Consider the following 115,343-nt stretch of genomic DNA (forward strand, 5'->3'; position numbering starts at 1 on the left):
GGCATCGAAATGTTCTTTCTTTAGCATATCCATTACCTGTTGTCCATTTTTGGCTGATTTAATATTATAATTTTGAAATTGAAGGACTCTTTTGGTAATGTTTTGAATAACGGAGCTATCTTCTGCTACTAGTATCGTTTTGCTTCCCATAAGCATAAAGGTTAAAGAATTGGTGATAAAAAAAGTCTATTTGTAAGTGATTTCTTCCCTTTTTAAGAAATAACAAAAATACTTATACTATTATGTAAATTAATAAATTTAATCTAATTCACAAATTGAACATGGTATTATTAATGCTTAAAGAAGGGGATCAAACTAAAGTTATGATTTTTATTTGTGTTAACAAATAAAAAATATATAAAATATTAAATATTGAGAAGCTTTTTATAGTTTAACCTAAATTCCTCAAAATCTACATTTAAAGTTTTAAAATTGTTTTCAAAATCATTTTTGTGATTCATTTTTAACTTTCCTTCCATTAAAGCTGCCTGAGAGGATATCTTTTCTATTCCCAATGTTCCAGCATTTCCTTTTATAGTATGAAGAATACTTAATGCTTCTTTCACATCCTCATTAGCATTCATGGCTTTATGGAGTCTTTTAAGTAACTTTTGAGTATCCTTTTCAAATTCAGAATAGGACTCAATGAGTATTTCATCTCCACCATATTTTTTGAGTTCATATGCAGTGGACAAGTTCAAAATTTTATTGTTCGACCAGGACATAACGTTTTCCTGTTCTTCCTCTTCCTGTTCTTCAAACCACTTTTTTACTTTAGAAATCAACGCGTTAGCCTTAATCGGTTTTGAAATAAAATCATCAAGTCCAGCTTTCAAAAATTCCTCCCGTTCCTCCTGCATGGAAAAGGCTGTCATGGCTACAATTGGGGGGCAGTAGGGTAGGTTCAGTTCCTTTATTTTTTTTGTTGCAGTCATGCCATTCATCACTGGCATCTGAATATCCATAAATACCATGTCAAATCGCTGTTGCTGTACCATTCTAATGGCATCCTGGCCTGTAATGGATACATAAATTTCGCAGCCTGCTTTTCTTAGAATTCTTCCGGCTACACTTAAATTTACCATATTGTCATCCACAATAAGGATTTTAGGAATGCTTTTGAAGGTTTTGGAAATGGCTTTATCTTCTACTTCAAGCACCTTTGGTATTTTGGATGGAGATCCACTTTCGGCTTTAATAGTAAACCAAAATGTGCTTCCCCTGTAAAATTCAGATTCTACCCCGATTTCTCCTCCCATTATTCTGCAAAGTTCCTGAGAAATAGCCAGTCCCAAACCAGTGCCACCATATGATTTGGTATAGGAATTATCTACCTGGCTGAATTGCTTAAACAGTAAATTGAGATTTTCCTGGGTAATCCCAATCCCCGTGTCTTTTACTTTAAATTTCAGGGTTTGCGAGGAGGAATCTCCATCAATTCTGGAAATATGAATATCGATTTTGCCATTTTCTGTAAACTTAATGGCATTAGATGTAAGGTTAGAAAGAACTTGCAGGAGCCTGGTTTCATCGGTTTTGATGGCATCATGCACATTCTCTTCAATCTGGTAAGTTAAAACCGTATCTTTTACCATAGCCTGTTGCGAAAACAGGGCATATAATTTATCAATTAGCCTTCTAAGGGAAATAGTTGAAATTCTAAGTTCCATTTTCCCAGCCTCAATTTTAGAGAGATCGAGAATGTCATTAAGAATGGTGAGAAGTGTTTCTGAAGATTTTTTTATTGTAGAAACATATTCAAACTGTTCCTGGTCCAGTTTGGTTTCAGTAAGCAGGTCTATCATTCCGATAATACCGTTCATAGGAGTCCGAATTTCATGGCTCATATTCGAAAGGAATGTTTTCTTTACTTCTAAGGATTTTTCAGCGATTTCTTTGGCTGCTCTTAAATCTTCAGTAGCCTTTTTGAGGTTGGTAATATCCCTGGCAACTCCCTCTACCGAAGATGGGTTACCAAATTTATCATAAATCAGACGAAAGTTGGAAATGGTACTTTTTACCTGCTCGTTTTTGTTTTTTATCTGGCTTTCAAAGTTTCTGACATTTCCATGCTTTTTCAATTCTTTGAACAAATATTGAAGTTTAATATCATTGAGTAGAAAATCGGTGATGGACCTTCCCAAAACTTCAATTTGGCTTTCTCCAATCATTTCATAAATAGAAGGACTGATCATAATGATCACGCCTTCCAGGTCAATTCTGAAATATACATCCTGAAATGATTCGAAAATGTTTCTGAACTTTTCCTCACTTTCTGCCAAACCAAGTTCAGTTACTTTTTTTTGTGTGATATCGTGAGCTACTCCCGATACTTCATATATCTCATTTTTATTGTGATAAATAGGATTTAGGAAAATCTCCCTCCAGTGTTCTTCTCCATTGTCATTTACAAATTTCATCTCAAATTGCTGGGTTGAACCGGCAAAAGCTTCTTTGTATTTTTCATACCAGAAGCGATAAAGATGATTGTTTTTCTTTTTGAAAATTTTATAAATTGAAGCTCCTTCCGATGGTGCAATATGGTAGTAATCCCAAACCGTATCGGTGAAATTCCTGTTAAATTTGGTAAGCTTAAAGGATTTATCGATTGACCACATGAGGTGGCTGCCACTTTCAAAAATAGCTTCCAGCCGGGCGGCCTGGCTACTGATCTCAGCTTCGTGTTGGTATCTTAAAATGGCATCTGCCAACTGGCCGGATACAAAAGTGAGCAATTCCAGATCTCTTTTGTTATACTGATTTTTGTTGGTATAGGATTGTACAATGATCATCCCTATTACCTTTTCTTCCAGTTTAAGAGGCACTCCCAGCCATACTTTGGGCACCACAATCTGTGGTGGAATATTTTTATTTTTTATAATTCTGTTAATCCGGTCATAATAGAGGAACATCGGGCGATCGAATGTGGATACCGCATATTTTGCAAATTCCTGAAAAGGAACTGCTTCTGCTCTAAGTGTGTGGGAATTGGCATAAAACGGGAAATCAATTTTTCCGGTTTTAGGATTGGATAAGGCGACAATAAAGCTGTCCACCCCTATGGCTTCATTAAGCAATTGGTGGAAATTTTGATAAAGCACATTTAGTGGGGTGCCTTTTTCCACCAGCTTGGCCAATTGGTAATACAGATTTTGGGATTTTTCGGCCTTTAATCTTTCTGTATAATCATTTAAAATTGCTCTGTAAACACATGGTTTCCCTTCCTCAATGGTACAACTTAAGGCTCCTTTTACATTAAGTTCCTTTCCATTTTTATTAATCAGGATAGTTTCAAAATCATTGTATTTACCCAACTCCTTTGCCTTAGCCAATTCGACTTTCACGGAAGGCAGGGCATCTTTTTGAATTAAATGTTCGAATTTAATGAACTGTAAGTCTTTCTCTTCATACCCCAGTGATTCCTTCCATGAATTATTCACGAACATAAATTTCCCATTTTCATCGAAAATGAAAATGAGGTCATTGGCACTGTCAAAAAGGTCTTGAAGAAGCTGATTGGTTTCGTGCAGTACTTTGGTGACTTTTATTTGTTCGGTGATGTCTTCACCCACAATGGTCATGGAAGAGATGCTTCCTGATTTATCATTCAACACAATGGAGTTAAACCGGATAGTAAGCTTTTCTCCACTCTTGGTTTTTAAAATCCCTTCGAAAGTATCTAAAAATCCTGTGATTTGAAGCTGGCCGGCATTCTCCAGACTTGGATTAAAAATTTCAAATAAACTGGTGTTTTGAAGATCCTCCAGGTCGTACCCGGTAACATCCATGAAAAACTGGTTACAAAACTTAATATTCCCGGACTGATCGATGGTGATGGCGAAAATGATGGCATGTTCTAGGGCCTTTTGCAGTCGTTCTTCTGAATAGCGGACTATTTTCTCATAACTTTCTTTTTGTTCCTGTTCTTTTTGATCGGTAATGTCAACTCCAGAAGTTACAAATCCCTTGAAGTTTCCAAAATCATCGAAATATGGAGTACCCTTTTCTAATATCCACCTGTATTTTCCTTCAATATTTTTTAGACGGTAACTTTCTTCATATTTAGTCTGGCTTTTAAAATGATCCGAAAATTTTGGAATAATGCCTTTGTCCTCCGGGTGGATATTTTCCAGCCATTTGCCATTCTTTTCTTCCTCAAGAGTATTACCTGTAAACTTCAACCATTGATTGCTGAAAAACTCAAATTTGTTGTTTACATCCATCATTCTCAGTAAAGAAGGAGCATTATTGGCAAGGGTTTTTAACTTCACTTCATTTTGCACCAGTTCGTTTCGGAGCATAGCCTGAGTGATGTGACTATTGATTTCCCCAACCAGAGATTTTAATTGGAGTTTCAGGTTATTTACTCCTGGATTCAGGGCAAAATAATAAATGTATTTTACCTGACCATAAATGTGAACAGGAATAAAAAGGTAGGTCAGGGATTGCTTGGTATTGACAGAAAAAGGCCTTATTTCAACAGGATGTTGGCGCTCAATTAAAGCATATTTTTTAGTTTGGATAATTTCCATCACTTGTTCTTCCAACACCACAGGAAGATTGATTCTAAAAAGGTAATTGGGATCAGGTGCCTTTATAGAAATTATCGCAGAATAAATGACATCTTTTAGCTTGGAAATGATATTAATAGATTTTACCAGAATCTTATTGATATCACTTTCAGAAGAAATATGTCTAATGGTATCGTTAAGTACCTTTAATTTTTGATATTTATCTGTATTATCCTTTTCTTTTCTTTTTTCTTCAGTAATGTCTCTACCATAAGCGATTACTAAATCCTGATCGAAATATTTACCTTTCTGAAGGGTAAACTCCTGTACAAATAATCCCCTAAATCTGTTTTTGCCTTCAATTACAATTTTATTAGTCCCATTAAAAATTGAGGAAAGTTCTTCCTGGGAATTTTTTACCCTGACATTGTTGTCTTCTAAAATTTTATAAATAGTGGATCCAATAATTTCTTCCCGCTTTAATTTGTAATATCTCAGCGCAGTATCATTAAAATCTATCACCCTACCATATTCATCCAGCAGGAATATGATATTGTGGCTGTCCTTGAATATGCTCTTGTAGAAGATATTCGATGCCTTTAAGATTTTCTTTTTCTTAAATTGCTCTGTAATGTCTTTGGCAAGACCTAAAATATAAGGTTTTTCGTTGGTGGATATTAAATGGGAAATAAAGTCGAAAATTCTTTTTTTTCCGTTTTGGTCGATTAGGGAAAAGTAACCCCTGGTAGTTTTGGTTTCGGTTAATTTTTGGAGATAAACTTCATAACCAATCCTATATTCGGGAATAAGAATGTCCTGTAATTTTTTATAAGTATTATCTTCATTGGTTACATTGAAATCTTTTTTTACCAGTTCATTGGCAAAAATTAACTGACCATCCAAATTATGCTTGGCAATATAATGATTAGGTAAATAGACTTCTGGATAACTGGAATATTCGGATTCACTTAGCCCATTTGTGGAACTTTGCCTTTCCTCCAATTTTTCTACTTTTTCCTCTAAACAGCGAATCTTTTCGATCAACTCTTCTTTTGTCTTACTGTTTAAATCCAACTCCATGTTAAAAAAATAATCTTTATTGAGATAAAGCAGAATAAAAATTTGTTGATAAAAATAGGTAAATGTTGAGGCTACAATGAAATTAGACCTTCAAAAAATTAATTCATTCCTGCAAAAAATAACTAAGAGATAAATTTAAAAAAATATGTGATTTAATCGTCCTTACGGGAATAAATTAATGATATAACTTACTATTTAAAATAGAAAAAATGTATTCATCTATGATTTGATTGTCTTTAATCAAGGCTTTTTTAAATTTTCCTTCCAATACGAACCCTGCTTTTTCTAAAACCCGCATAGATCCTTTATTGAAGGCAAAAACAGAAGCAAATATTCTATTAATTTGGAAACTGTCAAAAAGCCATTTAACCATTTCATTTACTGCCATTGTCATAATCCCTTTTCCCCAGTATGCTTCCCCAATCCAAAAACCAATTTCCATATTTCCTCTATAAACATCTTCACCTGGAATAAATCCAATTCCACCTACTGCATCTCCGTTCACTACAATAGCAAAATCACTGGTAGAGCTTTTAGAGTTTGCAAGGTTTATCCAGGTTTTAGCATCTTCAATTGTGTAGGGATATGGAAATATGTCTTTTAAACTTGCCCAGATTTTTTTGTTATTTGCATTTTGAGCAAGCGTGACTTCATCGCCAATCTGCCAGGGACGAATTAAAAATTTTGAATTGGAATAAATTAATTCAGGACCTTCTTTTCTCATTTATTATTATCTGAATAAAAATTACAAGAATTATTGCTCGAATGAAGTCTTGATCATATCATCAATTAGTTATGGTTAAATTTAGCTTTTTTTATTTTGCTAAGATGATAAGTTCCTCCATGATAATTATTTCCTCTTTTAAAATATGAACAGAAAAGGGAAAAGTTCGGAAACGTTATCAGAAACGTTCCCGTAAATAATCATCTTCATTTCCTTTGATTTAACCTTTTTCTTCTTTTCTTTCATCCTCAAATTTGTGATAAATCTAGCTTATTCAAAAGGATAAGAGTAATTTGAAAGTGTCATAAAAATACTGGATTTTAAATAAAAAGAATGAAAATGAGTAATCAGGAATTTGACTTAACTGGAAAGGTGGCAATTATTACAGGTGGATCAGGAGCTTTAGGCGGAAGTATGGCTATTCATCTGATTAAGCAGGGAGTAAAAGTTGCTATCCTGGATTTACGTCCCGATGCTACTGAAAAGCGAGTGGAAGAATTAAAAGCATTGGGTGGAGAAGCCATGGCCCTGGTTTCAAGTGTGTTGGATAAGGAACAACTTGAAGCTGCAAAGGACAAAATTGTAAAAGAATGGGGGACAATTGATATTTTGATTAATGCTGCAGGGGGGAATATGCCTGGAGCGACTATTGCCCCAGACCAGACAATTTTTGATCTTTCAATTGAAGACTTTAAAAAGGTTTCGGATTTAAATCTGAACGGTACTGTTCTTCCTTCTATCGTTTTTGGGAAAGTTATGGCGGAAAATAATGCAGGGGTAATGATTAATATTTCCTCTATGACGGCACAAAGAGCGATCACCAGAGTGGTTGGTTATTCTGCTGCAAAAGCGGCTATCGATAATTTTACAAGATGGATGTCTGTAGAAATGGCTTTAAAATTTGGTGGAGGAGTAAGGGTGAATGCCATTGCCCCCGGGTTTTTCATAGGTGAGCAAAATAGAAAATTACTTACAAATGAAGATGGAAGTTTAACCGATAGGGGAAAAACTATCATTGCCCAAACGCCAATGGGCAGGTTTGGAGAAGCTGAGGAATTAAATGGTACTATTCATTGGTTATGTAGTGAAGCTTCTAAATTTGTAACTGGAATAGTAGTCCCTATTGACGGTGGATTTAGCGCCTATAGCGGAGTATAAGGTTATTTTCTTTTATGGTGTTTAAAAAACAGAATTAGGCTTCGGGATTTTTAGACATCTGGTGCATTAAAAAATTAAAATATGAGTATGGAACAAACATGGAGATGGTACGGGCCAAACGATCCGGTATCATTGTCCGATATTAAACAGGCTGGAGCAACAGGAGTTGTGACTGCTTTACATCATATTCCAAACGGAGTTGTTTGGACAAAAGAAGAAATTCTAAAAAGAAAGCAAACACTGGAGGATGTAGGATTAACCTGGTCTGTGGTAGAAAGTGTACCAGTTCATGAGGAGATCAAGACAAGGACAGGAAATTATCAAACTTATATTGAAAATTATAAGACTACACTTGAAAACCTTGGTGCTTGTGGGGTAGGGGTAATTTGTTATAATTTTATGCCTGTGCTGGACTGGACCAGAACAAACCTAGCTTATGAAGTGGCAGATGGGTCAAAGGCATTAAGATTTGAAGTTGACGCATTTGCGGCATTTGAACTTTACATTTTAAAGAGACCTGGTGCCGAAGTTAATTATTCAGAAGACCAGAAAAAAGCCGCAAAGCAATATTTTGATTCCTTAACTCAGGATGATATTGATTTGTTAACGGCCAATATTATTGCCGGATTACCTGGCTCGGAAGAAGGATATTCTCTTACCGATTTTCAAAAAGTTCTGGATACCTATAATGAAATAGGAGATCAGGAACTGAGAAATAATTTGTATTCTTTTTTGAATGAAATTATCCCAACAGCCGAAAAGGCAGGGGTAAAAATGGCTATTCATCCGGATGATCCTCCATTTCCTATTTTAGGTTTGCCAAGGGTAGTAAGTACCGAAAGTGATTTACAACAATTGCTGGGTGCAATTGATAGTCCATCCAATGGGTTTACCATGTGTACTGGTTCTTATGGTGTGAGGGCAGACAATGACCTTCCTGGAATGATAAAAAGAAATGGAGGTAAGATGCATTTTATTCACTTAAGAAGCACTCAGCGAGATGAAAAGGGCAATTTTTATGAGGCCAACCACCTTGAGGGAGATGTAGATATGTTTGCTGTGGTGAAAGCCATTATCGAGGAACAAAATAAACGGAAACAAGATGGAAACGGGATTACCAGGATTCCAATGCGGCCAGATCATGGGCACCAAATGCTGGATGATTTGAAAAAGAAAACTAATCCAGGTTATTCAGGAATAGGAAGATTAAGAGGACTGGCCGAACTTAGAGGCCTTGAGATGGGAATTGAAAAGTCGCTTTTATAAGCGACTTTTTTTTTGTTGAAAGTTTAATAAATCACATTATCCTGTTTCACAAAGTTGGGTTCGTGTTTTCTTAAAAGATCCAGGGCAGGTTTGTAATTGCTACAACTCTCAAGGGCTTTTTTCAGATGGAAACCTGCTTTATCCTTTTTCCCAATTTCTAAATACCCCATGCCAAGGTTGAGGTAAAGACCAGGGTGATGTTTATTTCTCATAAGCATCTGGTCATACAAAAATTCAACTTCATGGATTCTTCCTTCCAATACCGCAATGTTGGCTTTTACCAACTCAGGATAATTTTGGTTCCTGTTAGAGGTGGATCTTATTTTTTCAATAGCAGTGGGAATTACTCCAATAAGCATGGAAAAGTTTTTCCAGAAATTCCTTTCGAAAATAAGATGAACATAGGTGTCTCCACAAAAAAACTTTCGAAACTTAAACCTGAATGTATTTCTATTGAAATAAATTTGGTATTCGTAGTAGATTTTTACCCGGTCAAAGAGGCCTGTTTCAGGACATATTTTATATGTCCTGCCTCCGGGAATCAGGTTGGAATAATGGTCAAAAACAGTTTCACAATAATTACAATGAATATAAACCGAAGGCACAAGATCTGTTAAATTGATATTGGCATCACAAACAGGGCAATTTATAGTTTTAAAATTGTTTTTTATTTCCTCTTCTGTCAATTCAAGTTTACTGTCAGCAGTTCGGGCAGAAGAAATTCTTCGGTTAATAATGGACTGCACTTCATCGGCAAAACCACCTATGTTTATTACAAATGAGGAGTATCCCTTAAAAAAATATTTACTCAATTTTTTGCTAACCGTAGAATAAGGCATGAGCACCACTACGATGGTGTTCCTGTGTCGTTCAATTTTAAAAATATCCCTATAGAAAATGATTTCTTCATTCAGAATTAATCCATCTCTGCTCACACTTCCTGTCTTGCGCAGAAGGCTATCCGGGAATCCAAAGCGATTAACGAATTTAAAACCAAAAGTGATAATAGGGGCTTCTCGCATAGTTTTTCAACTCGAAAAATTTGTGTGAAAATAAAAAAATGGCTGATCTGGAGTGGTCATTCCTCCGTAAAATGAGAAGGTGGATTTTGTATGAAAAATCAGCTGTTTCAAAATTATCTTTAAAAATTTACCTTTCAAAATAAGTAAGTTAGTATCCTTCAAACTACTAATAATTTAAATCCATAAGACTTCAAACAAAATTAACATAACCATTATGAAATGGCATACAAATGAAAAATATACCGCAAGTCCTTAATTTTTTTAATTTTATCATAGGTAATTATTAGCTTTAGCAGAAAAGTTCGTAAAAAAAGAAAACAAATTCAGGTCATGGGCAAAAAGGTTAATAAAAGTGGGAAGATTTTAATTATTGATGATAATGAGGATATCTTAAGAGCGGGGCGACTTTTTCTCAAAAGGCACTTCCTACAGGTGGATGTAGAGAAAAATCCGGAGAATATTCCTGATTTGCTAAATAATGAAAATTATGATGTGATTTTGCTGGATATGAATTTTACCAAAGATGTAAGTAGTGGGCACGAAGGGTTTCTTTGGTTGGATAAAATTTTGGAGATTGATCCTTCTGCTGTGGTTGTGATGATTACGGCTTACGGAGGCATTGAAATGGCTGTGAAAACCATCAAAGAAGGAGCCACTGATTTTGTATTAAAACCCTGGGAAAATGAGAAATTACTGGCCACCTTGTCTTCGGCTATTAAACTTAAAGAATCGCGAACTGAACTGGATGAACTCAAGATTAAGCAAAAGCAACTGACCCATGATATAAATAAATCCTTTCCCGAAATTATTGGCCAAAGCCCATCCATGCTCAAGATTTTTGAAACGATTTCCCTTGTAGCAAAAACTGATGCTAATATTTTAATATTAGGTGAAAATGGGACTGGTAAGGAACTTATCGCCAAAGCTATTCATCAGCAATCCAACAGATCTGAAGAAATTTTCATGAGTGTAGACTTAGGAGCAGTAAGTGAAACACTATTTGAAAGTGAATTGTTTGGGCATGTTAAAGGTGCATTTACAGATGCCAAAGAAGACCGCCCCGGAAGATTTGAAACAGCCTCAGGTGGTTCCATATTTTTGGACGAAATTGGGAATTTATCTTTACCTCTTCAGGCTAAACTTTTAACAGTTTTGCAAAACCGAACGGTGACAAGAGTGGGTTCCAACAAGCAAAGAACGATAAATATAAGACTAATTTGTGCTACGAATATGCATCTGTATGATATGGTGAAGGAAAAAACCTTCAGGCAGGATTTATTATACAGAATAAACACGATTGAAATAAATTTGCCTCCATTAAGAGAAAGAATAGAAGATATTCCATTATTGGCAGATCATTTTTTAAAATTCTATAATAAAAAATATAATAAAACGGTGAGAGCTTTGAGCCCTGCTCTATTAAAAAGAATGCAGAAATACCACTGGCCGGGAAATATTAGAGAATTGCAACATGCCATGGAGCGGGCTGTAATTATGAGCCAGGGCTCGGTACTGGAACCAGAACAGTTTTTCTTTAGTGGAGCCGGAGGACAAAAGTCTCCGGAGAGAAGTGGAGACGAAATTTCGCTTGAAGATTATGATTTAGAGAAAGTGGAAAAAATTCTGATTAGAAAAGTGTTGCAAAAACACAATGGTAATATAAGTAAAGCGGCCAGCGAACTAGGTTTAACCAGGTCTTCATTGTATAGAAGATTAGAAAAATATGAACTTTAAAAATTTTAAGTTAGGGATAGGGATTCGTGTAATCTCCCTTACGGTTACCCTGATAATATTTGTCTACTTATGGTTTGAACAAGAAAAGCATTTAAGTGCCGTATTAATTGCATTTTTGGCCATTTACATTGCTTTCAATTTATACCATTATGTAGAAAATACAAACAGAAAACTTACTCGTTTTTTGGAGTATATAAAGTACTCAGATTTTGCATCAGGGTTTGCCGCAGACAATAAATTAGGCAAAAGCTTTAAAGAATTAAATGCCTCGTTTAATGAGGTTTTAGAAGCTTTTAGGCAGGCAAGGTCTGAAAAAGAGGAGCATTGGCAATATTTAAATACGGTGGTTCAACATGTAGGCATCGGATTAATTTCCTTTGATCTGGATGGCCAAATACAGTTGCTCAATACTGCTGCTTGTCGATTGTTATTTATAAATAATATTTTAAATATTTCTGAATTAGGGGATATGCATCCTCAACTCACGGAAATGATTCAGAAGATGGAGCCAGGAACAAATTTTTTGTTCAGGAGTAATGAACAACAACTATCCATTCAGGCAACAGAAATTCGATTGAAAGGAAAATCCTACAAGCTGATTTCACTTAAAAACATTCAAAACGAATTGCAACAAAAGGAGCTGGAATCATGGCAAAACTTAACCAGTGTGCTTCGTCATGAAATTATGAATTCCATCACTCCCATATCTTCTTTAATTTCAACTTTGATTGAAATATTTGAAGAGGAACTTCCCGAGAATTTTGAAGAAGTTGGTACCGCTGAAATTACAAAAGAAACTGTGGAAGATATAAAGGAAGCGTTCACTACAATTCAAAGGAGAAGCCATGCTCTTATTAGGTTTGTAAATGCCTATAAAGACTTTACCCATATTCCAAAACCAAAATTCCGAATGATTTTGGTAAAGGATTTATTGGATGGTATGGTCAGTCTACTTCAAAAAGAAATTCTAAAGAAAGAAGTAGAATTAAAATATCAGTTAAATAATCCTTCACTCAGAATTACGATTGATCCTGAATTAATAGAAATGGTATTGATCAATTTACTTAAAAATGCTACTCAGGCTGTTGAGGGAAAACAAAATGGAGTAGTTGAATTAATAGGGGGATTGGACGAAAATCATCATACTACTATAATTGTGGCTGATAATGGACCAGGGATTATTCCAGAGGCACTTAATCAAATTTTTATTCCATTTTATACAACAAAAAAAGAGGGGTCTGGAATAGGTTTAAGTTTGTCCAGACAAATAATGCAGCTTCACAAAGGTTCTTTAACTGTTAATTCCATGCCTAATGAAAGAACTGAGTTTAAACTTACCTTCTGAGTTTTTCAGTATCATTACTTGAAAATTTGTTTGTAAAAAAGGTTGATTTTTGGTGGAAACCTTACCTCTAAAAGAGATGAAAAAAATTCTTCTAGACCAGAAATCAAACAAGAACTCCCATCACACGTTATTTTACCAATTAAAAATCGACTTTTTATCCCCTTTCAGTCTTTTAAATTAAGGAATTGTAAGGGATTTTGTATATAAAACCAACCTTAATTAACAATTGGTCAAAACAATCTTAAAATATCCTTCAATACTATAAAAATAAAAAAGACGTATTCAATTTAGTTTTTTGAAAAATATCAACTGAAGAATGATGATATCTATACTTAGATTATTCCTGTTTGGCCTATTTCTTACCATTTCAGGGTTTACATTAGGGCAAACAATGGGATTAACAGGGGTGATTACCATTGATGGAGGAAAAGTGGTGACCAATAATAAGGAAAAGAAAGTTTCCTTAACTATTGAAGCAGTAGGTGCAAAAGAAATTATGATTAGCAATAATGGTAGTTATACAGGTGCCAGATGGGAAAAGTTTGAATCCAGAATTCCTCATTGGAGACTTGCAGGGGAGGATGGTGTAAAAACCATTTATGCTAAATTTAGAGATTCTGATGGTAATATATCCGAAACAATTACTGCTACCATAGAACTGGACAGAACTCCTCCAACAGATGCCACAATTTTGGTAAACGGAGGGAAAGCTTTTACCAACAATAAAGCAAAAACGGTTCAACTGGAATTGGGTGCAATGGATGCTCACCAGATGAGAGTGAGTAACAGAGTAGATTTTTTAAGTGCACCCTGGGTGCCTTTCAGAACAGCTGTGAAATCCTGGAAACTTACTCCATCTAATGGAAAAAAAACAATCTATGCTCAGTTTAAGGATAAAGCTGGGAATATTTGTGAAGCTGTTTCAGCTGATATTACTCTGGATTTATTACCTCCCGTAAATTGTAAAGTAGAAATTGAATCAGGAGCTATTTACGCAAAAAATAAAACCGTAAAACTTAAACTAAAGGCTGAGGGTGCTTCTGAAATGATTATTAGAGGTGGAGAAGAAGGATGGATCCCTTTTACTGAAACAATTGAATGGGAATTACCTGATGGGGATGGACAAAAAGATGTGTATGTGAAATTCAGAGACGAAGTTGGGAATCAATCCTCAGTAGTTTCTGATAATATTTTGGTAGATACTAAACCTCCATCTAATGGTTTATTGTTAATCAATAACGGCAGTAAATATACCAGAAGCTACAGTGATATTCATTTAAAAATTCTTGCTACTCAGGCTTCAGAAATGATTATCGGAAACGATAGTTCATTTAATGGCAGTGAGTGGATTGGCTACACTCAAAATATTCCCAGTTGGTTAGTCTCTGATTCTGATGGAGAAAAAACTGTTTATGTGAAATTTAGAGATAAAGCCGGTAATGAATCTAAAGTTTACAGGGATGATATCATTTTAGATAAAACTCCACCACAACAACCATTCATAAAAATTGTATCAGAAGGTGCTTCATATGACAGTATTGCAGGGCAATCAATTATCAGCAATGATGCAAAAGTAGTTGGATTACAAATTAATGCTGTAGATGCTGATTATATGATGATAAGTAATATCAGTAGTTTTTATGGAGCCAGGTGGGAAAAGTTTAAATCAAAGTATGACAATTGGGAACTTGGAGGATCTAATGATGGTGACAGGTCTGTATTTATTAAATTTAGAGATAAGGCAGGAAATATTTCAGAAGTTGCCCATGATAAAGCTGAGGTAGATACTCAACCTCCGGTTGATTGTAAAATTTCTATTGATAACAATAACGAATTCTGTACGGATGAAGATAAAAATGTAAAACTTCAATTATTTGCAAGAGGGGCTGATTTTATGATGGTGAGTAATGACCCAACTTTTAGTGGGGCTACCTGGGAGCCTTATACTAAGCATAAGAACTGGAAATTAGAAGGAGAAGATGGAATCAAAACAGTTTTAGTCAAGTACAAGGATTTTGCAGGAAATGAATCTGAACATGAAGTTGATGATATTATTTTGGACAGGAAACCTCCATATGCCTGCGAAATTACAGTTGATAAAGGTCAGGAGGTAACTATGCATCCTGATAAAGTAGTATTGGTAAAAGTTAAAGCAAAAGATGCAATTTTAATGCAGGTTGGAAACGATGAGGATTTTAAAAGTTCAAGATGGCAAGGGTACTCAAATCTAAACTTTAATTGGGTATTAGCAGGAAATGATGGAGAGAAACAAGTATTTGTTAGATTTAAAGACAAGGCAGGAAATATTTCCCCAATATATGGTGACTCTATTCTACTTGACAGGACTCCTCCAAAAGAAGGAACGGTTGAAATTAATGATGGAGGAAAAATTACCAATAACACAAATAAACTGGTAAAACTGAAACTTTTTGCTGAAGATGCAGTCGAAATGAGATTTAGTAACAGGTTCGATTTTAAAGAACCTGATAATTCTGATTCACCTTGGATACCATATGCAGAAACTGCTGATTGGAGACTTATGGGCCCTGATGGCTTGAAAACAGTTTATGTCCAGTTTAAGGATCATATTGGAAATGTTTCGAAAACTGCATTTGCAAGAATTGGGGTGGATAGGGAAGCGCCTAAGCAGGGAAGAATTTCCATAGACAGAGGGGCAAAGTATTGTACAGATGTTAGTGGTTATGTTACCCTTGATCTTTATGCCAAAGAGGCGGCATTTATGATGATTAGTAATACTCAGAACTTTGAAAATGCTGAATGGATTCCCTATCAGGGAATTTATCAAAATTGGCTGCTTTCTCCAGAAGATGGGGAGAAAAAAGTTTACGCCAAATTTAAAGATAAGGCAGAAAATGAAACTTCACCTGTTGTGGCAAGTGTATTATTGGATAGACAGGAACCTGTAGGAGAAGAATTAATTATTGAAGCGGCTATTGTTACTCAGGATGGAATAAAATATTCCAATGATCCTACAAATAATGCAGTAATTAATATAAAAGCGGAGGGAGCTGAAGAAATGATTATTAGTAATAGTAATCATTTTAAATCGGGAAAATGGGAGCCATATGCAGAGAAAAAGAACTGGACTTTATTAGGAGGAGACGGTCCAAAGGTAGTTTATGTGAAATTTAGAGATAAGGCCAGAAACGAGTCTTCTATTGCAAGTGATAAGGTAATTCTGGATACTCAACCTCCTATCCCTCAATATGTGAAAATTGATGGAGATAAGCAATCTACGGATAATACAAGGGTAAATCTTACCATTAAAGCACGGAATGCAGATTATATGATGATTTCAAATGATTCCAAATTTGAAGGAGCTATTTGGGAACCATATGTTGCCTCAAGAGAATGGGATCTTGAACCCGGGGAAGGATTGAAAAGAGTGTTTGTGAAATTTAAGGATGAGGCACAAAATGAATCCCCTCATAAATGGGCAGATATTACTCTTGTTAGTGGATATTAATCTAAAATAAAACCTAAAAAAAAAAGGACTGTTTCATTTATGAAACAGTCCTTTTTTTCTTTTTCCAATTTTGAATTATATGGAATTTAGTAATGAATTATATCATCCAATTTAATAGGAAGAAAATTATGAGATGGGAGAGGAGATTTTAACAAAACAGATTTAAATAGATAAATTCTGGATTTTGTACTTCAATATTTTTTATAAAAAAAGGAGATTGAAAAAGCGATCTCCCTTATTTTTGGGTTCCTCAATATATTTCTTTAAGAACTTATTCTTCTTTCCCGGCTTCCATTACTGCATAGTTCTTTATAGATTCGAATTTTTCTTTGCTCATATTCTCATTGGCAGGACCACATGTTTCTGGTTTATAGGATTTCCCCGATTCCCACCATTCTTTCGCTTGATTTTGAGCCAGTTCGTGGTCAATCTCAAATAATTTAGCATAAGTGTCTGAAACGATCCAAGGGTCATTTTTTGACGCATACTTATTAAATATCATGCCTCTCATTTGAGTGGCAGAAGGATCGTTTTGTTCAAAATGAGCAATGGTATAAGATTTAGTTTCTGGTTGTAACATGATTAAGTCCCAGAAGGATTTAGAATCGATTATTTGTGCAGATGTCAGTAAGTAGCCTTCTCCATATTCCAATAAAGTCTCAGATACATGACATTTAATTGCGGCAGGTTTTTTAGTTTTTTTGCCAAAAACTTTAGATAAAAATCCCATTTTAATAGAGCGGATTTATTAATTAGTGAATTATTGATAATATACCTATTGATACGATTTGGTAAATATATTGAATAATTAAATTATACGATTGGTGAATATGAATGGATTCTGGTAATTAATATACTTAACTGGAGAATGCCTTGAAAATCCTTCCCGATTTAATTTCCAATTCTTCCATTAGGGTAAATGTTATCCTAATTTCAGGAAAGGTCAGGAGAGAATAAATATTATTAATGATTAATATTGGTGTTTTATAAGGAATTTGAAAAAATCCAGGGGAGGATAGGCGGTTAATTCTTCCCTTAAAACCTGAAATTAAGAAAATGAAAATCGGATTGTTTATCCCATGCTATATTGAACAATTCTATCCAAATGTAGGTGTAGCCACCCTGGAACTACTGGAGAAATTGGGATTAGAGGTCGAGTATCCATTAGACCAAACTTGCTGTGGACAGCCAATGGCCAATTCTGGTTGTGAAAATGATAGTTTTGCCACCACCAGATTGTTCAAGGAGAATTTCAAGAACTTCGATTACATAGTTGGTCCTTCAGGAAGTTGTGTGCTTCATATTAAAGAACATGCGCATTTGGATAATGTATTTGAATTATGTGAATTTTTAACAGATATCGTGAAGGTGAATTCTTTTGAAAAAATATTTTCACGTAAGGTTGGATTACATGTGAGCTGTCATGGACAAAGAGGTCTGGGATTGGCTCAATCTTCAGAAATTGTCGGTGAAGATTATTCCAAAATGAGAAACCTTTTGGATAAAATTAAAGGCCTGGATCTTATTGAATTGGAAAGAAAAGATGAGTGCTGTGGTTTTGGTGGTACTTTTGCCGTGGCAGAAGAAGCGGTTTCTGTAAAGATGGGAAAAGACAGAATAAAAGATCATATCGCACATGAGGCGGAAATTCTCACAGGAGGAGATATGTCTTGCCTAATGCATCTGGAAGGTTTAATCAACAGGCAGGGGAATTCCATTAAGGTAATGCATATTGCCGAGATACTAAACCAGGCTATGTAATTCTTGCATTTGTTGAATAAAAACAGTTTTAAATCATTTCAAAGGAAATTTAAATTCAAAAATATTATCATGAATCACCCCAAGGCTGCAGCAGAATTTAATAAGGATGAAGCGAAAACTGAGTGGCACGATAAAGCGCTTTGGTTTGTAAGAAAGAAAAGAGATATAGCCACTCATGGCATTCCTGAATGGGAACAACTTAGGGAGGAAGCTTCAGCTATTAAGGCAAATGTGCTTTCCAACCTGGATAATTACCTTATCGAATTTGAAAAAAATGCCCAATCTAATGGAATAAAAGTTCATTGGGCAAAAAATGCTAAAGAACATAATCGGATTGTTCATGAAATATTAAAGGCAAAGGGAGTAAAAAAGCTGGTGAAAAGTAAATCTATGCTTACGGAGGAGTGCCATTTGAACCCTTATTTGGAGAAAAATGGTATGGAAGTAATTGATACTGACTTGGGAGAAAGAATTGTTCAGTTGGCCAAAGAACCTCCAAGCCATATAGTTTTGCCGGCAATTCATAAAAGGAAAGAGGAGGTTGGGGAAATTTTCCATGAGCATATTGGTACTGAAAAAGGAGCCAGTGACCCTCAATATTTAACAACTTCCGCCAGAAATCATCTAAGGGAAAAGTTTTTGAAAGCGGATGCTGCTATTACAGGGGTGAATTTTGCTATGGCCGAAACAGGTGGGGTAGTGGTTTGTACCAATGAGGGAAATGCCGATTTGGGAGTGAATATGACTCCTTTACACATTGCCTGCATGGGTGTGGAGAAAATTATACCTCAATTAAAGCATTTAAGTGTTTTTTTAAGGATTTTGGCTAGAAGTGCTACTGGTCAGGCAATTACAACTTATTCCTCTCATTTTCAGAAACCAAAACCCGGTTCTGAAATGCATATTGTAATTGTAGATAATGGAAGATCTGAACAATTGGGGCGAGAAGATTTCAGGAAATCGTTGAATTGTATCCGGTGCGGTGCCTGTATGAATACCTGCCCGGTTTACAGACGAAGTGGGGGACATAGTTATGGTTATACTGTACCGGGGCCAATTGGATCCATTCTTTCTCCTGGAAAGGATTTGAAAGAACATAGTACTCTTCCCTTTGCCTCTTCTTTATGTGGTTCGTGTAGTGCAGTGTGCCCCGTGAAAATCGATATCCATACACAATTATATAAATGGAGGCAAATTATTGCTAAAGAGGGCCATTTGGCTCCCTCAAAAAAAATGGGTATGAAGGTAATGGGCTATGTTTTCACCAAACCCAAACTTTACAGAACTTTGGGAAAAATTGCCAGAAATAGCCTGTCAGTTTTGCCAAGATTCATGATTTATAATAAATTTAATGTGTGGGGTAAGGCACGGGAACTTCCAAAGCCCCCTAAAGAAAGTTTTAGAGACTGGTATTTAAAAAACAGGCCGAAAAGAAATTAACAGGAATATTTGAAAATTTGCCATTATGTATAAAATTTTACTTACCCATCATTTACCTCAACCCGGAATAGAAAAACTTCAGCAATCAGTAAATTTAGAAATTCCTAATCCTGATGGAATGAATTATGATGCCATTTATGAGGTGATTGAATCATATGATGGACTAATACTTACCGGAGGGGTGAAAATTGATGAACAGCTTCTGGATAAAGCCAAAAAGCTTAAAATTATCGCAAACTACGGGGTAGGTTATGATAGTATAAATACCGTATATGCAAAGAAAAAAGGTGTGTTAGTAACTAATACTCCTGATCCCGTAATTGAACCAACAGCCGAAATAGCCTTTGGTCTGATGGTTTCCCTTATGCGAAATATAACAGCACTGGACAGAAAACTGAGGGAGAATCCAGATTTCAAATGGGATTTTATGCAAAATTTGGGAACACGGATGTATGGGAAAACTTTAGGTATTATTGGCTTCGGGAATATTGGGAAAGCTGTGGCAAGGCGGGCCAATGCTTTTGGAATGAAGGTGGTGTATTTTAACCGATCAAAAAAGCCGAAGGAAATTGAAAAGGAATTTCAGGCTGATTTCCTCCCTTTTAATGAACTTTTAAAAACGGCTGATGTTATCTCCCTTCATGCTCCTTATACAAAGGAGACTTACCATTTAATTGGCAGGGAAGAATTGCTCCTCATGAAAAAAACGGCATTTTTAGTGAATACCAGCAGAGGACCGGTGGTGGATGAAGCTGCTCTGGTCACTGCACTTCAAGATAAAGAAATTTGTGGAGCAGGGCTGGATGTATACGAAAATGAGCCAAAAATTTCCCCTGAACTATTGGAAATGGATAATGTAGTGTTAACTCCCCATATTGGCACAACCACCCTGGAATCCAGAACTGATATGGCATTGTCCGTATCAGAAAGTATTTTAACTTTAATTGATGGTAAAATTCCGGTAAATGTGGTAAATTCATAATGCAGGGATTCTTTTGATTAATCGAAAAGTTGAGTTTTTTAAACAATATAATCCTGTAATTCTATTTATAAAGGTGGATTTTTTATGATTTTTTGCTATGTCTCCCAAACATTTTTTCTTTACAGTTTTATCGGTTTTCTTTTTGAATTTTCCAGGGGTTTCCCAAACTACCAAAGTAGAAAAAGGAAGAGTTGAATTTCCCGGATATAGAATTTTTGAGGGTGCATTTGATATAGATTTTACCACACAGTCTATAGGTGTTTCTGAAGGTAAAAGCTTCCAGATAGAAGAAATTGTTGCATTCAACTATTTCGATACAGATTTAAATGTAGAGCGGGTTTTTAAAACTTATGAGGAAATTAATCAGGATAAGAACTTTTATGAACTAGTGCTTGAAGGAAAAGTGGAAGTATGGAGGAAGCAATATGGAGGACCATTGGAAAAAGACATGCTTCAGCAAAGTCCACTGTTGTCTGACTACGATCAAAAGTTTGATTATTATTACAAAGCTGAGGAAAGTCTGGTATCAATGGAAGAATTCAATACCACCATGCTCCCTGAAATTTTAAAATATCATAACAAAGAAATCAAAAAATTTATCCTGAGATACAATCTAAACCTGGATTATACCACCCACCAAATCTTACTTTTAAAATATTACAACTCATTGTACTCCCCTGAAATAGAAAATCTTAGGCTGGAAAAATTATTGACGATTAAATAAGTGTATGGAGAAATTGATCATAATTCTTCAATTTCCGCGACTACAAAAGTACTTCCCCCGATAAAGATGAAATCATCTGGACTGGCCATTAGTTTAGCCTTTTTGATAGCATCCTTTACCGAATGGATTACCTCTCCCTTTAATCCTTGTGAAAAGGCTGTTTCTCCAAGTGTTTCGGCATTCAACCCTCTGGGAATTTCCGGCTGACAAAAGAGATAATAAGCTTCTTTAGGCAACAGATTTAATATCTTTTTGATTTCTTTATCTTTCACCATTCCCCAAACCATAAAAAGTTTTACAAACTGAGTTTGCTTGATTTGGTCCAGAATCATTTTAATACCTTCTTCATTATGCCCTACATCACAAACTATTTTTGGTTGCCTGGATAATTCCTGCCATCTTCCCTTTAGCCCTGTGTTTTTAAGCACATTTTCAATTCCCTTTTCGAGCTGATTTTGATTAATTTTAATGGCTCCCTTGTCCACTAAAACTTCCATGGCGGTTAATACCCCACATAGGTTTTTCAACTGGTGACTTCCAATTAATGGCAAGTGAAATTCCCGATTAGAAATTTTATCTCTTTTATGAATGGAAACCTGATCCGATCCGCTTATTCTTTTACAATTGAAAATTGAATCAGCAAAATGAATAGGGGCGTTTTGTTTTTGAGCTATGGTTTGGAAAACTTCAGTAGTTTCCTGTTGGCTTTCAGAAATAACCACCGGTACTCCTTCTTTGATAATCCCTGCTTTTTCTCCGGCTATTTCAGGAAGTGTAGTTCCTAAAAAATCCATGTGATCAAATCCTATATTTGTGATAAGAGATAATTCAGGTAAAATAATATTTGTAGAATCCAGCCTACCGCCTAAGCCCACTTCTATGACAGCATAGTCTACCTTTTTTTTTGCAAAATATTGAAAGGCCATAGCCACGGTAATTTCAAAAAATGAAGGTGATATTTCTTCAATAAATTGCTTGTTTTCCTGAATAAAGTCGATGACGCTACCTTCCTCCATTTCAGCTCCATTTACCTTAATTCTTTCGGTAAAACTTTTGAGGTGAGGGGAGGTGTACAAGCCTGTTTGGTAGCCCGCCTCCATCAATATTGAAGTTAATAAATGAGAGGAACTCCCTTTACCATTTGTCCCTGCAACATGAATTGATTTAAACTTTTTTTGCGGCTTCCCCAGATGGTCGCATAACCTGTAAATATTATCCAGACTTTTTTTAAAAGCACTGCCTCCCACCTTTTGAAACATAGGCAGCTGAGTGTACATATAATTTAAAGTCTCCTGATAATTCATTATCTTGTATGTTGGTTTTTATAGAAAAGCAAAAAAGGAGGATAAAAATGAATTTACCCTCCTTTTTTATGGAATTATTTTTTCCTATTTGGCAGTAATAATAAATGTAATTTTACCTTTTGTAAGTCTCGATCTGGAAGCACCCGGATCCACAGGTGTAAAAACAAGGTCGTAAACAGATTGCTGGTATTTGGCAATAATATCCCTGTCAACTACAGATGACATGACTCTTTGCACACTCACCACCTCACCATCTTCATCTATTTTTACCTCAAATTCAATTCTTCCCGTTACGGATGATTGATCATTTACTACAGGTGGTGATTCCCATCTCCATCCTGGCATTTCCAGAGAAGAACCTCCCTGGCCCGTACTTTTTCCTAAAAGTGCATCTGCATTTACACTGCCAGTTGGATCTCCCATATCTCCAGTACCTGTGGTATTACCATTGCTATTGGGCTTGGCCTCATTACTGGTACCGGTTCCTCCCAACGTTGTAGCAGGGTTAACCACTTGTTTAGGCTCTTCCTTTGGAGGTTCCTCCACTGGTTCATTGGGTTCCTCTTTTGGTTTTTCCTTTACCTCTTCCTTAGGGGTAGCGACTACCGATTCTTCTACTTCTGCATCAGTAGCTGCAACAATCTCTTGAGGAGCCTCAGTTTCTACTACCTCTTGAGCAGGAGGCGTTACCTGAGGTTGAACCGGAGTAGGTTCATTTACAGGTGTCTCCTGTATAGGCTGTGGTTTCGCCTCGTCTAGGCTTTTGTTATCATTGGCGATCGATTTACTTTGGATATCACCACTACCTTGAAGATCATTTCCAAAGTTTACTTCTATCCCCATATCATTCAGTGGTTCAATAGAAGGTCTCCAAACCACCACATTTAAAATCATGAAAATTAATAGGGAACAAATCACAATAGTGCTTATGATACCCACTATTTTCGCCCGTTTTTCTTCTGCTCTTAATTCCTGTTCCATGGTATTTTTTTTTGATTATGTTATTTACTAACAGGGAAAGAATTAAAATCAATCCCTATTCAGGTTTTGTGGAAATGGAAACTTTCGCATTGAGCTTTTTAGCGATCCCAGCCACATTTACCAGGTTTTGCACCGGAACATCCTGGTCACATGAAATCACAATACCATCGTGTTCATGACCGGATAAATGATACCTCAATTCTTCTTCAAGGATATCAAGTGGTACTTCTATACCATTTACGTAATATTTCAGGTCTTTGGTAATACCCACCTCAATATTAGGCATCACTTTTTTGGAAGCCTTGCTTGAAGGCACATTTATATCCAGCCCTGAAGGTGTAACAAAATTGGATGTAAGCATAAAAAAGATCAGCAGGAGGAAAATCATATCTGTCATTGAGGACATATTGAAAGTAGGATCCACCTTATTTTTTGAACTAAAAGCCATAGTATTAGCTATTTAAGTAGTTAATCAAAATAAAACCGTGCTTTCATTTACCACAAAGGCCTGTATGAGAGATTAAAATTTCCCAAAAATAAAAGCACCGGTGCTTATATCAATAATAATTTAGAAACTGCAAGCTGTTTAAAAGAATTTGCTTAAACCTGCTTTTAGTTAGGTTTTTGAAGCAGATCAATGAATTCAATAGATGTTACCTCCATTTTATGAACTACATCAGATACCTGTCTTACCAGATAGTTATAGCAGATATAGGCAATAATTCCTACAAAAAGACCTCCTGCAGTTGTAATCATGGCCTCATAGATACCGGATGAAAGTAATTTAGGACTAATTGAACCTTCTTCCTGAGAAATGGCAATAAAGGCCCTAATCATACCAATTACAGTTCCGAAGAATCCAATCATTGGAGCCGCTCCAGATATAGTTCCTAACACGGAAATATTTTTTTCTAATCGGTAAATTTCAATCTTACCTACATTTTCAATAGACGCTTCAATATTTTTTAAAGTGGAACCAATATGGTTAAGTCCGGTAATCAGCATTCTGGACATTGGAGTTCCCACATTTTTGCAGGCATCTGTAGCTCCTGCAATATCTCCACGCAAAACAGAAGCATTTACTTTATCCAAAAGTGGTTGAGGATCTTTTTTGGCCTTTTTTAATAAATAAACTCTTTCAGCAAAAACTGCGAAGGCCACGAGAGCCAATACACCCAAAACAGCCATAGTCCAGCCGCCTTTCAAAACTATTTCCCAAAGCTCTACCTGATCCTGTAAAATAGGACTGGTAAGTCCTTCCTGGGCTAAATTAAGGGTGTCTTCCTGAGCATTTTGTAATACCGACATATTATTTGTTTAATTATTGAATGATATGTTAAAAAGGAGAAATGGGTTTTGGCCCATTTCTTTTATTGGTTGATTTATTTCTGAACTAAAAATTGTTGACAAAAAATGAAAATCAATTACCCTACAAAAACAGGTAATTATGTAGATTATTATCTTAAATAAGTTAAAAAAATAGTAAAAGCATAAAAATACAAGTAGCTATTATTCAGTAATATATAAAATTAATTTTAAGGTTAATTCTTTGTTAAATACAATTTAAAAATTATGGTGCTAAAATTTGAAAACCCAGATACTCGAATAATCAGATTTTGCCTCTTCAGCTTTTTGATCAGCATCCGATTTTTTTGCATAATCGGCTATCGATAGCCTGAATTTATCTGATCCGGCTTTCACTATCTTTGCCTCCGAATATCCTTTATTTTTAGCTTTTTGCAAGCCTTTCTCAGCCTGAGTCTGGTTGGTAAAGCTGGCCACACTCATATACCATCTGCCCGTCTTGTTTTCGATTAAAGAAACTCCATTATTGTCATTTCCTGAAGAAGCTGAGACTGGTTCCTCAGGAGTTGATTGAGGCGCTGGATTTTCATTTGGTTCCGAAGTTTTATTTTCCGTTGGTGTATTATTATTTTCCGCAGGGTTCGGCTCATTATTAGCCGCTTCGGAATTCCCCTGATCGTCCTTTTGGCCTACCGGATTCAGCGTTATGGTTTTAGGTTCTTCCTCTACTTCTGAAGAGGATTGAAAAGAATCAATTAAGGCAAATGCCTTTTCCTGAGCGCCTTTGTCAATTAATAACCAAACTGCAAAAACTGCGATTACTACAGCTGGAACAAGAATGGTCCATAATGTTGCTTCCGAAATTTTTTTGTTTTTATCCTTATTCTTTGGATCACCGACTCTGTTTTTAGTAGAGGTAGACACTGCACTTGGCTTTACCTGAATTTTGGGAAGACCAAAGCTCGCAGGGAAGATATTAGGTTCTTCAATTGGTTTGAAAGCAATATTATTGAATACTCCCTTTTCAAAATGCCCCAGCCCTTCTATGGTTATTCTTTCCCCGTTCTCTACTGCCTCTTTTACTTTTTCATTGAATTTTTTAATATCCTCCTCAATTTCTTCAGCCGTGACATGTTTTTTTTCCACTACAAATTCCACCAGACTGTCATAGCCAAGAGAATAGGCCGTATCATCCACAAAATTCACCTTTTTTGTAGGAGGCATGATCACGCCTTCATCCTCTCTGATTATGGCATTTTTTACTTCAGTTGAAAATGTTCCAAATCCGGGAATAGAAACTTTTTCTTTCTCCAAAAGAGCTTCCATGAGGTATTGTTCTACCATTTCTAGTTGTTATTATGAGCCTGAATTAAAAGTGATAATTCAATTTACAATTACCACTTTTTATTGTTTGTCTTGTGAGCTTGTTGAAAATTTAAACATGCTCCTATTTTAAAAATTTTATAAAGCAGATAAATCAAAAGTATAAGTCACACCTACTAAAGCATTTATACCTTTCACTTTATAATTATAATACCGTTGATATTTCTTTGCAAAAATGTTATTAACAGCTAAAAAAGCAGATAAATTATCTAAAATCAAATAATCGGCTTTAATATTTAAATCCAAAATCGGATCTAAAGTAATGGTTTCATTATTTTGAAAGTCTCTTGCCTTTATGCCATTCAGGTTAAAGAAATCTAGATTAAGGAATAGTCTGTCTTCATGGTTATAGGTCAGTAAAAGTTTATTGACCAGAGTGGGCTGGTGCCAGGCTTCCGAAATAGTATCAAGTGAATAACTAAAATAACTGGTAGACCAGGTTGCCCTCAGGTTGGCAATGGTGGCAGAAAGTTCTGCATTTACGTTCAAAACACCAGTGGCCTTGTCATCATAAAAAATCTCGAACCTGGACTGGTCGGTTGGATTATTTACAAAGAAAGGAAGGTTTTCAATTAAACTATAGCCTCCGTTTATATTAAGACCCAGTTTAGTGGAAAGTCCTGCTTCTATTCCTGCAAATGCCTCCAGCTTATGGTTGGTGTGAGCCAGGGCAAAGTTCTGGTTCATAAAGGCATTTTCAGTTATGGTTGATTTTATGGTTTGTTGTTCCATCTTACCTGTAACTCTGGCAAAAACAGCCAGTTTGTCCTCAATAGCCAGATATTTTACCCTCAAATCAGGATATACATTAAACCTGGTTTGTCCGAATAATGAATCTACATTATAAGCCAGCCCAAGACCTGCCTTAAGCGTTAGTTTATCGTAGTGATAATTGTATGCACCATTGAAAAGAAATAGATTTCTATTAATTTTTGAAGAATCTGTTCTTTGGGCAAAAATCACATCAGCCCCGGCCGAAATGAAAGCATCTTCACTTAAATCGTATTGTCCGTTAAAAAAGAAATCGAAATTATTTTCCTTGGCAGTAAACTTATCGGACAAAGTGTAAAATTTCAGGCCGGTTTCATAATTAATTAAAGCATATTCATCTTCATTTCTATAAGAAACGGTTCCTTTAAAAATATTGTAAATTTGTTTGATGCTATCGGGATCGAAAGTAATGTCACTTGGAATGCTGTCATATCCATAAAAATGGACCATTCTTCTGTCATAACCTAAATCGGCATGAATTTGCCCATTTCCAATAAAGTAATCTCCAAAAATATCAATATTGTTGTTACTGGTACCTGAGTTTTCCTTATCTACCGGCCCGGTTTGCGAAGACAAATGCCTTAAATATACACCGTATTGATAATTTTCTGCATTGCCCATATTAAAGTACCCTTCCAAATATGGAGTCTGGTAATTCCCAACTCCCGCTTTAAAATAATTTTCAGTCTGGTCCAGATTTAGTGGTTTTTCATTAACAATTTCTACTGGTGATAATGGAGGATCAATAGATTCCAGATTAATCTCCACTGATTGCAACTGGTAATTTAAGGGCATTTTAGCACCCTCTTTTTCCACTTTTGTCATTTTACTATAATCCCGGGGTGCGGTGGGCAATTCCAAGATCTTTTCCTTTTCAATCAAAAGTTTGGCATCTTCCAGGTCACTTTGGGCCTGTTTCCAGTCCGCATTTCCCTGGCCTCCCTGGGCAAACAAACCCGGAGAAGTTAATAAAAGTAACAAAAGGATTTTTATATATTTATTCATTGGATTATTTTCAATTTCGTTTGTTAAAACCTGCATTTAGCATTCTTAGGCTTCTATTTCATTTAGCCTTTTTTGGGCTCTGGCTTTAATTTCCTCATCTTTACTGTATTCAATGATAGAATTTAAAGTAGCTTTTGCCTGAAATGAATTATCAAGACTGATATAATTTTCAGCAATGAGAAGAAAAGCCTCATATACCCAGTCTGCATAGTTTTCATAATTCGATCTCACCTTAATTAATTCCTGAGTACTAGTCTCAAACTGGCCCTGATCCCGGTAAGTAGCCCCAATCATATACTGCGCTTCTGCCGCATTTTTATCCTGCGCCAGCCCAATGGTTTTTTGGAATTGGGCAATTGCTTCAGCATACTGTTTTTTGGAAAACATAACCTTTCCCTTATACAATTCTGCAGTGTTAATTTCTCTTGCATAATTCTCTTCCACAATTTGCTGGGCATATAAAAGTGTGGCATCATAATCTTTTAACCCATAGTAGGATTTCATGAGTCCAACTGTACCATCCTCTATATACTTCTTTTTCTTGGCGACTTGAAGTAATTCACTGTAAGTTTCTACAGCTGCTGAATAATTCTGCAGATCATATTGAAGGTCTGCCCCATTTCTTAAGGATCGCACTTTATAAACCCCCTCCACATTAAGATAGGCCTGAATGGCATTTTCTTTATCATTCAACATTTCATAACTAAAGCCAATTTTATAGTAGGCTTCATATGTATAAGCTGTAGTGGGAGAATTGTCGATAAAATCTTTCAGCGAAAGTACTGCATTGGCATAATCTTCATTATTGAAAGGCAACTGGGCTGTTTCAAACTTCGATTGTAAAACTACTTCACTTCCTGAGTAAACTGCAGAAAATTTTGCGATATAATCCTGTAAATCATAAATAGGGTAACCTCCGGCATTTATTTCTTGCAAGGATTGGATGGCTGTTTCAGCAAGTGATTTATTGGCAATATAGGCATCAATTATTTTCTTGTGATTGATGGCTGCTACATCCATTTTTCCAATCATTTTGGCGGCAACAGCCTGCTTGGCCAATGCATAAGGAATAATTTGCCCCTCCGGAAATTCAGTGAGTAGCTGGCCGTAATAATCAAATGCTTCCTGTCTTCTGCCATTTTCAAAGTAGATTTCTGCCTTTTGGAATAAGGCCTGATCTCTGTAAGTGGAGTTGGGGAAGTTATTCAGAATATTATCGAAACTGGCCACTGCATCATTCAGACGGTTTAGCGCCTTATATACAAATGCCTTTTGGAAGTAGATGTATTCTATTTCCGGACTTTGATTATCTTGTGCAGCATCATAAAACTTAAGTGCCTCCCCATAATTTTTGGCAATATAATAGCAATCAGCTAATCGGAGAATAGCATCTGTTTTTTTTCCAGGTTCTGCATTTGGAGCTGTTTGAACATATTGAGCAAAATACCTTTCCGCAGCACTATAATCCTTATTATTATAAAAAGCATAAGCCATCCCGTAGATTGCCTGATGATATTCCTTCGCACTGGGCTGAACTCTTGGGTAATACATGATGGCACTATCATATTTAGCAATTGCCGAATAGGATTCACCAAGCCAGAAGTTAGCAGAGCCTGCTAAATTAGGGTTAATGGCAAATTGCAGTGAGGTGTTTAGCGCATTTGCAGCATCCTGAAATTTTTCGTCATTGAAATCACTTACCGCTTTGTTGAAGGAAATTTCCTGATAGGCCTGTTGGATTTTTCTGGTTTTATTCTGAATTCTGGAAAGATAACCCATGGCTTTTTCGTAATCTCCGGTATTCAGGAAGGCATCACTGGCAATTTCATATACTTCCTGAGCATATTTTCCTTGTGGAAATGTATTCAAATAATATTCCCCACCTTCCAGGGCTTCAGTGTAATAACCAATATCATAATTTACTTTTACATAAGTTAAAGCGCCTAACTCTTTTATTCTCGGATCATAATCCAGTCTTCGGCATTGGTCCAAAGTGGTTACTGCAAGTTCTTTCTGATCTGTATTAATATAGCAAAGAGCAAGGTGATAAGCTGCTGATTGGGCTAACGTATCCTGACCGTCTGCGGCTTTGGAAAAGAATGGAATGGCCTCAGCAGGTTTATTGGTTTGGAAATCTGCATATCCAATTCGGTAATTTACCCCTCTGTCACCCGGAGAAGTGCTGTCTGCAAGAAAGTTATCAAAATATTTAGAGGCAGTCTGGTAATCTCCCATTTTGTAATAACATTCTCCAGTAAGTAAATCGAGCCCGGGAGGTAAATCATTGCCCATACTTTGAGTTATCTGGAGTACCTCTGCATATCTGTTTTGCTTGTAATAAATTCCTGCAATTAATATAGTAGCTTCATCATTATACCGATTATCCAACTTGGCTTTTTCCAGCTTGGTAATAGCTTCAGAATAATCGCCATTTTCATAATCCAGATAACCAGAATAATAACTGGCGGCCATGGCGTATTGATTATTACTGACGTTTAGCTTGTCAAACTGTGATTTTGCATTTGGATAATCTCCCAAGGCAAAATAAGAATACCCTAACTTAAAGGTAGCCTCCATGTCATCTGCTGTTTCTAAATCGGAAGCAGGACTTTGCAAATAATAATCTCTGGCCACATCATAGCGGGCCTGATCAAAATAATAATTTCCCAGATAAATAGCCGCTTTCCTTGCCTTCGGATGAGTAGGGTAAGTATGGACAAATTCAGTGATTACGTGCTGAAAATCGTCAGTTTCCAGTTTTAGGGCACAAACTCCCCGGTAATACATGGACTGAAGGGTTTTGTCATCATGCCTGTCCAGGGCAATATATTGTTCGAATCGGTTTTTGGCTGCTCCGTATTTTTCTTTATCAAACAATTCCAGCCCATCTCTAAAATAATAATCCTCATCGCTTACGATAAGGGTATTCTGGGCAAATGATGAAAAAGTGATAATGAAAAATATTAGTGTTAATTTGGCTTTAATCATAGATTTCTTGTAGAATATTTTATTACTCTAAGGCTTTTGTTAAAAATTCTGGCTGATGGTAATTTTTGTGTGATTATATATTTATTTCCAATATTTTGGGTCAAATGGTTGATGACACATATCATAACCTGACTGAATTGGTAAAAAAACTGACTTTTGTAATCGAAAAATTTATTGTACGAAAATTAAAAAATTTGGATTCCAGCATGATCGTTATCCGCTGGTTCTGAAAAAATTACGTGAAATTAGGGATTTTTTAAGATAAAAATCACTTAACCACCGGCAAATTTTCTGCCATATTGTATTTTTTTTACAAAGTGTATCTCAAATCAATTATTTCTATTCCCTCCTTATGACTAATTACCCTTCAGGGTGATTTTGAATTTTCATATGCAGCACAGGACAGGGAGCTTGATTTTTGGACGAAGGCCAGATATTAATTGAAGCTTATAAAACAGGGATGGTCAAAGAAAAAGAAGGCCTTTGGAATTGGATTATCTAATGATAATAGTGGGTAAATATTCCGATAAATCTGTTTTGAGAATAATCCTTTCTTTTTATTAATAGGGAAGAAAGGATTTAGTTTTTGGTAAAAAAAGAAGTTTAATATTTCACTAAATTAAATTACCGATGGATTAACTTTACTTTCAAACAGGTTGGCGGAACCTAATTGACCAAAAGGAGTGAAATTTTTTTATAATTTATCAATCAAAGAAAAAAATTAATTGAATTCAACGATTTCGAATTTTTTAAGTAATTGCATATCTCTAATGGTGATCTCTTTGGCCTGCTCAAATCCTTCCAGGGTTGTATTGCCAAATAATTCAATATCTTCAATTATTAAATCCTTGTAGATATTAAATAAATGTCGGTTATTGATATCACTCCATTTTATAGTCTCAAAGAATTCATTGATTATTTTGGCCAAAAAATCTTTGGCAAATTTTCCGTAAGTTAATTCCCGAATACTCAGGCAGGCCGAGTTTAGCAGTTGATGGTCCATGTGATAAAAATTAATTGTTTCGGTTCCCATTTCCTTGTGTTTTTTTCCATTTAATGCATAATAACAGCTTTTACACCGGGAATTGGAAATATTCTTTGAGATGGAGGTTTTCCTAGTTGAAATTTCAGTTTTGCATGGTATTTTTTATTCTGCTTTTTTAGGGTAATAAAGTTTTTTGTTAGTATATTATTTGATTTTGTATTGTTATTTTAAGTGGTTGATGCTTGTTTAGAGTTTCCTGAATTTCAGTGAAAATGCAATTTTATTAATCTGAAATAATTAGAGGTTACTTATTCGAAAAATCGTAATTAATAGTCAAACATTACATTATTACTAAATGACAAACAATCGGCTGCTAATTATTGAAGATAATGAGATTGACTACTTTGTTGCAAGTAGATTAATTAAGAAATGGAGGCCAGAATATGACATTCACTGGACAAAAAATGGAAAGGAGGGAATTGCCTTTTTGAAGAACAACCCGGACTCATTTCCCTGTTGTATTTTAATAAACCTTTTCATGCCTTTTGGTGATGGAATTGAGTTTTTAAAAGAATATGAAATGGAATTTGCCCAAAAATTTCCCAAAACTAAATTAATGGTATTGACTGCCTCTCTCGATCCAAAGAAAAAAAAACAGGTGATGGGATTCTCATCCGTTGTGGCCTTTTTGGAAAAACCAATTGGCAGGAAGGAATTCGAAAATTGTTTATAAAACTCAATCTTTTTGGATGGAAGGAATTCCAATAAACTAATTGCCCAAATTCCATCTGCTACTCATCCAAAAAACATTATCTATTGACTCCAAAAAGCCTGACACTAAATTTAATTCCCTACACCACTGGCTTGATACTGAAAACATCCACATTTACTCCCTTTGAAAATAAATAACTAATGGGTTGTTTTGCTCCAGGGTCCAACCTGTTTAATCCCAATAAATGCTTGTCATAATTCGTAACTTCAGCTTCTGACAAAGGATAAGGCTTGTGATAAACCTGCCCGGAATATAATTGATCCTTATGTGGGTTATAGGAAAAAAGGATATACCTTTCGGCCAGAAAAAAATGGAGACTTCCTGGTTGTGCTTCAAATATTTCTCCCTTAGGCGTATATTCAAAATTGGAAATTTTTGTGTCTCCTACTCTCTTAGAAGCATATTTTATTTTATTTTCCTGATGAATAGAGGCCTTCATTTTGGCATAATGGTAAGGCAATTTAAAAAAAGCTCTGGCAATTTTTACTGCAAGTCTCTGGTTGGCATCCAGAGAATAGAACCAAACGCCCGGCACGCCATTTTTATCATGCACATAGGTCCGTACATTTACTTCCAGAAAATTGGAAATGCCGGGAACAGCCGGGAAAAAACTAGGACGAATTCCCCGCATGTAAAATGGAACCAGGCCTAAGTATGTTTTACCTTCAAAAGTATCTACGTAAAGCCCTTTAGGAAGTGTTTTCTGAATAATTTCCGGATCAATTTCCCAATGGATAAAAAGCAATTCCTGCCATTTTTGAAACATGGATGGTTTTCTGTCTACGGGTCTGACTCTTTGATGAAGTCTGTCTTCAAGTGTGGGTAATTTCATTTAAATGGAATTAGATGATGTACGGATTAAAACTCTGAACCCAATTTAGTATCCCTTGGTTAGAATTGATAATGAACTCTTGTCCTCTTGCCACCGATTGTACACATAAATTTTTTCGATTTCCTTTGATGGCTTCTCCGGTTTTGTTTTCGTGGTAGGATAATTTACACCTTCCTTTCTGAAAAAATGATTTGGGTAATTGCCAAAGCGATCTATTCCAAGAATTTTCCTGCAAGGAATTCGTCAGTACCAATTCTCTTGAAAAACTGAACAACCCACCACCGGGTTTTCCAGAGAAAAAAGAAGATTCTTTTTTTGCAATAAATAATGTATTTCCTTTAGGATTATACTGATCTGCAAATACAACATGAGGATGTTTACATGCCCAGGAGGGAGGGTTACCTTTTTCCAAATCAACCATTTGATCCACCTCCAGGTATCCATAGATGACGTGCAAATCCTTTGCTGATTTCTTAAATCGAATTCGATGATTAATTTTCTCAACTTCTTTGAACCAACCAAAAAACAGAAACAAATCACCTTGCTGAATATTAAATTTATTTAAGTGAGAAAGGGCAGCCCCTGTCTGGCCGAATACGGGTCTCCAGTTATTTGTTCTTCCGGAAATTATCTCTTTATTTAAGTCCGGATCCAAATGTGTTTCGGAATAAAATTTAATGCCTAAATCTCTTAACAAATAGAGATAGGAATGGTTTTCTGAAAAATTTAACTGATTGTAAAAAATGCCACTTTCTGCTTCCGGGATTGGAAGGGAATACATTCTGTTATCTAATATTGGGCTGGCTATTCCCCCGGTTCCAGAATCAAATCCCTTTCTGCTTAAAATTATTTTTGGTTTCCTCATTAATGATCAGTGATATTTTTTACCCTTCAATTTAAAATCTCTGGAGATATTAAAACCAAGGTGAATATCTCCATTAAAAAAATCTCCTGTTGTTCCTGCAATAAAATAAGGCTCGATCATTCCTCTGGAACTTGATAAATGTAATTGGAAAACATGTCCTTTGGTTTCAATCTCAAATCCAACTGAGACAGAATTGTTGTAGCCTTCCTGAAGTTGATCTGGTAAAGTATAATAATATTCGCCAGTGATGGCCAGAAATTTAAACAATTGGTACCTAATGGCTGAACCAATGGAAAATACATCATTTTGATTATTTCCCTCTGCCATGATGGTATTCCGGTGCACCAGAGAAGGCATTAATTGAAGGGAAAACTTATCTCCAAATTTACGGGCGATTAGTAATTGGTGAGTGTAGGTTAGCCTGTCATTAAAGGTAACTTCAAAATTGAATTCTTCTTTTTTTAAACCAATTATAGCCATGGCTCCTAAATAAGTAATTGATAAAGGACTTTTTTGATTTTGAACCAAAATTCTATATTTCAAATAACCGTCATAAGTTTTATTGAAAGAACTTCGGCCAATTCCCACAGTAAACCTGTTTGAAAATCCATAATCCAATCCAAGTCGAATGGTGGAATCATCAAGTCCCCAAAGATTATAGGCTCCATCTTTCACACTGCCAAAACGGTGTTGAATGATAAATTTCAAGTTTCCTGCCCTGCTTGTTTCTACAGAATGACCATTAATAATCCTGGTATCTCGGAAGGTAGAATAACCGGGCTGATTAAGGTCCTGAGCATAGGATTGCCCAAAAATGAAAAAAATCGACAGAAAGCTTAAAAAGTTGAATTTTGTTTTCATATCCGTAATAGAGTTTTCTTCGGGAAATGGTAAGATTTTTATTTCATTTTAGTTTAGCAATGAATAGATTTAATTATCCAGAGCACCGTCATCCACCCAGCATGTAATTAATTGTTTGTCCTGTTCTGTAATGGCCCTGTTACCCGGAGGCATGGTGCCATTGTTAACCCTTAATTTAATGGTAGATGCATTTTCCTGAACATTGCTAAAATCTTTAAAATCGGGAATATCTCTTCCTGCCACATGACAGCCTGAAATGGCACAGTTTGTTTCGATTATATTTTTAACTGTATTATTGTAACTCACTCCTGAAGGAACCTGTACTGCCGCACTAGTTCCACAATTAGAATTGATTTCCCTTACCTGAACATTATAAGAACCCTGCCCCAGTTTGGAAAATGTTCCTGATGACTGAAACTTATCCCCATCAATACTAAATTCCACATTACTTATAGAAGCTGTGGCTAATATACTTCCAGTAAAACTGCCACAGTCGGTATTGGTCACTTCTACCTCCAAAACAATCCCAGAATCATCAGGAACAGAGGCTTCAATCATACTGGTACAGTTGTTTTTATTCCTGGCATAAACCTGATAGGTTTTTGCAGAAAGATTGGTGAAAATATTAGAGACCTGAAAATTTTCACCATCAAGGCTGTAGGAAAAATCATCTTCATTTTCACCTGTTGCTAAAACTTCTATACTTCCTTCGGACTCCCCACAAGGAGTACCCTGGATAGAAATAATATTGATTTCAGGGGAATTGTTTTCACAATCTACAGGAGGAAGGATTGAGTTATATTGGCAGGAATGAAACAGCATAATTGTGGATGAAATAAACACAATTAATAGCACCGTGTAGTTTTTTGAAATAGGCATTGGTCAATAAATAGGTTAAAGGAAAAGCCAAAAAACTTGTAATTATGGCATATTAGTAAATTATCCTTCTCCGAACAAAAATGCAAGGACAATGATTTTAAAAATTTCAGCCGGAATTTTGGAAAACTTTCCGTTGACTTCCTGCAAATGGAATTTATTCAATTACAATTTTTGACTTTAGATAATCCCCTTGGTCCGAATTGAAAATCGAAAAATACATTCCCGAATCCAGTTGGGGAAGGTATATCTTTTTAGGCCTTTTTTTGTTAAGCCGGGTAATTCCTGATTTCCAAACTTCCTTACCTGTAAGATCAAATAGTTTAATTTGTCCCTTACTTTCAGGTTTTCCATTCAGGTAAATGTAAAAAGATTCTTTTACCGGATTTGGATAAATTTTAAGGGTGTTAATTTCTTCTATGATATCGGTTAAGCCAGTTACCTGATTTGGAGAATAGGGAACCAGATCCCTTTCGGGGAAATCAATGGCTTTATCTGTAAGGATATGAAATTGCCCGGGAGCCAGCCTAAATACAAAAATCTTTTCCTTCACCTCTATTTTCTCCCCAGTAAAAAAATCAAACCATTTTCCGGTTTGGGGAAACTCCAAAACTTCATCTTTGGTTTCCAGGCCAAAATTTCCCACAACCATCACATTAAAATCATTTCCCTCAAGTTTTAGCCATTTGGTGTGTTGATCAAGGGAATAGCGATAAGAAGTGGTGTTAAAAATGGCATTTTCTTTTTTAAACTTAATCAATGCCTGATAAACCTTAAAAAGTTTATGCCTTTCAGGATGATTCAGGTATTCCCATTTAATAGGTTTTTCTCCTGTTCTGCCATTAAAATCTATGGGAATGTCATATCCCAGTTCTCCAAATTGCCAGATCATTTTAGGACCGGGAAAGGTAAAATAAAATGCTGCTCCCATTTTAAGCCGGTTTAAGGCCGTAGTTTCATCCTTTAAATTATAAGTTCCGGATTTTTTTCCATTTTCCATTGCCTCATACATCAATCTTTCTTCATCATGGCTTTCCATATAGGCAATCAGGTTGGGCTGTTTCCAGTTTCTTCTCTGGTAATCCTGATGGGACAAATCATCATTTTCTCCTTTTATCAAATTTCGGTAATGGTGATTCATATTCCCCCAAAGTAAAATACCATAATCCGCCAGTTCTTTTTCTTCCTCATTTTCGGCAAGGTGTTCGAAAATGATGATATTGTCTTTATCAACTTCTCTGATTTTATCCACCATTTGTTTTAAAATGGCAACTCTCTTGGAATCGTATTCGCTTCCCCATAGATCACTTAAAGGCTTTCTTTCGTTGGAAAATCCTTTGGTAAAATCGAACCGAAAACCATCTATTTGGTATTCTTCTATCCAAAAGCGATTAATGTTGTCAATAAAATGTTGCGTATAAGTACTTTCATGATTAAAATCAGTTCCCCAATGCGCATCAGTGTTGTCAAAATTATGACTGATATTGTACCAGGGATTCTCTTTTGTGGGTTTATTCTTTTCTTCATCCCAATACATTCTTACCATTGGAGCAGAATTGAATGAATGGTTTAAAACCAAATCGATTAAAACGGCAATGCCTTTTTCATGAGCCGCATCAATCAGTTTTTTTAGTTCCTCTTTTGGACCATAATATTTATCAGGAGCAAAGTAAAAAACAGGATTATATCCCCAACTCAGGTTGCCTTCAAATTCATTCACAGGCATAAGTTCTATGGCATTTATTCCAAGTTCTACAAGATAATCAAGCGAATCACGGACGGCTTTGTAAGCATGTTGAGCAGTGAAATCCCTAATTAATAATTCATAAATGATTAAATCTTTTGGCTGGGGAGCAGCGAAATTCCTGATTTTCCATTGGAAAGGCTTTTGGTTGGTCTGAAAAACAGACGCACTGTATTGCGTTTTTCCTTCCGGATAGGCAATGAGATTTGGATAGGTGTCCTCATAAATAAATTTGTCCCCAATGGGATTGCTAACTTTTTCCGTGTATGGATCGGCAATTGGCAAAATGCCATCAATCAGATATTGAAAAATATATTCCTTTCCGGGTTCCAAATTTTCTATTTCCAGCCAAAACCTTTCTTTATCAGGTGATTGTTTCATTAAATATTCCCCCTGGGGTTGCCAGTCATTAAAATCACCGATCACATAAACAAATTTTTTTCCAGGTGCCAAAAGGGATAATATAACTTTTGTAGAATCATCAGGGTAATTTATTCCGTCCTTTATACCTTCTGGAATTTCTTCCACTTTCGGTGTGGGGGCTGCATAAAGTGAAACTTGGGAAGGGAATTTCATATCAATACTTTTAGCTAATTGAATTGAAGGTGTTTTTCAATTGGTCTGTATCTTTCCTGACAAAAAAGCCGGAGTAAAGCTAATGAATGAAAATTTTTTTGGAGATTCCAATTCGTTTTTTTGTTAAATCACCATGGCTTTTGCAAATTTAAACTTTCATTTTTAAGCATTACTTTAGGAGCTTCCTCCTCTGGTTATTTCTTTGTGTTTTGGAATGGAATGATTGGTGAAACATGCCCTTGGATGCAGGAAATTTTTTTAAATGGAAATTCAATTTAGGAATAAATTATAACTAATTTAGAGCTTGAATTATAGAACTTTTTTAGCCTTAATCTTCTGTAAATTATGAAAATAACATCTCTAATAACAACTTCAATTTTAACTGTATCCCTTTTCCTTATTTCGGGATTTAAAACTGCCGAATCCTTGAGGATAAAAAAGAATGAAGCTATGCATTTGGGTGCATGGGATTTGGATTCTTATTCCATAGAAGGAAATGATAATTTTAAGGATGCCAAAGTGGTTAAAATTATTTCCAATGGACACTTTGCCCTTACAGCTTACCGCCTGGACTCAAAGGAATTTTTAGGGACACTTGGTGGGACTTTTGAAATAGACGGTGAAACGATAAAAGAAACCATTGAATTTAATACCTGGAATGCTGAGGAAGTAGGAAATACTTATACCTTCTCTCTAAAAATGAAAGGGAAAAATATGACTTTAAATTCAAATGAATCAAAAGCCGTCTTTGAATGGAAAAGAATTGATAAAGGAGCGAATAGTGGAGCTACTCTGGCCGGAGCCTGGAGAATTAGAGAGAGAGAACGCGATGGGGAAATGAGTACCATGAAGCGAGGTCCAAGAAAAACAATTAAAATACTATCTGGCACAAGGTTTCAATGGACAGCTTTTAACAGTGAAACAAAAGAATTCATGGGCACTGGTGGAGGAATATATACCGCAAAGGATGGAAAGTATACAGAAACCATAGAATACTTTTCAAGAGATGTCTCCAGAGTGGGAATGTCTTTGAGTTTTGACTTTGAAAGAAAAGGAAATGACTGGCATCATAAGGGAAAAAGCTCCAAGGGACAACCCATTTATGAAATTTGGGGGTTGGAAGATTGATTGGTGCTATTTCCAAAATTATTTGATATGTAGTACTTTTACCAAAGTATTCATTGGAAGCAAATGCCTTGATTTTAAATATGCCGGACTTCAATTCTTTTTACCCATATAAAATTTTTACCCAAAAGCTTTATTTAAAATTCCTTTTTGCCTTAGGAATTTTCTTTATGCCATGGTATTCAGCTTCAGCACAACATTCGGTAGCAAGGAAATGGAATGAAGCCCTGCTTGAAGCAATTCGTGATGATTTTGCAAGGCCAACCGTTCATGCTAGAAATTTGTTTCATACTTCAGTGGTACTTTATGATTCATGGGCTGTATTCGAACCTGAGGCTACTCCTTATTTCCTTGGAAGGGAAGTGAAGGGTTGGGAATGTAAGTTCGATGGTTTTGAATTTTCAGGTGATCAAAAAACAGGGCAGGAAGAAGCCATGAGTTATGCAGCCTACAGGTTGTTGAATGCAAGGTTTAAAGATTCCCCGGGGGCAGAGGAATCTTTATCCAGGTTTGATTCTCTAATGAATGCCCTGGGATATAGCCTTACAAATACTTCAATTCATTATCAGAGTGGAGAACCAGCTCATTTGGGTAATTACATAGCCAATTGCATGATTGAATATGGCCTTCAGGATGGATCGAATGAGGCAGAAGGTTATGCCAATAAATATTATGAATCGGTTAACCCATACCTGATTCCGACCCAGTCCGGAAATCCTGATATTGAGGATCCAAACCGTTGGCAGCCTTTAGCATTGGGTAAATTTATCGACCAAAGTGGTCAGGTTGTAGTAGGAGGAGCTACTACATTCCTGAGTCCTGAATGGGGTGATGTGGCTCCTTTTGCCCTAAATAATCTCGTAAGAACTTCCTTTCAGAGAGATAGTGCTGCTTTTAATGTTTACCACGATCCGGGTAAGCCTCCTTTATTGTATTCAGAAGATGTTGAAGGAACAAATGAGGCTTACAAATGGGGATTTTCCCTGGTGTCCATTTGGGGGGCGCATCTCGACCCGGCTGATGGTGTGTTATGGGATATCTCTCCCGGAGCAAAAGGGAACCTTTCCGGTTACCCTGCAACTTTTGAGGAGTATCAGGATTTTTATAAGCTGGAAGGAGGAGATCCGGGAACGGGCCATGAACTAAATCCAAAAACTGGAAAACCTTATGAACCCAATGTAGTTCCCAGAGGAGATTATACAAGAGTTTTGGCAGAATTTTGGGCTGATGGGCCGGATTCAGAAACACCTCCCGGGCATTGGTTTACTATTATGAACTATGTAAATGATCATCCTGAATTGGTAAAGAAATTTAAGGGGGAAGGTGAAATCCTGGATGATTTGGAATGGGATGTGAAAGCCTATTTTATATTAGGAGGAGCCATGCATGATGCGGCCATAACCGCCTGGGGAATTAAAGGCTGGTATGATTACATCAGACCGGTTTCTGCTTTGAGGTATATGGCGGACCAGGGACAAAGTTCAGATAATAATCAGCCTAATCTCAATGTCATGGGGATACCCTTGTTGGATGGTTATATTGAAATCGTACAAAGCGATGATCCTTTGGCAAGAGATCCTCAAAATATAGGAAGGGTAAAACTGCGCACCTGGAAAGGGCCTGATTATATTTCCGATCCCGAAACGGATAAAGCTGGGGTAGGTTGGATAATGGCGAAAAACTGGTGGCCCTACCAAAGACCAACTTTTGTTACCCCACCATTTGCCGGTTATATTTCCGGACATTCTACTTTTTCCAGAGCTGCTGCTGAAGTCCTGACACAACTAACCGGTGATCCCTTTTTTCCGGGAGGAATGGGGGAGTTTACTGCCAAGAAAAATGAATTTCTTGTATTTGAAGAAGGCCCATCAGTAGATGTAACCTTACAATGGGCTACTTATAAAGATGCTTCGGACCAGACAAGTCTTTCCAGAATCTGGGGTGGAATTCATCCTCCCGCAGATGATATTCCCGGTAGAATTATTGGTGAGAAAATAGGGAAGGGGGCATTTGAATTTGCAAAACAGTTTTTTATTGGAGAAGTAACAGGAAAAGAAGATTTAGAAAAGCCTGATCGTTTTGTCATCTACCCAAATCCTGCAAAAAATATAGTGATAGTAGATTTTTTAAAAGTCTCTGAAAATAAACAAATTCAATTGTTGGATTTAAAAGGAGATGAAATTAAACATTTTGAAATCGCAGGTGAAATACTGCATTTTGAACTAGATCTGCAGAGGGTTCCACAAGGTTTATACTTCATCAAAGTGATTGAGGATAGAGCAACTAGAGTTCAGCGTTTGATTGTGAAATAAGAAGTACGATTGTAATTCAACAATTTTAATCCAGGTGATATAAAACTCCAAAGTGGAAAGGTGACCATACAGGGGCTTTTAGCTTCATATTTTTTAATGCTTTGTTTACCCACTCGTTGCATGTAATGATGCATGAATAATTTCCGGTAGCTTTATAAAAAGAGTCATTTTGGGAATAACCAGAGCTCGAAATTTTCACAAACTGTTTCTCTTCATCATGGTGGAAGGATTGATCTAGATACCGGTTTAAAATTTCAAGTTGATGTGTACAAACTTCCACGGATTTCCAATGCGCTTTAGTTGACTTAAAAACGGTTACATGCATGGCTGTTTTGCTAGGTAAAAACATGGCTTTTAAAGCGGTTTTTAAAGAGAGGTCATTCCAGGTAGGAGTATTCAGGTAAAAATCTTCATCTCCCCACCCAAACGCCACAAAATTCCAACTAGGATCAAACGAAAGCTGGGACTTGATTTTGGTGGATAACATAGATCCGGGAACTATTATATCCAGATGAACCCCATTGCTGGATACATATATGGTTTGTTGAGGTTTGCAGGTTTTTGCATCCGATGGTACAGGAATAAGTGACAAACCTATAGCTATTATAAAATATAATCCTATAACAAAAATCAGGATAAGCAATGCTTTTTTTAGTATTCTGATTAAAAACTTAAACATATAATAGGCTCATTAGTTTTAAAAAATGAGTATAAAAGCCTGGTTTGCAAAATTGATTTTTTTTTGGTAAATTAAAGAAGGCAGAATTATTTTAAAGTTTTTTTAATTTTTTTAGCTTTTTTATTTCGCGTTACTTCTCATTTCTTTAAGCCAGGTTGTAATTGCGTCTTGTTTTTATTTTGTTTTTGTGTTAGTTTTTGTTTTTGGGTAAAAAAATATCCTATATTTTGAAATTTTATGAGATAAAATATGAGTCAGGTTAATTATTATTCTATATATTTAAATTTTCATGGGAATATTTAATTTTTAGGGTATATTGTAAATATACAGGTAACGTTAAGTTAATTTATGAGCTCTACTACATCGATTAAGAAAGAATTAATCATTAAAACAGACTTTTTTTCAAACTACATTCAAAACCCGGACTTTTTAGATGAAGTTTTTAATAAAGATAAATCTGTCAGGAAATACTATTTAAAAACAGTAAATCATTTCAAACACCTTACGAGAAAAGAAATTGCAGAGTTAAATGAATATACTCGAATGTCCTTCCTCAATCAGGGGATTACGTTTAATGTTTACTCAGAAAATAAGGGAGTTGAACGAATTTTCCCTTTCGATATATTTCCCAGAATTATTCCCGGAAAAGAATGGGCAGGTTTGGAAAAAGGTGTGATTCAAAGGACCCAGGCTTTAAATATGCTTTTGGCAGATTTATACAATGATCAAAAAATTTTAAAAGACAAAATTCTTCCAAAAGACTGGGTGCTCAGTTCGAAGGCTTATTGTAAACATATGGAAGGTTTTAAACCTGTTGGTGGAGTTTATACTCATATTTCCGGTACGGATTTGATCAAGGGAAAAAACGGGGAGTATTATGTGCTGGAAGATAATGTCAGATGCCCTTCGGGTATTAGTTATGTACTTTCCAACCGTGAAGCTATGAAAAGGACATTTTCAGAGTTGATATCAAAATATGATATGTTGGCAGTGGATGATTACCCGGATCAGCTTTATGATAAGATGGTCAGTGTGGCGCCTCCGGGGTCTGATGAACCCACCTGCGTGTTACTGACTCCCGGGATTTACAATTCGGCTTATTTTGAACACACCTTTCTGGCTTCCGAAATGGGTATTGACCTGGTGGAAGGAAGGGATTTATATTTGGAAAATGGATATGTTTTTATGAAAACCATTTATGGTCCGGAGCGGGTAGATGTAATTTACAGAAGAATTGATGATGATTTTATTGATCCAAAATACTTCAGAAAAGATTCCCTATTAGGTTTGGAAGGATTAATGGATTCCTATAAACAAGGTAAAGTGACCATAGCCAATGCTCCAGGAACTGGAATTGCAGACGATAAGGCGGTTTATACCTACATGCCCGAAATCATAAAATATTACCTGGGGGAAGAACCAATCCTGAACAACGTGCATACCTACCGCTGTGAAAAAGATGATGATTATAAATATATCATGGAAAATATGGAAAAACTGGTCGTAAAACCAGTTGATGAATCCGGGGGATATGGGGTTATGATTGGGAGTAAGGCAACCAAAAAGGAAATCAGTAATTATAAACAATTGATTAAATCTAACAGGAGGAAATATATTGCACAGCCGATAATGCCTCTTTCGGTCCATACAACCTATATTGATAAAACCAGGAAGTTTGAACAGCGCCATGTCGATCTCCGAATATTTTCCATTACCGGAGCGGATGAAACTTATGTTTGCAAGGGAGGCCTAAGCAGGGTGGCACTTAAAAAAGGCAGCCTGATAGTAAATTCTTCACAGGGTGGTGGCTCCAAAGATACTTGGGTACTTGATGATTTCTAAAGAGAAAACCCATTAAAATCAACCTTAACCATAAATTGAATAACTACCTGTTTGTTTTGATTGTAATTAATCGTCCTGGCTAAAACTATTGGTGGCTTTTTCCTTAGACCAGGAAGTAATTACAATCATAGAATGAAATGAGATTTGCTGCAACTAACTGATTATGTGTTATGGAAGCTCATAAAGGTAAAATGTTGCATGTCAATTTCAGTGAACTTTTGGTTGAATAATTAACTTTTTATCAAATGCTATCAAGAATTGCGAATAATATTTTTTGGATGGGTAGATACATCGAAAGAGGTGAACATCTTGCCAGGTATAGTAGAGAACAATACTTTTCCACTCTGGATGCCCCAATTGCGATTAATAAAAAAATGGCATTGAGTTCCATTTTAAGGATGTCAGGTGCTTATGACGATTACCTGGAAAAATACAAGACAGTAACCAGTGAAAATGTTTTTGATTTTTCAGCAAAAGATCCGGGAAATCTGGCCTCTATCCATTCTTGTATTAAAATTGCCAGAGAAAATGCCAGAAGCGCCCGATATAAGCTTTCAGCCGAGGCATATGAGGCTCTTAATAAATTATACCACTTTTCAAATAAATTCATTCAACAAAAAGTACCGGAAGAACAATGGTATGAATACTACCAGAGTATCATTAATGACACTTATATTACCAAAGGGTTTATTACCAATACCCTCATGCGGGATGAAGTATGGTTGATAATCAATACTGGTGTGCATTTAGAAAAAGCCATTCAGGTAAACAGAATGATTTTAACTAAATACCAGGATATCAATCATTTGGATAAGGAAAAACTAATTACTCCTGTAGAAAATTATTTCTGGGGCAATTTGCTTAAAAGTACCGATTGCCTTGATATTGTTAGAAGGGTTTACAAATGTGATGTGAGTAAAGACGTGGTGATGGACTTTCTGGTCTTGAACAAAAATTTCCCAAAATCAATTCTGCACAATTTACAATCTGTAAACAGAAGTATAAACCGATTGAATCCCTCAAAAAGGACCAATATTCATTCTGTAGAGTTTTTTGGTGGCAAACTGGAAGCACAATTAAAATACATGACTTTTGATGATATTAAGGAAAATGGTAACCCCAAAAAAAATATTGAACTCCTAAAAACCCTTCTTGATAAATTATATAAAATAGCTGATTTGTTTGAAAAGCAATATCTTACCTAATCCATAAGGGTTAAAAACAAATTCCTTAACCAATGATTCACTTTATGCCTGTTTTATCATTCTGGCATTTGAACTTCAATTATTGAATTTTTTAAAATTAGAATTATATGGCTATACGTGTAGCAATTAATCATAAAACGAGGTATAAATACGATAAGCAGGTAATTTTATCTCCACATACTTTCAGGTTGAGGCCAGCAGTACACAGCAGGACAAAAATTGAGGCCTATTCCCTAAAAATTTTACCCGAAACCCATTTTATTAACTGGCAGCAGGATCCTTTTGGAAATTACCAGGCTAAAGTAGTTTTTCAGGAACCCGCAAAAGAACTTGCCATTGAAGTGGAGGTAATCGCAGAACTTTCGGTTATCAATCCATTTGACTTTTTTCTGGAGGAATATGCCGAAACATTTCCTTTTAAATATGATGAGCAACTGAAAAAGGAACTTGTTCCTTACCTTGAAATCAAGGAGGATGGTCCGCTTTTGAAAGAATGGATTAAAAAAGTTGATCCTGATGATAGAAGAACCGTGGAGTTTTTGGTAAACCTCAACCGGAAATTATTTGAAGATATAAAATATTCTATCAGGATGGAGCCGGGAGTTCAAACCTGTGAAGAAACTTTGGGCAAAGCCATAGGATCTTGTAGAGATTCAGCCTGGCTTTTAGTACAGGTTTTGCGACATTTTGGTCTGGCGGCAAGGTTTGTTTCTGGTTATCTTGTACAATTAACTTCGGATGTGAAATCACTGGATGGTCCGTCCGGTCCAGAGGAGGATTTTACAGATCTTCATGCCTGGGCAGAAGTTTATGTGCCCGGTGCAGGTTGGATTGGTTTGGATGCCACTTCAGGGCTTTTTGCGGGTGAGGGACATATTCCCCTGGCTTGCACCCCTGATCCTCAAAGTGCTGCTCCGGTTACTGGTGGATTCACTGGCCAGGCCACAACAGAATTCTTTTTTGAAAACACCGTAAAGAGGATTCACGAAGATCCAAGAGTTACCAAACCTTTTTCCGAAAATCAATGGGCGTCCATAAATGCTTTGGGAAAGAAGGTGGATGAAGACCTGAAGAAGAATGATGTAAGGCTCACCATGGGTGGCGAGCCAACTTTTGTCTCTATTGATGACATGGAATCTGCTCAGTGGAATACTGCTGCAGATGGACCTCATAAACGTCAGTTAGCCAGTAAATTAATCAAAAGGTTGAGAGATAAGTTCGGTCCGGGAGGGTTGCTTCATTATGGGCAGGGTAAATGGTACCCTGGAGAGCCTTTACCCCGATGGCAGTTTTCCTGCTTCTGGAGAAAAGATGGAGAACCTATTTGGAAAAATGAGTTATTACTGGCAGATAATGCTACCGATTATGGTTTCAAAGATACACATGCCAAAAAGTTTCTTGAAAAGCTGGCCGATATTTTGGAGGCTCCCAGGGAGTTTATTTCCCCAGGTTTTGAGGATGTATTTTATTTTCTATGGAAGGAAGGAACCTTACCGGTTAATATAGATCCTCTGAAAACTAAACTGAAAGATCCTTTGGACAGGAAAGCGCTAATGGAACATTTGGAAAGAGGTTTGGATAAACCAATAGGGTTTATTTTGCCTTTAGAATGGAGCAGGTGGGAGCAAAAGTGGATTTTCGGAAAATGGCATTTTAGAAGAGGACATCTATTTTTAATTCCGGGTAATTCACCCATGGGCTTAAGATTGCCGCTTGATTCGCTACCCTGGGAAAAAGAAAATAAAGCTGATCCAAAAGTTGAACAGAGTTTATTTGAAGAATTGCCAGAATTAGGGAAGTTTCCCGATAAAAAAGCAATTGTTGGTAAGTCAAAAGAGGGAGGAAAAGAGCCAGATACAAAATCAAAAGCAATCCCGGAAGGGGCAATTGTAAGGCAGGCGATTTGTGTAGAAGCCAGAGCAGGACGGCTTCATGTTTTCTTTCCTCCGCTTACTCACCTGGAGCATTACCTGGATTTAATTGCCAGAGTGGAGGACACTGCAGCAGCACTCAAAATGCCTGTGCTGATAGAGGGTTATGATCCTCCCAAAGATTACAGAATTCAAAAGCTTGTGGTTACCCCCGATCCTGGAGTGATTGAGGTTAACGTTCATCCGGTGAATTCATGGGAAGAACTGGTAAATAATACTGAAACCTTGTATGAGGAAGCCAGGTTAAGCAGGTTAGGTACCGAAAAGTTTATGCTAGATGGCAGGCACACGGGAACAGGTGGTGGGAATCATGTGACTTTGGGAGGAAAAACCCCATCTGATAGTCCTTTGCTCAGAAGGCCGGATGTCTTGAGAAGTTTAATAACCTACTGGCAACATCATCCCGGCTTATCTTATTTGTTTTCCAGTGCTTTTGTCGGGCCTACTAGCCAGGCTCCTCGAGTGGATGAAGGTAGGGATGAAATGCTTTATGAATTGGAAATAGCCTTTAACCAAATTCCTGAAGAAGAGGGAAAGGTTCCTTTCTGGCTGGTAGACAGGTTGTTTAGAAACCTATTGATTGATATTACAGGCAATACCCACAGAGCTGAGTTTTGTATAGATAAGTTGTATTCCCCCGATTCTTCTACAGGTAGGTTGGGAATTTTGGAATTACGTGCATTCGATATGCCTCCTCATGCCAGAATGAGCATTTTGCAGATGCTTTTAATCAGGGCATTAGTTTCCTGGTTTTGGGTGAAACCATATAAGAAAAAATTAATCCGGTGGGGAACAGAGTTGCACGATCGTTTTTTACTGCCGCATTATGTCAAACAGGATATGGAAGAAATTGTGAATGATTTGAAAGATGCAGGTTATCCATTTGAACTGGACTGGTTTGATCCCTTCTTCGAATTCCGCTTTCCACATTATGGAACCTCAACCTTTAAAAATATCCAGATTGAATTGCGAATGGCCATTGAACCATGGCATGTGTTGGGAGAAGAAATGGGTAACCAGGGAACAGCCAGATTTGTAGATTCATCCCTTGAGAGACTTCAGGTGAAAATATCAGGATTGACAGGAGACCGGTATATTTTAACCTGTAACGGATGTCGGATTCCCTTAAGGAGTACCGGAACCCATGGGGAGTATGTAGCAGGAATTCGATATAGGGCATGGCAACCACCTTCTGCACTTCATCCTAATCTTGGAGTTGATACACCCCTCAAAATAGATGTGGTGGATACCTGGAATAGCAAATCTATAGGTGGCTGCACTTATTATGTATCGCATCCCGGTGGAAGAAGCTATGATATTTTCCCGATTAACGCCTATGAAGCCGAAGGAAGAAGAATTAATCGGTTTTGGGATTTTGGTCATACCACCGGGCCTCTGGAAGTAAAACAGGGTAGTTCCGGTCAGTCCATCTATTTTGAGGAAAGAAGGATGGTAGTTCCTATGGATCCGCCTCCGTTATTAAAGAATCCTGAATTTCCCTATACACTCGATTTAAGACTTGCAAAGACTCTATAGGTTTATTTTGAAAATCAGTGTTTGGGAAGATTTTTCAGCCATTAGTATTTAAATTTTTGATTAAAAGGTAAATGTCATAAGTTTGGCTTAATCGTAGCTATTCTTTAAACCACCTTGGAAAATCAAATTTTTTATTGGCAAAAAAACAGTAGGTTATTTCTACTATTACTGGTATTCTTATTTTTTGGATGTAAAAAAAAGGATACCAGTAAATTACCTTCCACAAATATCCATGTAGATAAAAAGGAAAAAACTGTAGTTGATTTTCTGAGTGCCCTTTCTGGAAAAACTGTTGAGGATAGAATAAAAAATTTGATGCTGGTTTTTATGGATGGCGACTATCTTACCCAAAATTCCCTCTTTTATCTGGCTGGAATTAACCCGGTTCCAGAAGAAAATGAACGTTCCGATGTAGCAACTCAAAGGGCTATTCTAAAAAAAATTGAAAGAATAGAAAAGGAGGGGGATCACTTTAATATTGTTTTAACAGAGAGCACAAATATTGAGGAGACATTACCGATATTTGAAAGAAAGAATGGGGAATTAGAGAAGAAAATGGATTTGGATATTGTGGTTGCAGAAGATGCCAGGCTATACATTAGTCCTGTAAAAAATGGTGTAAAAGTAGATTTAGATAAAGTAAAAGTGGGTAAGGGGTTTTTCATGTTTTCCTTCCCTACGCTCATCATAAAAGATGATGATGGCTATATGTTGGGCTTGAAATTTTTTGTGGCCCGATAAAGAGAACTTTCCATTTTTTTGACAAAAACAGGGAAATAAATTGAACAATGAATTGAAAGAATCGATTAAAAAGAATATAAAAGAAGTTTTTTAAAACTTTAATAGTTGTTACTTTTGAAAAAATTTTAATATTAAAGATTTAGTAATATTGAGGTAAAATTCCTAAATTTACCTACAGAGAAAGAGTAACGGCTCAATTTAATTTGAGTCGTTACTCTTTGTTTTTGATCATTTGAAACAAAAATTTTTTTATTATGTCAGAATATTCTTATTACACAAAAGAAGGATTAGAGAAGCTTAAGGCTGAATTGCAGGAATTAAAGACGAAGGGTAGGTCTGATATTGCAAAACAAATTGCTGAAGCCAGAGATAAAGGTGATCTTAGTGAAAACGCAGAATATGATGCCGCAAAAGATGCTCAGGGTTTGTTGGAATTAAAGATTTCTAAATTGGAACAAACGGTCTCAATGGCAAGGCTTATTGATGAATCTAAAATTGACAATTCAAAAGTTACCATTTTATCGAATGTCAAGATTAAGAATAAAGCCAACGGAATGGAATTTACATATACAATTGTATCAGAAGAAGAAGCAAACCTGAAACAAAACAAGATTTCAGTGAAATCTCCATTTGGTGAAGGATTGCTGGGGAAAAAAGTTGGAGATGTAGCCGAAATCAAAGCTCCAAGAGGCTCTCTGAAATTTGAGATATTAGATATCAGCAGATAATCAACTTAATTTTTCCAGATAACTCTTATTTTAAGGTCTTTCTTTAGGTTTAAATTTTAATTTTGTATGAAAATTTAAACCTAATTTTTTTTACTATGGCTTCTATTTTTTCTAAGATTATAAAAGGTGAAATTCCTTGTCATAAAATTGCTGAAGACGAAAACTATTTCGCTTTTCTGGATATATTTCCTTTGGCTACCGGTCATGTTCTGGTCATTCCCAAAAAGGAGGTAGATTATATTTTTGATCTGGATGATGAAACTCTTGGAGGATTGCATGTCTTTAGTAAAAAGGTAGCATTGGCTATAGAAAAAGCCATTCCATGTTTGAGAATCGGTACAGCAGTGGTGGGCTTGGAAGTTCCGCATGCTCATATTCATCTGGTTCCTCTAAATTCCATGCAGGATATCAATTTTGATAAGCCGAAATTGAAGCCCAGTCAGGAAGAATTGGAAAAAACTGCTGAAAAAATAAGAGGATTCCTGGAGATTTGATTGAGATTTAGGTGAAAATCGATGATTTTAAGCTCAAATGACAAATCAGAAGATTTTTTAACCAAAAGATTAATTGTCATTTGAATAATAATTCCTAAATTTGCGCTGCAAAAATTTAAGCTTGTTGTGGAAAGGTTTATAATTGGATTAACAGGACTGAAAAACAAAAGCTACGAATTTAAATTCGAAGTCAATTCTTCATTTTTTGAACACTTTGAAAATGAGGTAATTGAAAAAAGTGATTGTGAAGCAGTTGTTCATATAAATAAGTCTGAAACAATGCTGGAAGTACTTTTCCAAATTACTGGTGAAGTTACTTTAACATGTGACAGGAGTCTTGAAGAGTTTGGATTTCCTGTTGATATTTCGGAAAAAATATTTTTCAAATACGGAGAGGCTTATGATGAACTTTCCGATGAAATAATAATTATTCCACATAACCAGCAGAAAATTGATTTTTCCCAGTTTATTTTTGAGTTTATTTTATTATCAATTCCAGTAAAAAAAATCCATCCGAAATTTAAGGATGAGGATAAAGAAACTGAAGAAGAGGAGGAAGAGGGTAATATGATATACTCTACGAATAAGGCTGAAAAAGAAGACGCTGGACAGCAGAAGGAAGACGAAGATAAGGAAGTAGATCCCAGATGGGAAAATTTAAAGAAAATAAAATTTAATAATTAAAAACGGAAGAAAATGGCGCATCCTAAGAGGAAAATTTCGAAACAAAGAAGAGATAAAAGAAGAAGCCACCAAAGTTTAAAACCTGCTCCAATAGCTGTTTGTGAAGTTACTGGTGAGCCTCACTTATGGCACAGAGCATATTGGTCGGAAGGAAAGCTTTATTACAAAGGAAAAGTAGTGTTAGAAAAAGAAGTAGCGGTATAAACAGTTCTTTCTTTTTCAGAAATAGGAGAAGTTTATTGGCTTCTCTTTTTTTTTACCAAGAATTGTGTGAGGTTGTTATAATTTTTTTAATATAAAATTGGATTTATTGAATCTCATTTTTGATTTTGAAGGAGAAAATTTAATCTAAATTAATTTCAAATTTTAGTTTTCCTTTAATACCTTGCAACCACACTCAAAAATACTAATTAAGACCTTTATATAATTTGGATGAAGAAAGTTAGAGCTGTCATTAGGGGCATTGAAGGTTATTTACCAGATTATGTATTGACCAATCAGGAACTCGAAAAATTGGTGGATACTTCGGATTCGTGGATAACTGAAAGAACAGGAATAAAGGAGAGGCGAATCTTGAAAGGGGAGAACATGGGAACTTCATATATGGGGATTAAAGCAGTGGAAAAATTGCTTAAGAAAACCGATACTTCAGCAGAAGAAATCGATATGATTATCTGCTGTACAGTAACCCCGGATATGCCTTTCCCTGCTACTGCCAATATTATTTCTGCCGGAGTTAATGCTTCAAATGCTTTTAGTTATGATATTAATGCGGCCTGTTCCGGGTTTTTATACGGTTTAGCTACAGCTTCTCAATTTATTCAGGCTGGAACTTATAAAAAAATAATAGTGGTAGGGGCAGATAAAATGTCCAGTATTATAGACTATACCGATAGAACCACCTGTATTTTATTTGGAGATGGTGCCGGAGCTGTATTACTTGAAGCTTCTGAAAAAGAAAAAGGGGTTATGGATTTTTATTTGAAATCCGATGGTATAGGAGAGGATTTCCTTCACATGAAGGCTGGGGGAAGCAGACGACCAGCTTCACTAGAAACGATTCAAAATAAAGAACACTTTGTTTTCCAGGAGGGCAAAACTGTATTTAAGTACGCAGTAACCAAAATGGCTGATGCGGCTTACGAAGTTATGGAAAGGAACAACCTGGAATCAAAGGATATTGCATACCTCGTACCTCACCAGGCAAACAAAAGGATTATTGATGCTACTGCAAATAGAATGGGTATTGGCAGCGAGAAGGTTATGTTAAATATTGAAAAATATGGTAATACAACAGCCGCTACCATTCCTTTGTGTCTATGGGATTATGAAGAGAAATTAAAAGATAACGATAATCTTATTCTCGCAGCTTTTGGTGGTGGTTTTACCTGGGGAGCCTTATATCTTAAATGGGGTTACTAACTGATATAATAGAAAAGAATCTGTTATTGTAGGTTCTTGTATTTAAGATTTTTTATAGGAGTGTTTTTCCAAGATGTTTACAGCCTGGTATATTACACTGGAGCTTAATAAATTTTTAAATTAAAAAACAATTATGGCAACAACTGCTGATTTCAGAAATGGGCTTTGTATTGAGTTCAACAATGATCTGTATGCTATTGTTGAATTTCAACATGTAAAGCCTGGCAAAGGACCTGCTTTTGTGAGGACCAAATTAAAAAGTGTAACTACCGGAAAGGTGATCGATAATACTTTCACTTCTGGACATAAAGTTACCACTGCCAGAATTGAAAGAAGAGCTTTTCAATTCCTTTTCAAAGATGATATGGGATACCACTTTATGGATAGTAGTACATTTGAACAGGTAGCTATTCAGCAGGAAATGATTCCCAATTATGACTTGATGAAAGACGGACAGGAAGTAGAGGTGTTGGTTCACGCAGAAGAAGAGAAAATTTTAGGTTGTGAACTGCCACAATTTGTGATTTTACAAGTGACCTACACTGAGCCCGGAATAAAAGGTGATACGGCTACTAATGCCACTAAACCAGCTACTTTAGAAACCGGAGCAGAAATTAATGTTCCATTATTTATTGGACAAGACGAAGTAATAAAAGTAGATACAAGAACCAGATCCTATTCTGAAAGGGTAAAATAGTGTTACCCCTTGTATTATTTTAATATATAACCCGCTGATTAAATATTTTTTTTTCAGTGTGTTTTTTGGCTAATTCTCAAAAAATAATTTTTTTCTTCTACAACTTTTAATAATGAAAGCAAAAGAAATAAAGGAACTTATTAATTTTATTTCAAACTCTGGACTCGATGAAGTTAACATTGAAACAGATGAAATAAAGCTACATGTCAAAAGGCAATCAGAAGCTGCAAACCTAAAAATAGTTGAACAACCTGTTTTGCAGCAATCTGTAGCCCCAACGCAAATTCCTGCAACAACTCAGGCTCCAGTACAGGAAACTGCTAGTCCTTCTGTAGAAACCTCTTCAAAGACTGAGGAGTCAGGAAGCTATGTAACCATTAAGTCTCCAATGATTGGTACTTTCTACACCTCTCCCAATCCCGAAGCTGATGTTTTCGTGAAACCAGGTGATTCTATTTCCAAAGGAAAAGTGGTTTGCATCATTGAGGCCATGAAACTTTTCAATGAGATTGAGTCTGAAATTTCTGGTAAAATTGTGAAAATTTTAGCTGAAAATGCCTCTCCGGTTGAATATGACCAACCATTGTTTCTTGTTGATCCCTCCTGAATAATTTAATTTGTCAGGATTTATTCCATTGATCAGACATAAACAAAAACACTTATTTTTTTTTAAGAATTAAAAATTAAGCTTGTGTTTAATAAAATACTTATTGCCAATAGAGGGGAAATTGCACTTAGAATTATTCGAACCTGTAAGGAAATGGGCATTAAAACAGTAGCGGTATATTCCCTTGCTGATAAAGATAGCCTGCATGTAAAATTTGCTGATGAAGCCGTTTGTATTGGTCCACCTAAATCAGCAGATTCTTATCTGAATATTCCTAATATTATGGCAGCAGCTGAAATAACAAATGCTGATGCCATTCATCCAGGATATGGTTTTTTAGCTGAAAATGCTGAATTTTCCCAAATTTGCGAAGAATATAATATCAAATTTATTGGAGCTTCCCCAGACATGATTAACGGCATGGGGGATAAGGCTACGGCCAAAGCTACCATGAAAAAGGCTGGTGTGCCTACAATTCCCGGATCTGAAGGATTATTGTCTTCAGTAGAGGAAGGCATCAAACAGGCCAAAGAGATAAAATACCCTGTGATTTTGAAAGCTACTGCAGGTGGAGGAGGTAGAGGAATGCGTATTGTGAATAATGACAGTGAATTCCAAAAAGCATGGGATAGTGCTAAAACTGAAGCAGGAGCAGCATTTGGAAATGATGGCCTTTACCTTGAAAAATTTGTGGAAGAGCCTAGACACATTGAAATTCAGGTTTTTGGCGACAAATTTGGAAATGCTTGCCATCTTTCGGAAAGGGATTGTTCTATTCAGAGAAGACATCAAAAGTTAGTTGAAGAAGCTCCTTCTCCATTCTTAACAGATGAATTGAGGGAAAAAATGGGGAAGGCTGCCATAGCTGGAACTAAAGCTGTAAACTATGAAGGCGCTGGAACCATTGAGTTTTTGGTAGATAAGCATGGAGATTTTTACTTCATGGAAATGAATACCAGAATTCAGGTAGAGCATCCGGTTACTGAGCAGGTGACAAATTTTGATTTAATCAAAGAGCAGATTCTTGTGGCAGCAGGAGAACCGCTGAGTGGAGAAAACTATTATCCTAAAATGCATTCTATTGAGTGCAGGATAAATGCAGAAGATCCCAGCAATGGTTTCAGACCAAGTCCGGGGAAAATCACTAATCTGCATTTGCCAGGTGGACCAGGAATCCGGGTAGATAGTCATGTGTATGCCGGTTATACCATTCCCCCGAATTACGATTCCATGATTGCCAAATTAATTGTGACCGCTCAAACCAGAGAGCAGGCCATTTTAAGAATGAGCAGAGCGTTGGATGAATTTGTAATTGAAGGTATTAAGACCACAATTCCATTTCATAAGAGTTTAATGCAACATCCTGATTTTATGGCTGGTGATTTTACCACTAAATTCCTGGATGATTACGACTTCTCAAGTTTATAAAGAATAGAAGTTTTATTAAAAAAGGGTTAAGTTTTCAAAACTTAACCCTTTTTTCTGCCTTACCCACAAAATGATTTTTTGTATTCTAATCAATATTTCTTCGTTTTTGCCCAGTGTAATGCGGCATTGCTCCTTAAATCGTCTCGTCTTGGGCAGAAATAAATTTCTTTAAAAGCGAATTTTATTTTTTCACCTTTACTTTGTTCGAATCCAATTTAATTTTGAAATTCAAAATATTCCTTCAAAACCTTTTGCCTTACCATATCTATTGAAATATCCAGTGCAGCAGCCACTTTCTTACAATCTTCATACTCTGGTTTTACCTGCTCTCTTCCAGAAGGTAAAGTCACTAGCTTTAAGGAGATAATTCCCCATGATGATTCAAATTCAATAGTTTCTCTATCACAAATTTTTCTTTCTGTGAAATAACTTCTTACACCAATAGTGGAAGTGTTTTCCAAAATATATGATTCAACCTGAGTATGTTTTTCTGGTTTACAAAGGACAGAAAGTAAAATCCCAGGCCTTCCTTTTTTCATAAATCCCTGAGAAATGAAAAAATCCAATGCTCCTGCTTCAAGTAATCCATCCTGAAAGTCAAGACCTAATAATTCTCCGGGAGCATCATCGATGTTGGTTTCGATTACTGTGACTTTTTCCTTGGGAACAGGTTGATCTTCGCAAAGTGTGATTCTCAGGACATTAGGATGTTCAAAATTCTTTTCACCGGGGCCATGGGCCGTATTTAATTCAGTGAGTACAGGAATTTCAAATTCAGGATTAAGGAATTTTAAAATGGCAGCACCGGTTGGGGTAGCCATTTCTCCTTTTACCTCTCCCTGGTAGGTGGGAATGCCATGGAGTATATTTTTAGTAGCCGGGCAGGGAACAGGTAATTTTCCGTGTTCAGTCATCTGGAAACCACATCCTGTCCTTACTGCAGTAGAATACGTTTTACTGATTTTTAATTTATCCAGAAGAAAGGCTGTTCCCACAATATCAAGAATAGAATCAATTGCCCCAACTTCGTGAAAATGAATGGTTTCCAAAGGAATTCCATGCACTTTTGCTTCAGCTTTTCCTACAATTAAAAAGATATCTTTTGCGATTTTTTTTGCTGAGTTAGGGATGGCTGCATTATCGATAATTTTATAAATATCGGGTAAATGCCTGTGGTGGTGGCTTTGACTTGAGGAACTTCCTATAGTAAGTGAAACATTACCAGATAATCCGCTAAAGCTGGCGCCTGATTTTGGTTTTAAGGGATTGGCCGACTTATATTCATTATTGTCGATAATTTTTACATGTTTACAAGCTATGCCGGTTTTATTCATGTCTGAAATTCGGACTTCCACATTTTCCAAATTCAGTTTTTTGGGTAGGTCGATTAGTTCATCATAAGCATTTGTTAATTCAGCAAGGGCTCCAAGGAACATATCGCCACTAACGCCTGAAAATGCTTCTATTTTTAATACAGCCATTATTTTGGTAAGTCTTTAAAGGATTGAAAGATAAGGAATCAGAATTAATTTTTCCATTTTATATTGCAGCCTATGCTCGGAATTTGGTCAAAAGAAACAGGTTTTCCTTCCAGGATTTCATCCAATGCTTTTCTCAAATCTTTGCCTGTTACTGGTTTTTCGTTTTTAGGCCTGGAATCGTCAAATTGACCACGATAGGCACATTTCAAATTTCCATCAAACACAAACAAATCCGGTGTACAGGCTGCCTGATAGGCTTTGGCAACTTCCTGGGTTTCATCATAAAGATATGGAAAAGGATTACCCAAATCATTAATCCATTTGGTCATTAATTCCGGACTGTCCTGAGGGTAATTCTCCACATCGTTGGAACTAATCGCTATAAAACTTACGCCTTTTTGGCCATAATCTTTAGCCAGATTTGCCATTTCATCTTTAATGTGGATTACGTATGGGCAATGATTACAAATGAACATTATTACAGTGGCCTTATCTGACTTTAATTCAGACAAACTCAGGATTTTTCCGGAAAGTGTGTCTGGCAAAATAAAGTCAGGAGCCTGTGTTCCCAGAGGAAGCATAGTTGAAGGTGTTGCTGCCATATTTTTATTTTTTTAATTTAAAACAAGAGTATTCTGCAAAGTAAATTGTTTAGGAAAGGTTTTTAAATAATTTTGCGTGAAATTAGAAATTACATCATCAATAAATTATTGGATTTTTAATCAATTTGTTGATAATCAAAAGATTACTTAATTCTTATTAGTCAAAAAATAATAAGCTTCAGAAGTATGCAAATACAATTTCCCTCCAGGTTGATCATTATAATTTTTTCATTACTAGCAATAGTTTATTTAATTGGGATTTTTGTGATTGAAATCATAGACATTGATTCGTCCCAATATGCTTCCATTAGCCTGGAAATGTTGCGAAATGGGAGTTATCTGGAAGTCATTCACCGTTATAAAGATTACCTGGACAAACCTCCTTTTTTATTCTGGATAAACACAGTTTCCTATAGAATTTTTGGCTTAAATGAATTCTCATTTAGGTTTCCTTCATTTCTGTTCACGATTTTAGGTGTTTTTTCTACCTATAAACTGGGAAGGCTTTTGTACACTTACAGAGTAGGTATCATTTCGGCTATAGTTTTAAGCACCTGCCAGGCATGGTTTCTCTTTAATCACGATGTGAGGACTGATACCATTTTAGCAGGGGCTGTAATTTTCAGTGTCTGGCAAATTACTTTATTCCTAAGGAAAAATAAATTATTGCATCTATTCCTTGGGTTTACGGGGGTGGCCATTGCCATGATGGAAAAAGGTCCAATAGGTTTAATTGTTCCTGTTTTGGCTTTTGGTTCAGAATTCTTTTTTAAAAGAGAATGGAAAAATATTTTTAGATGGGAATGGTTGCTGGCTTTACTTATTTTGGCGGTATTACTTGCGCCAATGACTTATGGTTTATACTTGCAGTTTGGTTGGGAAGGCCCTGAATTCTTTTACTGGACCCAGAGTTTTGGCAGAATAACTGGTGAAAATGTCTGGAAAGATGATTCCACGGTTTTTTATTTCACCCATACATTTTTGTGGGCATTTTGGCCCTGGATGTTCCTGGCATATTTTGGGGTAGGACAGAAATTCTGGAATATATTTAAGGATAAATTCAGGTCAATAAAAGAGACTGAGGTAATTACCCTTGGTGGTTTCGTTCTGACTTTTATCTCTCTTTCTACCTCAAACTTCAAGCTACCTCATTACATTTTTGTAGTATTTCCCCTGGCTGCAATAATTACAGCCCATACCATTGACCGTATCCTTTCAAACCTTCCGGAAAATCCGAAGTTGTTTAAGATTTTCTTTCAGGTGCAATTTTGGTCTTGTGTAATTCTGATGATTTTTGCCTTATTGCTCAATATCGGTTCATTTCCCATGACAAACCTTTTATTCTGGATTTTTCCAATTGTGATGTTTGGTTTGGCATTTTATTTTGCAAGAAAGGAGTTTTCAAGCCTTTACCGTTTGGTTTTACCCTCAGTATTTACATTAATTGGACTTAATTTTTTAATGAATATAAACTTCTATCCCCAATTAAATCAATACCATACGGGAACGGTGATTGCAGAATACGTAAAGAAGCAGGATTTACCCAATGACAAAATATATTTTTATGATGTTGGTTCTCATGCTTTTGATTTTTACACCCGATTCCATCATTTGGATATTAAAGGTGGAGAACTTAGTGAAGTTTTAGAACAAGAAGGAGATATTTGGATATATACGAATACTGTTGGAGAGAAATATGTTGAGGAAAATAATATAGAGGTATTGGAAAAAGTGAAATTTGATCATTTCCATGTAACAAGTCTTAAAATTCCATTTTTGATTCCTTCAACAAGAGAAAAATACATTGATAAAAGGATGTTAATTCATATAAAATCCTAAAAAAATTAAAAGGAGCATCTTAAACCGAAGTCGAAAAAAATGTTTAAGTAAAAAATCCCTTGACTTTAAAAAATTGCTCCTTTTAAGATTATTTGAAAGTTTATGTCAGTTCTAATTCTTCTTTGAGGTGTTTGATACGATCTTCAATTGTAATTCTGCGTCTTATCTTTTTTTCGGTACTAAAGACTGGTTTTGAATACCTTTTTCCATTTAATTGGATTGGACTTTCTGCTTTTCTATATTCTGCGAAATTTTGGATATCTTTCATGACATTAAATTTTTAGTTTGTTGTTGTTCTGATTTCTGATTCAAATATGAGGTTTGGAAGTGATTTGAAAAACCAGAAGGTAGTGAATAGGAATTGTAAGGGAGTAATCGGGAATTTTTTGTTATTGACCCATTTTTAAATGGATAATTATGAGTTATTAAAGTGGGATACCCGCTTTTTCGGTTTTCCTGTGGCTCGTATTCAGGATGGTTTGCTAATAGAGGAGAAATTAGCGTCTGTTCTGGAAAATTTAAGTCACCAACAAATTAAGTTGGTATATTGTGCCACAAAAAGCGGTATAGACCAGCAATGCTTAATTAAATCTCCCTATTCAGGTATTCTGGTTGACTGGAAAATAACCTATAAAAAATCCATTGAATTTGTAAATGAACATGATGATCATATCCAGTCTTTTAAACATGAAACTGATGATGAGCATATCCTGATGCAATTGGCCAGGGAGGCAGGCAGGTTTTCCAGGTTCAATAAAGATCCCAACATAGATAAAAAAGTATTTCAAAAATTGTATAGCCTTTGGATGCAAAATTCCTTGAACAGGGAAGGTGAAACTCAGGTTTTGGTTTATAAGACAAACAATGAAATTGTTGGAATGGTAACCCTTAAAATAGTGGGAGGAGTAGGGGTTATTGATTTGATTGCTGTGGATACAAACTTTAGAGGAAAAGGAATTGGAAAAAAGCTATTAAGGGCTGCGGAAACCTTTTTTTATAGGAAAACCAATCAGCTAAAAGTAGTTACTCAGGGAGAAAATAAGAAGGCTTGCAGTTTTTATGAATCTTTTGGTTTTGAGGTAGAAGAGCAGGTGAATTTTTATCATTTATGGTTGAAATAAGATTATTCCCTTGCTGAAATTTTTAAATTATATTGACTTCGGGAGTTATTTCAATTCCAAACTTCTCCTTTACACTGGCCTGAATTTTTAAAGCCAGGTTTTTAGCCTCTTTGCCTGTGGCATTACCATGATTTACAATTACAAGAGCCTGGTTTTTGTAAGTCCCCACATTGCCAATCACTTTCCCCTTCCAGCCACATTCCTGAATTAACCAACCCGCAGGGACTTTAGTCATTTCATTAGCCAATGGGTAACCTGGAATAGAAGGAAAACGGGATTTAAGGCCTTCATAGGTGGAATTGGGAACTTCCGGGTTCTTAAAGAAACTTCCACAATTACCGATCTTTTCCGGATCGGGCAATTTTGAAGTTCTTATGGAAATCACTGCATCACTGATGTTTTTGGCAGTAAGTTCCTGCATTCCCTGTGCTGCCATCGTTTTTTGAATATCTCCATAAGATACATTGTATAGCGGAACCTTGTTGAGTCGGAGTGTAACGGAAGTGATTAAAAACAGACCTTTTAATTCATTTTTGAAAATGCTCTGCCGATAACCAAAGTTGCAGTCTGTTTTGCTAAAGGTTTTTAGTTCTCCTGTTTGCAAATGAATGGCCTTTAATTCTACAAAAACATCTTTTAATTCTACCCCGTAGGCTCCTATATTTTGGATTGGTGCAGCTCCAACCGTGCCTGGAATTAAAGACAAATTTTCAATTCCCTGCCAGCCTTGTGAAATAGAGTTTAAAACCAGTTCATGCCAGTTCTCACCTCCACCAATTTGAATGAAAACATGGGAATCATTTTCCTGTATTTTCTTAATTCCCTTTACCTTGTTTTGAATTACAACTCCCTCAAAATCTTCTGTGAATAGAATATTACTTCCTCCTCCAAGTACCAATATCTTTTTATCATTAAAAAGGCTGGCCCGAATACCTGCTACTAATTCCTGTTCTGAATTTATTTCAATGAAATATTGAGCTTTCACCTGAACCCCAAAGGTATTCAGTTTGTGGAGGGAAATATTTCTTTGTAGTTGCATTTTTTTCAGGCTAAAAGCACTTTAAAAAAAGTAATGGCTTGTTAGGAAAGAATTTGGTTGCTCAGTTTGTTCAAGTCCAGATTATTGAAATTTCCAGAGGACATTAATAGTAAGTTTTTCCCTTTCCAGCTTTGTTCCAAAAGGAATTTTTCCATTTCTGTGGAATCGGTAAAAATTACCAAATCTTCATTATTGAACCCAAATCTTAAATCCTGGTGGGAAATAGGCTCCAATCGTTTCAGCGCAACAGTTTCAGGGTTGTAATACACAATGGCCACATCCGCCTCATTCATTGTCCCATTAAAATGCCCTGTAAAATCTTTGTTGAGACTGCTGAAAGTATGGAGTTCTATACAAGCTACTAACCCTTTTCCCGGAAATTGCTTCTTTACAGCATTTATAGTAGCCATTAATTTGGAAGGGGCATGTGCAAAATCCTTAAATACTTTGGTTTGCTCATTTTCACCAATTAATTCCAATCTGCGACTAGCCCCGTCAAAAGATTGAATGGCTTCGTAAAATTGAGATTCCACAATTCCCAACCGCAACGCTGTTTTCAAAGCCGCATTTACATTTTGAAGATTATGTTCTCCAAAAAATCTTACCGGAACTTTTTCCTTATTATCAGTAACCAGATAAGTTATACCTTTTTCAATTTTATGCTTGTGAGTTCCATAAGGAATAAGCAGCACATCTTCAGGAATTGCTGCCTGCTGTATGACCTTTTTTAATGAGGAATCCCTTTCACAATAAATAAGTGTCCCTGCTTTTACAGAGGACTCAATAAACTTTTTGAATTGCTCACAGTAATTTTCAAAAGTTGGGAACACATTTATATGATCCCAGGCAATCCCTGTTATTACCCCAATATGGTGATGGTAATTGAAAAATTTAGGCTTTTTGTCAATAGTAGAGGAAGGATATTCATCTCCTTCAAGCAGGATAAGAGGAGCTTCTTCTGTGAGTTTTACAGGGTATTTAAGGTTATTAGTGGCTGCCCCTATAAGATAATCAGGATTTTTGCCCCAATAATTTAATACATGCGTGATCATGGCTGTAACAGTAGTTTTGCCATGGCTGCCGGCTATTACAACCCTTTGTTTATCCTGCGATTGATTGAAAACAAACTCGGGAAAAGAATAAATTTTTATACCAATTTCGACTGCTTTTTTTAATTCCGGGTTATCCGCCTTAGCATGCATTCCCAAAATCACTGCGTCTAATTCTGTGTTAATTTTTTCGGGAAACCAACCAAACTTTTCTGGTAAAATACCATTTTCCTTCAGCTTACTTAATGATGGTTCAAATATTTCATCATCTGACCCGCTAACAGATATGCCTTTATTTTTAAGTGCTATGGCCAAATTATGCATTATACTCCCTCCAATCGCAATAAAATGAACTCTCATGTGTATTATTATTTCCTCTTAATATAATCTTGCCTAAGAGATGGGGGAAATCTGATCTAAATCCTAATGTATTTCTGGCCCACTTTCTCTAAATTCTACTAATCCTTTTTGGCTAAAGGGTTAATTCAGTATTCTTTTTGAATGAAGTGCCAGTACTAATTCATTCTGATCACATCCATTTCTTTTTCAAATAATTGTGGAGCTAATTAATATATTTAATTTAGTCCACCTGTCTCTATTTAATTAATCTTAAAAAAGGTAAAATTATCAAATTTATAAATCTCACCAAACTAAGTATTAATATTCTGCCAGTTAAAAAATACTTTTTACTGCTACTGAAGTTAAATATGATCTGAAAACTTCCTCTGAAACACCAGAACTTGCAAATAAAAGAGTTAAAGACATCACTTGCCTTATTTTTAGAAAAATTTTTCGAGCTAATTTACCATTAGCCTAGTAAAGTAGAATAAATAAATTGATGAATAATGGCAAAAAAAATCTTTGCTGATCAGAGATTATTTTCACTCAAAATTTCTAAATTAAGTTTGGTTGAAAGCTGGAATGAAAACCAAAATATCTAATTTTGTAAGATGGCAGAGGAAATATCAAACAAACAAAACGAAAGGTTCAAGCCCAAAAAGCGAAAAACTACAGAACCAGCTCCTATAGGGAAAAAAAGACCTTATGATATAGAATTGGAACAAGCGGTGCTAGGCGCACTTATGCTTGAAAAAAATTCACTTAATGAAGTTATTGAATTATTAAAACCAGAGTCTTTTGATTTAGAGGCTCATCAAAAAATATATAATGCCATCCTGACCCTTTTCTCCAAGTCAGAGCCGATTGATTTGCTTACTGTAACCAATCAACTAAGGTCTACCGGAGAATTGGAAATGGCCAAGGGTGCTTTTTATATTACACAGCTCACTCAAAGGGTAAACTCTGCGGCAAACATTGAATATCATGCCCGGTTGTTATTGCAATATGCCATCAAAAGGGAATTGATTTCTATTTCCAATGAGGTGCAAAAAGAGGCCTATGAAGAAACTACGGATGTTTTTTATCTTCTGGATAAAATGGAACAGGCTCTATTTGAGGTTTCTGAGTTAAATATCCGGAAAAATTATGCTGGAATGAATTCCATTATGAGTGAAGCCATTCAGGAGTTGGAAAGTATGCGTGATCAGGATGATGGGCTTACCGGTGTACCCAGTGGTTTTTCTTCACTGGACCGGGTAACTTCAGGTTGGCAAAAATCTGATTTAGTGATTTTAGCAGCCAGGCCTGGTATGGGTAAAACAGCTTTTGTACTTTCCACTCTGAGGAATGCAGCGGTTGAGTTTAACAGACCTGTGGTTATTTTTTCTTTGGAAATGTCCTCGGTTCAGTTGGTGAAAAGGCTTATTTCAGCTGAAGCTGAATTGTCAAGTGAAAAATTAAAAACCGGAAAACTTACTGATTTTGAGTGGAAAAAACTCATTGATAAAACCTCCAAATTATCTGAAGCTCCTCTGTTTATTGATGATACTCCGGCATTAACCGTATTGGAACTAAGGGCAAAATGTAGAAGACTGAAGGCCCAACACGATATCCAGATGATTGTAATTGACTATCTGCAATTGATGTCGGGTGATTCAGGGAAAAGTGGTAACAGGGAACAGGAAATCGCCATGATTTCCCGATCTTTGAAACAGCTTGCCAAGGAATTGAATGTGCCTGTAATTGCCCTTTCTCAGTTGAGCAGGGCGGTGGAAACCAGGGGAGGAGACAAGCGGCCTCAGCTTTCCGATTTGAGGGAATCAGGTTCAATCGAGCAGGATGCGGATATGGTAATCTTTTTGTACCGTCCTGAATATTATGGAATTACAGAAGATGAAGAAGGGAACTCCGTAACAGGAATGGGAGAGGTGATGTTTGCCAAAAACAGGCATGGTTCTATCACCAGTGTTTATCTGAAATTTATTGGGCAATACACCAAATTTACCGATTGGGAAACTGATGGATTTATTGGAGACGAATTTAACGCTGGGATTTCAGCAGCAGATTATGCTAATGAGTTTGATACCCAAAATACCATCACCTTAAAAAGTAAAATCAATCAGAATAAAGACGATCAACAACCTGGAAGTGCATCCAATAGTTTCCCGGATGATCCTCCATTCTAGATAGAGATAGATCCCAAAAGGATCAAGAAAATAACAAGAAATACTGGGCAAACCCAGCGAAGCATCCAAGAAAAGCTCCAACAAGAATAAGTGTCAGTTCATCCTCCTGAAAAATTGGTCTTAAAAAACCTTCAAATTCAACGGGAGAAAGGGCTGACATTTTTTCTCTTAAAGTATTTCTGATATTCAAAGTTTCCTCGGCATAATGGAATACTTGTTTTAAGGAGATTGGCAACTCCTGTTTAAATCGGAAAATGGCAATGTTTTTAATAATATCCAGTTTTTCCTGACTAACTATCCATTTGATTAAGATGGAGGATGAATTGGCAGTTTGATCAACAATTTTCTCAATATTGTCTTTTATTATTTCCGCCATTTTAATTGAGCCGGGACCTCTTACCATAAATTCGAATAAACCAGCCGTAGTCACTACTTTTTCACTAATGATACTTGAATATTCTCTGGCAACTTCCTGTTGTCTTCTCAGAAATAATCCCTGATAAGATAATGGGCCAATTTTTATCGGATTTCTGGGTTCGAAAATAAGTTTTAAAGCCAGCCAGTTAGTGGCGTATCCTATGAAAAAACCAAACAAAGGCAGAAACCACCAGGGTTGGTAAAAATAGAAGGCAACCATTTGCATCAGGCCAAACACAAAACCAAAGTAAAACCCGGATTTTTCAATGAATTTGAATTCCTTTTCCCCACAAGTCAGAAATATCTGATTCACTAATAATTTGTTGTTGGTGAGAATACTTACCGCAAGTTTTTTTAGATCCACAAGTTCATTAATATTTACCTTAATGTCTTTCATCATATCTTTTACCGTATGGGGAAATTCTTCTTCTACTGCATGGTAAACAGTTTGTTTTAGAGACTCAGGAGACCTTGCCCACAGGTCAGGGATTTGAGAAACCATCACCTCTTCAATGATCTTCCGGGTGGCGTCTTTAAGCCCTGGTTCCATCTCCTTTACAATAACTTCAGGATCAATTAAATCGAATTGTTCTTCAATTTTCATGAGCTTTGCCGTAAGCAAATCAACTGCCTTTTCTGCCATTTTTTTTACCTTGGAAGGGATAATTCCCTGCCAGCCTATTGGCCTGATTCCTACAAAATCAATAGGGTAAAAAGTCATTTTTAAAGCCAGCACATTTGTCCCCCATCCAACTATTCCACTGGTAATGGGAATAGAAAGTAAAATTAAACTTTCAAATGAGGTAAGTTCAAAGGCCATGGATTTTATCGGGAAAAATTCATTGTATACTTAAATGTAGAATAATCGGGCAACTCTCTGAAATAGCTTTGCAAAATAATATATTTATTTCAACCTTTATGCAAAATTTAAGACTTGTGTTCAATAAATTAATAAAGTTTGCCAGATAATGCGAAAGCATGGGTTCTACCTGAACATAGACTTAAATCAATAAACAACCTATATCAATTAATTAAAACAAAACACCTGAAATTAAATGGAATTAAAAGAAATAGCCCTTAATGATGTTCATGAAGAATTAGGAGCTAAAATGGTTGGCTTTGCAGGATATAACATGCCAGTGAGGTATTCATCAGATATTGAGGAGCACAAAGTTGTTCGAGACAATGTTGGGGTTTTTGATGTATCCCATATGGGAGAATTTATTCTCAAAGGGCCAAAAGCGTTGGATTTAATTCAAAAAATTTGTTCAAATGATGCCTCCAAACTTTTTGTGGGAAAAGCTCAATACTCCTGTTTTCCAAACCATGAAGGAGGAATTGTGGATGATCTTTTAGTATATAAATTAGCTGAGGAGGAATATTTACTGGTCGTGAATGCCTCTAATATTCAGAAAGACTGGGAATGGATAAAGCAACACAATTCCGAAAATGTTGAGATGATTGATGTTTCTGATGAAACTTCTTTATTTGCGGTTCAGGGACCAAATGCCACAAAAGTTCTTCAAAAATTAACGGATGAAAAACTGGATGAAATGGGTTATTATACCTTCACCAAAGGGAAGTTTGCCACCTATGATGACATCATTATTTCTGCTACAGGCTATACCGGAGCTGGAGGTTTTGAGCTTTATGTGCCCAATCCTGTAGCTAAAGAAATCTGGAATAAAATATTTGAAGCGGGAAAGGAATTTGATATTAAGCCAATCGGTCTTGGGGCTAGGGATACCCTTAGGCTGGAAATGGGTTTCTGTCTGTATGGGAATGATATAACCGATACGACTTCACCACTTGAAGCAGGATTAGGCTGGATAACCAAGTTTACCAAGAATTTCATCAACTCTGAAAACCTTCAGAAGCAAAAAGAAGAAGGTATTACCCGTAAATTAGTAGGTTTTAAAATGGTTGATAAAGGGATTCCAAGGGCCCATTATCCAATTTTAAATGCTGAAGGAGAACAAATTGGGGAAGTAACCTCTGGTACGATGTCACCAATGCTTGGAATAGGAATAGGGATGGGATATGTACAAAAGGATTATAGTAAAAATGATACTGAAATTTTAATTGGGGTAAGAAACAGGCAATTGAAGGCAGTTGTAAGTAAGCCTCCATTTATTGGAAAATAACCTGAATAAAAGGAAAAATTAGTTGAAATTACCCCACTAGTTTTTCCTTTACTTTTTTCAATAGTGGAATTAATAAAAACATATTAAAGTCCTTGTCTTCCATCTCCTTACTTAAATCCTCATAAGGAATTAATTGGTCATGAATTTTTAGAGAGTCCTTTAATATTTTTGTGGTTTTGGAGTCGTTTTCCGGGAAAGGTCCATATCGGAAATTGAAACATAGTTTTTCTGAGCACCATCTTTTGTGTTCAACTGGAGCAAAAACTTTAAAGTATTGTTCAATGACCTTATTATTAATATCCTGATGTCCCATCTTTCCAATGAAATTAAGTTTAATTTCCAGGTGTCTGGCCACATACCTGTTTGATTCCTGTTTCAAATCTGAAAGACTATTCCATCTTTCATCAATGGTAAATAAGGGTTTTAAATCTTCAATTTTCTTTTCCAGTATTTTAGCTAATTCTGCCAATACATAGTTTTCCAGTTGAATTAATGGAGCGTTGTCGGCTATGGGAAAATTTACATATCCAAATTCTAATTTTTGTAAAGCTTCAACGGTTAATTTATCCCTGTCCTTTTCATCCAGAAGCCAATAAAACTCATATTTTATCGAATAAAAATAATTGATAATTTTAGAAAGAGAATCTATGATGCCTATTTCATCAATCAATTTTGTTTTGGTACAGGTATCGGTTATCAGTCGGATTACATTGATATTAAATTTTTCCTTTAGCTCATTGAATAACCTCAATTCACTTCCCTCACTTTGAATTTCCATAGGCTCCAGTAAATCCAGAATCTTGGATTTTTCGGGAAGGGTTAGAATAATTGGAATCCGGTTTAAATCTCCTTTTTCTGCATATAACATCTGCCTGAAACTATTGGCAATTCCAAGCAAATAAGTATCTTCATCCCCAAAAATATAAGCATGGCTAAGGTGTTTGAGGTCATTATTGAAAGATTCACTTTTAAAAATTTCAGAATGAAAATTTTCATCTTCCAACTCGATGGGGAAAATATCCAGAAATTCTTCGATAAAGGGAAATCTGAATTTTAATTCTTTATATTTCTTCTCAATATCCCGGTCAATCAATAAAATTTTCAAATTTCTTAAGCCAGGACTATGGCTCAGGATAATATTTTCAAAAATAAATACCTCTGTAGTGGCATTTACTCCTAAAATTACAATAGTATTTTCTGAGGAAATCACTTCGGTAATATTTCCTTCATTGTCTTTTTTTATGGTATAATCAACACCATTAAGTGGGGAGTATTGGTCATAGATTATTTGAGCTGCGGAGGTGTGGGGGTTAAATGCATCAATATCAAAATTTTCTGTAGTATTATATAAATCCATATAATCTTTCAGAAAAAACTTATTATTCCAGTTCTCCACATTTACCAAAACTTTAAGAGGTCCATGGATAATTTTTTTTCGTTGATTGAGCCATGAAAGAATATTTATTGATTGCAAGTTTTCCTCCTCATTGGTATTAAGCACCAGGCAATGACCAGCCCTGGCAATTCCGGCCTTGATAAAATCATTACTTTCAGAACCTGATCGGGCCAAAACAAACCCTCCCAGAGAGCGAATTTTAGTTGTGTTTTCGTCAAAGTTTGGTTGTTTATCTAAAACTACAACCTTAGAACCGCTTTTTAATAATTCAATAGCAATTCGATAGCCTATTCCCGAATTACCCACAATTATCGTATGACCCCTGTAAAACAACATGATCCAAACGGAGGCTATAGCATCATAGGCATAGTTCCAGATAATATTTAAAATACCATAACCCAGTACTCCCGCTGCCAGGTAACTTGCTACGGCTATTTGCCAGTTTTGTATATTAGGTTCCAAACCAGCCATAAGGAACATACCAAGGATGGCATACAATGAATTTAGTAAATGGTATTGTTCCTTGTAGTGAAGTTCTTCATCATTCTTTAAATTCTCTAATACCTCAGAATCCAGATAGCCCCAAAATCCAAAAATAAAAACGGCTATTATCCCAAAGACAATCAGCATAGATTGGGACTGAACGAATCTTCTCATTTAATAACAATTAAGGAAATTTTCTCAAAATATGAAGACTTTAAAATAGTGTTATAATCATCAAATGAGAAAAAATAATACAAATATCTTAGGGTGAGGTAGGAAAAATTGGACTTGAAACTTGGCCTTAACAGAAAAATAAAAAATGTTAAAAAAAATAAAATAATAATATGTGAAAAATTGATATTAGAAATATGCAATTTAATAGAGATGTGAGGCTGGTTGGTTTATTGATTTTTATTTTAATTATCATAATAATATATTAATAAATATGATATTTTAGTTTTATTTATTGCTTATTTGTTTTAAATAAGTAGAATTAGTTTGATTATTAATAGTGTTGGGTGTGTTAGAATAGTGCAATATTTTGCTGGATTTTCTGTTTCTAATTTAATAGCTAAATGTTAACAATATTAAATATAGGAATCGTTTTTGTTTTAAGCTGACACGAATTAAAAACAATTTTTTCCTTTTCGCTAAATTAACCGAAATTTGAATGGCTGATATTACTCCTCACAATGGTACATTAGACAGAAAGATGGCCGCTCATTTGTTGAGAAGGGCTACTTTTGGGCCAACAAAAAAAGAAATCGATGCCTTTACTGGAAAAACAGTTGATCAGGCTGTGAACGATTTAATTGTTGACCAGGAGATACCTTTAGGCCCTGTTGATACTACTACTGGCGATCCTTTGGTGGATCCACTAAATGGCAAGTATAAGTTGGATACTGGAGAAGAAGACTCCAATGCAACTAACTATTTTTTAAGCTGGTGGATGGCTCAGATGTTTAAGTCTGGCACTACATTACACGAAAAAATGACTTTCTTTATGCATGCCCACTTCACCACCATGAAGTCAAAGATAAATGAAAGCACAGCTTTATATTATCAAAATGCTTTTTTTAGGTATTATGCTTTAGGGAATTTTAAGACCCTTTGCCACAAAATCTGTTTTGATAATGCCATGCTAAGGTTTTTGGATGGTATACAAAATGTAAAAGGAAGTCCTCAGGAAAACTTTGGAAGAGAGTTACTGGAACTTTATTCTATTGGGAAAGGCCCTCAGATTGATGATGGGGATTATACTACATATACTGAGGAGGATGTAAAAGCAGCCACCAGGGTACTTTCTGGGTGGGATGAAGATACTACTTTCCAGACACTCGATGTGGATACGGGATATGCTATAGGAAAATTAAAAACCAATGATGATATCAATACTTCCAGGCATGATTCTGAAGAAAAAACTTTCAGTGCAAAATTTAACAATCAGGTAATTGCTCCACTTACTCAGCAAGGAGGTAATACTTCCATAGAAAATGCTCAGGAAGAATTGAGTAATATGATTGATATGATATTTGACCCGGTTTTAACTAATAAGGCAGCTGCCAAATTCATCTGTACAAGACTATACAGATATTTTGTCTATTATAAGGTAACTCCGGAAGTAGAAACAGGAATTATAGACGCACTTGCAGATACCTTCATTGCCAATGATTATGAGTTGAAGCCTGTTTTAGCTCAGTTATTTAAGAGTAAACATTTTTACGACCTTGATACTACAGATAACTCAAGTGATAATAATATCGGTGCTATAATTAAATCCCCACTTGAGTTAGTAATGGGTACTTTAAGGTTTTTCCAGGTGACTATGCCTGATCCTGAACTGGAAGCAGCTTCCCTTGAGGCAATCTATGAGCAGGTATTGAAAAGCATGGAAGACCAGGGTATGGAATTATATGAACCCTTTGAAGTAGCGGGATATCCTGCTTATCATCAGGGCCCTATTTATACAAGAAACTGGATTTCGGCTAGTTGGTTGGGGTACCGGTATTTATTTTCTGATATACTGGTGGCTGGTGAACTGGACAAGGAAAATGGGGTTTTTGGTAAACTGGATATTATTGAATTTGTGGAAAACCCTGATAACGTTACAGACCCAAGAAATGCGACCCAGATGGTAACCGAACTTGTTGAGGATTTGCTTCCGGAAGAAATTTCTGAGGAAAGATTTAATTATTTTCTTGATGCGGTTTTATTAGACGACCTGTCTGCAGTAAACTGGGAATTTGAATGGGATACCTACAAATCTTCTGGTGATGATACAGCGGTAAGAGGGCAATTGGAAAAGCTTATCAAGGCTATTCTACAATCTCCTGAATATCAACTCTCCTAATTTATTTAATCAAAAAACTTAATCACTTCTTTTAGCATTAAGATCAATCTAAAATTATGAAAAGAAGAAAATTTTTACGAAATCTTTCAATGGCTTCCTCAGCCCCGTTGTTTTTAAATGGTATTCCAATAAATGTTTTTGCTAACCAGCATAAATATGCCCAGTTTGCCGCAAATGAGGATTCAGATAAAGTAATGATTATACTCCAGTTACATGGGGGAAATGATGGTTTAAATATGGTTATTCCGGTGGAGCAGTATGCCGGATATTATAATCTTAGGCCAAATATTGCTATTCCTGATAAAGGAAGTAGAAAATTTATTGAACTTGATAATACACTTTCAGAAGGAGAAAAAGTAGGGCTTCACCCTGATATGTTGGGGGTGAAAGAATTATATGATGCCGGAAAGGTAAATATTGTTCAGGGTGTATCTTATGAAAAGGCCAATGGTTCTCACTTTAGGGGAAGAGATGTGTTTTTCATGGGTGGTGGCTATGAAGATTACTTTAATTCTGGCTGGATGGGTCGGTATTTAAATGAAGAATATCAGGCTTATCCAGATGGTGATGCAAATAATCTTCCTTATAATGGTCAGAATGAGATGAAAGACCCTCCTGGTTTGGAAATTGGCTCAGGTGTTTCACTTGCCTTTCATAGAAATGAAGGTATTCCAATATCCCTTTCAGTCAGAAGCCCATTACAATTTTATGATTTAATCAATAGTGTAGGGGGAGAGTTACCCATGGAGTTTCCAGATTCTCACTATGGAGATGAGTTGGAGTACATTATGAAGATGGATCAGCAAGCCAATGTTTTTGGAGCCAGATTAAAAGAGGTTTATGAAAATGGTTCCAATAGCCCTAATGTAACCTATCCTGAAAAATATCCATATGCTACTCAAAGAGCTTTTAACAACCCACTTTCTGGCCAACTAAGGTTAATTGCCAGGTTATTAAAAGGTGGAATTAAAACAAGATTTTTCCTTGCCAGAATTGGCGGTTTTGATACCCATGCAGATCAGGTAGAATCATATGACCCAACTTTTGGTCATCATGCAGCCTTAATGTACCATATTTCTTCTGCAATGAAGGCTTTCCAGGATGATTTGAAAGACCTAGGGATTGAAGACAGGGTAATGACGGTTACCATGAGTGAGTTTGGCAGAAGAGCTAAATCGAATGGTAGTTATGGAACCGATCATGGAAATGCTGCTCCAACCATGGTATTCGGAGCAGGAGTAAACCCTGGGATTATTGGGGCTAACCCGGATTTAGCTAATCTGAAAGGAGGGAATGTACCTATGCAATACGATTATAGGCAAGTTCTCACTTCAATTGTCCAGAATTGGATGGGAGCTGATGAAGAAGCTGTGAAAAGAGCTTTTGAATTGAACACTCCCGAAAAAACAAGTGCATTCCTTGATAATCAGCTTCCTGTGGTTAATCCAAATGGAGTAACCGGAATTAATGATTCTTTCTTTAGTGATCGGTTCAGATTAAACAGTGTTTATCCAAATCCTGTAAAAACTGAAACCACTTTTTCATTCTATATCAATAATTCAGGAAATGTGAAATTGAGGATTTTCAATATGGAAGGTAAAGTGGTGAAGGAGGTTATTAATGAATTCAAACCGTACGGAGAACATGAGGTTACAGTTAATTTGAAAGGTTTGAAGGCAGGATTATACCTCTATAGACTTGAAGCAGGTAAGTATTCTTCAGCTAAAAAGTTGACAATTGTCCCTTAAATATTTCTGGAATAAACCAGAGTTTAGGGCTGAAAAAATAAATAATTATCCAATTGAACCCAATTTATTTAACCTAACCTAATTAAAAAAGCTTCTCGATTTTTATTGAGAAGCTTTTTTTTAATAAAATAAATTTATAAAAACCTTTTAGGCCAATTGCTCTTTTTTTAGGTAGCTCAATACTTCTTCTACCATTTTTTTTGAACCTATGTAAAGTGGAGTTCTCTGGTGTTTTTCTTCAGGTTTTATATCTAAAATTCTCTTTTCCCCATTTGAAGCCATTCCTCCGGCCTGTTCAATAATGAATGCTAAAGAATTACATTCGTATAGCAATCTTAATTTTCCATTTTGATACTTTTCTGTGGATGGGTACATATACATGCCTCCTTTAAGTAAATTCCTATGAAAATCAGCTACTAAAGAACCTATATATCGTGCGCTTAATTCCCGTTGCTTGCATGAATCTATATAGTCTTTTACACCCTGAGGAAAAGAATGGTAACCTCCTTCATTTACAGAATAAATAGAACCATCCTCCTTAATTTTCATATCCGGATGACTTAAAAAATATTCTCCAAGAGAAGGTTCATATGTAAATCCATTTACACCAAAACCTGTAGTAAATACCAACATGGTTGAAGATCCGTACAATATATATCCAGCAGCAACCTGTTCACTTCCTTTTTGTAGGTAATCTTTTTGAGTAGGAGGGGTTCCTATCTCAGATTTTCTCCTATAAATTGAAAAAATAGTACCAACGGAAACATTTACATCAATATTAGAGGAGCCATCCAGGGGATCAATTGTTACAAAATATTTTGCATCATTGTTCTTGGTGTCAATTATATCCTCAACTTCCTCCGACACAATTCCACAGGTTTGTCCACCAATCACCAAGGCTCTCGTAAATCTATAATCTGCTATTACATCCAACATTTGTTGTCGTTCTCCTTGTACATTGTCGGCACCAATGCTTCCTTCGATTCCCGATAATCCGGCTCTGTTTATTTCTCTGTTAATGATTTTGGAGGCAAGTGCAATATCCCTAAGTAATTGGGAAAGCTCGCCTGTGGCAAATGGAAACTCGCCTTGTTTTGCAGCGATAAATCTATCAAGAGCAACTCCAATGGGGGTAGTAAATTTTTCAAGAACAGTCATTTTGATCAGTTTAAGTTTCAGTACTTGCGAATTGATTTGTTTTAGCAGAAATTCGCTATTTGTGTAAAGATACCTTTAAAAATTTAAAATTGACAACCTGAAAACTTTTAAATATTTAAAGAATGTGAATAGGCAAGCTAAGTGATAATAAATTATCTTTGAATAGGAATTCAAATTGGACCTGACTAAATGGGTATAAAACATATGAAAAAAAGTGGAACTACCATATTTGATAATCATGGACGACCTATCAATTATCTGAGACTGGCTGTTACAGACAGGTGTAATTTGAGGTGTTTTTATTGTATGCCAGCCTCTGGTATACATTATTTGCCTAAAAAAGAGTTGCTTTCCTATGAAGAAATGGAAAGGTTAATTGACATTCTTGGTGATTTAGGCATTTCAAAAATCAGAATTACCGGAGGAGAACCATTTTTAAGAAAAGATTTAATCAGGTTTTTAGGAAGAATAAGTAAAAAAGAACCAATACAAAAAATAAGTATAACTACTAATGGTGTGCTGACGGAAAAATATATTCCACAGCTAAAGGACCTGGGAATAAATTCAATTAATTTAAGTCTTGATACTCTGGATAAAGATCGGTTTTTCAGGATAACCAGAAGGGATGAGTTTGCCACTGTGGAAAGGACTTTAAATAAATTAATAGAAAACAATTTTGATCTGAAGATTAATATGGTAGTCATGGAAGGCCAGAATACTCAGGACATTATTCCAATAGCCAAATTAGCCAAAGATTTAAATATAGGAGTTCGTTTTATTGAGGAGATGCCTTTTAACGGAGTTGGAAAGACAGGGAAAGGCTTAAACTGGAATCATCACCATATTAGAAAGGTATTGGCTGATGAATTTGATAGTCTGGTAGAATCCCCTAATGAACCAGGATCAACTTCACAAAACTTTTCGGTTAAAGGATTTAAAGGAAATCTGGGAATAATCGCTGCCTACAGCAGAACTTTTTGTGGTTCTTGTAACCGAATAAGGATTTCCTCTCAGGGCTTGTTAAAGACTTGTCTATATGATGATGGGGTGTTGAACCTAAGAGATATAATGAGAAATGGACAGGATGATAATTTTATCAGGGATCAATTCTTAAATGCTTTTTCCCGAAGAGCAATTGATGGTTTTGAAGCGGAGAGAAATAGAAAAAAATCACCTGAAATTAAAGAAAGCATGTCTACTATAGGTGGATAAGAAAAGGCTTTAAAATTAATTTTAAAGCCTTTTCTTCTTATTCTTTATCCTTCAAGGGCTGCAACTCCTGGAAGTGTTTTCCCTTCCATAAACTCCAATAAAGCTCCTCCTCCAGTAGATACATAAGATACTTTATCTCCGTAACCAAGGTTATTGATAGCTGATGCAGAGTCCCCTCCACCAATCAGTGAAAATCCTCCATTTTCGGTAGCTTTTACCACTGCCTCAGCGATACCTACCGTTCCAACAGCAAAAGTAGGGAATTCAAATACTCCCATAGGACCATTCCATAAAACAGTTTTGGATTCTTCAATTACTTTTGAGAATTTTTCAATGGACTTTGGCCCAATGTCTAATCCTTCCCAATCTGGATTAATTTGGCCTGAAGGAACTACATTAGTGTTAGCATCATTACTGAATCCATCAGCCTCCACAGTATCTTCCGGTAATAAAAGATTAACCCCCTTTTCTTTAGCCTTCTTTAAGAGTTCTAAGGCTAAATCCATTTTATCCTCCTCCAACAACGATTTTCCAATTTCCCCTCCCTGAGCCTTGGAAAAGGTATAGGACATTCCTCCACCAATTATAAGGTTGTCAACCTTGTCCAATAATTTTTCAATTATTAAAATTTTATCGGAAATCTTCGCTCCACCCATAATTGCAGTGAATGGTCTGTCAGGATTGGTCATAATTTTTTCTGCATTATCCAATTCCGCCTTCATCACATATCCGGCACATTTATCAGAAAAGAACTGTGCAATAACAGCTGTAGAAGCATGGGCTCTGTGAGCGGTTCCAAAGGCATCGTTTACATAAAAGTTTCCATGTTTGGATAGTTTTTCCGAAAACCCTACATCTCCTTTTGTTTCTTCTTTATAAAACCTGAGGTTATCCAATAATAATACTTCCCCCGGTTTTAATTCTGAGGAAATTTTATAAGCTTCCTCTCCAATACAATCTCCTCCAAATTTTACCTCAACCCCTAAGGCATCAGAAAGATCTTTTACAATGTGTTTTAAAGAAAATTTTTCTTCATAACCCGTTTTTGGCCGACCTAGATGCGACATCAGGATCAGTGCACCACCATCACCAATTATTTTATTTAAAGTAGGAACAGCAGCCTTAATCCTGGTGTGGTCAGTTATTTCAAAATTTTCGTTTAACGGAACATTAAAATCAACTCTTACCAAAACTTTTTTTCCACTAAAGTTGAATTCGTCAATGCCTTTCATAAAGATATTTTGTTAAAATTTGGATAAAAAAATTATACAGCAAATCTAATCACTTATTCGGCAATTCCCACCCTCAGTCGAACAATGTTTTAGAATGGGAAGGGGGAATAATATTGAGGTGTTTATAGGCTAACATTGTAGTCTCACGCCCTCTGGAAGTTCGTTTTATATAACCTTCTTTTATAAGAAATGGCTCATAAACTTCCTCTATGGTTTCGGCCTCTTCGCTACAGGCAGTGGCGATAGTTGAAATTCCAACAGGCCCTCCTTTGAACTTTTCAATGATAGTTTTTAAAATTCGGTTATCCATTTCATCAAGGCCATTGTGATCCACATTAAGGGCATCAAGGGCAATTCGGGCAATGTCCAAATTGATTACCCCATCTCCTTTGATTTGGGCAAAATCTCTTGTTCTTCGAAGTAGGTTATTGGCAATTCTTGGTGTTCCCCTGCTCCTGCGCGCAATTTCAAATGCTGCATCATCCTTAATTGGAGTTTCCAAAATTGCAGATGATCTTTTGATAATTTTACTTAGAAGTTTTGAATCATAATATTCCAGTCTTGAATTAATGCCAAACCGGGCTCTTAATGGAGAAGTTAATAATCCGGATCTGGTTGTGGCCCCAATAAGCGTAAATGGATTAAGTCCAATTTGTATAGTTCGGGCATTAGGTCCGCTGTCCAGTACAATGTCAATTTTATAGTCCTCCATTGCCGAATAAAGATATTCTTCAATTACCGGGTTGAGCCTGTGAATTTCATCAATAAATAGTACATCATTTTCTTCGAGGTTTGTCAATAAACCTGCAAGGTCCCCGGGTTTTTCCAACACTGGTCCGGAGGTTATTTTTATTCCTGCTCCCAATTCATTGGCAATGATGTTTGATAAGGTTGTTTTCCCTAATCCCGGAGGACCATGTAAAAGTACGTGATCCAATGCTTCTCCTCTTTTTAGTGCTGCCTGTACAAATATCCTTATATTTTCTACGATCTTATCCTGTCCACTAAAATCCTCAAATGATAATGGCCTTAAGGACTTATCAATGTCTTTTTCTTCATCTGAAAATCCTTCTGCATCTGGTTTTAAATAATCCTCACGCATATTCTTATTTTTTTGCTAAAATTAAGTTTTAGTCATTTGGCATACAAAAAATCTGAGTAAAAGTACTTGAAGCTTACTGATAAAGGAGTGCTAACCAAAAGATTTAAAATACAACAAATAATTACATTAATTAATTTAATTAAAACTTTTAGAAACAGATTGTAAAAAAAATAAGAGAATAAAATTGAGTTCTGATAATTGTATTTTTTTGATAATTTGTTGTCTTATTTTGTTGATCGCTTGGTTCAGGAATACAATATTCCAGATATAAAAATTGTAATATTATTTATCTTGAAATTTTATGTACTTTATTTTTTTTTAAAGATTTTCAGAGTTTTTCGAGTTGTCAAAAATATTGGTAATAATTGGGAGTTCATTCAATAAAAAACTACGAAGTATGAATAGATTGAATACTTTTTTATTCCTTGTTTTGGTTTTACAATTATTTACCAACGCTGGAGCTGTGGCAGGGTCTGAGTCTGCAACCCAAACGATTGATATTTCATGGTGGAATAAATTGGAACCAGGCTGGAAAAGAATATTTAAATCGGCTGTTGGAATCGGAGAAACCCCGACTAAAGATGATTTTGTACAAATATCTGAACTTAAAGTGTTGGATTGTTCCCAGAATCCCATAACCACTCTTAAGCCTGTCGCCAGTTTAAAAAAGCTTGAATCTTTATGGTGTGATCAGACTAAAATTACAGATTTAGGACCAATAAAAGATTTGGAAAATTTAAAAATTCTAAATTTTGGTTCTACGAAAGTCACCGATTTAAGTCCCGTTAAAAACCTTGAAAGTTTAACCAAATTAGAATTTTACAGAACAAAGGTGTCCGATTTAAGTCCTGTTGCCGGATTAAAGAATTTGGAAGTAATTGATTGCTCTAACACCGATGTCCTAAATTTGGAGCCCATCAGTAACCTTGTAAATTTACGTGTTTTATATTGCAATAATACAGATGTGAAAAGCCTTGAGCCTTTAAAGAATTTAAAAGCCTTAACTGAATTGTCCTTTTTAAGGACTAATGTAAATACCCTGGCCCCTTTAAAAAATGTAAAAACTTTAAAAGAACTAGTGTTTCAACATACACAGGTGAGTAGTCTGGAGCCGGTCTTTGGAATTTCAGGGCTTGCAATTGTTTATTGCGAGAATACAATGATTCCTTCTGTAGAGGTTCAGAAACTGCGAAATGCTAATCCAAATTGTGAAGTTTATATGGAATAGAGGATGTAATTTTTCATAAAAAAAGGACTGTCAAAAGAAATTGGCAGTCCTTTTTTTATGGAACCGATCCGGATTACTGATCCAATTGATATAGTTTTATTTTTAATTTTTGGGTGGTTCTTTCAGGATCATTACAGTAGAGTTGAATTGTCCTGTCCTGAGTTCCTTTCTTACCAATATTCTTTACCAGGATATTAAGATTAACAAAGTCATATGGTTTGATTACCTTTTTTGAAATTTCCTGAACTTCGCAACCATAACCGGGCACAATTTTTTGGATAATTAAATCCTTCTGGCCGGAGTTGGTAAGCACAAATTCCACCATTCTTCCTTCTCCTACATTGGTTTTGCCCAAGTTTTTAACAGAATCAGAAACTGTGAGCTTGGGAAATAAATAATTGTCGTAATTTATATCAGAAGGGAAATGCTGTTTAATTGAGGCTACAACAGTGATGTCAAATAAAGGAAAATCCTGATCTTCCCGAAAAAACAGCACATTATCATTAACTACTCCAAAATCATTTTTTAATTCAGGATGATAGTAAATCGTAATGTATCCTCTCGAATTTGGTTTGATTACTCTGGACGAATCAAAAACAGCTTCAATGTAACCGGGAGCACTTAAAGTGTCTTTTAAGGTGATTTCTTCATTTGAACTATTATAAAATTCAACGACTGTTTTTACTGGTGAGGCGTTGGTGATGGTTCCCAAAATCAACCTTTTACTTTTAAACCTGAACTGTCCTTTTTCAACCGGAAATTCTCTTTCAACTTCTTCAAAAGTATTGGCTATGAAACCACTGATGGTTAACTCAGATTTTTGCGGTATAGCATTCCTGGTATATACTGTAAAAGTTTTTTCAAAGGGTCCTGGCTTATAAGGTTCGAAAGAAACCTCTATAAAACCAAAGTCCCCGGGTTTCATGGATTCTTTTGGAAACTTGATTTCCCCGCAGGCACAATCTGAGTCTACTTTATCAATTTGGATAGCCTGCCCACCCGCTACATAAAATTTAAATTTATGAGTAATTTCTTTTTTACTTAGTTCAAATTGACCGAGGTTTTGGGACAAGTTCTCAAAGTTTATAATCCCGGATTGGCCATTACTGGAAGTTAAAAATGAAAAGGAAATTAAAATTGTAGCAAAAAATTTTGTCATGGATTTTCCTTAAAGTCTAAAAAATGGTAAAAATATATAATTGACAAGAGTAGTACTAAATACCTAATTGAATTATTGAGAAAATATTTTAGGGAATAAACCTATTTAGTCGGGTTTTTGATGAAATGTATTTTAAATTATAGTAGGTTTCTTTTCCCTCAAAATTCGTACTTAACTATCAATTAGTTTTAAAGATTCTACAATTTCAAATTTGAGATAGGATTAATTTATTATAATTTTACAGGCATAAATATAAATGGTCTTATCGCCTGTTTATTCAGGAGGAAAGTCCGGGCAACAAAGGGCACCACACTTCCTAACAGGAAGGGTCACGTAAAAATGATACAGAAAGTGCAACAGAAAGTATACCGCATCCTTTTTGGGGTGTAAGGGTGAAATGGTGAGGTAAGAGCTTACCGCCTCCATAGTGATATGGAGGGCACTGCAAACCTTGTGGGTTGAAAGGCCAAATAAACTCTGCTTATCCTAATTTTTTTTAGGTTGAAGGATTGCCCGTCTTATTTTTTCGTTAAGGAAAGAGCAGAGAGGGTAGGCTGATAAAAATCATAAGCAATTTTGATTTTAGATAAATGATAAGAGTCTCTTTGAGATACAGAACCCGGCTTATAAGTTTATATTTACTTTTTAATTTTCAACCATAACACTAAAAATGGCAAAGATTCTAATTGTAGATGATGAAAAAAGTATTCGATATACTTTAAGAGAAATTTTAGAATTTGAAAAGTATAAAATCGATGAGGCAAAGGATGGGGAAGAAGGTTTCGAAATGATAAAAAAATCGGATTATGATGTGGTGTTATGCGATGTGAAGATGCCCAGAATGGATGGAATTGAATTACTTCAGAAAGCCATGGAATTGGGTAAGGATATGCAGTTTATCATGATTTCTGCCCATGGGAATATTGATACTGCTGTGGAGGCTACCAAAAAAGGAGCATTCGATTTTATTCAAAAACCACCAGATTTAAATCGCCTTTTGTTGTCTATCAGAAATGCTTTGGATAAATCTAATCTGGTGGCTGAAACAAAAGTGCTCAAGCGAAGAATTTCCAAAACTCATGATATCATTGGGGAGTCCGATGCGATAAAGGTAGTGAAGGAGGCAATTGAAAAAGTGGCTCCAACGGAGGCAAGAGTTCTAATTACAGGCCCTAACGGATCAGGGAAGGAGCTTGTGGCCAAATGGCTCCATAGTAAAAGCCAGAGGGCAGGAGGTCCAATGGTGGAGGTAAATTGTGCGGCTATTCCGGCAGAACTTATTGAAAGTGAATTGTTTGGCCATGAAAAAGGTGCCTTTACTTCAGCGGTAAAACAAAGAATAGGTAAATTCGAACAGGCGAATGGGGGAACGATTTTCCTTGATGAAATTGGAGATATGAGTTTGTCGGCACAGGCCAAAGTGCTGAGAGCTTTACAGGAGAATAAAATTACCAGAGTTGGAGGTGATAAGGAAATTAAAGTAAATGTGAGGGTTTTGGCTGCAACCAATAAGGACCTAAAAGAAGAAATTTCCAAAAAAAGGTTCAGAGAAGATTTATATCATCGTTTAAGTGTGATTTTAATAAAAGTACCCCCATTAAATGAGAGAAAAGAAGACATCCCTTTACTTACGGATAGGTTCTTAGCCGATATTTCTGCTGAATATGGCGAATCCAAGAAAGTGATTACAGATGAGGCACTTAAAAAGTTACAAGCGGCAGATTGGTCGGGAAATATTCGTGAATTACGGAACGTAACAGAAAGGCTGGTAATCATGAGTCAACAGGAAATTACTGCAGACGATGTTGAAAAATATTTGTAAAATCTTTACAAAACCACAAAATAAAAAAGGGATGATTTATTCATCCCTTTTTTGTTGGCAAAAATTAAAACTAAAATTAAACATTAGCCTTTTTTACCTCTTCAATTTCTTTTTTCATGTCCTTTTTAGCGTAAGTAGGGCATGTTTTATAGGTGCAAGCAGATATTCCGAATATTAAGAAGGATATAAATAATAATTTGAACTTCATGATTTATATGATTTTGGCCTGAAAATTTTATGAAAAACTAATTAATTCTATTTTTATTGTTGATTTCCCACCATTATACGAAATAGGGGAAATAAATCCAATTATTTACTCATTTACCAAAAGGTTACAACCCCTGATATCTGCCTGATCCAGTCTGCCAAGAATTTTTACTGAACTCCCTTTCTCAACATAAGAACCTAAGTCTTTAGTTTCAATAAAACAACAAGAATCAATATTAGCAAGATCTATTATATTGATCGCCCCGCTTTTTACTTCAAATGTTGGAGATAATGGATCATTAACTTCTCTTAACAAAATTCTTGCCCAATTAGGGAAAGTAAAGACTCCATTTTTTTTTGCGTAAAATTGAGACAATAATTCTGTCATTCCATATTCTGAGTGAATTTTTTGAGTATTTAATCCCGATTTTAATATTTGATGTAATTCTTCCCGTATTATTTCTTCTCTTTTTCCTTTCATTCCACCAGTTTCCATAACTATATGATGATCTCCCGATAGATCTAATCCCATTTCTGCCAAATCCAACAAGGCAAAAGAAACACCGATAAGGAGGATTTTTTTGCCTTTACTTTTTAAAGTATCAACTTTTTCTTTCAACTCTTCCAGGTTCTTCAAAAAATACCCAGATTCAATATCTGCATATTGCATAAAATGATTGACCATAAAAACAAGAGAGGAGTTTCCTCTTTCCAGATAAGAGGGAAGAAGCGCAAGAATAGCATATTGTTTTAAATCTCCATATTGTGTTTCAAAAATTGATTTTGAAATTTCCTTGTAAAAATCAGGGTCCCCTATGTAATGCTTACTCGTTTTTGCACCTGTAGTCCCACTGCTTTCAAAAACCAGCCTGGGAGTAATTTTGTTACAAATAACATTAAATGATTTGTAAAACTCAATTGGAAGGAAAGGTATTTCCTGAATGGATTTTATTTGTTTTGGATCAATTTTAAGATGATTTAAATATTCTTGGTATACCAGATTATTTTTACTTTGGTATTGGAATACTTCTATTGCTAAATCTTCAAAATTGCTTTTATTAATATTTAATATTTTGTCTTTATAATGGTCGGATTGTAGCATATTAAATAATAAAATAAAAATTATAATTCTTCCTTTTGCGTTAATTTTGAATATTGTGGAAATTAAAACACAATTTTGTGTTTTCATGGTTATTTTTAAACAACCATTGCATTTTTTTAAGGGTCATTAAGTTAATCCATTTTTTACATTTACCATCAACTTTATAAACCTATTGATCTGAGTGATTTTTTATTTCAAGTCCTCAAAAAATTAACAAATCTGTTTATGAATATATCAGGCAAAAGTATTTTAAACATTTCATTTTTTGTTTTCTTTTTATCCATTATTGTCATTTCCTGTTATCCAGAACCTGAATTTAGTGATATTCCAGAAATAGAGTTTGTGGAAATTGGAAATAAAGTGGTTCAAAAAATAGATCCCAATACAGGTTTTGTTACTATTGCCGATTCTGTAAATATTACCATCACCTTTAAAGATGGAGACGGTGATTTGGGGCTTTCTGGTGATGAAGGATATCCAGAATATGGGGAATTTGAAGTGGATGACAATGGAATTATTCTGGAAGACAGCATTCCCAATAAATTTAATAATAATTATTTTGTAGATGTTTTTAGAAAGGAAGAAGGGGTTTGGGTGCCTTTTCTTTTTCCTGACATAGCTAATTTCAATGGTCGGTTTCCCAAATTAAATAAACTGGGCACTGAAACCCCTCTTGAAGGCGATCTTAGTTATAGTTTTGCAGTTTTCTATGATATAGGTGAAATCAAAACTGGTGATATTCTTCGTTTTGATGTACAAATTGCGGACCGATCCAAAAATCTCAGTAATATAATTACCACTGATTCAATAGTAGTGGCAGACAAGCCTTTATAGTTTCTTTTCTTAATTTATCCAGAATTAGAGTTTTAATATTTCTCGGTACGCACAAAAGATTTTCTGTCTTGATTTAAGGATAAAAAATTCATTCCTTAAATTTGCCGCATGAGACGAGATTTGATAGATGAATTGTCATGGAGAGGTATGGTACATGATACCACTCCTGAAATAAAAGCACATTTAAATGCTGACATGAGAGCCGGTTATATTGGTTTTGATCCCACGGCTTCCTCCCTTCATATTGGTAACTTAGCCACTGTAATGCTATTGAAACACCTGCAACTGGCGGGCCATAAACCTTATGCCCTAGTAGGTGGAGCTACCGGGATGATTGGAGATCCTTCAGGAAAATCTGAGGAGCGAAAGTTTTTAAGTGAGGAAACCTTAAGGGCTAATCAACTGGGGGTAAAAAATCAACTGGAAAAATTCCTTGATTTTGACTGTGGTGAAAATTCTGCTGTTGTGGTCAATAACTATGACTGGTTTAAGGATATTGGTTTTTTACAATTCCTAAGAGGAGCAGGAAAACATCTGACAGTCAATTATATGGCTGCGAAAGAATCAGTAAAGAAAAGAATTGAAACGGGTATTTCTTTTACCGAGTTTTCTTATCAATTGTTGCAGGCGTATGACTTTGTTCATCTGTATAAAAATAAAGAGGTTACGATTCAGATGGGTGGTTCTGATCAGTGGGGAAATATTACCTCTGGGACTGAATTAATCAGAAGGATGGAAAGCGGAGAAGCGTTTGCCCTAACTACGCCCTTAATCACTAAATCGGATGGATCAAAATTTGGAAAATCTGAATCTGGAAATGTCTGGCTCGATCCGGAAATGACATCTCCTTACAAATTCTACCAATTTTGGTTGAATATTGGAGATACTGAAATAGGGAAAGTCCTTAGAGTTTTTACCCTATTTACTCAGGAGGAAATTGAGGCAATGGAAAAGGAGTATGAGGGTAATCCAAATGCTTTAAAAAGAATACTAGCAAAGGATATTACCATCAGGGTTCATTCTGAAGAAGAATATGAAAAGGCAGTGGGAGCTTCAGAAATTTTGTTTAAAAAATCCGGAGTGACTGAAGCTTTGAGGAAACTGGATGAAAAAACTTTACTGGAATTATTCGATGGCGTACCCCAAGTTGAAGTTTCCAAGGATCAACTAAATCCGGATTTGGGTATGCTGGACTTTCTTTCGGAAGTTACACAAAATGTCATTTTTAAATCCAAAGGTGAAGCCAAAAAAATGATTCAAAATGGTGGTGTGAGTGTGAATAAAGAAAAGGTGGAGTCAATCAGTCAACACTTCAATTTTGAATTGCTACAGGGAAAATATCTCCTTGTACAAAAAGGGAAAAAGAATTATTTCTTAGTAAAAACAATCTAATAAAATGCTGAAAATGAGTCAAAAAACATTTTTGGCTCATTTTTTTTGATTAATTTCGGATGAGTAAAGTAAATTTCTCGTTATTCATCATATTTTACAGCCAAAGTTTTTAGGTTTTATTTTTGAAGGTTGTAAATAGAAAATATAGGAAAAGGCTGGAGTGGAATTTTTTGTGGGAAGGGAACCTTTTTAAAGTATAGAGAAAACCTCTTTGATTAGATTTTTTTGACTAAATGAAGAAAGATAGGGTTTATATTTTTTTAGCATTAATCTCCCTGGGATTAACTTTATCTTTACATTTTTTTTATGGCTCCATAAATACCGAAAAGTTATTTAGTAAATCTCTTTCTCACAAGCTGGCCCAAGAGTCTAAAATTGCTGATGACAATATTTTTGAGTTTAAACAAAGATTTACTGAAGGCAGTCAAATTTCCTTTAACAACCTTTTCTCCGAAAGTAAATACCCAATCTTTGTTTATAAAAACAAAAATCTCCTTTATTGGTCCGACCATAAGTATGATATTCAGTATCAGTACTTTGCAGGATATTACAAGGAGAAATGCATTGATACAGGTCATGCCATATATCTGGTAAAAAAATCAATTGATAAAATAAATGAAATTGAATTTGAGATCATTACCCTTATTCCGCTAAAGTCTACTTATGATATCGAAAGTAAGTATTTAAGGTCGGAATATAATCCGGAAATTTTTCCAAATCAGGATATGGAAATTACGCTGGAAAAGCAATCCAGTGATGAAGATATATTCAATGCCTATGGGACTTATCTTTTTTCCATTTCATTTCCTCCAGACTTTTACTATGAGGGAGATAATCAGTTAGTTACCTTATTTTTTGGAATTTCCTTTTGCCTGTTCCTCTTTTTATTTTTCAAAATAAAACTTTACCAATTAATAAAAAAAGGAAGGGTATGGTTGGCTTTTGTTATTTTGATTTTTATGGTGGTGTCATTCAGGGGGTTGATGATCTATTATAGAATACCCCATGATATGATGGATATTGATTTATTTAAAGCCAATATTTTTGCTTCCTCCATCATTTCACCGTCTCTGGGAGATTTGTTGCTTAATCTTTTTGGAATAACCTTAATCATAGGTTTCATAGCCCGAAACCTGGGGAAATTAATCCCTCTAAAACAACTCTTAAAGTTAGATCAATTTTGGAAAGATTTACTTTCAGTTGTATTGGTAACCATTACTTATTTTAGTGGTTTCTATATTTATGCGGTTCTGCAAACTATTTATTTCAATTCCAGTATTACTCTGGATATTACCAGTGAAATCAACTTTTTTCTTCCGGTAAAAATTATTTGTATAGTCATTTTTATACTATGCGCCCTCAATTATTTTATTATATGTCATGTCTCCTCCAAGATCCTGATAAAATTAGGTAAATCCCTCTATGGCATTACGGTAGTTTTTGTTTTAGGCAGCCTTATTTACTATATCTTATCTGTGATAATGAAGGTGGATAATATCCTCATATTCAATGTAAATGCTATTTACTTTGCTACTATTACCTATTTTAATTTCCCTTTATTTTTAAGGCATGTCAATTATTCTACCCTTGTATATTTTATCTTTTGTATAGTAGCAAGTTCTATAATTGGCGCTTATGCCATTTTCAATTTTGAGCAAATCCGGGATTTGGAAAACAAAAACCGATATGCCAATATTCTGACTTTCGAAAATGACCCTTATGGTGAATTCAATCTTAATCAGATCGTACAGGAAGTTCGAAATGATACTACTATAAAAAGCTGGTTTATTGATGAATTTTACCCCGACCTGATTAAGAACAAGATAAAAAGGTCTTATATCACTAAGTATTTTGATAAGTATGATCTGGAAATCAGGTTGTTTGATGGGGACGGAACTCCTTATGATTCGGATGCTAATTATAACGCATTGCGAAGGATGTACAGCCAGGACAAATACAAAACCGAATACAGTAATGTCTATTTTGTGAATGAACTGGCTACCGGAAACAATAAATATTCCTGCCTGATTTCTCTGGATACTAATAGCATCAGGGTAGGGCATATCGTTCTCGATTTTGTACTTAAGAAAAGTATCCCTAACAGTATTTATCCTCCTTTCCTTGATAAGCGGTTTGAGGACCTGAACAGATATGAAGATTATAGTTACTCTATTTATCTGGATGATCGCCTGATGTATAGTTATGGCGATTATAATTATGATAATAAGTTCCTCAGTTTATTCGAACATGAGAAAGGGTATTTGAAAAAGGAGATTGAAACAGAAAAATATTCTCACTTTCGTGTCCCTGGAAAGAAGAATAAAAATATTATCATTTCTTCATTGAAATACCCACCAAGAAATGTATTGTCAAATTTTTCTTTTTTCTTTTTAATTCTGGTTTTGGCTTTAATTATGGTCATTTTTTACCAAAATTATATTTCCGGAAGAAGAAAGGGGAAAATGAATTTTACTACCAGAATTCAGGTCTATCTGGTATTTGCTTTTTTCCTTCCTCTGGCTATCGTTAGTGTGATCATTGTCAGTATTTTAAGTACTGGGAATCAAAGTGAAACTGAAAGCTTTTATCTGGAAAAAGCACAGAATGTAAGCAACAATGTGGGTGACGAAATTATTGATTATAACCGGGGACTAATTGACAAAGATCGACTTGCGGATAAGATTGTGGAAATATCGAGGTTTACCCAATCCGATATAAATTTATATGATCCTTCTGGGAGATTGCTGGTAACCAGCCTTGGTGTAATTTTCGATAACCACCTTTTAACTAATTTGGTAAATCCCCGGGCTTATGTCAATATTCTGGAAAAGAACCAGGCGAAAACCATGTTGGATGAAAAGGTAGGAGATTTGAATTTTAATGCGGCTTACGTGGGGATAAAATCCCCTGACGATTCCGGGGAAATTCTGGGCATTATCAGTATTCCATTTTTTGAATCGAAGGATAAATTGGAAAATCAGATTATTGATGTGATTTCCACCATCATGCAGATCTTTACTTCTATTTTCGTAGTCCTTCTGGCGCTTTCTTATTTCTCTGTAAAGTCCCTGACCAGGCCATTGGTATTGATTACCCAGAAAATTAAAAAAGTTTCTTTAACAGGGAAAAATGAGGAATTGGAATACCAGTCGGATGATGAGATTGGACTATTAGTGGGAGAATATAATAAAATGATTCTCAAGCTGGATGATAGTCGGGCAGCCCTTGCAAGAAGTGAAAAAGAAACTGCCTGGCGGGAAATGGCTAAGCAGGTTGCCCATGAAATTAAAAATCCATTAACGCCTATGAAGTTATCTCTGCAGCAGCTTGAAAGGGTTTTGAATGGGGAAGAAAGGGCTCGAAAATCCATTAAAATGTTATTGGGTCAAGTGGATACATTAAATGATATTACCACCTCATTTTCCACATTTGCCAAGATGCCGCTTCCTCAGGAAGAAAAGTTTGAGCTGGGGGCAATTTTAAAACAGACGATTGAACTTCACGGAAACAATACCAAATCGAAAATCATTAAAAGGATTCCGGAGGGGGAGTTTTATGTAAATGCTGATAAAAAACTGATGGGTAGAGTTTTTACCAACCTGATTCTCAATGGAATTCAGGCGGTACCCTCAGGTTTAACTCCAGAAATTCAAATTTCCCTCAAACCATTTTCACCGCACAAAATCTTGTTGGAATTTAAGGATAATGGAGAAGGTATTCCTGAATATATTCAGGGAAAAATATTCATACCTAATTTTACCACGAAAGCTACCGGATCTGGTATAGGGCTTGCCATTGCCAAAAGAGGAATAGAACACTCCGGGGGAAGTATCTGGTTTGAGACAGAACCGGGAAACGGTACTACCTTTTTCATAGAAATGCCGCTTTGCAGTAACTAAAAAATGTTTTTCTGCAAAACGGCAAAACTTAAATTCCTTAAACTAATCCTTAATTGGCCAAAGACATTTCTTCCACCAAATGTTTGGCTCCGGCATATTTATCAATAATAAAGAGGACATACCGAATATCTACTACAATATTCCTGCAAATATCCGGATCGTACATAATATCACTCATGGTAGATTCCCAGCTTCGGTCAAAATTAAGACCGATTAATTTCCCTTCAGCATCAATAATGGGACTGCCGGAATTTCCACCTGTAGTATGATTGGAGGCTGTAAAACAAACTGGCATTTTACCATTTTCCCCATAGGGTCCATAATCCTTTTGCTCATACAACTCAACCAGTTTGTCTGGAACATAGAATTCCTCAGTAGGCTTATGGTCAGGATTTCTTTTTTGCATCACACCTTCAAGCGTAGTTTGATATTCATAAAGCATTCCGTCATGTGGAGAAGAACCTTCCACCTTTCCAAATCCAACTCTTAATGTCAGATTAGCATCAGGCCAATAGTTTTTATCTGGAATTAAGGTTTGAATAGCCTTTACATACTCCCGCATAAGCTTGTCCTTTTCTTCTGCTAACCTGAAATACTCCGGTTCAATTTGAGTTTGAAAGCTGATAAATAATGTACGCATTACGGAAAATGCAGGGTCCTTACTTATCTTTTTTATGGAAGAGGCAGAAAAATTAATAAGTAAGTCATTGGTCTTTTGTTCATCCGCAAACATTGTTTTTTCATAAAGTTTTGAGGCAAAAACCTCAGGGTCATTGTCATATTTTGAAGCAATGAGGGCTTGTAGTTCAGATTTGAATTCAGGATTAATTTCCTCCAGATAAATTTCCATGAGGGAGGCAAAAATTTCCTGATCCAACTCCTTATCATAATTTTTGAAATGACCTCTGGTTTTTTGTTTAAGTTTTTCTACTTCTGCTTCCACTGCTTTATCTTTCTCAAGTTGTGCATGATTTATGGCAATATTGTTAAAATCACTGGCAAAGCGAATAAGTTGCGGACCATAAAAAATAAATTCCCTGAATAAATCCCGGGCAAGGGTATATTTCTTCTGGGCTTCATGATTCACTTTTAAATCTTCCAAAATCTTCAGGTATTCCTGATTTTTTGTATTGGCAAGTCCTTTAAACCTTGATTCAAATTCCAGCTTTTTTTCGTAGGCATTTTTTCTTTTTAAACCCAGGTTTTCCCCAATCCATTTCTTATAGGCATTACTGATGCTGGATTGCCTGGCAGCATATTTTATCCTGATTTCATCATCAGCTTTCATTGCCGCATCAATTATGGAAAGGCTTGCCTCTCTCATTTTAATTCTAAGAGGATTCACCTCATCTGTGATAAACTCCACAGCAAATGATGGCAGGAATTGCTGTGTGCTTCCTGGAAAACCAAAAATTAAAGAAGGGTCACCCTGCTTCACTCCATTCATACCAATCGGCAGAAAGTGTTTGGGTTTGTAGGGAACATTGTCCGGAGAATAACTTGCGGGTTTGTTATCTGCATCGGCATATATTCTGAAAACAGAAAAATCTCCAGTATGTCTTGGCCAGACCCAATTATCGGTGTCTGCTCCAAATTTTCCAATAGAAGAGGGAGGCGCTCCAACTAATCGAATATCCTTAAATGTTTCGGTAATGAACATAAAATATTGATTACCATAGAAAAACTCCTTAATAATAGCTCCATAATGAGAGCCCGCGGTGGCCTCCTCCTTGATTTGCTGTGTATTTCTTAAAATAATACCATTTCTTTGATTTTCCTCCATTTGGTCATTTACTCCTGCCAATACTTTTGAAGTAACATCTTCCATTCTTACAATAAATGTAATGGTAAGGCCCGGGTTGCTCAATTCCTCCTCTTTATTCATCGCCCAAAATCCATCGGTGAGGTAATCATTTTCAAGTGAACTGTGGGATTGAATTCTTCCATAGCCACAATGGTGGTTTGTGAGTAGCAAGCCTTCCGGGCTGACTACTACCCCTGTACAACCCCCTCCAAATTGTAATACAGCATCTTTTAAACTTGACTGGTTAACCGAATATATATCTTCCGGAGTAAGTTTAAATCCATTTGTTTGGAGTTGCTCTGCGTTTAATTGCTGTAATAATAGGGGTAACCACATCCCTTCATCTGCTATGGCAGGAAAAAAGGAAGTGATAGAAAACAAAACCAAAAATAATATTTTTTTAATCATCGAGATAAAGTTGTTTATTGTGAAGTTTTCTAAAGTTTTAATTTATAAGGGAAATGGAAAGCAAAACAGACCATTTGTAGCATAAAGTCATTGCTTTAGGCAACTTCTGTGAATAAAAAGAATTTTTGAACGAAAATAACCTACTTATTCGAAAGTACTGGTATCTAAATGGGCATTTCTTAGCTGATTCTTGAAATGAAGGGTTATTCCTGGTCCCATTTGGTTAAAGCAACTCTTTATTTTGGTGGGCAAATCTTCAAAGTGAATTTCCGCATTCTGATTGTAATACACAAATAGAAACTGATCCAAAGCTTCTTTGAAATGGCCTTTATTATAATTGCTATTCCCTAAATCATAATTCAGATTAACCAATTCGTCAACCCTGGTTTTTCTGTTGAAATCTTCGGAGCTGAGTAATTCCGTTGAAATATTTCCATTATTGAAATAATATACAGGGACTTTGTTCTGGTTAACATTAAGGTCCACTATATGGTCATTGGAATAAAATGTGGAAATCAATAGGAAAAATAATATACCGGTAAACACAAAAATCTTTACCAAAATCACTGTTTTGGTATCTTTTGAAACATAAACAGTTCCTTTCCTTTCACGATAAAGTCTTACTTTTCTTAAAATAGATGACCTTCGGTACATTTCGGCCATCATTTCCTCCTGCGCAATTAGCGGATTGTCATACCTTTCTCTTTTATTTGGATTGGAAAGCGTATCATAAGCTACACTTAATTCCTTAAATTTTTCTTCTGCAAAACCGTCTCCCTGATTTTTGTCCGGATGATATTTAACGGCAAGTTTTCTATAAGCCTTTTTTATTTCTTCAAAGCTGGCATTCCTGTTCAGACCTAATACATTATAATAATCTGGCATAAACTATTAGTCATTTATTTCTTGTTTTATATCAATCCCTTTTTACTGGAATTGAGTTGGTAAAATTTGATGAGCATAAGTCCATATATAATTTCTAATTAAGATATGGCTAAAAAGATACAAATTCAACAAATTTTATAGGAATTGTGGAACAGGAATGTCAGTTGGGAATTATCTCTTGATTTCCACTTTTTTTCCGGTTTTCAATGCTTCCTCTATGGCCTGTACCACGATAATGTCTTTTAAGCCTTCTTCACCGGGGACACGCATAGGTTTGTCTTCACTAATACAAACAGAGACTTCGTCCATTTGGGCGGCCTGCTGGTTGATTACCGGAAATTCGAAAACGCCTTCTTTAGATGCTCCTTTAATGCCTCTGTATGCAGAAAAAGGATCTAATTTAAACCAGCCCTTTTCGGTAGTAGTATGCATGCTATTTACACTCATTCCAAAACTGGTGGAAAGATTGCCAATTGCACCACTTGGAAATTGAACCTGGAAGGCAATAGTTTCAGGAACTTCCTTAAATATGTCAGGATTGGTATTGAAAGACTGAGCAGTAACAGAATTAGGTTCCTCACCAGTAATGTATCGGGCGGCCTGAAGGGAATAAACACCCATATCCATCATAGGACCACCGCCATATGTTCTTTTTACTTTCCAGTGTTCCGGCCTGCTTTCCCTGTATCCTGCAGATGCGGTAACCAATTTAACTGCGCCCATTACTTTTTCCTGGCCAAGCCTCATGACTTCCTGAGTAGTAGGCTCAAATTGCATTCGGTAACCAATCGATAATTTTACATTATTATCATTACAGGCTTTTATCATTTGTTTGCATTCCTCTTCATTTAGGGCCATAGGCTTTTCACAAATGACATGCTTTCCGGCATTGGCTGCCTTTATGGTATATTCTGCATGCATGGAATTAGGTAATACGATATATACAATATCAATATCCTTATTCTTTTTTATTTCTTCAAAGTTTTCGTAATTGTAGATATTTTTTTCAGGGATATTATATTGTTCCTGCCATTTTTTTGCTTTTGAGGGTGTTCCGGTAACGATTCCTGCCAGATAACAATTTTCAGTTTCTTGTAATGCAGGTGCAAGTAAATCAGTGCTGTAATAGCCTAATCCAACAAGGGCAACCCCCATTTTTTTATCTAACTTTTTGGAATAGCCAAAACCTAATTGTGGTAAGGCAAAAGCTAAGGAGGATGCTCCAAATCCCAATGAAAGATTTTTTACAAATTTCCTTCTGGATGAGTTTTTTTGTTCTGGTTTTAAATAGTTCATTTTAATTTAAAAATAATGGTGTGTGGAAAAATTATCCTTTAGTTTTTAATTCCGGAAGGCTAGGTTAAAATTCTGAAATTTTTATGTAGGAAAAACCATTTCAGTGATTAAAAAATAGTCCGGAGTAAAACAACAGGTTTACATGCTATAACTACCTCTAATTTGATAGTGAATTACCTTTAATATCATATCTATAGGCAGCTGTCGAAGACTTTCAATATTAAACGACATGAAACCAATCTGCAAAGAATGTTTAGGAAAAAAAGAAAATTATGGCTAAGTTTTACAAACTATTTTTTCTTTAAAACTTTTTGTTTCAAGTGAATCCTAAACTTGAAAATTTGGTTTTTACCCAAAATTTAAGGAAACTCTAAATTTACTTAAGATCTAATCAAACTTTTATTTATTTATATTTTTGAATCTATCCTTATTCCCGTACCCTGTGATAAGGCATTGAATTTATTAAAAAAAGTGAGGATTGTCATACTAAATAATTGGATATTGAATTTAAATTTAGAGGAGGTTAGTAGAAATGAATGCATTTTTTTATCTAAATTTTATCGGTGACCGAATAAAATTATATTTTTTTATCTTCAAATGACAAATGAAGTTTCTGGGGGACAAAATAAAACCATATCTTAAAATCATCATTATCTTCTGGATAATCAATTCCTTGTTTTTGGCTTTTGCCTTTGTCAACAGGCATTATATCCAAAAAAAAAATAATGAAGAGGGAAAAGGGGAAATGCTCGGAAGTGCCATTATTGACAGCTCACTAATCGAAACGAAACCAGGAAAAATCAGAAAAAAGGCAGTCGGGGTTCAATTAAAGGAAACAAAAAAAATATCTACAGGTCGTAGTCCCAAATCAATTTTATTCGATAAGTCCCACACTTTTGTTTATTCTCTCAATTTGGAGGGAATGAGTGTTACCGAATTTAACCGAGCGACTAAAACTGTTACGCGAACATTAAAATTTTTCCCCAATCAGGCAAAAGGATATAATTACGAAAAAAATACCTGGTATAATTCAATTGCCGAAAAACCTGTGGAAGGCTGTATCTCTCACGATGGAAAATATTTGTGGATTTCCCTTCATAATGCGGGTGGGGTAGTGGCCTGGAACCTTTTTGGAGAAGACAATATCGGAAATATGCCAGGTAAAGATGCCGCAATTATTTATGCTGATGGCAGTAAGAAAGCCATTAAATTGCCTTTTTTTGAAACTGGTAAAACGCCAAAATCTATTTTGAATGGGAGAAATTCAAATGAGGTGTATGTTACCAACTGGCATGACAATTCGCTTACCGTTTTAAACACTTCATCTCTGGACCCCCAGGAGTGGGAAAAGAAAGTAGACCTGACAACCGGGGCAGTTCCAAGAGGAATTGCATTAAACCATGAAAAAGACAGGTTGTTTGTATCCAATATGGGAAGCGGAAACATCAATATATTTGATACGGAAAATTTAGAATTGGAAGAAACATTTGCCATAGGGTCCACGCCCAGGCATCTCATTACATCCAGGGATTTTTTATATGCTTCGCTGAGCAGTCCTGAAAAACTGCTTAAAGTGGATCTTCAAACGCTTGAGACCATTCAAACATCTTCCACTGATGATGATCCAAGGACAATAACTTTTTCCAATGACAGCTCCATCATTTTTGTAACTTGTTATGCCGGGCAGGTATTGCAGGCCTTTTCATCGGAGGATCTTAGTTTATTGGGCTCCTGGGAATCGAAAGGAAAACCTGTTGGGGTAGATATTTTCCAGGAGGGAAACAAATTGGAGGCTTGGGTATGTAATTACACCGCAAGCACCATCAATGTTTTTAGTTTTGAGGTAGAATATGAATTAATTCCCGATAAAAAAGAAGTTGCTTTTCAATGATTAATTGTGGAGAGCAAAATCAATATTTATGATATCCGCTCCGAAAGGGAAATACATCAGCAAAAAATCAGAATCTTCCAAATAAGGAAAAATAATTTTACCTTCCACCTGTTCTCCCGGCATCAAACTCTGGATATTCATGGGTTCAAAATCCAGGACACTTCTCGATTGTTCAATTTCCCAAAGAGCTTTTTCATGCTTGGCTTCATTCACTTCTGAGAGGATAGCAATACCTCCAAAAACGGCTTCCCGGGCGAATCTTTTATTAAATATTTGGGAAGAATTGGCACCCATTTCATTTGCAGCAATATCTGCAGCAAAAGCCAAAATTCCCAAACCTATTCCAACGGCTGAGGCAGACTTGTGCCTTTTGTGTTCTTTATAAAAGGCATATTCTACACCTTTTAAAGCCTCACTATTACTTACAGTTTTAATATAATTGGAAGTTCTAAAATTCCTGTTTTCTCCCTTTGGTATATAGTAAAAATTATCAGGATCTATTAATATGGTTTCATCTCCTTTGTTTTGAATGGCCACACGGAATACTAAATATTCATTTGTAGAAAATTCATGGCTAACTGCCACTTTAATACCAGCTTGAGATTTTACACCAATTTTTTTGCCCCCTCTGTTTTCAGTATCTACCTTTATTGGCTGAAATGAGAGTTGCCTGGAAGGTTGACAAGAGGCAAAAATGACAGAAATGAAAAGAAAAAAAATCAGAGGATTTTTAGTGAAATTTAAATTCATTTAGCTTCTGGTTTTCAGTTAAATTTTGATAGTAGTTGACTCTTAATTCAAAATTAGCTAATGATTGGATAAGAAACTTTACTTCACAATTATACTAATTAATATCTTCAAGTTAGTGAGTAAATGAATAATATACTAATTTTGAATTTTTATTATAATTAGTTGTATTAAAATTAGAGGAAATCTAACCCTTAAAATGCAGTTGAAAGAAAATCAGTTCGAGATTCAGGGCCTTAATGTTCCTGATATTTGTAAGGAGTTTGGGACACCATTGTATGTCTATGATGCTCAAAAAATAAAACAACAGGTTGAAAACCTAAAAAAGGCTTTTAGTGGCATCAATCTTAAAATAAAATATGCCTCAAAAGCACTTACCAATATCAGTATTTTAAAGCTTATTAAAAGTTACGGTTGTGAAGTGGATGTGGTTTCGATGAATGAAGCAAAAATGGCATTTTTGGCGGGATATAAATCAAATGAGATTTTGTTCACTCCAAGTGGTGTTTCTTTTGAGGAAATTGAAGAGGCAGTGGAAAAGGGATTGATGATCAATATAGATAGTATTCCTCTACTTGAAAAGTTTGGGCAGCAATACGGAAGTTCTATTCCCTGTTGTTTTAGGGTAAATCCGCATATTCAGGCAGGGGGAAACTTTAAAATTCAAACCGGACATAAAGATTCCAAATTTGGCATTTCTATTTTGCAAATGGATGAAGTAAATGCCATTATTTCCAAATACAACATTCAGCTGGTTGGTTTGCACATGCATACCGGATCGGATATTAAAGAATTTGAAGCATTTATTCAGGGCGCTGAGTTAATGTTTAATTTGGCGAAGAACCACCCCAATCTAAAGTTTATCGATTTTGGCAGTGGTTTCAAAGTCCCTTATAAAAAAGACGAAGAAGGAACTGATATTTTCGCCCTGGGGAAATTATTAAAAGAATCTTATGACAAGTTTACCGAAGAATATGGAAGGGCTGTGGAAATCTGGTTTGAGCCCGGGAAATATCTGGTAAGTGAATGCGGACATTTTTTCGCCCCTGCAAATATTGTAAAACAAGGGCCAACTTCAGCCTTTGTCGGTCTGGATTCCGGCCTTAATCATTTGATCAGGCCGATGATGTACGATGCATACCACGAAATATTTAACGTATCTAATCCAAATGGTGAGCTAAAAAGGTATAATGTGGTAGGCTACATTTGTGAGACAGATAATTTCGGCTGGGACAGGGAATTGAACGAAGTGAGACCAGGGGATATTATTGGTTTGAAAAATGCAGGAGCTTATTGTTTTTCCATGAGTTCCAATTACAATTCAAGGGTGAGGCCGGCAGAAGTTTTAGTGATCAATGGAGAAGCTAAATTGATTAGGGAGAGGGAAACTTTTGAAGACCTGATTGAAAAACAGATAGATGTTTTTAAGGAAATACCTGTATAACAAAAAAGGGTTGGATTTCAAATCCAACCCTTTTTTGTTATACAAGTTTCTTGTTAAATTTTTACTGGATATGATCAATAGCCACTACTAAAGCCAGTACCGATTTTCCTTTGCTAAATCCCTTAAAGCCTATCTTATCGGAAGAAAACTGAATATTTTCCGGCTTCACCAAATTCTGACCGATCACTTTTTTTGTTCTGCTTAGCATACTTCCTGAATAGCCTTCCAACTCTCGTTTTATTTCCTCAATGTCAAGTTCATGCTTGCTGTATAGCACACAGATATAATCTGTACCAACTGTATTATCCATAGTGATATAATGGTCTTCACTTGGGTAGGCCACCTGGTTTTGGCTGTAATTTAAAGCGGCACTCACTCCGGGGGCATATGGGAATAATTGAAATATTTCCTCTGTTTTATCACTTCCTAAAGCGTAAACATAAGCAGGTTCATTATTGGAAATGTACACCCTGAAACTTGTTCCGGAAGGATAGGATTGTTGCATTTTATAACTTTGACCCAAAAGCTCGGCCTTCATTTCCACTCCTTTGTCTGTAACAAATTTTAACTGGCCTGAAAGATCGGCAACCATTGGTGGTTTGGGTGCTGGTTCCGTTATAATTTCGTAAGCATATTTCGTGAAATTGGCAAAGTCCTGATAAGTAACCCAAATGAAACCTTCATTTCCCCAGTCTGTTCCCCAACTGTTCATAATTTCAAAAGCACCACCATATTTGTTGTCATCATAACCCACTACACACATGGCATGTCCACCATATTTTACTTCGTGGTTTTCAGTGGGTTTCCATACGTCTATTGCATCATAGAATGACGGGGCACACTTCATCCCGAAAACTACCGGATTATTCTCTGCAATACTCTTTTTTACTGTTTGGATTTTATATTCACCCCCTTGTTGTTGATCAAATAACCTTGCAAAATCTTTAATTTTATTTCGCATGGCCTTATCCTTTAAATTTTGTGGAACAGACGGAACACATTGTTCTTCCAGTTCAGCATATTTCACCGATCCGTTAAACTTCATGTAATTCAGGGCATCAAAAATACTTGCTCCATACGAACAATCTTTATCATTTTTATCTTTTATCATCTGATAAATAAAACCAGGTGAGTAAGCATTCTGGTTGATAACAGCTTGTGAAGTCCATCCGTTTTTCATTGCCTCCACAATAGTTCTTGCTGCCCAGTTACTCGACCAGCCCACGCAAGTTCCATACTGCCCCTGGTTCATAGGGGTAGGGCAGTATTGTTTCATTGAATTGCTGGAGGGAACAGCCTCTACATAAAGTCCTCTTGTAAGTGTCGCCTTTTTTGGGGCATTTTCATATTTGTCGTCATCAAAGACTAAACCAGTGGAATATTGACCGAAAATCTGTTGGGTTACCAGAAAATACAAGAGAAAAATGAATATTTGTTTCATCTGTTTTAAATTTTTCTTCAAGGTATGATTTTCCCTTTTCTAAAAAGGATTGAAATTTAATTTATAAACTTAAAATTTATTAAATTGAATGAATAAGTGGATATCAAAAGAAACCTGTGTTAATAGGATGAATGAGCTAATGGATAAATTGGGTTTAAAAAAATGATTAAATAATTTTACAAAATATTTAATAGTACGGGAATTTATAATTTCCGTTTCAGAAACCAAATAATTTGGACATTTTACTACATTAATCCTAATTCAATTTCTGGCTTAAATTTATGTTTTGGGATACAAAAAGGATTGGTTTTGAAGTGTTTTTTCGAAGAAACTATGTGTTTCGAAAAAATTTTGAATTCCATACATAACAGTTAAACAATTAACAATTGAAAATTAATTAACCTTAATTTTTTGAATTAAAGCCCTTTAAAGTATGGGACAGGATAATTTATGGTTTTTTGAAGGGGTGGATTTGTTTAAAATCCTTTGTCCTCATAAGCTCAAAGAGTTTGGGAAAAAGCACCAGTTTTACAATTTTAAAAAGAATGATTTTATCTATTTTCAGGATGACCCTTCTAAGTACATATACCTGATTGCCAAGGGAAGAGTGAAAATTGGCAGCTATAATGAAGATGGAAATGAGTTGGTGAAAACCATATTGTCTGAAGGAGAACTTTTTGGAGAACTGGCTCTTTTAGGTGAAACCAGAAGGGAAGACTTTGCACAAGCTATGGACAAGGAGACTGTAATTTGTCCTATGAATATTGATGACATGAGCCTTTTAATTAAAGATAACAAAACCTTTAGTTTGGGGCTCTTCAAATTAATAGGATTACGAATAAAAAAATTGGAAAGAAGGGTGGAATCGTTGGTTTTTAAGGATTCAAGGACGAGAATTGTTGAATTGCTTAAAGAAATGGCTGAGGAAAAAGGAACAAAAGTCGGGGAAGAAACCATGATCAAAAATCACTTTACCCATAAGGATATAGCTCTGCTTACCGGTACATCCAGACAAAATGTTACAACTGTATTAAATGACCTTCGTGATAAAAATATCATTAACTTTGACAGGAAAAAAATCCTGATAAGAGATTTAGAAAAACTTAAATAAATTTTCAGACAGCTATAATTTTGTTGCACTAACATTAAAATATGAAAAAAATTAATATAGCCCTTGATGGTCATGCAGGTGGAGGGAAAAGCACAACCGCTAAAATTCTCGCTAAAAAATTAGCTTACATTTATGTGGATTCAGGAGCGATGTATAGGGCCATCACCTTATTTGTAATAGAAAACGATGTTGATTTAAATAATACAGAGGCTGTAGAAAATGCATTGAGATCCATTGAAATTGATTTTAAACTAAATGAACAAAATCAGCATAATGATGTTTTTTTAAATGGGAAAAATGTGGAGGATAAAATCAGAAAAATGGAAGTGACCGCCAGGGTAAGTGAGGTCAGTGCCATTAAGGAGGTAAGAGAATTTTTGGTGAAGAAACAACAGGAAATTGGATTGAAAAAAGGAGTGGTAATGGATGGAAGGGATATTGGTACGGTTGTTTTTCCCGAGGCTGAATTGAAAGTATTTATGACAGCCAGTATTGAGGCCAGAGCTCAAAGGCGGTTAATGGAAATGAAGGCGAAGGGGCAGGAGGTAAACCTGGAAGAAATAAAACAAAACCTGGAAAGCAGGGATCATCAGGATTCTACCAGAAAAGAGAGTCCATTGAGAAAAGCAGAGGATGCTATTGATATTGACACCTCTGATTTGACTATTGAAGAGCAAGTTGAAAAAATTTTAAATTTAGCATTACAAATAATTAATTAGAAACAAGATTTAGATTCCACAAGCTATGGAAGTACGAATAGATGAAAAGTCAGGGTATTGTTTTGGTGTTGAATTTGCCATTCAGATGGCTGAAGAAGAAATGGAAGAAAGTGGCGAATTATATTGCCTGGGTGATATTGTGCACAATGCCATGGAAGTGGATAGATTGCATAAAAAGGGGTTAAGAATAATTGAGAGAGATGACCTGAAAAACCTAAACAATTGTAAGGTTTTAATCCGTGCCCATGGTGAGCCTCCTGAAACTTACCAACTGGCTATGGAAAATAATATAGAGTTGATCGATGCTTCCTGCCCGGTAGTGTTAAAATTGCAAAACAGAGTGAAAAATGCCTACGATCAAATGCAAACTGAGGAAGGGCAAATGGTCATTTATGGAAAGGTGGGGCATGCCGAAGTGATTGGTTTAAATGGCCAAACCAAAGATTCTTCCATTATTGTGACCACCATCGAAGACCTGGATAAAGTTGACTTCACCAGGCCGGTAACATTATTTAGTCAAACTACCAAAAGTACTAAAGGCTTTTATGAAATAAAGGAAGAAATTGAGAGGAGGGTTGCTGAAGCCTCCAGAGAGGAACTTAATAATCATTTTAAAGCCAATGACAGCATTTGCAGACAAGTCTCTAACAGAGAGCCTCAAATGGAGAAATTTTCACAGGAAAATGATGTAATTGTGTTTGTGAGCGGCAAGAAAAGTTCTAATGGAAAATCCCTGTACAATGTGTGTAAAAAATTCAATCCAAGAAGCTACTTCATTGAGAATGAGTCGGAAATAGCTTCAGAATGGTTTAGCCCAAATGATAAGGTAGGAATTTCCGGAGCAACTTCCACACCCATGTGGCTCATGGAAAATGTAAAAAGTTATATTGAAGGAATACAAGGAGCCTCTTAAGTTTCCTGATTAGCATAATGAATTTGAAGTTTTGGCTGATTTATGCTTATTCTATGAATATTTTTTGATTTTATAAGATTTTTATCAGATTCTACCTGTATTTTTATGTTTTAGATTATTTGTGCTTAAAAGCAGTTAATTAGAACTTTTAGTTGCTTTTCTTAAGTTCACTCCATATTTGAAGAACTAACCAAACTATGTTAAGTAGATTTTTTGATAAATGGTATGGTATAACCTATTTTGGTGTGTCTTCCAATATGCCATATTCCCTTCAAAAAAAGACCCTGCTTTGTAATAAGCTGGCTTTATTAGCCATGGTATTGGCTTTTGCAAGTTTGCCGATTATTGCCACTTTTCAATTAAAAGGAGGAAAGACCATGGTGGTGCTTTTTATTATTGCACTCGGCCTGGCCACTATCCCTTTTTTTAATAAATGGGGCAAGGTGAATTTTACTAGACTGGTGATGAGCATCGCCTCACCAATATTTATTTTGGGATATACCATTGTAGATAAATACAAAAGTCCGGGAGCAGTAGAGGTAATTGATTATTTTGCCCCCCGTGCCCTAATTTTCCTGACCATCTTAATACCCCTTGTGCTTTTAGACTTTAAGCATAGTTTTCAGATGGTTATCGGATTAATATCCAATGTGGTATGCTTGTTATTTTTTGACTATTTGCATCGGCTTTTCAATGTGGATTATGCCACCCTGATTGAGCAACCTTCTCAAGGTTATTACATGATCAATGGTTTTTATTTAATTGCCATCATTGCCGTGATTATGGCATTTTATTTTTACCAGCGAACAAATGATCATTTTGAAGGAGAAAACCAGGCGCTAATTGCAACTGTGAGAAAGTCTAATGCCGAATTAACAGAAAAACAAAAAAAACTAGAAGAAGCTTATCAGGAATTAAAAACCATTGATGAGGAAATTCGGCAAAATTCTGAGGAACTGCAAGCGATAAATGAAAACCTGATTCGGACACGGGATGAGTTAAAAATATCTTTTGACAGAGAAAAGGAAAGTAATGAAAAACTTGCTTTGGCACACAAGGAATTGAAGGAAGCTCAAATGCAAGTGATTCAATCGGAAAAAATGGCTTCCCTTGGTCAACTTACTGCAGGTGTTGCCCATGAAATTAACAATCCCATCAACTTTGTTTATGCCGGAGTAAGTACTTTAAAATCGATTTTAGAAAGTTTCATGGAGGTGGTTTCCAACTATGAAGAATTGGATAATAAAACTTCAAGCAATCATCTGATAGAAAAAATTCATGAAATAAAGGCACTGAAGGAAGATCTGGAATATGATGAGTTAAAACTTGATTTGAAAGAAATAGTTGACGATATAAATGAAGGGGCCACAAGGACTGCGGAAATTGTGAAAGGCTTGCGAAACTTTTCCCGTTTGGATGAGGAACACCTTAAAATGGCGGATATTAATGAATGTATAAATTCAACTCTTGTAATTCTGGGAAGCCAATTCAGGGGTCATATTGAAGTGTTTAAAAACTTTGATGAAAATCTCCCTGCTATTAATTGCTATCCAGGCCAATTAAATCAGGTGTTTTTGAATATTTTAAACAATGCGGCTCAGGCTATAGAAGGAAAGGGAGAAATTTATATTACCACCAAAAATCTTCCTGAAATAATTCAGGTAAAAATAAAAGATACTGGCAGTGGTATTCCCGAAGCTATAAAAGACAAAATTTTTGAGCCGTTTTATACTACAAAGGAAGTAGGCGAGGGGACAGGTCTGGGGCTTTCCATCAGTTATGGGATTATTGAAAAGCATTCCGGGAAAATTATGGTGGAAAGTGAAGTTGGAAAAGGAACTGAATTTATTATTAACCTTTCCAAAAATATTCAGGAAGAGGAGAATGGAACCACACATGTTCATTAATTGAAGACAAACTTTTCTTTTTCTTAATTCTTCCGGTCCATTCTTTTAACTGCAATTCATTCACCAATTGAAATGGGAAATTTTTATCTTAGAATTTATAGCCTGGTTTCCAACGAAATGATAGATTACATTCAGATTGATTTTATCAGGAGTGAATTTTCATGATAATATTTCAAGAAAGCTAGTAAATAATTCTCTTCCTTATATTTCTCAATTTTTTCCTGTTGCTCTTTTAAATAAAAAAATCCCCAAACTAAAAAAGCTTGAGGATTTTTGGTGTCTGTATGATTAATTAATTTAAAGGTTTATTCAAAATCAACCTCCTGCACCAGGATAACCGGCATTTTGTGGATATCCTCCCTGAGTTCTGTCAATCTGATCCTGAGGTATTGGTCTTACCACATGGTAGTCCTGGATATTTGGTGCGGCTACAGGGTTGTGTAGTCTAACCCTTTCCACCAACTTACCAACTCTAACTAAATCCCACCATCTATGTCCTTCACCTAGTAGTTCCCTAGCTCTTTCATCAAGGATAAAATCTAAAGTAATATCAGCAGCAGAGATTGTAATGGCGCCTTCCATTCCTTCCCATGCAGATCTCACTCTGATTACATTGATATCATCTGCAGCTCCAGAAGCATTTCCTTGTTGTAATCTTGCCTCGGCCCGTAATAGATATGCCTCTCCTAATCTCATCAAAACAAAGTCTCTTTGTCCCTGAGTTTTTTGCCTGTCAGGACGGGTTGGATCAATCCATTTATTTAATGATGGAAATAATTTTTCAGTATATTCATCATTTGTGATTACCATATACCTTGTACTGGCTTGTCTGTCAGCATCCCAATCAGCATCTTTGCCAGGGCCAGGAATAAACACAGCAGTATCGCCAACAACAAATTTTGGTTGTCCCACCAATCCAGATTCAACATAACCTGCATCTGCTTCTTCCTGAGTCCAAACCGGGATAGTACTTTCATTATTAGAAATCCATGCATGCTTAAAGGTTTTGTCATACCTGCTGTCAACATCTCTATCCCATAAACCTAGCGTGTATTCAGTAGGCATAAATCTTTTCCATGGTCGGCCATTTGCAATATCCCTGGTCATTCCTGGACGAACATCATATTCAAAAAGGAAATAAAGGTGACCTCTATGACCGTTACCATCTAAGTTTTCATCCACTTGCGATTTTGAATTTTGAACAGTGAAAACAACTTCTGAATTTTCCTCATTATCAATATCCCACAATGCGGCATAATCATCCAATAATTCGAATCCGTAATTATCAATCACATTAGAAAGTAAAGTTTCGGCCCTTGCAGCATCATTTGCATCTGCAAAAGATTTATAGCTTCTTGTTAAAAGCACTTTTCCCAATAAAAACTCCGCAGCAGGTTTGGTGACTCTACCATATTCGCTTTGTTCTTCAGGAAGATTGTCAATGGCAAACTCCAGATCTGGTACAATAGCCTGGCTGTAGATTTCACTTGAGGCTGTTTTATTAGCCGTAATTTCCACACCTTCAGTTTCTTCCAGGCTAATATGGATATCTCCGTAAGTCTGGGTTAAAATAAAATAATAAAGGCCTCTTAAAAATCTGGTTTCAGCAAGCCTTGTAGTTTTCAAAGCTTCATCCATTTCAAGCCCCTCGGCTCTGTTCAGTACTGCATTGGCCTGGTTGATTCCTCTGTAAAAATCCCTCCAGGTATCTCTAACGAAACCCTGAGTAGGATTTAACTGACCATCATACCTGTTAAGAGGTTTATGGCCTCCATCGGCACCATTAGTATATGTATCAGTTCCGAATACTGTCATAGTAAATCCTCTTTCAGGACCAAAGAATGGTTTAAGTTCTGAATAAGTGGCCTTTACAGCATCCTCAAAACCCTGAACAGTAGTATAATAAGAACCTGCTGAAACATTGGAAACAAGGTCCTCTTTCAAATATTCTTCGCATGACTGGCTAAAAAAGGCCAGTATGAAAATGACAATTATATATTTTTTTGCTTTCATAATTTCCTTTTTTTAAATTTTAAAATTTAACATTTAAACCCATTAAGAATAACCTGGGTGTTGGCACAATGTCTGAACCTAGATCGTCAATTGAGTTACTGTCATCATTATCATTGATTTCCGGGTCATAGGAATCATATTTTGCTGCAAACCAAGGGTTTTGGGCAGAAAAATAAAGTCTTAAACCAGTCATTTTTAACTTATCAGTGATATTTGATGGGAAGTTATAAGCGAATGTTACATTTCTTAGTTTTACATAACTTCCATCGAAATAAGTTAAAGTTGAACCATTTCTAGGAAATTCCTGGTTTTGATTAGGCCTTGGAGCTTCATTTGAAGGATTATCAATAGTCCAATAATCTACATCAAGGTTATTGTATCTTGCAAAAAGAGAGTTATTACCTTGATGGAATCCACTTCTAATCATGTGACCTACCCTGAAGTAAAAGAAAAATCCTAGATCAAACCCTTTATACGAAAGATTATTGGTAATACCTCCGGTATAATCAGGAATATCTGAACCTAATACTTTTCTATCATCTGGAGTAATTAAACCATCACCATCCAAATCAGCTAGTTTAATTTCACCTGGAACTTTTGCATCCATAGCATCAGCCTGGGTTTCTTCACCTAATTGCCAGATGCCAACTTTTTCATAATCATAGAAAACTTTTAAGGGTTGACCTATAAACCAACCATTTCCTACATCATCAATAGCATTGCCATTTTCATCTTTTAGCGCAAGTTCTGTGATTTTCTCAGTAGTATGGGCAATATTAAAATTAAGATCCCAGGTAAAACCTCCTTGTGTATCCAGAATGTTAGCACCCAGGGTTAATTCCACACCACTGGTTTGGGTTGACCCAATATTTTGTAATATATTATTATATCCAGAAGTATAAGGTAAATTTCTTTCCAGTAATAGATTTTCTGTATTGGTTTTGTACCAGTCAAAAGAACCTGATAATCTTCCATTGAAGAAGCCAAAATCAACTCCTACATCCGAAGTTTTTGAAATCTCCCATCCTAATTCCTGGTTTGGAATCTCTGCTAATCCAAATCCAAAAGCAGGACTTTCATCCCAGGCATAAGTTGTTCTTCTCAATCTACCCCATGTTTGATAAGGATCTACCGAAGTATTACCCACCTCACCATAAGAAGCTCTTAGTTTCAATTCACTGAATATACTTTGGTTGGCCATGAACCCTTCCTCAATTATTCTCCAACCAGCAGAAAGTCCTGGGAATGTCTGCCATTTATTTCCTTCTGCTAATCTGGAAGAACCATCTGCTCTTAAAGTTACCTGAAATAGATATTTGCCATCGTATTCATAATTTACTCTACCCATAAATGAGGCAAGTTGCCAGTCTTCTAAATAACTACCTAAGTTTCCTTTTACTTCTGCAGTACCCAGGTTATAAAAAGATTGAGTTTCATAAGGCAAGTTGGATACATTGGTAAAATGAGTCTCCTTACTCAGTGACTGGATACTTTGAAGTCCTGTAAATCCAATGTCGTGCTTGCTTCCAAGGGTTCTATTGAAATTTACAATATTTTCAAGGGTATAGCCTAAATCTGTATAGTTAACAATTCCGGCACCTGCAGGTCCTCCACGGTTAGTATTAGTAAGACTACCTCGGAAATTACCTCTTCTTTCATATCTGATATCTGGACCAAAGTTTAACCTGTAAGTTAATCCTTCGATTATATTAGCTTCCAGATAAACAGGAGCGAATACTCTAGTGATTTTCCTTTCATCTACATAAGCACCAGGGACAAGTTCATTTAAAGGATTGGTTCTGATACCATCATTTGTTGGTAAAAACCTTAAAGTTCCGTCTTCATTATAAGGAACACCAAGTGGGTTATTGGCTAGGGCTTCACCCATTGTAGCATTTGAGCCGTAGTTTTGAACTGAATTGGTAGTAAGGAAAGATATACCGGCCTTGAAGATATTACTGATTTTGTGGTCAAGGTTAATTCTTCCTGTAATTCTTTCATAATCCATATTACTGATAATCCCCTGCTCATTAAAGTATCCTAAGGAAATATTAAACTGAGTTTTTTCATTTCCACCAGTCACACTTAATTGGTGATTGGTTTGGTAACCTTCATCCAAAACCAAATCCTGGTAATTAGTGGATCTTCCTAAGGCAATAGATTCCAATTCAGTAGGGTCATCAAAAACTATTTCGTCACTTGGAATTACACCACTGTAAGAAGCAGCACCTGTATTTGGATCTTGTCTTCTCGATTCTCTTTTCATGGCGGCAAATTCTTCCCCATTCATCATATCCACCTTTTTGATGGCGCTTGTTACTCCATAGTATCCATCATATGATACCTCTGTTCTACCTGTTGCTCCTCTTTTGGTGGTAATAATGATCACACCATTCGCACCCCTTGATCCGTAAATTGCAGAAGCGGCTGCGTCTTTCAATACCTCCATGGATTCTATATCCTGAGGGTTGATATCAAAAATTGCACTCGATCCACTTGTCTGAGGAATACCGTCAATTACATAAAGTGGGTCATTTGAGGCAGTTATTGATCTTCTTCCTCTAATCCTTACCGATGGACTTTGTCCGGGTCTTCCTCCTCTGTTCATGATATCCACACCTGCTACCTGACCCTGCATGGCCTGCACACTACTTCCTGCAGGGATTGATTTAATTTGCTCTGCATCCAGAGAGGCAATTGCTGCTGTTACGTTCCTTTTTTCCTGAGTACCATAACCAACTACTACTACTTCTTCGAGTGTTTCCAAGTCAACAGCTAAGGTAACATCTATGGTAGATTGGTTACCTATTTCTATTTCCTGAGTTACGAATCCAATATAGCTATAGGTAATACTTGCATTGCTTGGGGCAGTTATCTTATACTTTCCGTCAATATCAGTAACTGTTCCTGAAGTTGTGCCTTTTACTACAACACTAACACCTGGCAAAGGCTGGCCATCTTCTCCTGAGGTAATAGTACCAGATACAACTACATCCTGGTTTGATTCTTCGATAACAGGATCGTTGTAAAAAATCTCAAACTTCTTCCTTTTATCCACCACAATGTTGTCATTTATTCTGACAAATTTAAGTTTGGCTTCTTTTGAAATTTTTCCAAGAAGTTCGGCTAAGGTCTGTACTTTCGCCTTGGTACTAATTCTTACATTTTTATCCAATTTTAACTTTGCATAAGAAAATTTAAACTGGGTTTCATTTTGGATCATGGAAAAAGCTTCTTCCAAAGTAGCATTATTCATTTCCACTGATATAAAAATATCATTTACACTTTGCGCCTTTCCTTTATCTGCCATGAGGGCACTATAAAAGATGCACTGGATAATAATGCCATAAATTGCGTTTTTTGAAAGCATTTTTATTAGGCGTATTAGTTCTTTTTTCATATTTTTGAGTGCTTTTGTTGAACAATAAGTTTCAGCTATAGTTCTAGAACTATCTTCAAATTTTTATTTGAGAATATTTAGCGATGGTATCAATAAAAATTTTATGATATTTCTATCATCTAAAGGGTCGGTAACGTAATCTGCCAATTACATTGCCGATTTTTTTTTTAACTTGTATTCATTCTATTCATATTTACTTTTTTTGGGTTTAAATCTAATTATCTAATTATTACCTTTTTATCATTTAGCTCAAAGTCAATATTAGAAGCGATTTTTATATTTTCTAATATATTTCTAAGGTTCTCATTATTATGATGGCCTGTGTAAGGCTTAAATTGAACAGGATGGTTTTTGATTTTGATGTCCACTCCAAACCATCGTTCCAGTTCCTTTTCTATTGTTTCCAGTGAAGCATCTTCAAATATCAATTCCCCATTTATCCAGCCAATTTCTTCCATACTGAATTTGCTTTTTGAATTTGATTTATTGCTTTTATTGAAACTATATTTCTCTCCTGGAATCAGAAAAATATTATTATATGATCCATTTTCCACAATGTTATCATGTTCTCCTACCACCACTTTTCCTGTGGTTAATGCCACATTTATTTGTTCATCTTCGGGGTAAGCCCGAATATTGAAGGAGGTCCCCAAGGCTTTAGTACTTACTTCTCCTGAGTAAACAATAAATGGCTGATCCGGATTTTTTGCCACTTCAATAAAGGCTTCTCCCAGTAACTTCACCACTCTGTTTTTTCCAGAAAAAATTTTAGGATATTTAAAAGCACTTTCAGAATTCAGCTTCACCTTCGTGCCATCTGGCAGGTAAAAAACTGTTTTCTGTCCCTTTGAAGTTATTTTTAGGATTTCGTCTTCTACTTTTTGGGCTACCTTTATTTTCTCCTTGGAAGATTCTACCCAATAGTAGTGGAAGGAAAGGCCAATCCCTAAAAGTAACAGGATGGATGCAGCGATTTTTTTGGAGGTCCAAAAATGATTTTTTTGGTTCTGCTTTTTGTCTTCAGGTTTTAGTATATGAAGTTTGGAAGCATTTTCTTTAATTGATTTTAAACCTTGTTCCGGATTATAATGAAGTGCCCTTAAATTATTCTTTTCGGGAACTGGATCAGGTAGAAAATCTTTTTCAAGAAAATTCTTTCCTTCAGTAGTTTCAAACCATTGAAGCACTTTCTCCGCCTCTACTACACTGCAGGTATTATTTAAATATTTTTTTATTAAGCTTTTATCAAATCCTTTCATTGAAAGTATTATATTCTTTGGGTTATTACTTATATGGACACCAATAAAATTATTTGGTATTATATCAGTATAAAAAAAACTTTTTTAATACTAAATGAAGCTGACGCTTCAAAAGAATGGTTAGTTTGGTTTTGAGCATTTGTCAATAAGACACAGAATAAAAGTTATACTTTCTGTGTCTTATTGGAATTAGGGAGATCAGACTTCAATTTCGGCTCTTTGTTTTAGATAGTCCTTTAAAAACTTATTGGCCTGGGAAAACTGGACCTTAACTGTGTTAATTGAAATATCCAGTTGTTTGGCAATTTCTCCATTAGAAAAGCCCTTATAAGTTTTCAGGCTGAAGATCAAACGTTTCCGGGGGGACAGTTTGTTAAGTCCTGCTTCTACAATTTCTGAATATTCATTCAGGCAAACTGTGTCCTCTGTTTCATTATTTACTCTTTGTCCGTCATGGTTATATTTGGCGACCTGCTTTAAAATTTCTCTTTTATGGCTTCTGATCATGTTTAACACATGATTGCGCATGCAGGTAAAAAGGAAGGCTTCAATTGAATCAATTTTGTGGAGTTCATTTCTTTTTTTCCATAGTTTTAAAAAGACGTCCTGGATGGCATCTTCCACCAGTTCCTGGCTTTTTAGATACTGGAAGGCTTTGAAGTGTAGTTGTTCATAATATCTGTAATAGTACTCCTCAAAAACTTTTTCTCCACAAAAAGAATCATCGTTTTGGTAGTAATTTTCACTTGTCATATTTCCAGATGTTGTTATAATCTTAAAAAAGTTTTTATCCTTTTAAAAAGACCTTTTGTTTTTCATTTTCATATTCCATTCACTTCTAATATAAAAAAAAAGTTTCAAGAAAATTCAATTTAGTTAAAATAATATAAATGGAGTAAGAAATCGTTCGGGATTTCTGGCCTTTTGTGCCCGGGAACGATTGCATATTTATTTCCATTGCAATATATATATTCTTTTAGATTTTTAAATTTATTTCTGATAAATTTTAATTTAGACCTTTATCTCCAAAGGGGATTCTGTCACTTCTGGGGCGATTTTTTTTGTCTTCATCACATGATTTCCAAGTAATCCTTTAGCTTCAATTAATGCCATTCCAAATCACATTTCTGAACCTTGACCTCCATTCTTCTAATTTATTAAACTTCTAATTGGAAGACTGGATGGCATGAATTGGAAAAACCGGAATTATTTCAAAAATGATTGGTTAAACGGAATTTTAATAATAAGGCAAAAAGTAATCGGGAAGGGTGGAGTTTTGGGAAAATTGAAAGAGTATTTTGAAATGTTGTGAATTTTAATTTTTATTACCAAAGCATGTTTTCCTAAGTGAAAAAGTGCCTTGAGATTAAAATAAAGGGATTTGTCTGGGATGTTTAGATTTATTTTTGCGTATTTGTGTATTTCAATATTATTCCTTTCCGGAAATGCACAAACCATATTTTCACCAAGTTTTCGATTCAGTGTTTTGGCCATTGAGGATGGTTTGTCCCACGGGAATGTAAATGATATTCTTCAGGACCATATAGGATTTATGTGGTTTGCTACCGATAATGGCTTAAACAAATATGATGGAAAAAAATTTGTGGTCTATAAAAGTAATGGAAATGAAAAAGGCTCACTTAGTGATGATTTTATTAATACCATTTTCGAAGATAGTAAGCATAACCTTTGGGTAGGTACGAATACTGGTGGGGTAAATTTATACAACAGGGCAAAAGATACATTCAGGAACTTTAAATTTGAACAAGCGAATCCAATTGCAAAAGGCAGTAATACTATTCGGTGTTTTTATGAAGATAAAAATGGCAGAATATGGATTGGAACCAATTTCTCCGGACTTTATTATTACGCCCCAGAAACTGATCGGTTGGTAAAGGTAAGCCTGCAGGTAATTTCGGAAAAAGATTTATACAGGTATTATGTAAGCGATATCATTGAAGATGAAGCTGGTAATTTAGCTATTGGAATCTTTGGTAATGGGTTGCTTTTGTTAAATCCCGAAACCAAAATGACCAAACACTTTGTGCATAATCCCACTGATCCCGGAAGTGTTTCCCACAATAAAGTTTATGCTTTAATTTATGATAAAAAAGGGAGGTTTTGGGTAGGAACAGTAGGAGGCGGTTTATGCCTTTTTGATCCCGAAAGTGCTTCATTTGAGCAAGTACTTTTGGCCAATGAACAATATCCATACAGCGGTTTATCGGAAGTTTTGGACATTGCCATTGAAAGTAATGGAAAACTCTGGATTGGTACTGATGGGGCAGGTGTGGTTATTTATGATCCGGAAACAAAAAAAGCGACTTCATACAGTTCGGCTTACAGCAATTACCTCCACGGCTTGAATGGAGATGTCATTCGCTCTGTTTATCGCGATAACCTTGGTCGAATGTGGACCGGGGCCTATAATTCTGGAGTGAGTTTTTGGGATCCCTACAAATTTAAATTCGAGCATTATAAAAATATACCCTTCAATACTAAAAGCCTTAGTAATAATAATGTTAAAATTATTGCTGATGGTGGAAATAATAAGGTTTGGATTTCCACAGATGGGGGAGGGCTAAATCTTTTCGATATTAAATCCAGGACTTTTGAAAAACTCCGTCATGAAAAGGGTAAAAAAAACACTCTCCCTAATAATAAAACTATTGCCTTGGTAAGTGAGCCTGGAAAAGGACTCTGGATTGGAAACTGGAGTGGAGGCATAAGTTATTATGACTTAAAAAACGAGAAATTCAAATTTTTCAGGCATGATCCACAGAAGGCAAATTCTCTTTCCCACGATAATGTAATGGAGCTTTTAAAGGACAGAGATGGTAATCTTTGGGCAGGTACCATGGGTGGTGGATTAAATCTATTTAATGAATCTACAGAAAGCTTTGAACATTTTAAAAACAATCCTCAAGAACCCACCACAATTTGTAGTGATTTTATATGGGCGATTACCGAATCTCAAAATGGTGAATTATGGATTGGTACTTTCGATGGATTAAGTAGAATGGATAAAAAGACCAGGGCTTTTAAGTCTTACTTGAGCGATCCTCAGGATTCCACTTCTCTTAAAAAGGGGTTTATTTTTTCCATTGTTGAAGATTCAAAAAACCGGCTTTGGGTGGGCAGCTATGGAGGGGGCCTGCATTTATATAATCGTGAAAACGATAATTTTTTTCAGATGGATCAATTGGAGAGTTTTCCATTTGAAATTATTTATCAAATTCAGGAAGATGACAATGGGGACTTGTGGATGAGTACGGAAAAAGGACTTGTGCGTGTGCAGATTGAAGATTGTTCCACTTGTGAACCCATTCCCTTTTCTTTTAAAACTAAATTATATACAGAAGCAGATGGACTTCAGGGAAGGCAGTTTAGTCGGGGATCTTCTTTTAAAAATGAGGATGGTATTATTTTTTTTGGAGGGATAAATGGATTTAATTTTTTCCACCCTGATCAGATCAAGGAAAATAAGCACATTTCTTCTGTAGTAATTACCGGTTTTCAACTATTTTATCAATCCGTTGCTACCAGTGAAAACTCATTAATACAATCCAATATCAATCATTTAAAGTCCATAGAGCTGGACCACACCCAGAATGTGTTTAGCATTGAATTTTCAGCCTTAGATTTTACCAA

The 115,343-nt window shown here is 35.7% G+C and carries 82 protein-coding genes, 1 other RNA gene and 1 pseudogene (2 of these 84 running past the window's edge); 44 read left to right on the forward strand and 40 right to left on the reverse strand.

Features of this window, described 5'->3' with window-relative positions; translation table 11 throughout:
* From A3EM_RS0105915 to A3EM_RS0105925, 3 genes are all read right to left on the reverse strand, one after another.
* On the reverse strand, window positions 1-156 hold the beginning of the coding sequence (locus tag A3EM_RS0105915) for a response regulator (RefSeq protein ID WP_020527255.1). It extends 228 nt beyond the left edge of the window; 156 of the gene's 384 nt are visible here — the first part of the coding sequence; it begins with the start codon at window positions 154-156; its stop codon lies off the left edge, out of view.
* 209 nt (window positions 157-365) lie between these two features.
* The gene (locus A3EM_RS47015; protein ID WP_020527256.1) at window positions 366-5,591 is read right to left on the reverse strand and encodes a PAS domain S-box protein; all 5,226 of its coding nucleotides are present in this window, start codon (window positions 5,589-5,591) and stop codon (window positions 366-368) included.
* A 175-nt stretch (window positions 5,592-5,766) separates the two neighbouring features.
* Complete coding sequence (locus A3EM_RS0105925) at window positions 5,767-6,315, reverse strand: GNAT family N-acetyltransferase (RefSeq protein ID WP_020527257.1); 549 nt, start codon at window positions 6,313-6,315, stop codon at window positions 5,767-5,769.
* 339 nt (window positions 6,316-6,654) lie between these two features.
* Here A3EM_RS0105925 and A3EM_RS0105935 point away from each other — a divergent pair, with 339 nt between their 5' ends.
* Together A3EM_RS0105935 and uxuA are read left to right on the forward strand one after the other, a co-directional pair.
* The gene (locus A3EM_RS0105935) at window positions 6,655-7,473 is read left to right on the forward strand and encodes an SDR family oxidoreductase (protein WP_157637752.1); all 819 of its coding nucleotides are present in this window, start codon (window positions 6,655-6,657) and stop codon (window positions 7,471-7,473) included.
* Window positions 7,474-7,554: 81 nt separating this feature from the next.
* Complete coding sequence (gene uxuA / locus A3EM_RS0105940; RefSeq protein ID WP_020527259.1) at window positions 7,555-8,739, forward strand: mannonate dehydratase; 1,185 nt, start codon at window positions 7,555-7,557, stop codon at window positions 8,737-8,739.
* A 23-nt stretch (window positions 8,740-8,762) separates the two neighbouring features.
* On the opposite strand, the gene A3EM_RS0105945 is transcribed toward uxuA, so the two are convergent.
* On the reverse strand, window positions 8,763-9,761 hold the full coding sequence (locus tag A3EM_RS0105945; protein WP_020527260.1) for a tetratricopeptide repeat protein: 999 nt from the start codon (window positions 9,759-9,761) through the stop codon (window positions 8,763-8,765).
* A gap of 330 nt (window positions 9,762-10,091) precedes the next feature.
* Between A3EM_RS0105945 and A3EM_RS0105955 the strand changes: the two genes are divergently transcribed.
* The 3 genes from A3EM_RS0105955 (at window position 10,092) to A3EM_RS0105965 (ending at window position 16,327) form a co-directional block, all read left to right on the forward strand.
* Window positions 10,092-11,495, forward strand: a complete 1,404-nt coding sequence (locus A3EM_RS0105955) for a sigma-54-dependent transcriptional regulator (RefSeq protein WP_020527262.1) — start codon at window positions 10,092-10,094, stop codon at window positions 11,493-11,495.
* Window positions 11,485-12,840: a sensor histidine kinase gene (locus tag A3EM_RS0105960; RefSeq protein WP_020527263.1), complete on the forward strand. Its 1,356-nt coding sequence runs from the start codon at window positions 11,485-11,487 to the stop codon at window positions 12,838-12,840. The genes A3EM_RS0105955 and A3EM_RS0105960 overlap by 11 nt, the downstream gene beginning before the upstream one ends.
* A gap of 316 nt (window positions 12,841-13,156) precedes the next feature.
* Window positions 13,157-16,327 carry a hypothetical protein gene (locus tag A3EM_RS0105965; RefSeq protein WP_157637753.1) on the forward strand — a complete coding sequence of 1,057 codons (3,171 nt, stop codon included), beginning with the start codon at window positions 13,157-13,159 and terminating at the stop codon, window positions 16,325-16,327.
* A gap of 271 nt (window positions 16,328-16,598) precedes the next feature.
* Here the strand turns inward: A3EM_RS0105965 and A3EM_RS0105970 are convergent, their stop codons facing one another.
* Entirely contained in the window at window positions 16,599-17,057 is a 459-nt protein-coding gene (locus A3EM_RS0105970) for a hypothetical protein (RefSeq protein WP_020527265.1), read from the reverse strand.
* Between the two features lie 326 nt (window positions 17,058-17,383).
* On the opposite strand from A3EM_RS0105970, the gene A3EM_RS0105975 reads away from it, so the two are divergent.
* The 4 genes from A3EM_RS0105975 (at window position 17,384) to A3EM_RS0105990 (ending at window position 21,234) form a co-directional block, all read left to right on the forward strand.
* Window positions 17,384-18,088 carry a (Fe-S)-binding protein gene (locus tag A3EM_RS0105975; protein WP_020527266.1) on the forward strand — a complete coding sequence of 235 codons (705 nt, stop codon included), beginning with the start codon at window positions 17,384-17,386 and terminating at the stop codon, window positions 18,086-18,088.
* 69 nt (window positions 18,089-18,157) lie between these two features.
* Window positions 18,158-19,528: a LutB/LldF family L-lactate oxidation iron-sulfur protein gene (locus A3EM_RS0105980; protein ID WP_020527267.1), complete on the forward strand. Its 1,371-nt coding sequence runs from the start codon at window positions 18,158-18,160 to the stop codon at window positions 19,526-19,528.
* Window positions 19,529-19,553: 25 nt separating this feature from the next.
* Entirely contained in the window at window positions 19,554-20,510 is a 957-nt protein-coding gene (locus A3EM_RS0105985) for an NAD(P)-dependent oxidoreductase (RefSeq protein ID WP_020527268.1), read from the forward strand.
* Between the two features lie 97 nt (window positions 20,511-20,607).
* On the forward strand, window positions 20,608-21,234 hold the full coding sequence (locus tag A3EM_RS0105990; RefSeq protein ID WP_020527269.1) for a hypothetical protein: 627 nt from the start codon (window positions 20,608-20,610) through the stop codon (window positions 21,232-21,234).
* 17 nt (window positions 21,235-21,251) lie between these two features.
* Here the strand turns inward: A3EM_RS0105990 and A3EM_RS0105995 are convergent, their stop codons facing one another.
* From A3EM_RS0105995 to A3EM_RS0106040, 8 genes are all read right to left on the reverse strand, one after another.
* Window positions 21,252-22,538, reverse strand: a complete 1,287-nt coding sequence (locus tag A3EM_RS0105995) for a bifunctional folylpolyglutamate synthase/dihydrofolate synthase (protein WP_020527270.1) — start codon at window positions 22,536-22,538, stop codon at window positions 21,252-21,254.
* A gap of 84 nt (window positions 22,539-22,622) precedes the next feature.
* A complete protein-coding gene (locus A3EM_RS0106000) occupies window positions 22,623-23,519 on the reverse strand; it encodes a hypothetical protein (protein ID WP_020527272.1) in 897 nt (298 codons plus the stop codon).
* Between the two features lie 55 nt (window positions 23,520-23,574).
* A complete protein-coding gene (locus A3EM_RS0106005; RefSeq protein ID WP_020527273.1) occupies window positions 23,575-23,967 on the reverse strand; it encodes an ExbD/TolR family protein in 393 nt (130 codons plus the stop codon).
* A 164-nt stretch (window positions 23,968-24,131) separates the two neighbouring features.
* Window positions 24,132-24,827 (reverse strand): MotA/TolQ/ExbB proton channel family protein, encoded by a 696-nt coding sequence (locus A3EM_RS0106010; protein ID WP_020527274.1) that lies wholly within the window; start codon window positions 24,825-24,827, stop codon window positions 24,132-24,134.
* Window positions 24,828-25,097: 270 nt separating this feature from the next.
* Window positions 25,098-26,168: an HU family DNA-binding protein gene (locus tag A3EM_RS0106015; protein ID WP_020527275.1), complete on the reverse strand. Its 1,071-nt coding sequence runs from the start codon at window positions 26,166-26,168 to the stop codon at window positions 25,098-25,100.
* A gap of 117 nt (window positions 26,169-26,285) precedes the next feature.
* Window positions 26,286-27,983 (reverse strand): TonB-dependent receptor, encoded by a 1,698-nt coding sequence (locus tag A3EM_RS0106020; RefSeq protein WP_020527276.1) that lies wholly within the window; start codon window positions 27,981-27,983, stop codon window positions 26,286-26,288.
* 45 nt (window positions 27,984-28,028) lie between these two features.
* Window positions 28,029-30,971, reverse strand: coding sequence for a tetratricopeptide repeat protein (locus A3EM_RS0106025; protein ID WP_020527277.1), 2,943 nt, complete (start codon window positions 30,969-30,971; stop codon window positions 28,029-28,031).
* 721 nt (window positions 30,972-31,692) lie between these two features.
* Window positions 31,693-32,004: a hypothetical protein gene (locus A3EM_RS0106040; RefSeq protein WP_020527279.1), complete on the reverse strand. Its 312-nt coding sequence runs from the start codon at window positions 32,002-32,004 to the stop codon at window positions 31,693-31,695.
* A gap of 307 nt (window positions 32,005-32,311) precedes the next feature.
* Here A3EM_RS0106040 and A3EM_RS0106045 point away from each other — a divergent pair, with 307 nt between their 5' ends.
* On the forward strand, window positions 32,312-32,689 hold the full coding sequence (locus tag A3EM_RS0106045) for a response regulator (protein ID WP_020527280.1): 378 nt from the start codon (window positions 32,312-32,314) through the stop codon (window positions 32,687-32,689).
* A gap of 118 nt (window positions 32,690-32,807) precedes the next feature.
* Here the strand turns inward: A3EM_RS0106045 and A3EM_RS0106050 are convergent, their stop codons facing one another.
* From A3EM_RS0106050 to A3EM_RS41665, 5 genes are all read right to left on the reverse strand, one after another.
* The gene (locus A3EM_RS0106050; RefSeq protein WP_020527281.1) at window positions 32,808-33,560 is read right to left on the reverse strand and encodes a YqjF family protein; all 753 of its coding nucleotides are present in this window, start codon (window positions 33,558-33,560) and stop codon (window positions 32,808-32,810) included.
* A gap of 10 nt (window positions 33,561-33,570) precedes the next feature.
* Window positions 33,571-34,425 carry an Nmad3 family putative nucleotide modification protein gene (locus A3EM_RS0106055; protein ID WP_020527282.1) on the reverse strand — a complete coding sequence of 285 codons (855 nt, stop codon included), beginning with the start codon at window positions 34,423-34,425 and terminating at the stop codon, window positions 33,571-33,573.
* 6 nt (window positions 34,426-34,431) lie between these two features.
* Entirely contained in the window at window positions 34,432-35,286 is an 855-nt protein-coding gene (locus A3EM_RS0106060; RefSeq protein ID WP_020527283.1) for a DUF5777 family beta-barrel protein, read from the reverse strand.
* A 69-nt stretch (window positions 35,287-35,355) separates the two neighbouring features.
* Entirely contained in the window at window positions 35,356-36,165 is an 810-nt protein-coding gene (locus A3EM_RS45555; protein ID WP_020527284.1) for a hypothetical protein, read from the reverse strand.
* Window positions 36,166-36,319: 154 nt separating this feature from the next.
* Complete coding sequence (locus tag A3EM_RS41665) at window positions 36,320-38,482, reverse strand: alpha-amylase family glycosyl hydrolase (RefSeq protein ID WP_020527286.1); 2,163 nt, start codon at window positions 38,480-38,482, stop codon at window positions 36,320-36,322.
* Window positions 38,483-38,827: 345 nt separating this feature from the next.
* On the opposite strand from A3EM_RS41665, the gene A3EM_RS0106085 reads away from it, so the two are divergent.
* Window positions 38,828-39,610, forward strand: coding sequence for a hypothetical protein (locus tag A3EM_RS0106085; protein WP_020527288.1), 783 nt, complete (start codon window positions 38,828-38,830; stop codon window positions 39,608-39,610).
* Between the two features lie 167 nt (window positions 39,611-39,777).
* Window positions 39,778-41,919, forward strand: a complete 2,142-nt coding sequence (locus A3EM_RS0106090) for a T9SS type A sorting domain-containing protein (RefSeq protein ID WP_169513330.1) — start codon at window positions 39,778-39,780, stop codon at window positions 41,917-41,919.
* A gap of 25 nt (window positions 41,920-41,944) precedes the next feature.
* Here the strand turns inward: A3EM_RS0106090 and A3EM_RS0106095 are convergent, their stop codons facing one another.
* Window positions 41,945-42,598 (reverse strand): DUF2459 domain-containing protein, encoded by a 654-nt coding sequence (locus tag A3EM_RS0106095; RefSeq protein ID WP_020527290.1) that lies wholly within the window; start codon window positions 42,596-42,598, stop codon window positions 41,945-41,947.
* 348 nt (window positions 42,599-42,946) lie between these two features.
* Between A3EM_RS0106095 and A3EM_RS0106100 the strand changes: the two genes are divergently transcribed.
* From A3EM_RS0106100 to accC, 12 genes are all read left to right on the forward strand, one after another.
* Window positions 42,947-44,440: a circularly permuted type 2 ATP-grasp protein gene (locus A3EM_RS0106100; protein WP_020527291.1), complete on the forward strand. Its 1,494-nt coding sequence runs from the start codon at window positions 42,947-42,949 to the stop codon at window positions 44,438-44,440.
* 245 nt (window positions 44,441-44,685) lie between these two features.
* Window positions 44,686-45,645, forward strand: a complete 960-nt coding sequence (locus A3EM_RS0106105) for an alpha-E domain-containing protein (RefSeq protein WP_083925181.1) — start codon at window positions 44,686-44,688, stop codon at window positions 45,643-45,645.
* 107 nt (window positions 45,646-45,752) lie between these two features.
* On the forward strand, window positions 45,753-49,112 hold the full coding sequence (locus A3EM_RS0106110) for a transglutaminase family protein (protein WP_020527293.1): 3,360 nt from the start codon (window positions 45,753-45,755) through the stop codon (window positions 49,110-49,112).
* A 114-nt stretch (window positions 49,113-49,226) separates the two neighbouring features.
* The gene (locus tag A3EM_RS0106115; RefSeq protein ID WP_020527294.1) at window positions 49,227-49,853 is read left to right on the forward strand and encodes a hypothetical protein; all 627 of its coding nucleotides are present in this window, start codon (window positions 49,227-49,229) and stop codon (window positions 49,851-49,853) included.
* Window positions 49,854-50,107: 254 nt separating this feature from the next.
* Window positions 50,108-50,581, forward strand: a complete 474-nt coding sequence (greA, locus tag A3EM_RS0106120) for a transcription elongation factor GreA (protein WP_020527295.1) — start codon at window positions 50,108-50,110, stop codon at window positions 50,579-50,581.
* Between the two features lie 95 nt (window positions 50,582-50,676).
* Window positions 50,677-51,075, forward strand: coding sequence for an HIT family protein (locus A3EM_RS0106125; protein WP_026210126.1), 399 nt, complete (start codon window positions 50,677-50,679; stop codon window positions 51,073-51,075).
* Between the two features lie 126 nt (window positions 51,076-51,201).
* The gene (locus A3EM_RS0106130) at window positions 51,202-51,759 is read left to right on the forward strand and encodes a YceD family protein (RefSeq protein ID WP_020527297.1); all 558 of its coding nucleotides are present in this window, start codon (window positions 51,202-51,204) and stop codon (window positions 51,757-51,759) included.
* A gap of 12 nt (window positions 51,760-51,771) precedes the next feature.
* Entirely contained in the window at window positions 51,772-51,963 is a 192-nt protein-coding gene (rpmF, locus tag A3EM_RS0106135) for a 50S ribosomal protein L32 (RefSeq protein WP_020527298.1), read from the forward strand.
* A gap of 228 nt (window positions 51,964-52,191) precedes the next feature.
* Window positions 52,192-53,181: a beta-ketoacyl-ACP synthase III gene (locus A3EM_RS0106140; RefSeq protein WP_020527299.1), complete on the forward strand. Its 990-nt coding sequence runs from the start codon at window positions 52,192-52,194 to the stop codon at window positions 53,179-53,181.
* Between the two features lie 133 nt (window positions 53,182-53,314).
* Entirely contained in the window at window positions 53,315-53,878 is a 564-nt protein-coding gene (gene efp / locus A3EM_RS0106145) for an elongation factor P (protein WP_020527300.1), read from the forward strand.
* A gap of 112 nt (window positions 53,879-53,990) precedes the next feature.
* Window positions 53,991-54,485 carry an acetyl-CoA carboxylase biotin carboxyl carrier protein gene (gene accB / locus A3EM_RS0106150; protein WP_020527301.1) on the forward strand — a complete coding sequence of 165 codons (495 nt, stop codon included), beginning with the start codon at window positions 53,991-53,993 and terminating at the stop codon, window positions 54,483-54,485.
* An 84-nt stretch (window positions 54,486-54,569) separates the two neighbouring features.
* A complete protein-coding gene (gene accC / locus A3EM_RS0106155) occupies window positions 54,570-55,913 on the forward strand; it encodes an acetyl-CoA carboxylase biotin carboxylase subunit (protein WP_020527302.1) in 1,344 nt (447 codons plus the stop codon).
* Window positions 55,914-56,128: 215 nt separating this feature from the next.
* On the opposite strand, the gene larC is transcribed toward accC, so the two are convergent.
* Both larC and A3EM_RS0106165 read right to left on the reverse strand, forming a co-directional pair.
* Complete coding sequence (gene larC / locus A3EM_RS0106160; RefSeq protein WP_020527303.1) at window positions 56,129-57,394, reverse strand: nickel pincer cofactor biosynthesis protein LarC; 1,266 nt, start codon at window positions 57,392-57,394, stop codon at window positions 56,129-56,131.
* A gap of 44 nt (window positions 57,395-57,438) precedes the next feature.
* A complete protein-coding gene (locus A3EM_RS0106165) occupies window positions 57,439-57,996 on the reverse strand; it encodes a thioredoxin family protein (RefSeq protein WP_020527304.1) in 558 nt (185 codons plus the stop codon).
* A 264-nt stretch (window positions 57,997-58,260) separates the two neighbouring features.
* Here A3EM_RS0106165 and A3EM_RS0106170 point away from each other — a divergent pair, with 264 nt between their 5' ends.
* Window positions 58,261-59,835 carry an ArnT family glycosyltransferase gene (locus A3EM_RS0106170; RefSeq protein ID WP_157637755.1) on the forward strand — a complete coding sequence of 525 codons (1,575 nt, stop codon included), beginning with the start codon at window positions 58,261-58,263 and terminating at the stop codon, window positions 59,833-59,835.
* Between the two features lie 100 nt (window positions 59,836-59,935).
* Here A3EM_RS0106170 and A3EM_RS47465 read toward each other — a convergent pair whose 3' ends face one another.
* A complete protein-coding gene (locus A3EM_RS47465) occupies window positions 59,936-60,103 on the reverse strand; it encodes a hypothetical protein (protein WP_020527306.1) in 168 nt (55 codons plus the stop codon).
* Between the two features lie 139 nt (window positions 60,104-60,242).
* Here A3EM_RS47465 and A3EM_RS0106185 point away from each other — a divergent pair, with 139 nt between their 5' ends.
* On the forward strand, window positions 60,243-60,956 hold the full coding sequence (locus A3EM_RS0106185; protein ID WP_020527308.1) for a GNAT family N-acetyltransferase: 714 nt from the start codon (window positions 60,243-60,245) through the stop codon (window positions 60,954-60,956).
* A gap of 22 nt (window positions 60,957-60,978) precedes the next feature.
* Here A3EM_RS0106185 and murB read toward each other — a convergent pair whose 3' ends face one another.
* Both murB and A3EM_RS0106195 read right to left on the reverse strand, forming a co-directional pair.
* On the reverse strand, window positions 60,979-61,995 hold the full coding sequence (murB, locus tag A3EM_RS0106190; protein ID WP_020527309.1) for a UDP-N-acetylmuramate dehydrogenase: 1,017 nt from the start codon (window positions 61,993-61,995) through the stop codon (window positions 60,979-60,981).
* A gap of 41 nt (window positions 61,996-62,036) precedes the next feature.
* The gene (locus A3EM_RS0106195) at window positions 62,037-63,404 is read right to left on the reverse strand and encodes a UDP-N-acetylmuramate--L-alanine ligase (protein ID WP_026210129.1); all 1,368 of its coding nucleotides are present in this window, start codon (window positions 63,402-63,404) and stop codon (window positions 62,037-62,039) included.
* A 590-nt stretch (window positions 63,405-63,994) separates the two neighbouring features.
* Here A3EM_RS0106195 and dnaB point away from each other — a divergent pair.
* Entirely contained in the window at window positions 63,995-65,569 is a 1,575-nt protein-coding gene (dnaB, locus tag A3EM_RS0106205) for a replicative DNA helicase (protein ID WP_020527312.1), read from the forward strand.
* Between the two features lie 22 nt (window positions 65,570-65,591).
* On the opposite strand, the gene A3EM_RS0106210 is transcribed toward dnaB, so the two are convergent.
* A complete protein-coding gene (locus A3EM_RS0106210) occupies window positions 65,592-66,806 on the reverse strand; it encodes a DUF445 domain-containing protein (protein ID WP_020527313.1) in 1,215 nt (404 codons plus the stop codon).
* A gap of 235 nt (window positions 66,807-67,041) precedes the next feature.
* Between A3EM_RS0106210 and gcvT the strand changes: the two genes are divergently transcribed.
* Window positions 67,042-68,130, forward strand: a complete 1,089-nt coding sequence (gene gcvT, locus A3EM_RS0106215; RefSeq protein WP_020527314.1) for a glycine cleavage system aminomethyltransferase GcvT — start codon at window positions 67,042-67,044, stop codon at window positions 68,128-68,130.
* A 28-nt stretch (window positions 68,131-68,158) separates the two neighbouring features.
* Here gcvT and A3EM_RS0106220 read toward each other — a convergent pair whose 3' ends face one another.
* Complete coding sequence (locus A3EM_RS0106220; RefSeq protein ID WP_083925182.1) at window positions 68,159-70,183, reverse strand: NAD-binding protein; 2,025 nt, start codon at window positions 70,181-70,183, stop codon at window positions 68,159-68,161.
* 496 nt (window positions 70,184-70,679) lie between these two features.
* On the opposite strand from A3EM_RS0106220, the gene A3EM_RS0106225 reads away from it, so the two are divergent.
* Together A3EM_RS0106225 and A3EM_RS0106230 are read left to right on the forward strand one after the other, a co-directional pair.
* Window positions 70,680-72,359 (forward strand): DUF1800 domain-containing protein, encoded by a 1,680-nt coding sequence (locus A3EM_RS0106225; protein WP_020527316.1) that lies wholly within the window; start codon window positions 70,680-70,682, stop codon window positions 72,357-72,359.
* Between the two features lie 56 nt (window positions 72,360-72,415).
* Complete coding sequence (locus A3EM_RS0106230; protein WP_020527317.1) at window positions 72,416-74,107, forward strand: DUF1501 domain-containing protein; 1,692 nt, start codon at window positions 72,416-72,418, stop codon at window positions 74,105-74,107.
* A gap of 147 nt (window positions 74,108-74,254) precedes the next feature.
* Here the strand turns inward: A3EM_RS0106230 and fbp are convergent, their stop codons facing one another.
* Window positions 74,255-75,265 (reverse strand): class 1 fructose-bisphosphatase, encoded by a 1,011-nt coding sequence (gene fbp / locus A3EM_RS0106235; protein WP_020527318.1) that lies wholly within the window; start codon window positions 75,263-75,265, stop codon window positions 74,255-74,257.
* A 204-nt stretch (window positions 75,266-75,469) separates the two neighbouring features.
* Here fbp and moaA point away from each other — a divergent pair, with 204 nt between their 5' ends.
* Window positions 75,470-76,477: a GTP 3',8-cyclase MoaA gene (moaA, locus tag A3EM_RS0106240; protein ID WP_044237658.1), complete on the forward strand. Its 1,008-nt coding sequence runs from the start codon at window positions 75,470-75,472 to the stop codon at window positions 76,475-76,477.
* A 44-nt stretch (window positions 76,478-76,521) separates the two neighbouring features.
* On the opposite strand, the gene A3EM_RS0106245 is transcribed toward moaA, so the two are convergent.
* Entirely contained in the window at window positions 76,522-77,709 is a 1,188-nt protein-coding gene (locus A3EM_RS0106245) for a phosphoglycerate kinase (protein WP_020527320.1), read from the reverse strand.
* 73 nt (window positions 77,710-77,782) lie between these two features.
* Complete coding sequence (gene ruvB, locus A3EM_RS0106250) at window positions 77,783-78,811, reverse strand: Holliday junction branch migration DNA helicase RuvB (protein WP_020527321.1); 1,029 nt, start codon at window positions 78,809-78,811, stop codon at window positions 77,783-77,785.
* A 397-nt stretch (window positions 78,812-79,208) separates the two neighbouring features.
* On the opposite strand from ruvB, the gene A3EM_RS0106260 reads away from it, so the two are divergent.
* Window positions 79,209-80,039, forward strand: coding sequence for a leucine-rich repeat domain-containing protein (locus tag A3EM_RS0106260; protein WP_020527323.1), 831 nt, complete (start codon window positions 79,209-79,211; stop codon window positions 80,037-80,039).
* 73 nt (window positions 80,040-80,112) lie between these two features.
* Here the strand turns inward: A3EM_RS0106260 and A3EM_RS0106265 are convergent, their stop codons facing one another.
* A complete protein-coding gene (locus tag A3EM_RS0106265) occupies window positions 80,113-81,198 on the reverse strand; it encodes a DUF1573 domain-containing protein (RefSeq protein ID WP_020527324.1) in 1,086 nt (361 codons plus the stop codon).
* A 249-nt stretch (window positions 81,199-81,447) separates the two neighbouring features.
* Between A3EM_RS0106265 and rnpB the strand changes: the two genes are divergently transcribed.
* An RNA gene (gene rnpB / locus A3EM_RS45600) (RNase P RNA component class A) lies at window positions 81,448-81,841 on the forward strand.
* 27 nt (window positions 81,842-81,868) lie between these two features.
* Complete coding sequence (locus A3EM_RS0106270; protein ID WP_020527325.1) at window positions 81,869-83,020, forward strand: sigma-54-dependent transcriptional regulator; 1,152 nt, start codon at window positions 81,869-81,871, stop codon at window positions 83,018-83,020.
* Window positions 83,021-83,333: 313 nt separating this feature from the next.
* Here the strand turns inward: A3EM_RS0106270 and A3EM_RS0106280 are convergent, their stop codons facing one another.
* Complete coding sequence (locus A3EM_RS0106280) at window positions 83,334-84,416, reverse strand: LuxE/PaaK family acyltransferase (RefSeq protein WP_020527327.1); 1,083 nt, start codon at window positions 84,414-84,416, stop codon at window positions 83,334-83,336.
* 138 nt (window positions 84,417-84,554) lie between these two features.
* Here A3EM_RS0106280 and A3EM_RS0106285 point away from each other — a divergent pair, with 138 nt between their 5' ends.
* The 3 genes from A3EM_RS0106285 (at window position 84,555) to A3EM_RS0106295 (ending at window position 90,454) form a co-directional block, all read left to right on the forward strand.
* Window positions 84,555-85,163: a hypothetical protein gene (locus A3EM_RS0106285; protein ID WP_020527328.1), complete on the forward strand. Its 609-nt coding sequence runs from the start codon at window positions 84,555-84,557 to the stop codon at window positions 85,161-85,163.
* A gap of 108 nt (window positions 85,164-85,271) precedes the next feature.
* Window positions 85,272-86,555 (forward strand): tyrosine--tRNA ligase, encoded by a 1,284-nt coding sequence (gene tyrS / locus A3EM_RS0106290; protein WP_083925183.1) that lies wholly within the window; start codon window positions 85,272-85,274, stop codon window positions 86,553-86,555.
* A 233-nt stretch (window positions 86,556-86,788) separates the two neighbouring features.
* Window positions 86,789-90,454, forward strand: a complete 3,666-nt coding sequence (locus A3EM_RS0106295) for a sensor histidine kinase (RefSeq protein WP_020527330.1) — start codon at window positions 86,789-86,791, stop codon at window positions 90,452-90,454.
* Between the two features lie 49 nt (window positions 90,455-90,503).
* Here the strand turns inward: A3EM_RS0106295 and A3EM_RS0106300 are convergent, their stop codons facing one another.
* The 3 genes and pseudogenes from A3EM_RS0106300 to A3EM_RS0106310 all read right to left on the reverse strand — a co-directional run bounded on the left by A3EM_RS0106300 (window position 90,504) and on the right by A3EM_RS0106310 (window position 94,847).
* Entirely contained in the window at window positions 90,504-92,666 is a 2,163-nt protein-coding gene (locus A3EM_RS0106300; RefSeq protein ID WP_020527331.1) for a S46 family peptidase, read from the reverse strand.
* Window positions 92,667-93,356: 690 nt separating this feature from the next.
* Window positions 93,357-93,551, reverse strand: a pseudogene (locus A3EM_RS48135) (DnaJ domain-containing protein); the annotation flags it as partial.
* Window positions 93,552-93,722: 171 nt separating this feature from the next.
* Window positions 93,723-94,847 (reverse strand): Gfo/Idh/MocA family protein, encoded by a 1,125-nt coding sequence (locus A3EM_RS0106310; protein WP_020527333.1) that lies wholly within the window; start codon window positions 94,845-94,847, stop codon window positions 93,723-93,725.
* Between the two features lie 604 nt (window positions 94,848-95,451).
* Between A3EM_RS0106310 and A3EM_RS0106315 the strand changes: the two genes are divergently transcribed.
* The gene (locus A3EM_RS0106315; RefSeq protein ID WP_020527334.1) at window positions 95,452-96,738 is read left to right on the forward strand and encodes a YncE family protein; all 1,287 of its coding nucleotides are present in this window, start codon (window positions 95,452-95,454) and stop codon (window positions 96,736-96,738) included.
* Here A3EM_RS0106315 and A3EM_RS0106320 read toward each other — a convergent pair whose 3' ends face one another.
* Window positions 96,739-97,488 carry a DUF4352 domain-containing protein gene (locus tag A3EM_RS0106320; protein WP_020527335.1) on the reverse strand — a complete coding sequence of 250 codons (750 nt, stop codon included), beginning with the start codon at window positions 97,486-97,488 and terminating at the stop codon, window positions 96,739-96,741. It lies immediately after the preceding gene.
* 196 nt (window positions 97,489-97,684) lie between these two features.
* Here A3EM_RS0106320 and lysA point away from each other — a divergent pair, with 196 nt between their 5' ends.
* Window positions 97,685-98,929 (forward strand): diaminopimelate decarboxylase, encoded by a 1,245-nt coding sequence (gene lysA / locus A3EM_RS0106325; protein ID WP_020527336.1) that lies wholly within the window; start codon window positions 97,685-97,687, stop codon window positions 98,927-98,929.
* Window positions 98,930-98,990: 61 nt separating this feature from the next.
* Here the strand turns inward: lysA and A3EM_RS0106330 are convergent, their stop codons facing one another.
* Window positions 98,991-100,370 (reverse strand): C1 family peptidase, encoded by a 1,380-nt coding sequence (locus A3EM_RS0106330; RefSeq protein ID WP_020527337.1) that lies wholly within the window; start codon window positions 100,368-100,370, stop codon window positions 98,991-98,993.
* Between the two features lie 433 nt (window positions 100,371-100,803).
* On the opposite strand from A3EM_RS0106330, the gene A3EM_RS0106340 reads away from it, so the two are divergent.
* From A3EM_RS0106340 to A3EM_RS45560, 4 genes are all read left to right on the forward strand, one after another.
* Window positions 100,804-101,481: a Crp/Fnr family transcriptional regulator gene (locus tag A3EM_RS0106340; RefSeq protein ID WP_020527339.1), complete on the forward strand. Its 678-nt coding sequence runs from the start codon at window positions 100,804-100,806 to the stop codon at window positions 101,479-101,481.
* Between the two features lie 41 nt (window positions 101,482-101,522).
* Window positions 101,523-102,200, forward strand: coding sequence for a (d)CMP kinase (gene cmk, locus A3EM_RS0106345; protein WP_020527340.1), 678 nt, complete (start codon window positions 101,523-101,525; stop codon window positions 102,198-102,200).
* 25 nt (window positions 102,201-102,225) lie between these two features.
* On the forward strand, window positions 102,226-103,113 hold the full coding sequence (locus tag A3EM_RS0106350; RefSeq protein ID WP_020527341.1) for a 4-hydroxy-3-methylbut-2-enyl diphosphate reductase: 888 nt from the start codon (window positions 102,226-102,228) through the stop codon (window positions 103,111-103,113).
* 197 nt (window positions 103,114-103,310) lie between these two features.
* Window positions 103,311-105,020, forward strand: coding sequence for a sensor histidine kinase (locus A3EM_RS45560; protein ID WP_020527342.1), 1,710 nt, complete (start codon window positions 103,311-103,313; stop codon window positions 105,018-105,020).
* A gap of 315 nt (window positions 105,021-105,335) precedes the next feature.
* On the opposite strand, the gene A3EM_RS0106370 is transcribed toward A3EM_RS45560, so the two are convergent.
* The 4 genes from A3EM_RS0106370 to A3EM_RS0106385 form a co-directional block, all read right to left on the reverse strand.
* Entirely contained in the window at window positions 105,336-107,033 is a 1,698-nt protein-coding gene (locus A3EM_RS0106370) for a RagB/SusD family nutrient uptake outer membrane protein (RefSeq protein ID WP_020527345.1), read from the reverse strand.
* A 19-nt stretch (window positions 107,034-107,052) separates the two neighbouring features.
* A complete protein-coding gene (locus A3EM_RS0106375) occupies window positions 107,053-110,433 on the reverse strand; it encodes a SusC/RagA family TonB-linked outer membrane protein (RefSeq protein ID WP_245576487.1) in 3,381 nt (1,126 codons plus the stop codon).
* Window positions 110,434-110,651: 218 nt separating this feature from the next.
* A complete protein-coding gene (locus tag A3EM_RS45565; RefSeq protein ID WP_020527347.1) occupies window positions 110,652-111,692 on the reverse strand; it encodes a FecR family protein in 1,041 nt (346 codons plus the stop codon).
* A 198-nt stretch (window positions 111,693-111,890) separates the two neighbouring features.
* On the reverse strand, window positions 111,891-112,445 hold the full coding sequence (locus A3EM_RS0106385; RefSeq protein ID WP_020527349.1) for an RNA polymerase sigma factor: 555 nt from the start codon (window positions 112,443-112,445) through the stop codon (window positions 111,891-111,893).
* Between the two features lie 637 nt (window positions 112,446-113,082).
* Between A3EM_RS0106385 and A3EM_RS0106400 the strand changes: the two genes are divergently transcribed.
* On the forward strand, window positions 113,083-115,343 hold the 5' portion of the coding sequence (locus tag A3EM_RS0106400) for a ligand-binding sensor domain-containing protein (RefSeq protein WP_083925184.1). The gene runs 1,303 nt beyond the window's last position; only the first 2,261 of its 3,564 coding nucleotides appear in the window; its start codon is at window positions 113,083-113,085; the stop codon falls past the right edge of the window.

The organism is Flexithrix dorotheae DSM 6795, from assembly GCF_000379765.1.
GTDB classification, from domain to species: domain Bacteria; phylum Bacteroidota; class Bacteroidia; order Cytophagales; family Flammeovirgaceae; genus Flexithrix; species Flexithrix dorotheae.

Bases quoted from the DNA above. Each gene is read 5' to 3' on its own strand.
- A3EM_RS47015 (WP_020527256.1), bottom strand. From the start codon at position 5,591: ATGGAGTTGGATTTAAACAGTAAGACAAAAGAAGAGTTGATCGAAAAG.
- A3EM_RS0105925 (WP_020527257.1), bottom strand. From the start codon at position 6,315: ATGAGAAAAGAAGGTCCTGAATTAATTTATTCCAATTCAAAATTTTTA.
- A3EM_RS0105935 (WP_157637752.1), top strand. From the start codon at position 6,655: ATGAGTAATCAGGAATTTGACTTAACTGGAAAGGTGGCAATTATTACA.
- uxuA (WP_020527259.1), top strand. From the start codon at position 7,555: ATGAGTATGGAACAAACATGGAGATGGTACGGGCCAAACGATCCGGTA.
- A3EM_RS0105945 (WP_020527260.1), bottom strand. From the start codon at position 9,761: ATGCGAGAAGCCCCTATTATCACTTTTGGTTTTAAATTCGTTAATCGC.
- A3EM_RS0105955 (WP_020527262.1), top strand. From the start codon at position 10,092: ATGGGCAAAAAGGTTAATAAAAGTGGGAAGATTTTAATTATTGATGAT.
- A3EM_RS0105960 (WP_020527263.1), top strand. From the start codon at position 11,485: ATGAACTTTAAAAATTTTAAGTTAGGGATAGGGATTCGTGTAATCTCC.
- A3EM_RS0105965 (WP_157637753.1), top strand. From the start codon at position 13,157: ATGATGATATCTATACTTAGATTATTCCTGTTTGGCCTATTTCTTACC.
- A3EM_RS0105970 (WP_020527265.1), bottom strand. From the start codon at position 17,057: ATGGGATTTTTATCTAAAGTTTTTGGCAAAAAAACTAAAAAACCTGCC.
- A3EM_RS0105975 (WP_020527266.1), top strand. From the start codon at position 17,384: ATGAAAATCGGATTGTTTATCCCATGCTATATTGAACAATTCTATCCA.
- A3EM_RS0105980 (WP_020527267.1), top strand. From the start codon at position 18,158: ATGAATCACCCCAAGGCTGCAGCAGAATTTAATAAGGATGAAGCGAAA.
- A3EM_RS0105985 (WP_020527268.1), top strand. From the start codon at position 19,554: ATGTATAAAATTTTACTTACCCATCATTTACCTCAACCCGGAATAGAA.
- A3EM_RS0105990 (WP_020527269.1), top strand. From the start codon at position 20,608: ATGTCTCCCAAACATTTTTTCTTTACAGTTTTATCGGTTTTCTTTTTG.
- A3EM_RS0105995 (WP_020527270.1), bottom strand. From the start codon at position 22,538: ATGAATTATCAGGAGACTTTAAATTATATGTACACTCAGCTGCCTATG.
- A3EM_RS0106000 (WP_020527272.1), bottom strand. From the start codon at position 23,519: ATGGAACAGGAATTAAGAGCAGAAGAAAAACGGGCGAAAATAGTGGGT.
- A3EM_RS0106005 (WP_020527273.1), bottom strand. From the start codon at position 23,967: ATGGCTTTTAGTTCAAAAAATAAGGTGGATCCTACTTTCAATATGTCC.
- A3EM_RS0106010 (WP_020527274.1), bottom strand. From the start codon at position 24,827: ATGTCGGTATTACAAAATGCTCAGGAAGACACCCTTAATTTAGCCCAG.
- A3EM_RS0106015 (WP_020527275.1), bottom strand. From the start codon at position 26,168: ATGGTAGAACAATACCTCATGGAAGCTCTTTTGGAGAAAGAAAAAGTT.
- A3EM_RS0106020 (WP_020527276.1), bottom strand. From the start codon at position 27,983: ATGAATAAATATATAAAAATCCTTTTGTTACTTTTATTAACTTCTCCG.
- A3EM_RS0106025 (WP_020527277.1), bottom strand. From the start codon at position 30,971: ATGATTAAAGCCAAATTAACACTAATATTTTTCATTATCACTTTTTCA.
- A3EM_RS0106040 (WP_020527279.1), bottom strand. From the start codon at position 32,004: ATGGGAACCGAAACAATTAATTTTTATCACATGGACCATCAACTGCTA.
- A3EM_RS0106045 (WP_020527280.1), top strand. From the start codon at position 32,312: ATGACAAACAATCGGCTGCTAATTATTGAAGATAATGAGATTGACTAC.
- A3EM_RS0106050 (WP_020527281.1), bottom strand. From the start codon at position 33,560: ATGAAATTACCCACACTTGAAGACAGACTTCATCAAAGAGTCAGACCC.
- A3EM_RS0106055 (WP_020527282.1), bottom strand. From the start codon at position 34,425: ATGAGGAAACCAAAAATAATTTTAAGCAGAAAGGGATTTGATTCTGGA.
- A3EM_RS0106060 (WP_020527283.1), bottom strand. From the start codon at position 35,286: ATGAAAACAAAATTCAACTTTTTAAGCTTTCTGTCGATTTTTTTCATT.
- A3EM_RS45555 (WP_020527284.1), bottom strand. From the start codon at position 36,165: ATGCCTATTTCAAAAAACTACACGGTGCTATTAATTGTGTTTATTTCA.
- A3EM_RS41665 (WP_020527286.1), bottom strand. From the start codon at position 38,482: ATGAAATTCCCTTCCCAAGTTTCACTTTATGCAGCCCCCACACCGAAA.
- A3EM_RS0106085 (WP_020527288.1), top strand. From the start codon at position 38,828: ATGAAAATAACATCTCTAATAACAACTTCAATTTTAACTGTATCCCTT.
- A3EM_RS0106090 (WP_169513330.1), top strand. From the start codon at position 39,778: ATGCCATGGTATTCAGCTTCAGCACAACATTCGGTAGCAAGGAAATGG.
- A3EM_RS0106095 (WP_020527290.1), bottom strand. From the start codon at position 42,598: ATGTTTAAGTTTTTAATCAGAATACTAAAAAAAGCATTGCTTATCCTG.
- A3EM_RS0106100 (WP_020527291.1), top strand. From the start codon at position 42,947: ATGAGCTCTACTACATCGATTAAGAAAGAATTAATCATTAAAACAGAC.
- A3EM_RS0106105 (WP_083925181.1), top strand. From the start codon at position 44,686: ATGCTATCAAGAATTGCGAATAATATTTTTTGGATGGGTAGATACATC.
- A3EM_RS0106110 (WP_020527293.1), top strand. From the start codon at position 45,753: ATGGCTATACGTGTAGCAATTAATCATAAAACGAGGTATAAATACGAT.
- greA (WP_020527295.1), top strand. From the start codon at position 50,108: ATGTCAGAATATTCTTATTACACAAAAGAAGGATTAGAGAAGCTTAAG.
- A3EM_RS0106125 (WP_026210126.1), top strand. From the start codon at position 50,677: ATGGCTTCTATTTTTTCTAAGATTATAAAAGGTGAAATTCCTTGTCAT.
- rpmF (WP_020527298.1), top strand. From the start codon at position 51,772: ATGGCGCATCCTAAGAGGAAAATTTCGAAACAAAGAAGAGATAAAAGA.
- A3EM_RS0106140 (WP_020527299.1), top strand. From the start codon at position 52,192: ATGAAGAAAGTTAGAGCTGTCATTAGGGGCATTGAAGGTTATTTACCA.
- efp (WP_020527300.1), top strand. From the start codon at position 53,315: ATGGCAACAACTGCTGATTTCAGAAATGGGCTTTGTATTGAGTTCAAC.
- accB (WP_020527301.1), top strand. From the start codon at position 53,991: ATGAAAGCAAAAGAAATAAAGGAACTTATTAATTTTATTTCAAACTCT.
- larC (WP_020527303.1), bottom strand. From the start codon at position 57,394: ATGGCTGTATTAAAAATAGAAGCATTTTCAGGCGTTAGTGGCGATATG.
- A3EM_RS0106165 (WP_020527304.1), bottom strand. From the start codon at position 57,996: ATGGCAGCAACACCTTCAACTATGCTTCCTCTGGGAACACAGGCTCCT.
- A3EM_RS47465 (WP_020527306.1), bottom strand. From the start codon at position 60,103: ATGAAAGATATCCAAAATTTCGCAGAATATAGAAAAGCAGAAAGTCCA.
- A3EM_RS0106185 (WP_020527308.1), top strand. From the start codon at position 60,243: ATGGATAATTATGAGTTATTAAAGTGGGATACCCGCTTTTTCGGTTTT.
- murB (WP_020527309.1), bottom strand. From the start codon at position 61,995: ATGCAACTACAAAGAAATATTTCCCTCCACAAACTGAATACCTTTGGG.
- A3EM_RS0106195 (WP_026210129.1), bottom strand. From the start codon at position 63,404: ATGAGAGTTCATTTTATTGCGATTGGAGGGAGTATAATGCATAATTTG.
- dnaB (WP_020527312.1), top strand. From the start codon at position 63,995: ATGGCAGAGGAAATATCAAACAAACAAAACGAAAGGTTCAAGCCCAAA.
- A3EM_RS0106210 (WP_020527313.1), bottom strand. From the start codon at position 66,806: ATGGCCTTTGAACTTACCTCATTTGAAAGTTTAATTTTACTTTCTATT.
- gcvT (WP_020527314.1), top strand. From the start codon at position 67,042: ATGGAATTAAAAGAAATAGCCCTTAATGATGTTCATGAAGAATTAGGA.
- A3EM_RS0106220 (WP_083925182.1), bottom strand. From the start codon at position 70,183: ATGAGAAGATTCGTTCAGTCCCAATCTATGCTGATTGTCTTTGGGATA.
- A3EM_RS0106225 (WP_020527316.1), top strand. From the start codon at position 70,680: ATGGCTGATATTACTCCTCACAATGGTACATTAGACAGAAAGATGGCC.
- A3EM_RS0106230 (WP_020527317.1), top strand. From the start codon at position 72,416: ATGAAAAGAAGAAAATTTTTACGAAATCTTTCAATGGCTTCCTCAGCC.
- fbp (WP_020527318.1), bottom strand. From the start codon at position 75,265: ATGACTGTTCTTGAAAAATTTACTACCCCCATTGGAGTTGCTCTTGAT.
- moaA (WP_044237658.1), top strand. From the start codon at position 75,470: ATGAAAAAAAGTGGAACTACCATATTTGATAATCATGGACGACCTATC.
- A3EM_RS0106245 (WP_020527320.1), bottom strand. From the start codon at position 77,709: ATGAAAGGCATTGACGAATTCAACTTTAGTGGAAAAAAAGTTTTGGTA.
- ruvB (WP_020527321.1), bottom strand. From the start codon at position 78,811: ATGCGTGAGGATTATTTAAAACCAGATGCAGAAGGATTTTCAGATGAA.
- A3EM_RS0106260 (WP_020527323.1), top strand. From the start codon at position 79,209: ATGAATAGATTGAATACTTTTTTATTCCTTGTTTTGGTTTTACAATTA.
- A3EM_RS0106265 (WP_020527324.1), bottom strand. From the start codon at position 81,198: ATGACAAAATTTTTTGCTACAATTTTAATTTCCTTTTCATTTTTAACT.
- A3EM_RS0106270 (WP_020527325.1), top strand. From the start codon at position 81,869: ATGGCAAAGATTCTAATTGTAGATGATGAAAAAAGTATTCGATATACT.
- A3EM_RS0106280 (WP_020527327.1), bottom strand. From the start codon at position 84,416: ATGAAAACACAAAATTGTGTTTTAATTTCCACAATATTCAAAATTAAC.
- A3EM_RS0106285 (WP_020527328.1), top strand. From the start codon at position 84,555: ATGAATATATCAGGCAAAAGTATTTTAAACATTTCATTTTTTGTTTTC.
- tyrS (WP_083925183.1), top strand. From the start codon at position 85,272: ATGAGACGAGATTTGATAGATGAATTGTCATGGAGAGGTATGGTACAT.
- A3EM_RS0106295 (WP_020527330.1), top strand. From the start codon at position 86,789: ATGAAGAAAGATAGGGTTTATATTTTTTTAGCATTAATCTCCCTGGGA.
- A3EM_RS0106300 (WP_020527331.1), bottom strand. From the start codon at position 92,666: ATGATTAAAAAAATATTATTTTTGGTTTTGTTTTCTATCACTTCCTTT.
- A3EM_RS0106310 (WP_020527333.1), bottom strand. From the start codon at position 94,847: ATGAACTATTTAAAACCAGAACAAAAAAACTCATCCAGAAGGAAATTT.
- A3EM_RS0106315 (WP_020527334.1), top strand. From the start codon at position 95,452: ATGAAGTTTCTGGGGGACAAAATAAAACCATATCTTAAAATCATCATT.
- A3EM_RS0106320 (WP_020527335.1), bottom strand. From the start codon at position 97,488: ATGAATTTAAATTTCACTAAAAATCCTCTGATTTTTTTTCTTTTCATT.
- lysA (WP_020527336.1), top strand. From the start codon at position 97,685: ATGCAGTTGAAAGAAAATCAGTTCGAGATTCAGGGCCTTAATGTTCCT.
- A3EM_RS0106330 (WP_020527337.1), bottom strand. From the start codon at position 100,370: ATGAAACAAATATTCATTTTTCTCTTGTATTTTCTGGTAACCCAACAG.
- A3EM_RS0106340 (WP_020527339.1), top strand. From the start codon at position 100,804: ATGGGACAGGATAATTTATGGTTTTTTGAAGGGGTGGATTTGTTTAAA.
- cmk (WP_020527340.1), top strand. From the start codon at position 101,523: ATGAAAAAAATTAATATAGCCCTTGATGGTCATGCAGGTGGAGGGAAA.
- A3EM_RS0106350 (WP_020527341.1), top strand. From the start codon at position 102,226: ATGGAAGTACGAATAGATGAAAAGTCAGGGTATTGTTTTGGTGTTGAA.
- A3EM_RS45560 (WP_020527342.1), top strand. From the start codon at position 103,311: ATGTTAAGTAGATTTTTTGATAAATGGTATGGTATAACCTATTTTGGT.
- A3EM_RS0106370 (WP_020527345.1), bottom strand. From the start codon at position 107,033: ATGAAAGCAAAAAAATATATAATTGTCATTTTCATACTGGCCTTTTTT.
- A3EM_RS0106375 (WP_245576487.1), bottom strand. From the start codon at position 110,433: ATGAAAAAAGAACTAATACGCCTAATAAAAATGCTTTCAAAAAACGCA.
- A3EM_RS45565 (WP_020527347.1), bottom strand. From the start codon at position 111,692: ATGAAAGGATTTGATAAAAGCTTAATAAAAAAATATTTAAATAATACC.
- A3EM_RS0106385 (WP_020527349.1), bottom strand. From the start codon at position 112,445: ATGACAAGTGAAAATTACTACCAAAACGATGATTCTTTTTGTGGAGAA.